This is a genomic window from Nocardia niwae NBRC 108934 = DSM 45340 (assembly GCF_001613465.1).
In the GTDB taxonomy this organism is placed as follows: Bacteria; Actinomycetota; Actinomycetes; order Mycobacteriales; family Mycobacteriaceae; genus Nocardia; species Nocardia niwae.
In genome coordinates this window covers 1-115,343 of record NZ_BDCK01000041.1, presented here as the reverse complement: position 1 = coordinate 115,343, position 115,343 = coordinate 1, and the positions used below count along the sequence as shown (strand labels likewise).

The window sequence follows — 115,343 nt, the reverse complement described above, 5'->3', positions numbered from 1 at the left end:
CTGTCCCGCCCCGGACGTCGACGAGAACGAGCCGCGCGAGGAGTGTGGAGTCTTCGGAGTCTGGGCGCCGAGCGAAGAAGTGGCGAAACTCACTTACTACGGTCTCTATGCTCTGCAACACCGCGGGCAGGAGGCGGCGGGCATCGCGGTATCGGACGGCTCACAGATCCTCGTCTTCAAGGACCTGGGTCTGGTCAGCCAGGTGTTCGACGAGCAGACGCTGGCGGCCATGCCGGGTCACATCGCGGTCGGCCACTGCCGCTACTCCACCACGGGCGGGGTGACCTGGGAGAACGCCCAGCCCATCTTCCGCACCACCGCGGTCGGTTCCGGAGTTGCCCTTGGCCACAACGGCAACCTGGTGAACACTGCCGAATTGGCCGGTCGCGCACGCGAACTCGGGCTGCTCGGCGCCTCCGTCCGCGGCGGGCGCCCGCAACCCGCGGCGGCGACCTCCGACTCCGACGTGGTCACCGCGCTGCTCGCGCACGCCTCGGCCGACTCCAGCATCGAGCAGGCCGCGATGGAACTGCTGCCCACCTTGAAGGGCGCGTTCTGCCTGACGTTCATGGACGAGCACACCCTCTACGCCGCGCGCGACCCGCACGGCGTGCGCCCGCTGTGCCTGGGCAGGCTGGAGCGTGGCTGGGTCGTTGCCAGTGAGACCGCCGCGCTGGACATCGTGGGCGCCGCGTTCGTCCGCGAGATCGAACCCGGCGAACTGCTGGCGATCGACGCCGACGGCGTGCGCTCGATGCGCTTCGCCAACCCCGAGCCCAAGGGCTGTGTCTTCGAGTACGTCTACCTGGCCAGGCCGGACAGCGCCATCGCGGGCCGGTCGGTGCACGCCACCCGCGTGGAGATCGGCCGGCGCCTGGCGAAGGAGCACCCGGTCGACGCCGACCTGGTGATCCCCGTCCCCGAATCCGGCACCCCGGCCGCCGTCGGCTATGCGCAGGGGTCGGGCGTGCCCTACGGCCAGGGCCTGATGAAGAACGCCTATGTCGGGCGCACGTTCATCCAGCCCAGCCAGACCATCCGGCAGCTGGGCATCCGGCTCAAGCTCAATCCGCTGCGCGAGGTCATCCGGGGCAAGCGCCTCATCGTCGTGGACGACTCGATCGTGCGCGGCAACACCCAGCGCGCACTGATCCGGATGCTGCGCGAGGCGGGCGCGGTGGAGATCCACGTGCGGATCGCTTCGCCGCCGGTGAAGTGGCCGTGCTTCTACGGCATCGACTTCGCCTCGCGTGCGGAGCTGATCGCCAACGGCGCGGGAACCGAAGGCGACGTCGCGGACATGGTCGAAGGCGTGCGCCGCTCGATCGGCGCCGACACCCTCGGCTACATCTCGCTCGACGGCATGGTCGCGGCGACCGAACAGCCGCGTTCGCGGCTGTGCTGCGCGTGCTTCGACGGCAACTACCCGATCCCGCTGCCCACCGAGGCCGCCATCGGAAAGAACGTGCTCGAGGGCATGCTCACCGGCCAGTCCGAGGCCGCGCTGCTGAGCGACAACGCGAACGCGAGCGCGCTCAGCCGTCCGTGAGCGGTTCGCCGCTCGCCTTGTGATCACCTGCGCCGGTGGGTTGCCCGCTCCGGGCGCCCGCCGGATTACCCGTCACCACGGCGCGTGATGGTTTCGCCGGAAGCGTTCATGGGTACCGTTATGCACTGTCGCGCAGCGTGATCTGGCGTGCTCGAGACACCACGCCCCTCGCTCCCCGGCAATTCTGGACGTACGACCGGTATTTCCCGGCGGTCGTAGGCGCTGCGCATAATGCCTGCTGACGGCCTCGCGAATTTTCTTCGAAAACGTAACGTGCCGAAAATGCTTCGTAGGTACGGTGCCGATCAGATCGGAAGTTCACCCGTGTCCGCACCGGGCCTGCGATCCAAGGGAACGCGGTGCGGCGCTCGAGAAGTGGGGCCGTGATGAGGAATTCGAGGTTGGGGCGACGCAGCGGGACGCGAGCCATCGCGGCCGTCGGATTGGTGGCGTTGGCGGCGTCGGTGCTGGCGGGTTGCGGCTCGGGACGAACCGGCGAGGACGGCGGCGGCTTGGTAGCCGGCACCACCGACAAGATCTTCTCGCTCGATCCGGCGGCCGCCTACGACAACGGGTCGCTGGTGGCCGAGACACAGATCTACCAGTACCTGCTCAACTTCGCGCCCGGCAACGCGACGCCTCAGCCGGATGCCGCGCAGAAATGCGAGTTCACCGCGCCCACCGTGTACACCTGCACGTTGAAGGACGGCCTGAAGTTCGCCAACGGCAACCCGCTGACCGCGACCAGCGTGAAGTTCTCCTTCGACCGGATGCTGCGGATCAACGACCCGAACGGCCCGGCGTCACTGCTCGGCAACCTGGAGAAGACCGACGTGGTGGACGCGCGCACCGTCGCGTTCACGTTGAAGGTGGCCGACGACCAGACCTTCCCCGCGATCCTGCCCACTCAGGCGGGCCCGATCGTCGACGAGAAGGTGTACGCGCCGGACAAGGTCCTGCCGGACGAGGACGTGGTGAAGGGCAAGGGCTACTCCGGCCCGTACACCATCGCCAGTTACGACAAGAACAAGCTGGTCGAGTACAAGGCGTTCGCCGATTATCACGGCGTCCTCGGGACACCGAAGACCGAGAACGTGTCGACGAAGTACTACGCCACCACCGACAACATGAAACTCGACCTGCAGAACGGCTCGCTCGACGTCGGATATCGGTCGTTCACGCCCACCGACATCGAGTCGCTGCGCGGGGACAGCAAGGTCACCGTGCACGAGGGCCCCGGCGGCGAACTGCGCTACATCGTGTTCAACCTGAACACCATGCCGGGCGGCACGCCCGCGCAGAAACTGGCCGTGCGCAAGGCCGTCGCCTCCACCGTCGACCGGGCCGCGCTGGCCGACGGCGTCTACAAGAAGACGTATCTGCCCGCCTATTCGTCCGTGCCACAGGGCGTGCCGGGCGCGGCGGAGCCGTTCAAGGACATCTACGGCGCCCAGCCCAACAAGGACCAGGCGGCGAAGTTCCTGGCCGAGGCCGGAGTGCCGACGCCGGTCCAGCTGAATCTCCAGTACAACCCCGACCACTACGGTTCCAGCAGCTCCGAGGAGTACGCGGCGATAAAGTCGCAGCTGGAGGCCACCGGCTTGTTCCGGGTCGACCTGCAATCCACCGAGTGGGTGACCTATCAGCGGGAACGCGCCCGTGACGGGTATCCGCTCTTCCAGTTCGGCTGGTTCCCCGACTTCCCGGACCCGGACAACTACCTGTCTCCGTTCTTCGGCCCGAACAACTTCCTGCAGTCGCATTTCGAGGACCCGGGCATCTCCGCACAGCTGATCGCCCAGGCGACCCAGCCCGACAAGGACAAGCGTCTCGCCCAGATCCAGCAGGTGCAGCGTGATCTCGCGCAGAACTTCCTGCCGATCGTTCCGCTGCTGTCCGGCAAGCAGATCGCGGTCTCGGCCGCCGGAGTGCGAGGCGTGGAACAGACGCTCGACGCGTCGTTCAAGTTCCGCTACACGGTGCTGAGCAAGTGAGTTCCGGCGACCCAGCCGGGCTCGGGACGACGATATCGGCGGACAGCGCGCCGGCACCGCTCCGGGCCCGGCCCCCCGGTCTGCGGCGGACACGCACGAGCGGCGACGACTCGCGTTCTCGCGCGTTGCTGCGCTACTTGGGCGTGCGGCTGCTGCTGATCCCGGTGACCGCCTGGATCCTGGTCACAGTCGTGTTCTTCCTGATGCGGGTGGTCGGCGACCCCATCAGCGCGGCCATGGGCGGGCGCATGACACAGGAACAGATCGAGGCGCGCAAGGAGGCGGCCGGGCTGAACCGGCCGATCCGCACCCAGTACCGCGACTACCTGTCCGGGCTCCTGCACGGCGATCTCGGTCGCTCCCAGGACAATCGGGAGATCAGCGAGGTGGTGATCACCTACGGCGCGGCCTCGCTGGAATTGGTGTGCTGGGCGCTGGTCGTGGCGTTCGTGATCGGCATTCCGCTGGGCAGATACGCCGCCACCCACCGGGATTCGGCCGCCGACACCACGCTGCGGTTGCTGGCCATCCTGTTCTACGCCGCGCCGGTGTTCTTCGTGGGCCTGCTGTTGAAGCTGGTGTTCGCGGTGCGCCTGGGCTGGTTGCCGGTGGCGGGCCGGGCGAGCACGAACGTGGAACTGCGGCTACAGCACGTCTCGCCGAAGACCAACATCATGGTGATCGACGCGATCCTCTACGGCGATGCCGGATACCTGGTCGACGTGCTGAAACACGCCGTACTGCCCGCCGTCGCGCTGGGCCTGCTCACCGCGGGCATCTTCTTGCGGCTGGTGCGGATCAACCTGATCCAGACCCTGCGCGCCGACTACGTGGACGCGGCACGAGCGCGCGGTCTGTCCCGGCGCGTGGTGACCGGTCGGCACGCCTTCCGCAACGCGATGATTCCGATCGTCACGGTGATGGGCATGCAGATCGCCATGATGCTCGGCGCGTCGGTGCTCACCGAGACCACGTTCGAATGGAAGGGCTTGGGTTACCAGTTCGCGCAGTATCTGTCCGCGCGCGACTTCATCGCCGTGCAGGGCATCGTCGCGTTCATCGCGCTCATCGTGGCGGTGATGAGTTTCCTGGTGGATGTCCTGGTGGCGCTGATCGATCCGAGAGTGAGATTCTGATGACCGCTCCGGAACTGCTGAACGAACCTCCCGTTCTGCCGCCCGTGGCGCGCCGGGGTGTGCCGGGCCTGCGGTTGTTCTCGATGACCGCGGGTTTACAGCGTGCGACGCTGATCCTCGGCCTCGCCTTGGTCGGCCTCTTCGTGGTCGCCGCCCTGTTCGCTCCGCTGATCGCGCCGTACGGATTCGCGCAGAGCGCCGCCGACGGTGTCGATTTCGTCCGCCAGCAGGCGCCCTCGGCGCAGCATTGGTTCGGCACCTCGGTGCGCGGCGAAGACGTGTTCTCCCGCGTGATCTACGGCGCGCGCACCGCGCTGTGGGTGATCGCGATCTCGCTGGTGCTCTCGCTGCTGATCGGGGTGCCGCTGGGGCTGCTGTCCGGTTACGTCGGCCGATGGCCGGATCGGCTGCTGGTGCTGTTCATGGACGCGATGTACGCGTTCCCCACGCTGCTGCTGGCGATCGTGGTGTCGATCGTGGTCGCGGGCGGCCGATCGACCAGCCTGGGCGGTGTGCTGTCGGCCGCGGTGGCCATCACGGCGGTGTTCGTGCCGCAGTACTTCCGGGTGGTGCGCAACGCGACCGTGGCCGTGAAGCAGGAGCCGTACGTCGACGCGGCCCGGGTGACCGGCGCGTCGACCGCGCGAATCCTGTTCCGGCACATCCTGGCGAACGTCACCCAGTCGCTGCCGGTGATCGTCACGCTCAACGGGTCGGAGGCCATCCTCACCCTGGCCGGACTGGGCTTCCTCGGATTCGGCATCGAGCCGACACAGGCCGCGGAGTGGGGCTTCGACCTGAACAAAGCGCTGTCGGACGTGTCCAACGGCATCTGGTGGACCGGCGTCTTCCCCGGCGTCGCCATCGTGCTCGTCGTGCTCGGCATGACCTTGGTCGGCGAGAGCTCGAACGAGGTGCTCAACCCGATCCTGCGTACCCGCCGCGCCGCGGCGGTGGCGAGTGCGCCCGGTCTCGGGCCGGACGCCGGAAAGGAAGCGACCGATGCCTGAGCCAGTCGCGGCGGATCGGGGCCGTCCCGCCTTGTCCATCGAATCGCTGTCGGTCACCTTCGCCACCGACGCCGGGCCCGTCCACGCGGTCACCGACGTCTCCTACGAGGTCTACCCGGGCGAAGTGCTGGCCATCGTCGGGGAATCCGGATCTGGCAAGTCGGTGAGCTCGCGCACGGCGATGGGGTTGCTCCCGGAGACGGCGACCGTGCGCGGGCTGGTCACCCTGGGCACCGAGCAGGTGACCGCGATGAGCGAGAAGCAGCTCGCCGCATTGCGCGGCGGCGCGATCTCGATGGTGTTCCAGGAACCCGGTCTGGCGCTGGACCCGCTGTTCACCGTCGGCTTCCAGATCGGCGAGGCGCTGCGCGCGCACACGCAGCTGACCAGGAAGGCCGCGAAGGCGCGCGCGGTGGAATTGCTGCGCCTGGTCGGGTTGCCCGACCCGCGGCAGCGGGTGGACTACTACCCGCACCAGCTCTCCGGCGGACAGAAACAACGCGTCGTGATCGCCATCGCGATCGCGTGTGAGCCGAAGGTGATCATCGCCGACGAGCCGACCACGGCGTTGGATGTCACGGTGCAGGCCGAGATCCTCGCCCTGCTGCGGGACCTGCGCGACCGGACCGGCAGTGCGATCGTGCTGATCACCCACAACATGGGCGTGGTCGCCGACATCGCCGACCGCGTAGTGGTGATGCGCGACGGCGCGGTCGTCGAGCAGGCGCCGGTGGACGAGCTGTTCGCCCGTCCCACCGCGGCGTACACCCGCGCCCTGCTTGCGGCGGTGCCGCACCTGGGCACCGAGCAGATCGAGCACCATCCGCCGGACAGCGCCGCCGGGGAGAGCGATCCAGTGCTCGAGGTCCACGATCTGGTGGTCGAGTTCCCCGGCCCGTTCGGCCGGCCGCGGTTGCGCGCCGTGGACGGCGTGAGCCTGCGCATCAGGCCCGGCGAGACAGTCGGCCTGGTCGGTGAATCCGGCTCCGGCAAGTCGACCATCGGGCGCTGCGTCGCGGCCCTGCAACGGCCGACCTCCGGGACGGTGCTGATACGCGGGCAGGACATCGCGCGGCTGTCGCAGCGCAAGCTGCGGCCGATCCGGCGGCGCTTCGGATTCGTCTTCCAGGACCCGGCCAGTTCGCTGAACCCCCGGCTCACCGTGGGGGAGTGCGTGGCCGAGCCGCTGATCGTGCACAAGGCCGGAAGTTCCGCGCAGATCCGGGCCCGAGTGCGCGGACTGCTCGACGACGTGCGGTTGCCGGCGGGCGCCGAACGTCGCTACCCGCACGAATTGTCCGGCGGTCAGCGCCAGCGCGCCAGCCTGGCCCGCGCCCTGGTACTCGATCCGGACCTGCTGGTCGCCGACGAGCCGACCAGCGCGCTGGACGTGTCGGTGCAAGCGGCGGTGCTGGAGTTGTTCGGTCAGCTGCAGCGCGAATGCGGCTGGGCCTGCCTGTTCATCAGCCACGACCTGGCGGTGGTCGACCAGCTCGCCGACCGGATCGTCGTGCTGCGCGACGGAGCGGTGGTCGAGCAGGGTGATCGCGATCGCATCCTGCGCGCCCCGCGGCAGGAGTACACCCGGCGCTTGGTCGCCGCGGTGCCGGTGCCCGACCCGGTGCGCCAGCGCCGGCGCCGGGAGCAGGCCGGGCGGTTCGACGGGAAGGAGACCGACTGATCGTCCGCTTTACGGTTCGCTGTGCCCTATTGTCAAGAGGGCGAGCCAACACCGGTGCGGGGTCGTTATCCGCCTCCGGTAGCGTGAGCAGGCATCTATCCGCCGATTCGGTTTGGAGCTCTCCCCGAAAATGACTGAACAGACCCCCAGTGGTGGTGCCTCGTACGCCGCGGCAGGCGTGGACATCGAGGCAGGTGACCGCGCAGTCGAGTTGTTCGGACCATTGGCGAAGAAGGCGACCCGGCCCGAGGTACAAGGCGGACTCGGCGGCTTCGCCGGGCTGTTCGCGCTGAAGGGCGGCTATCGGGAACCGCTGCTGGCGGCGTCCACCGACGGCGTAGGCACCAAGATCGCGGTGGCGCAGGCGATGGACAAGCACGACACCGTCGGTCTGGACCTGGTCGCCATGGTGGTGGACGATCTCGTGGTCTGCGGCGCGGAGCCGCTGTTCCTGCAGGACTACATCGCCATCGGCAAGGTCGTCCCGGAGAAGGTCGCCGAACTCGTCTCCGGTATCGCGGAGGGCTGTGTGCGCGCCGGTTGCGCGCTGCTCGGCGGCGAGACCGCCGAGCATCCCGGGCTGATGGACCCGGACGACTACGACCTGTCCGCCACCGGCATCGGCGTGGTCGAGGCCGACGCGGTGCTTGGCCCGGACCGGGTTCGTCCCGGCGACGTGGTGATCGCCATGGGGTCCTCGGGTCTGCACTCCAACGGCTACAGCCTGGCCCGCAAAGTGCTGCTCGACATCGACCGCATGTCGCTGACCGGCCACGTCGAGGAATTCGGCCGCACCCTGGGTGAGGAACTGCTCGAGCCGACCCGGATCTACGCCAAGGACTGCCTCGCGCTGATCGCCGAGACCGACGTGCGCACCTTCGCCCACGTCACCGGCGGTGGCCTGGCCGCGAACCTGGCCCGGGTGCTGCCCGCGGGCATTGTGGCCGAACTGGATCGCGGGACCTGGAATCCGGCGCCGGTGTTCAAGATGATCGCCCAGCGCGGCCGGGTGGAGCGGGCCGAGATGGAGAAGACGTTCAACATGGGCGTCGGCATGGTCGCCGTGGTCGCTCCGGAGGACGTGGACCGGGCGCTGGCGGTGCTGACCGCGCGGCACATCGAGTGCTGGACGCTGGGCACGGTCAAGAAGGCCAAGGACGCCGACGCCGTGCGCGCTGTCCTGGTCGGGGAGCATCCGCGGTTCTGACCGCGGCGAAGACACGTCAGAGTCCCGCATCCTCGTTCGATGCGGGACTCTGTTGTGTTGCAAGCCTTTTCGGCGCCTGTGACGTCAACCCGCGACAACGCTCGAAGGGGGAGGCCCGTCGGCCTCCCCCTTCAGACGTAGATCGGAGTCAGCGGCGCCAGTCGTCGTAGTCGTCGTCCTCGTCCCAGCGGGACAAAGAGTCGTCCGCGTCGTGCTCATCGGACAGCACACCACCACTCCGCTGGGAGTTGGGGCTTCCCGAAAGCTCGCGCTGAAGGCTCGCGAAGTCGGTCGGCGTCGAGCTGTACTTCAGCTCGCGTGCGACCTTGGTCTGCTTTGCCTTAGCCCGGCCACGGCCCATGGCTGACCCCCTCGCGTCACAGCGGGGCGGCCTGGGGTTTGGTGGCGGCCCCGTTCGAATTAATACTCTTCCTGACAGACACTTTAGCGTGTGTCCGGCGGTCTCGCTTCCAGGAGTGGGTGAAGAACTCCCGAACTGGTGCCGTTTGCCCGCTTGTCGCCCCGGCGTGTGATAGCTAGACGACTCCGGGTATGGCGCGAATCACACCGACGCGGGCGCCGCCGCCGAGCACCGCTGGGGCCGCCAGCTCAGCGTGCGCAGCGGTCCACTCGATCCCCATCCGATGCAGAATCGCCAGCGTCAGCGGCATTCGCGCGCGATCGTGGCCGTCTTCGATCTTGTAGGCGAACGCCGATCCGTCCGGCAACGCGCCGGCGTGCACACCGTCCGCGCCGATCTTGCAGACCAGCCCGGGAGTGGCCTGCATGGCCAGCAGGTCGGGTGCGTTGGTGCCGGAAATCACTCGCGGATGTGCGCGCACCGCGTCGGCGACGCGGCGCTCCGGGGTGCCGGGGTCGGCCGTCGCCATGGTCGAGAACACCCGGGCCAGGTTGACCAGCGAGACCGGGATGATCGGCAGTCCGCAGCCGTCGATGCCCAGATCGGTTTCCGGCTCGCCGGTCAGGTCGGCCACCGTCGCGACCACCGCGCGCTGCAGCGGATGCGCCCGATCCTGGTAACCCGCGGTGGGCCAGCCGTTGATCGCGCAGGTCGCGAGCATTGCCGCGTGCTTGCCCGAGCAGTTCATGTAGATCGGATGGGGACCGCCCGCCAGCGCCGCGACGCGGGCGCGCTCGTCGTAGGGCAGGTCGGCCGGGCATGCCAGTGCGGTATCTGGCAGACCGAAGCGGTCCAGCAACCTGCGCACCAGCGCGATGTGGTCCGGTTCGCCGTAGTGCGAGGCGGTGGCGATGGCCAGCTCGGCATCGTCGAACGGCTCGAAGCCGTTGCGCAGCAACGTGATCGCCTGCATCGGCTTGTTCGTCGAGCGCGGGTAGATCGGCAGATGCACTTCACCGAGCTCGAGCGTGGGCTCGCCCGCGGCGTCGAGCACCACCACCGAGCCGCGGTGCACGCATTCGCGGAAGCCCGAGCGGACGACTTCGACCAGTTCCACACTCACAGTCGCACTCCCGTGCCGAGGTTGTCATCGCCCGTCGCCGCGTGCCGGTTCGCGGTGGCGCGGGCGGCATTGGCATGTCTGCGCGCGTGCCGATCGATCTGCATGCGCACATCGTCGGAGATGGTCGGTTCGTCGGCGAGCAGAATCGCCAGCAGATCCAGATCGGCGCCGGTGAACAGGTCGCGGACGGTGATGCCGTGTTCTGGGACGTGCACCACCGAGATCCGGTCGCCCGCGCCGATCGTTCCCTCGCTGAGCACCCTCAGGTAGGCGCCGGTATCGCTGCGCAGGGCGAACCGTTTGACCCACTGACGTTCGCCGCTCCAATGCTGGAACGTGGCGCACGGCACGCGCGGAGCGCTCACCTCCAGCACGGTGTCGCCGATCGTCCAGCGCGCGCCGATCACCGAGTCGCTGACCGGAAGCCCACTGACCCGCAGGTTTTCGCCGAACCACCCGGCGGGCAGGGTGCGGCCGAGTTCCGTGCCCCAGCGGCGGGCGTCCTCGTCGGCGTAGGCGTAGACGGCTTGGTGCACGCCACCGTGATGCTTGGTGTCGCAGACATGGTCGCCGTCCAAACCGAGGGCGCGCACCGCGATCCGCCCCGCCACCGGACGCTTGTCGATGGCGGTGCGGCCGACGCGTCCCGGCACCTCGAGATCGGCGTGCACGACACAGGCGGCGAGTACTTCGCCGGTATCACCGACGCGCATGAGCGGCGCTCCTCTCGTCACGAATGGGGAGCTCGGCGTTGAGCAGGGGTGGGGATGTCGGCTGGGAGAAGTCCCACGCCGGCCGGTGTTCCGCCAACGGATCAGCGCCCGCGCAGCCGGTCGACCGCGAGGCGGCCGGCCTGCGGCTCGTCGTCGGAGGGCACCGAATCCGGATCGATGGACGCCGCCACCGGGCCCGCGACCAGCGCGGTGTCCGCCGGAACCGCGCGCTTGACCAAGGCGAGGGCGATCGGGCCGAACTCGTAGTGATCGATGACGGTGCCGAGCCTGCCGACCGCGCGGCCACCCGCGGTGACGTCGTCGCCGGTGGCCGGGCGCTCGTCCGCCGAGCCGTCCAGGTGCAGCAGCAGCAGGTGCCGCGGCGGCTTGCCGAGGTTGTGCACCCTGGCCACGGTCTCCTGGCCGCGATAGCAGCCTTTGTCCAGGTGGACCGCTCCGTGTTCGGCGACGCCGCCGATCCAGCGGGCCTCGTGCGGGATGGTCCGCTCGTCGGTGTCCAGCCCGATTCGCGGGCGAACGGCCGCGACGCGCAGCGCCTCGAACGCCCACATCCCCGCCGGGATGGCGCCGGCCCCGGTGAGCCGGGCCCACACGTCGGTCAGCCGGTCGCGCGGGACGACCAAGTCGAAGGAGTCCGCCGTCGGCCACGGCATCCGGCGCAGGAAACCTCCGCCGGGCAGCGGTGTCGCCGCGTAGACGCCGGGAAGGGTGGCGATACCGAGCGTCTCGGCCAGTCCGGCCACTTCCGGGCCGAGCAGGCTGAGCACCGCGTGGTCGGCGGCTTCGACCGGCTTGGCGTCGGCCCAGAACACCATCTTCTGCAGGAACGAGAGCAGATCGGGTCCGCGCTCGGCCTCCGTATCGATCCAGACGGTGCCGTCCAGTTCGGTGAGCACGAAGTGATGCTGGACCCGGCCGTTCAGATCGAGGTCGAGGTTCTCGGCGGACTGCCCGTCGCCGAGGGCGGCGACATGCTGACTGGAGATCGTGTGCAACCAGGTCAGCCGCTCCCCGCCGGTGATGCGCAGGACGAATCGGTGCGAGCGGTCGACGATCGCGGCGCGGTTCACCGCGGCGCGCTGTTCACCGAACGGATCGCCGTAATGCCAGGCGACGGCGGCGTCGGGCGAACCCGCCGCTCCCGCGACGGCTCCCGACACACTGAGCAAGGGGCTGGGCGCAACGACCACGGACACCTCTCCCACTGTAGGCGGGGTCGTCCAGCGGTGCGCGAACCGGGCTACGGCGCCGGAGCGCGGCATAGCCGATCGGCATTGCCCGAGCAATACGGTGGGCGCTGCGGTGCGGCTCCACAAAAGGTCTGGCAAAAGTGGCCGTGACATAGGCATTGTCCGCTCACACCGCCTACGCTCGTCGCATGGTGGATCGAGTTCTGGTAACTCTCGATGGCGCTGTCCGAGATGCGGATGCGCCGTTGTTGTTTGCGGACGATATCGGCGTATTGCGTGGCGACGGTGTATTCGAAACGGTGCTCGTGCGCGCGGGAGTCGCGTGTGCGGTCGAATTTCATCTAGGCAGACTGCGCCGCTCCGCACAGGCGCTCGATCTGCCCGAGCCGGAACTGGGCAAATGGCGTGAGGCGGTGGAGACCGCGGCCAAGGAGTGGGGCAGCGAACGCGAAGGAGTGATGCGGCTGGTGCTGACCCGCGGCCGCGACTCCGAGCTGGCGGGCACCCCCGACAAGGTCAAGACCGGTGACCTCGCCGCCGCCGTGCCGGTGCCGACCGCCTTCGTGCTCGTGGTGCCGGTGCCCGAGCGGGTGGAGAAGGCCCGCAGCGAAGGCGTCGCCGTGGTGACCCTGTCGCGCGGCATCTCGATCGATCTCGCGCAGGCGGCGCCGTGGCAATTACTCGGGGCCAAGACGCTGTCCTACGCCACCAACATGGCGGCCCTGCGGTTCGCCGCGCGGATGGGCGCGGACGACGTGATCTTCACCAGCACAGAGAACCGCGTGCTGGAGGGGCCGCGTTCCTCCGTGGTGATCGCCCGGGACAAGCAGTTGATCACCCCGCCCGCCAAGAACGGCGTGCTGCCCGGCGTCACCCAGCGGGCGCTGTTCGCCGAAGCCGAGAAGGCGGGCTGGCAATGCCGCTACGACTCGCTGTTCACCGCCGACCTCCTCACCTGCGACAGCGTCTGGATGCTGTCGAGCATTTCTCTTGCGGCGCGGGTCAATTCGCTGGACGGGCTGCGGATGTCCGCGCCGGACAACGCCGAAGAGATCATCGGGCTGGTCGATCGCGGCATCGAACGGGCAGGAGCCATCGGCGACTGGTGAGGGGCTGGCCCGCCTCTCCGCGTCTTCAGGCCGTACCAGTCGGGAGCGCCGGAGTCGCGTTCAGGTCCTGCGTTGGGTGCCGCGCGGGTTCTGGGCGTACCCGGTGAGTTGCCCATGTGCTGACGGGATCAGTTGTCGCGTTGGTTGACTAGATCAGTTGGCGCGTCGGCTGGGGCGATCAGTTGGTGCGTCGGCTGGGGTCGGCTCGGGTGGTCGGTTGGGTTCCGGCTGGGGTGGTGTTCGGCGCTCGGGGCCGGGGCGGGGATGCCGGTGCCGTCGCGGTGATCGGCGTCGCTCCGTGATCTCCGTCCTATCCGGGCGGGCACGGGGCGGCGATGAGCACGGGAAACGGGTCGGAACCGGCGGAATCAGCCCAGGTACGTGGCCCAGGACTCATTAGTCCCGAACCGTCTCCGACGTAGTCTTACTACGACACGTCGTAGACACCCAGGAGGCCGGCTTGAACGCCTTGGACATCTCCCGATGGCAGTTCGGCATCACCACCGTCTATCACTTCCTCCTGGTGCCACTGACCATCGGTCTCGCGCCGCTGGTGGCCGCCATGCAGACGGCCTGGGTCGTCACCGGCAAGCAGCACTGGCTGCGGCTGACCAAGTTCTTCGGCAAGCTGTTCCTGATCAACTTCGCGCTCGGCGTCGCGACCGGCATCGTGCAGGAGTTCCAGTTCGGCATGAACTGGAGCGAGTACTCCCGGTTCGTCGGCGACGTCTTCGGGGCACCGCTGGCGCTGGAAGGCCTGATCGCCTTCTTCATGGAGTCGACCTTCCTCGGCCTGTGGATCTTCGGCTGGACCCGGTTGCCGAAATTGCTGCACCTGGGCGCGATCTGGATGGTCGCGATCGGCGTGAACGCCTCGGCGTACTTCATCGTCGCGGCCAACTCGTTCATGCAGCATCCGGTCGGGGCGCGCTACAACCCGGAAACCGGCCGCGCGGAACTGCAGAGCATCGTGGACGTGCTCACCAACAACACCTTGCTGGCGGCCTTCCCGCACGTGGTGGCCGGGTCCTTCCTCACCGCGGGCACCTTCGTCGCCGGCATCGCGGGTTGGTGGATGGTGCGCAGCGCGCGCAGCGGCGACGCGGCGAAAATGGCCGAGGCGCGTGCGATGTGGCGGCCCGCGGCACGGGCGGGTATCGCGGTGCTGATCGTGTCGCTGGCCGCGCTGGTCTACACCGGTGATGTGCAAGGCAAGCTGATGTTCGAACAGCAGCCGATGAAGATGGCCTCGGCGGAATCGTTGTGCCACACCGCACCCGACCCCGATTTCTCCGTGCTCACCGTCGGTACGCACAACAACTGCGACAGCGTGACGCACGTACTCGAAGTGCCGTACGTGCTGCCCTGGCTGGCGAAGGGCGAGTTCACCGGCGTGACGCTGGACGGCGTGGTCGACCTGCAGAAGGCCTACAACGAGAAGTTCGGCGTCGGCGACTACCGGCCCAACCTGTTCGTCACCTACTGGTCGTTCCGCGCCATGATCGGGCTGTCGGCGGGTTCGGCGCTGCTCGCGCTCGCCGGTCTGTGGCTCACTCGCCGCGGGCGGGTGCCGGACCAGCGCTGGTTCGCCTGGCTGAGCCTGCTGGTCATCCCGACACCGTTCCTGGCCAACAGCGCAGGATGGGTGTTCACCGAGATGGGCCGTCAGCCCTGGGTGGTCGTCCCCAATCCCACCGGCGACCCGAACCTGCGCCTGACCGTGCAGCAGGGCGTCTCGAACCACTCGCCGGGCGTCGTGCTCGTCTCGCTGATCACCTTCACGCTGCTGTACGGCGCCCTCGCGATCGTGTGGTTCTACCTGATGCGCCGGTACGTGATCCACGGCCCCGACCCGGCCGCGCCCGCCGCGGCCGAGCCGCACGGCACGGACACGCCTTCGGGCGGCCCCCGCGCCGAAGAACCTGCCGTCGAACAACTTTCGTTCGCCTACTAGGAGCCGGCGATGAGTTTGCAAGAGTTCTGGTTCGTCCTGATCGGCGTACTGTTCACCGGCTACTTCGTGTTGGAGGGCTTCGACTTCGGCGTCGGCATGCTCATGCCGATCCTCGGCAAGAAGTCCGACCGCCGCAGGCGCGCGGTGCTCAACACGATCGGGCCGGTGTGGGACGCCAACGAGGTCTGGCTGATCACCGCGGGCGCGGCGATGTTCGCCGCGTTCCCGGAGTGGTACGCCAGCCTGTTCTCCGGCTTCTACCTGGCGTTGCTGCTGGTGCTCGTCGCGCTGATCCTGCGGATCTGCGCCATCGAGTACCGCGGCAAGATCGACGACCCGCGCTGGCGGGCCCGCTGCGACATCGGCATCGGCATCGGTTCCTGGATCCCGGCGCTGGCCTGGGGCTGGGTGTTCGCCAACGTGGTGCACGGCGTTCCGCTGAACGACAAGAAGCAGTTCGCGGGCTCCCTGGCGGATCTGTTCGGGCCCTACGCCCTGCTCGGCGGGCTGGCGACCGGGCTGCTGTTCGCGCTGCACGGCGCGATGTTCCTGGTGCTCAAGACCGCGGGCGAGGTCCGCGACGACGCGCGGCGCGCCGCCCGGCTCCTGGCGGCGCCGACGGCGGTCGTGGTCGGCGGATTCGGGCTGTGGACCCAACTGTCCTACGGCGCGGACTGGACCTGGATCCCGCTGGGGCTGGCCGTCCTCGGCCTGGTTGTCGCGGTGGCCGCCGATCTCGCGCGACGTGACGGGTGGGCATTCACCGGCACCACGGTGACCGTCGCGGCGGCGACCGCGCTGCTGTTCGGGTCGCTGTTCCCGAATGTGCTTCCTTCGACGATCGACGCGGCATTCGACCTGACCATCCACAACGCGTCCTCGACGCCGTACACGCTGAAGGTGATGAGCTGGGCAGCACTGCTCGTCACGCCGGTCGTGCTGGTGTACCAGGGCTGGACGTACTGGGTGTTCCGCAAGCGGATCACCGTCGAGCAGATCCCGCCCCCGGTCGGACTGCCCTTGCGGCCCGTACAGGATTGACGCCATGGCCCGCCCGCCGATCGATCCGCGCCTGTGGCGGTACGCGCGCTCCGCGCGCAGCTACCTCGTGCTGAGCGTGGCGTTGTCACTGGTCGTCACCGGCGCGATCGTGGCGGCCGCGGCGCTGATCGGACGCGTACTGGCCGGAGTCGTCACCGATCCGGCCGCGCGCACGCTCGGCGCGTGGACGGTCGAACTGAGCGTGCTCGCGCTCGTCATCGCGGTGCGGGTACTCGCCACCTGGTCGCAGTCCCGGCTGGCGCACCGGGCGGGCGCGAGCGTGGTGGCGGAGCTGGAGGGCGCGGTGCTCGCGTCCTGTGCACGGCTGTCGCCCCGCGAACTCGACACGCGCCGGACGGAGCTGGCGGTCGTCGTCGGCTCGGGATTGTCCGGGCTGCGCGGCTATCTCGTCGGCTACCTGCCCGCACTGCTGCTGGCCGTTCTGGTGCCGCCGGTCGTGCTCGCGGTCATCGCGGCGCACGATCTCACGTCCGGGGTGATCGCGGTGATCACCTTGCCGCTCATCCCGATCTTCATGGTCCTCATCGGATTGCTGACCGAGGGACGGGCCGAAGCCACGCTCGCCGCCACCACCCGGTTGTCGGACCAATTGCTCGACCTGTTCGCGGGCATGCCGACGTTGCGGGCACTCGGCCGTGAGACCGGTGACGCGAAGGCGGCCACGCGGGGGGAGGAGGAGAGCGCCGGACACCCGCGCACCATGCAGCACCGCGTCCGCGATCTCGGTGACGCCTTACGGCAGCGCACCATGCGGGCGCTGCGGATGGCGTTCCTGTCCTCGATGGTGCTGGAACTGCTCGCGACCCTCAGCGTGGCCCTGATCGCGGTCTCCATCGGGCTGCGGCTGGTGTTCGGCGAGATGAGTCTCTACGCGGGCCTGGTTGCGCTGATACTGGCCCCGGAGGTGTACCTGCCGCTGCGCATGGTGGGCGAACGGTTCCATGCCGCCCAGGACGGTATGGCGGCGGCCGACAAGGCATTCGCGATTCTCGAGTCCACGCCTGCCGAGCGCGTCGTCGGCGGGACCGGCACGGCGGCGGACTCTGATGTCGAGTTGTGCGAGTTGCGGCATGGCCGAGGCGGGGAGGGGGTGGCGGCGGACTCTGACGTCGACTCGGTCGAATGGCGACCCGGTCTCGGCGTGGAGGATGCGGCGGCACCGGAGGAGCGTGGTTGCGTCGATCCGAGCGACCGCCGCACCGTGCCGGAGGCAGCCATGGTGGCGGCGCATGGTGGCGGCTCCACGGGCCCCGGCACGGTCGAACTCCGCGACCTGTCGGTCCAGGCGCGCGAGGGATTCGCCCCCGCTGGTCTGTCGGCGATCCTGCTGCCCGGCTCACTCACTGTGCTGGCCGGTCCCAATGGAAGCGGGAAGTCGACCGCGCTACAGGCGATCCTGGGCTTGATCACGCCGGACCGAGGTGCCGTGACCGTCGACGGCGTGGACGTCCGGAAACTGGACCCGGACCGATGGTGGGCACACGTGGCCTGGCTACCGCAGCGGCCGGTACTGGTGCCCGGCACGCTGCGAGACAACCTCGAACTGCTCGGTGCTCGAACGATGGACCACACTGCCCGCGGCCCGGCCCGTGTCCTCGACGACCTCGAAGATGCTTGTCTCGCAACGGGATTCGATGCGGTACTCGACGATCTGCCCCATCGCTGGAACACCGTGGTCGGCCCCGGCGGCACCGGCCTGTCCCTCGGACAGCGCCAGCGCCTCGCGCTGACCAGGGTGCTGGCCGCCGACCACCCGATCCTGCTGCTCGACGAGCCGACCGCCCACCTCGACCCTGCCGCCGAAGCCACCGTGCTGGCCGCCCTCCAGGTGCGGGCCCGTGCGGGTGCGACGGTCGTCGTCATCGGCCACCGCCCGACCGTCCTGGCCGCCGCCGACCAGGTCGTCGAGGTACACGCGGACCGAGCGGAGGTCCTGCGATGAGCGCGGGGAGCATCGCCGGCTGGGCAAACCGTCCGCCTCTCACCTGCCCAGGCGCGGCCCCACGGGATGATCTGGCCGATGGCGACCGTATCCGGTCACGTCACGAGGTAGGTGCGCTCAGCGAAACTCGTCGGTCGAGCGCCGACTGGTTCGTCACCGAGCGGACAGGCGGTCCGGTGGTCATCGCCGCCTCGCCCGGCACATCTACCTGTGAGTTCGGAGAGCGGCCGCTGCTGGCTGGACGAGATGCCCGAGTGGGCGCGAGGGTCGGGAAAGCGGGGCGATCGCGATGACGCGGACTGTGTCCCACGCAGGCTCCACGGTGTTCGGTGATCTGCGCCGGATGTGGGCGCTGCTCGAATTGTCCCGCGCGCGAGTCGCGGTGGCGATCGGGTGGGGCGTGCTGGCGCTGGGCAGCGGGCTCGGGCTCGCGGCGCTGGCGGCCTGGCTGATCGCGCGCGCCTGGCAGATGCCACCGGTGCTCGACCTGAGCATCGCCGTCGTCGCGGTGCGCGCGCTCGGCATCTCGCGTGGCCTGTGCCGTTACCTGGAGCGTCTTGCCACGCACGACGTCGCGCTGCGCGCTATGACCACCGCACGAACCACGGTCTACCGCGCGCTGGCGCGCTCCGATTTCTGGCTGCGCCGGCCCGAAAGCTCCGGGGGCGTGGACGACCGGCCGGGCGGGAAGCCGCCGCGCCGCGGTGATCTCCTGGTCCGCATCGGCAGCGACATCGATGATTTGGGCGCCGTCGTGGTCCGCGTATTCGTGCCCGTCGCGGTCGCCCTCGTCCTCTCGGTCGCCGCCGTCGCACTCCTGGCCACGATCTCACTCCCGGCGGCCGCCATCCTGGCCGGTGCGCTGGCGCTGTCGGGCGTGCTCGCGCCGTGGTTGTCGGCCAAGGCGGCGTCCGAGGCGGAACGTGCCGTCCGCGCCGACCGCGCGGAGTTCACGGCGCAGGCACTGACCGTACTCGACCACGCCGCCGAACTGCGCGTCGCCGGTCGGCTCGACGCAGCCCTCGCCGCCGCAGCAGCGGCATCGCGACGGGCGGTCGCCGCGGAGGACCGCGCGGCCGCGCGCAGCGCTTGGTCGGCCGCCGCCACGCCACTCTCGATCGGAGCCGCCGTATTCGGCGCCCTGCTGATCGGCATCACTCTCTACGGCCCGGACGGGGGCGCGGCCGGTGGGATGACACCCATGGCGCTCGTCGTGCTGGTCCTCTTGCCCCTCTCGGCTTTCGAAGCGGTCGGCCCGCTGCCCGCGGCGGCACAGGCATTGACGACCGCCCGGCTGGCACTGCATCGCCTGGACGACTTCGCGGCCACTACCAGCACGGTGGACCCCTGGGCACGCCGGACGAACATCACGAGCTCGGCCCGGCCGATCGCCGTAGCTATGCCGGAACTGCCCCGAGCACGACGGATCGCGGTGGTCGGCCCCAGCGGCGCGGGCAAGACGACCCTGCTGATGAAATGGGCGGGATTGTTCGGCACGCCTCGCCCCGGCGTCACCTTCTTCGCCGAGGACGCGCACCTGTTCGGCACCTCCGTGCTGGAGAACCTGCGGGTGGCGCGCGGCGACCTGACTGCCGAAGCGGCCGAGGAAGCTTTGCGGGCAGTCGGGCTCGGAGACTGGCTGAACGGGCTTCCGGAGGGCGTACACACCGGTCTTGCCGGGGGAGCGGCAGCCGTTTCCGGCGGCCAGCGCCGCCGGATTCTGCTCGCGCGGGCCCTGGTCTCCCCGGCTCGGGTACTGCTGCTGGACGAACCGACGGAACACCTGGAAGCCGAGGCGGGAGCGAAGCTGTTGCGCGACCTGCTGGACATCGGCAGCGGACTCGTCGAACCCGAACGGACCGTGGTTGTCGTCACACATCAGCTACCGGACGACCAGCGCGCCGACGCGGTGCTCCGAATCACCGCATCAGGCGAGGTCATTACGGACTTCGCGACACCCGCGACCCGGCTCGGCGCCGCACATTCCGCCGACCGAGAAATTCCGTTGCCGAGCTGGTGATGCGTCGCTAGATTCGTTCGTACACGAGGAAGGAGGTGGTTCGACGAATGGATATTCATAGGACACGTGAGGTGGCTGTCCGCTAGCGCCACCGCTGCAGGTGGATTTCGCCCGCGCGAGCGCTGAGCGAATTCCAGGCAGTCACCCGGCCCCCGAGCCCCGGTCTGTCCGACCGGACCCGTACGAGGAAACTCGCACCGGTATGGCTCGGGGGCTGTTCTGTTCCGCCTCTCCGGGTACTCAGGCCGTACTAGTGGGGTGGGGCTCGGGTTGGTCACAGGTCCCGCGTCAGGGTGTGGGCGGGTTTCGGGCTCTAAAAACCCGGAGAGGCGGGGGAGCGCTCAGCCGATGTAGCGCTGGAGGCGGGCCGAGAGGCGGGGTTCGAGGGGGCCGTCGGCCACGACGCGTTCCTCGACGTACGCCAGGTCGCCACCCTCGACGATGCCGTAGAGGCGCTTGGCGCCACCCACGACGACGCCGGACTGGCTGCGGATCACCACGTCGGTGGCCAGTTCCCAGGACGACTGGGTCAGCGCCTGCCCGTAGAACAGCTCCACGATGCCGCTGCTGTGCGACAGCAGCAGTTCGATGACCTCGTCGTTGCCGTCGATGCCGACCCGCCAGAAGCCGCTCTCGCGCAGGTCGGGGCCGCCGTAGGTGCCGTCGGCCTCGATCACCCAGGACCGGGATTCCCAGGCGAGGAAGTCACCGCCGTCGTGCGAGACGACGATCTGCTGGCCGAACCGGTAGTCCCCGCGCTCGGGATCGTTGCCCTCACCCTCGCCGCGCCACACACCCACCAGCGGGAGCAGCGCGAGCATGGAGGCGCTCAGGTCCGGGCCGAGGCGCAGGTTGGCGGTGTCCTCGGGCAGTGGGAGATCCGGGAGGACCGGGATGTTTCGGGCGCCGGTGGATTTCGCCCGTTCGGCGGCTTCTGCCACGGCCTGGTCACCGCTGCGGCGACCGGCGGCATCGGCTGGAGCGTTGCCGTTCAGTTGTTCACTCGCTCGCTCGGCCGGGTTGGAACCTTCGCTCGCGAGTTCGCTCATGATTCGGTGAACAGCCGGTAGAAGACGTAGAGGCCGAACCAGCCGATCAGCACGGCCACGGCCACCAGCAGAATCTCGAAGAAGAGGACCACGTTTCGAGTCTAACGACCCCGCTGTGGAGGCACGCAAACGGCCCCGGTGCTTCCGCGGAGCGGTAAGCGACCGGGGCCGTTCGACGAGTGCGAGGTCTTACTTGGCGACCGCGACGTCGACCGCGTGGATGCCCGCGCCTTCGGGGCGGACCTCGGCGGAGCCGTTGCCCGCCGAGGACAGCGCACGGACGGTCCACGAGCCGGGAGCCGCGAAGAACCGGAAGTCACCGGTGCCCGACGCGACGACCTCGGCGGTGAAATCACCGTTGCCGTCGAGCAGGCGCACGAACGCCCCGCCCACCGGCTGGCCGTCGGTGCTCAGGACGCGGCCGGTGATGACCGTCTCCTTCTCCACGTCGACGCCGGCCGGGATGGCCTGACCCTGGGTAGGTGCTGCACACATGTCGATTACTCTCCCAACTCGATCGGGGCGCCGACGAGGGAGCCGTACTCGGTCCAGCTCCCGTCGTAGTTCTTGACGTTCTGGTGGCCGAGCAGTTCCTGCAGCACGAACCAGGTGTGCGAGGAACGCTCGCCGATGCGGCAGTAGGCGATGGTCTCCTTCTCGCCGTCCAGGCCCGCTTCCTTGTAGATCTCGGTCAGTTCGGCGTCGGACTTGAAGGTGCCGTCCTCGTTCGCGGCCTTGCTCCACGGCACATTGATCGCGCCGGGGATGTGGCCCGGACGCTGGCTCTGCTCCTGCGGCAGGTGGGCGGGCGCCAGGATCTTGCCGGTGAACTCGTCGGGCGAACGCACGTCGACCAGGTTCTTGGTGCCGATGGCCGCGATGACCTCGTCGCGGAAGGCGCGGATGTTCAGGTCGGGCGCCGACGCCTTGTACTGGGTGGCGGGCCGGTTCACCGGCTCGGTGGACAGCGGACGGCCGTCGAGCTCCCACTTCTTGCGGCCACCGTCGAGCAGCTTGACGTTGTTGTGGCCGTACAGCTTGAAGTACCAGTAGGCGTACGCGGCGAACCAGTTGTTGTTGCCGCCGTACAGGATGACCTCGTCGTCGTTCGAGATGCCGCGCGCCGAGAGCAGGTCGGAGAACTGCTCCTGGTTCACGAAGTCACGACGAACCTGATCCTGCAGGTCCTTCTTCCAGTCGAGCCGGACGGCACCCTCGATGTGACCACCGTCGTAGGCGGAGGTGTCCTCGTCGACCTCGACGAAGACCACGCCGGGGGCGTTGAGGTTCTCTTCGGCCCAGTCAACGGAGACCAGGACATCGGAGCGAGCCATTGTTTTCCTTTCAGAGATGACGTGCAGGGTCAGTTCGATGCCGGTGACGGGCTCCGGCGGAGGCGGGCTACCAGCGGATAGATCCGGCAACCCAAGCAGATCCCGAACGCCGCGTTCAAGAACGCCGCGAACAGGGCGAAGCCGGCGAACACCGCGCCGACGACTGTGGAGCCGAGCGCGAAGCCCAGCAGGCTGACGGCCGCGAAGACGAAACCGAGCAGTTGCGCGAACCGCAGCGGAGCCGTCGGCTCGGTCTCACTGGTCGGTGCGAGACGCGGCGCGACGAAGGCGGCGTAGATCCGGCCGTACGGGTGACGGCGCGGACCGAGAGCCGCGCCGACCGCGAAGACGATGGTCTGCAGGGCGATCAACACCGCCGCGGCTCCCGGCGAGACCGCGGCGGCGAGCAGGACGACGACGAGGGCGCCGGTGGTCACCCAGGCGGCGAATCGCGGTCCGCGCACGTCGACCTGGTCGGCGGATACGGGAATGGCTTCGGAACTGTTACGGATCTCGGTGGACATTGTGCGTACTCCTGCGCTGAATAAGTCCGATGACTGAAGATTTGCCAATTCGCCGGGGGATCGTGAGATCACTCGCGCGGCGGACAGGGGTCGGCGTCAGGAAATCCGGAAGAGCCGACCGATCAGCGGCACAGGCAGCAACAACCACCGAGCCGACACAGATCCACTGTGCGGCGTCGGGTGAGCATCAGCTCGTGGTTGGAAAGCACGTGAGCAGTTTACCCAATTCGGCGGGGAAATTGGACCCGGGGTGGATCACATCCGTCCAGGGGAGTTGTCACCGCAGCTCAGGCGGCTGCGGTCAGGGGCTCGAGCGCGGAGTGCAGATCCGTGGCCTTCGGCACGCCGGAGATGCGGAACCGCTCCCTGCCCTGGGTGTCGAAGACGAATGTGGTGGGCAGCGAGAGGACGTTCAGCTCCCGTGCGAGCGCGGGCTCGGCGTCGATGTCCACCTCGATGTCCTGCGGCGGCTGCGGCGACGCCGCGAGCTGATCGGTGACATTGGCAACCACTCGGCGAACGGCATCGCACGGCCCGCACCAGTCGGCGGAGAAATGCAGCACCGCCGGACCGGCGCCGGTCACGCCCACGGACGCCAGCAGTTGCGCGCGGGCGGAGTCGGACAGGTCGATGCCGTCGGCCGCGCGGACCTTGCCGTCGCGCCGGCGCAGCAGGATGCCCACCGCCAGCGCGGCGAGCAGTACCACTGCCAGAATGGTGAGTTGGATCATGGTCGCTGCAATCGGTCTAGGTCGATCGTGACGTTCACGCCCTTGCCCTCCACGACGATCTGGCCGCCCTGAGCGGAGACCTTGGTGGGCCGGACACCGAACGGCAACTCCTTGGTGTCGATGGTACGGGTGAACCGGGCGAGGACCGCGGGCCGATCGGCCTCGGTGATCACCGCCACAGGCATGGTCTCCGTGCCGGGCGGGCCGCGGTAGAAGCCGGTCGCCACGATCTTCACCTGGTCGCCGTCTAGCGACAGCTCGGCCTGCACACTGACCTTTTCCCCGCCGTACTGCGCGCCCGGCGTCTCCGGGAGGGTGCCGGTGAGCACCAGAGCTCCGGTGGTGGTCATGCCGGAACCACCCGATCCGCCGGTCCCGTCGGACTTGTCGGCGGGCCGCGAATGCACCTGCAGATCGGGGATGGCGAACAGCCTGCCGAGTTCGGTCGGCTCCACCCGCAACCGGCTGTCGACCCGCTCCACGGGGACACCGCGCAGGCTGCCGTCGACGAGTTCGCCGACCGGCAGCCGCACCCCGGTCAGCGTCGCCTCCAGCGCGATCTCGCCGGGAATGTCCAGTCGCTTCGCGCGCGCCCTGATCTCCACGTGGTCGTAGCGGCTGTCCCATGCCTGACCGAGGAAGGGGAAGCCGTGGATGGTCACCTCTGGATCCGCGGTGAGATCGGCGCCGTCGCGCAACGCCCGGGAAACGCGATATTCCGAATACGCCGCAGTGCTGAAGTCGATGACCACGGCGAACCCCGCCAGACACAGCAGGCCGATGATCAGCTTGCGCATGCTCCCCCGTCTCTCCGGGTCTCGGGCCGCGGCGGCCGGGAGCCGCGCGGCGCGCGTTCGGTTGCCGTGCCGGGCGCGCCGCCGGTGGCGGGCCTGCCCGATACGTAACCCATGTACGCACCATATCGGTTGGCCCGAGTCCGGCTCCGCAGTGTCCACCGGTGTGACCGCGGACCCCGGAATGCGTGGTCATGCCTAGTTACGCGCTAATCTTGCATCCGATTACCTGTGATTAGCGACGCGGGCGTGGCGATGCTGCCGCATCCGCGTGGCTACGAGATGGGAGGAGGGCCTGTGGAGCTGCTCCTGCTTACCTCCGACCCCAACCCCGAGTCGGTGTTGCCCTCGCTCGCGTTGCTCGCGCACAACGTGCGCCCTGCGCCGACCGAAGTGGCCTCCCTGCTCGAGGCAGGCAGCGCGGACGTCGCGCTGGTGGACGCCAGAACCGACCTGGCCGCGGCCCGTGGTCTGTGCCGCCTGCTCGGCAGCACCGGGTCCTCGGTGCCGGTCGTCGCGGTGCTCACCGAGGGCGGCCTGGTCGCGGTGAACGCGGACTGGGGACTCGATGACATCCTGCTGCCCGGTACCGGCCCCGCCGAGCTCGACGCCCGGCTGCGGCTGCTGGTCGGGCGCAACGGCGGCGTGGCCAGTCCGGAGAACACCGGCAAGATCACGCTCGGCGAATTGGTGATCGACGAGGGCACTTACACCGCGCGGTTGCGTGGCCGCCCGCTCGACCTCACCTACAAGGAGTTCGAGCTGCTGAAGTATCTCGCGCAGCACGCGGGCCGGGTGTTCACCCGCGCGCAACTGCTGCAGGAAGTGTGGGGTTACGACTTCTTCGGCGGTACCCGCACCGTGGACGTGCACGTGCGGCGGTTGCGCGCCAAACTCGGCAGTGAATACGAGTCGCTGATCGGCACCGTGCGCAATGTCGGCTACAAGGCGGTTCGTCCGTCGCGAGCGTCGGCCAAAGGCGAGCCGGTGAACTTCCCGGACGAGGACAACGAGGGCACCGACGATTCGCCGCTCACCCCGGTCAACGGCTCCGCGCAGTAATCTCCGGCGGACGGTGGCCGGTCGCGGCGGTGCCCGCACCGTTCCCGGCCGAAATGTCCGCCACCGCTACGACGTTGCCAACAGTGGATCCCCAGCGGGGTCCACCGGCTCGAGGAACGGAGGCCGATGAGCGGCGCGACGACACAGTGGACCGACCGTCCCGACGCGGACACGGCGCAGGAGATCAGCGGCCTGCTGGCCCGCGCCACCGAGGCCGACGGGGTCGCCCCGATCTCGGAGCAGGCCGTGCTGTCACTGACGTCGGACGACCACGCCGGAGCGCGCCATCTGCTCGCGTGGCGCGACGGCGCGATCGCCGGTTACGCCAATCTCGTTCCGCGGCACGGCGAACATCCCGCGATGGCCGAGGTCGCCGTCGACCCGTCTCAGCGCGGGCACGGCGTGGGTACCGATCTGGTCACGGCGGCCCTCGCCGAGGGCGGTCCGGGAGCGCGGGTCTGGGCGCACGGCGACCGGCCGGCGGCCAAGGCCGTTGCCGCCCGGCTCGGGCTACGGACGGCGCGCGAGCTGTGGCAGATGCGACGACCTCTGGCAACTCCAGAGCTACCGGAACTTGTGGTCCCGGACGACATCGTGTTGCGCACCTACGCCGGTCCCGCCGACGACGCGGAATTGCTGCGAGTGAACGGCGCCGCCTTCGCCTGGCATCCCGAGCAGGGCGGGTGGACCGAGCGCGACATCGAGGTCCGCCGCGCCGAGTCGTGGTTCGATCCGGCGGGCCTGTTCCTGGCGTTCGACCCGGCCGCTCCGGCTCGTCTGCTCGGATTCCACTGGACCAAGGTGCATCACGCGGAGAATCCACCGCTCGGTGAGGTCTACGTGGTCGGCATCGATCCGGCCGCGCAGGGCCGCGGACTCGGTCGTCTGCTCACCCTCGCCGGTTTGCGCTACCTGCGCGACCGCGGGTTGGCCGAGGCGTTGCTCTACACCGAGGCCGACAACGTCGCCGCGGTGCGCACTTATACCCGTCTCGGCTTCGCTCCGGCCCACGTCGACGTCGCCTACGCCGCGCCGGAGGCTGACTGACAGGCGACAGACTGGATGCGCGCGAGTAAAACTGCGGCAAACGTCACATCCACCCGCTGCAATCGCGCCGGGCTGTTCACTCTCCGTTCACTCAGGTCGGTCCAACTGTCAACCACGTGACTTTAGGTTGTGTGAGGGCAGCACACTGCTGCCTGGTGCGCAAGTTCCCCGCGAACAGCACCACAGCACCCGTCCGGGCCGGTGAGGGACCGGACGCGTAGGACGCCATTCCGGAGGAATAGTGAATCTCAAGCGCAGCAGCGCCCTCGTTGGTGTGCTGGCCGTCGGCGCCATGACGCTGGCCGCCTGTGGCAGCGACGACAACACCTCGGCCGACACGGGCAACGTGGCCAAGGTCGACGTCGCCTGCGGCGGCAAGAAGGCCCTCAAGGCCAGCGGCTCCTCCGCGCAGAAGAACGCGATGGAGCGCTTCATCGCCGCGTACGAGAAGAACTGCGACGGCGCCACGCTCAACTACACCTCGAGCGGCTCGGGCGCCGGTGTGAGCGAATTCATCGGTGCCCAGACCGATTTCGGTGGCTCCGACTCGCCGCTGAGCGCGAAGAAGGACGAGCCGAAGAAGGCCGCCGACCGCTGCGGCTCGCCCGCGTGGAACCTGCCGACCGTCTTCGGTCCGGTCGCGATCACCTACAACATCGACGGCGTGACCGATCTCGCGCTGGACGGCCCGACCGCCGCCAAGATCTTCAACGGCACCGTGACCACCTGGGACGCCCCGGAGATCAAGGCGCTGAACCCGAACGCCAAGCTGCCGTCCGAGCCGATCGCGGTGATCTTCCGCAGCGACGAGTCGGGCACCACCGACAACTTCCAGCTCTACCTGGACTCCGCCTCCGACGGCGCCTGGGGCAAGGGCGCGGGCAAGGCCTTCAACGGTGGCGTGGGCGCAGGCTCGAAGGGCAACGAAGGCACTTCGGCCGCGGTGAAGACCACCAAGAACTCGATCACCTACAACGAGTGGTCCTTCGCGAAGGCGCAGAATCTGTCGATCGCCCGCATCATCACCTCGGCGAGCAAGGACCCGGTGACCCTGAGCGTCGCGTCGGCGGGCAAGGCTATCGAGTCCGCGAAGATCTCCGGCCAGGGCAACGACCTGGTCATCGACACCTCCTCGTTCTACAAGCCGTCGGTCGCGGGCGCGTACCCGATCGTGATGCCGACCTACGAGATCGTGTGCTCGAAGTACTCCGACGCCGACACGGCGAAGGCGGTCAAGGCCTTCCTCACCTCGGCGGTCACCAACGGCCAGCAGGGCTTGGACGAGGCCGGGTACATCCCGATCCCGGAGCAGTTCAAGACCAAGCTGACCACCGCAATCAACGCCATCTCCTGATAGCAGTCCCACATGACCGTCCACGACGAGGTTGCCGCCGCAGGCCAGTCGGATTCGACCGACCAGCGAGCAGGCGGAGATACTGCGCTCATGCCGAGCAAGCCGAGTACCGACCCGGCCACGAAGAAGAGCCGCCCGCACAGCCCGCGAGCGGAGGTCGTCTTCCGCTCGCTGGCCACGACAGCGGGTGCGATCATCGTCGCCGCCATCGCATTGATCGCGCTGTTCCTGCTCATCCGGGCGGTGCCGTCGGTGCTGGCGAACGAGTCGAACTTCTTCACCAGCACGGACTTCAACACCTCGGACGCCAACCACCTCCGGTTCGGCATCCGGGATCTGTTCATGGTCACGGTGCTGAGTTCGATCTTCGCCTTGGTGCTCGCCGTTCCGATCGGCATCGGCATCGCGCTGTTTCTGACGCACTACGCGCCGAAGTCGCTGGCGCGGCCGTTCTCGGTGATCGTCGATCTGCTCGCGGCGGTGCCCTCGATCGTGTTCGGTCTGTGGGGAATCCTGGTGCTCGCTCCGCAATTGGAGCCGATCCAGACCTTCTTGAACGACAACCTGGGATGGCTGTTCCTGTTCGCGGACGGCAACATCCCGTTGGCCAGCGGCGGCACGATCTTCACCGCGGGCGTCGTGCTCGCGGTGATGATCCTGCCGATCATCACGTCGGTCAGTCGTGAGGTGTTCAACCTCACCCCGCGCGCCCACATCGAAGCGGCGCAGGCGCTCGGCGCCACGAAGTGGGAAGTCGTGCGGATGACGGTGCTGCCGTACGGCCGCAGCGGCATGATCGCCGGCGCCATGCTCGGCCTCGGACGTGCGCTCGGCGAGACGATCGCCGTGCTGATCGTGCTGAAGACGGCCGCCCAGCCGGGACAGTGGTCGGTGTTCGACGGCGGTTACACCTTCGCCTCGAAAATCGCTTCGGCGGCCGCGGAGTTCAGCGCCCCGCTGCCGACCGGCGCCTACATCGCGGCAGGCTTCGTGCTGTTCGCGCTGACCTTCGTCGTGAATGCGCTGGCTCGACTCGCCGCGGGCGGAAGGGTGAACGGGTGATGACCTCCTCGACTCTGGACCGGCCGATCAAGCCGCCCACCTTCCGGGATGTGAGCCTGTCGCGCAAGGTGCGCAACAACCTCGCGACCGGCTTGGTCTGGCTGGCGTTCGGCATCGCGCTCGTGCCGCTGGCCTGGGTACTGCTCATGGTCATCAGCAAAGGTTTCAGCGCTGTGCTCCGGGCGGACTGGTGGCAGAACTCGCTGAAGGGCGTGTTGCCCAATCAGGTCGCGGGCGGCGTCTATCACGCCATCTACGGCACCATCGTGCAGTCGCTGGTCGCCACGGTGATCGCGGTGCCGCTCGGCATCATGGCCGCGGTGTATCTGGTCGAGTACGGCCGCGGCCTGCTGGCCAAGACCACGACCTTCATGGTCGACATCCTGGCCGGTGTGCCGTCGATCGTCGCGGCGTTGTTCATCTTCGCGCTGTGGATCGCGACGCTCGGTTTCCCGCAGAGCTCGTTCGCGGTGTCGCTGGCGTTGGTGCTGCTGATGTTGCCGGTAGTGGTCCGCAGCACCGAGGAAATGCTCAAGCTGGTGCCCGACGAACTGCGTGAGGCGTCCTACGCGCTCGGTATCCCGAAGTGGAAGACCATCCTGCGGATCGTGGTGCCGACCGCGTTGCCCGGCATGATCAGCGGCATCCTGCTGGCCATCGCCAGAGTGATGGGCGAGACCGCTCCCGTGCTGGTGCTCGTGGGCTACAGCAAGTCGATCAACATGAACATCTTCGACGGCAACATGGCGTCGCTGCCGCTGTTGATCTACCAGGAGTTGGCCAACCCCGAAGCAGCTGGACGCGAGCGGGTGTGGGGCGCGGCTTTGACCCTCATCATCATCATCGCCCTCCTGTACCTGGCGGCTGCGGTCCTCAACCGCCTGCTCACCCGGAACCGATAGAAGCGGAACGGATTACCGAAAATGGCCAAGCGGATCGACGTCAAAGATCTGAACATCTACTACGGCAAGTTCCATGCCGTGTCCGATGTCTCGCTGACCGTGCTGCCGCGCAGTGTGACCGCCTTCATCGGTCCCTCGGGTTGTGGCAAGTCCACGGTGTTGCGTTCGCTCAACCGCATGCACGAGGTGACTCCGAATGCCAGGGTCGAGGGCGCGGTCATGCTGGACGGCGAGGACATCTACGGCAACCAGGTCGACCCGGTGGGCGTGCGCCGGACGATCGGCATGGTGTTCCAGCGGCCCAACCCGTTCCCCACCATGTCCATCCGGGACAACGTGGTCGCCGGCCTGAAGCTGCAGGGCGTGCGCAACAAGAAGGAACTCGACGAGGTCGCCGAGCGCTCCCTGCGCGGCGCCAACCTGTGGAACGAGGTCAAGGACCGCCTGGACAAGCCGGGCGGCGGCCTCTCCGGCGGTCAGCAGCAGCGTCTGTGCATCGCACGTGCCATCGCGGTGTCGCCCGACGTGCTGCTCATGGACGAGCCCTGTTCGGCGCTCGACCCGATCTCCACCCTCGCGATCGAGGATCTGATCACCGAGCTGAAGAAGGAATTCACCATCGTCATCGTCACCCACAACATGCAGCAGGCAGCGCGTGTGAGTGACCAGACCGGCTTCTTCAACCTGGAAGCCCAGGGCAAGCCGGGAAAGCTGATCGAGATCGACGACACCGAGAAGATCTTCTCCAACCCGTCGCAGAAGGCCACGGAGGACTACATCTCCGGTCGCTTCGGCTGATTCCGGTTGCCGAGTGGCTGTGCACCGAGGCTGCGACAGGCAAAGTGAAAAGCCCTGGGGTATGCCCAGGGCTTTTCTGCGTTCCGGCCATGAACTGGTACCGCATCAGGCAACGTTGGCCCGGTTCACGATCCGACGTAGTTTCCAGTCGGCGGTGTTTTGTTGAGCCAGATGATGTAGCGGCGGATCATACTTGCCTGCTCTCGGTGGCGGGGTTGGTCGGCGCCATCGAGAGCGAAATACCGCAAGGCGGTGAATTGGGTTTCGGTACGGTTGAGCCATGAGGAATTCGTTGGGGTGCAGGCCATTCCGACGCTGTCGGTCTCGACCCAATGCGAGCGGGCGCCGAAGGTGCGCTCTGGTCATTGTTTCTTCCGGCATGGTTCGGTAACCTGTGAAGCAGGGGGGTTCGAATGGCGCAACCTCTGTGAAATCCGTTGAAACGAAAGAGGTTTCGTGATGATAGTACGATTGTTCTCTGGTGCGTTGGTCGGTGTGGCCACGATCTTGACCGCGACGATGCTCGCTCCGCAAGCTTCGGCTGCGCCAACAGCGCCTTGCGATGCGTATACCGTTGGCAACGTTAGTTATGAGGGCACGACGAAGTGGATTTGCTACTCATACGGCGGGGGCAGGTACGGATGGGTCGTTGCCGGATAGTAATACCCGCTCCTGTTGTAATCGACGCCGTCGACAACTGGCAGCCGTCGGCGCATAACTCGACAGTCCAATGATCGGCCCCGACCGCTACCAGCGGTCGGGGCCGATTGCCGTTGTCCTTGGCTTGGTTTCGCGTCCGCAAACGCGCGTACATGAAACGAAGGCCCCGGGTGCTGCCCAGGGCCTTCGTATATTCGGCCGGGAACTCGTCGGCTATTCCTCGGACGGGGTCTCGAAGAGCGGGGTCGGCGTGGCCTGCACCCGGCGCGTATGTTCTGAATCCGATTCCCTGTTCGCCGCCGCCGGCGCCCCGAGCAGACCGGTGCCAGCCGGAGCGGTCGACGGGGAACCGGGCGCGGACGGGACGGTACTGCTCGGATTGCCTGCGCCGACATCGGCGTAGCTCGCTTGCCGGACGGACGCTGGTTGTTCCTGCTTGGTACCCCCGGGCTGCGACGAATTCGGTTTGTCGGTTTTGCTTTCGGTGCTTGCCGAGTTGTCCGGTTTTTGATCAGCTGATTTCGCGTTCGGGTCGGTGGACTGATTCGTCGCAGGATCGGCGCCCGGTTGGGTGGGCGTCGGCGTGTCGGTTGTGGTCGGGTCGCCGGTAGACGGTGCGGCCGCGGGCGTACCGTCGGCCGCACGATCGGCACTGGTGATCACCGTGTCGGCAGCGTTCGCGAACTTCTCCGCGGCCGTTCCGGCAGAGTCGATCAGGCCCTTGCCCGCCTCGCCGCCCGCTTTGATGATGTCGGCGAGATTGTCGTCCAGCTTGCCGACGGACTCGATCAACGTGGGCACATTTCCGGTGATCGTGCCTACCGCGTTGATCAAACTCGTCACATCCGAGGGCTTCCACGAGTTGGGGTCGCTGGCCGCGCCAGTGGAAGCGGGTGTCTGGGCGGGTTGGTCGGTCTTGGTCTCGTCCTTGCCCGTACCGGTGCCGTCGGTCTTGGCGTCGTCTTGTTTCTTCCCGGACTGATCGGCCCCGTCTTGCTTCGTGGACTGGTCGGCTCCGTCCTGTTTCGTGGACTGATCCGCTCCGTCCTGGTTCGCTTGCTGCTGGTTCGCGATGGGGCTGGCCTGCGGCGTGCCCGCGGGCGTGGTGGAGGGGTCGGTCGGGTCCTGTTCGGTCTCTCCGGTGTCGGACTGACGGCTGTATACCGCGAGCATCGGATCCGTCTGCGGTGTCCCGTCGAGCGGGTCGCCCTCCCCGAGTTGCTCACTGCGGGTGCGCACATTCGCGCCGGCCTGCTCGATCTTGGTCGCGACATCCGATTGGGTGCCCAGCAATTCGTTCAGCGCGGTCGTTATGGCGGTCTGGTGGGTGTATTGGGTGTCGCCGTTGTCATCCGAGACGTCCGGGCCGGGAGTGACCTGCCAATCCTCGGAGACAGTGAATCCGGCCGCGACGGCTTCGTCGACCTTGTCCAGCAGAGCTTGACGGAACCCGGCCAGGCTGGTGCCGCTGTCGATCAACGTCTGTGCGAGGTCGTCGGTATCCAGCGCCACTTTGTTCGCCGCATCGCGATCGCCTGCGATCCGGTCGTAGGCGGCGTAATAGGCATCGCCGCTCCAATGCGCGCCCGCCGCCCGGATCTGCGTGACCGTTTCATCGATCAGGCTGACGAATTCGCTATTGCGCGTCCGTATTTCGGTTCCGGCTTCGCCCAATTTCCACGGCTGCCATTCCGACCGCACCTGGCTCAGAGTGGGCGTCGTGCTCGTTGTCCTCACAGGTGTGCGCCCATCGCGTCGAGGCCGTCACGGAACTCCTGGTCGGATACCTCGTAATTCGCGGCGCCGCCTTTCGCGATATTCGAAACGCGCTTGCAGCGCATGGCCATCCGCTGCCACGCGTCCTCGATGTTCGAACCCGCTGCCGAGCAGACTTCGCTCAGCGTCGAACCCGGGAGCGCACCGCCGAGCGCATCGGTGGTTGCTCGTACGGTCAAAACCCCGATCGCACCGCCGATTGTGTCCATCGACGCGGCCAACGCGCGTAGCTCCGCTGGATCGACGTTCATAACGCCCCCCTTCATACCGGATCCCCTCCGGCGTAACGCTATACCAGAGCAATCCCGCCCCGTGCGGCCAAATCTATCATTCGCCGCCCGCGAAAGGTCAAGACCGGCAAGCCTTTCGGCAACCCTTACGCATCCGGATCCGGCGGGAGAACGCCGGTGACCAGAAAGATGACCCGGCGGCCGATCTCGACCGCGTGGTCGGCGAAGCGCTCGTAGTAGCGGCCGAGCAGCGTGACATCCACGGCCGCGGCGACGCCGTACTTCCAATCGCGGTCCATGAGCAGTGTGAAGAGGTGACGGTGCAGATCGTCCATCGCCTCGTCGTCTTCGTTCAGCTGCGCGGCGCGTTCCGGGTCGCGGGTCTCCAGCACCTCGCGCGCACCGGCTCCCATATTCACCGCGATGCGGCCCATCTCGGCGAAGTAACCGTTGACGGACTCCGGCAGCGCGTGGTTCGGATGACGCCTGCGCGCGACCTTTGCCACGTGTAGCGCCAGCGCGCCCATCCGGTTCACATCGGCGACGATCTGGATCGTGCTCACCACTTGCCGCAAATCACCGGCGACCGGCGCCTGCAGCGCGAGCAGAGCGAAGGCCTTCTCCTCGGCGTCCTGGATCAGCTCGGCGATCCGGTCGGACTCACTGATCACCTGCTCCGCCAGCGCGAGGTCCGCCTGGAGCAGCGCCTGGGTCGCCCGCTCCATGGCAGAGCCGGCCAGCCCGGCCATCTCACCCAGCAGGTGGGCGAGCTCGGCCATTTGCTCGTTGTAGATGACACGCATAACAGCTGACACTAGTTCGCCGCGCTGACCAAGTCACGAACACGGAGTGAATGACCGGTGCGCATCATTAGCGCCAGGGTTGCCGTTGACGATTCAACGACCGGCGGCCGCCGCCTTGGCCGGACTCGAAACGGCGAGAACGCGACGATATGTGATCTTAATCCCACTCCTGCGGGGGTGTGGTTCACTTTGGTCCGCCGCGGGGCGTAGACGGCGTCGAGCTGACACGACCACCACACCCGGTTCCGAGCTCTCCGCCCCCGAAGACTCGGGTGGTGATCGAGCAAGCGCACGGTCACCACCCGAGGTCGGCGCGAACTAGCTGTAAACGCGGAACCGCCAGGCGTCGCCGCCGAAGGTGCTGCCGTTGGGTACGAACTCACAACGGTCGCTCACGCGGCTTCCCTGCTTCTGGAACAATGCCCGGGTCTTCTCGCAGTCTCGCTGCGATTGGAACTGCTGCGTCCCGTCTGCTTGAGCAGGACCTGCGAACAATGCCAAGGCGGCCACCGCCGCGCTTGCCCCGAAGATCAACTTGCGTACCACTGAAATCCCTCCCTTGTTGATCAACAACAAAGCGACCATAACAGAGAGTCGACCGGATTTCTATCGAAAATTTCTGGGCTACAACGTGATTCGATGCGAACCAGTTCTGTGGCGGCTGGAAGGCTCGTCGTGCGGTCCTCTATTTGCAGATCTCCTCGGCCGCATTGACGTGTTCCAAATCCGACGGCAGCACGGCGGGTGCCGAATCCGTCGAGGTGCTCGTCGTGACGTTGGTGATCTCGTCACCGACCGGTGTCGGCGCCTTCACCGTGACGCCGGTCTTCGAATCGCCTCCGATGACGACCTCGACGATGCCGCCGAGATCGTCGGCGGCCTCGATGGTCGCGCCGGGGATGGAGGTCGCTACGGTCGCGGCCTCGGCCTCCAGGCCGGGGGCGTAGCGGACCTTCGTCGTGCTGGAGGTGCCGTTGGCGTAGTTTCCGGTGTTGTAGATCGTGAAGCCCTGGTTGCCGAGTTTGGTGGCCGCCGTGCGCGCCAGCCCTTCGGCTCCGGAACCGTTGGACACCAGCAGCGAGACATTCGAAGGATCCACCGCCTTGTACTTGGTCGGTGTCGGAGCGGCCGGGGTCGGAGCGGGTGCGTTCGCCTGAACGGTCGGCTTCTCGCCTGGCAGAGGCTGATCGTCGCGGATCGCCTTGAAGATCGCCTTGATGTCGGATTCACGGGGGATCTCGTTGCCGTAAGTGGTGGTGCCCGCGGTCGGAACGGTGATGAAGGTGACCACGCCGGCATCGATCTTCTGCAGTGAACGTCCCAGCATCAGTAGGTCGGTCGTTTCGACCTTGTTGACCCAGGTGTGCTCGCGAAGCGCAGTGATGAAGCCGTTCAGCTTGCCCGGATTGAACAGCACCCTGCTGGACAGCGTGCTGCGTAGCAGCGAAGCGAGGAAGCGTTGCTGTCGGTTGATGCGGTCGTAGTCGCTGCGCTCCTCGCCGTAGATGTGCCGGGCACGCACGTACTTCAGCGCGGTTTGGCCGTCGATGCGCTGCTTGCCCGGGTGCTCGAGGATGGTGCCGAGCACGTCGTCGACGAGCGGCTTGGACGCGCAGACCTCGACGCCATCGATCTGGTTGACCATCGACTCGAAACCGGCGAAGTCGATGCCGATGAAGTGATTGATCGACGCGCCGGTGAGGCGCTGAATCGTAGAGACGAGGCACATCGGGCCGCCGAGGTTGTAGACGGCGTTGAGCTTGTCGCCCATGGCAGACGGGAACTTCTCGTCGGTGTACACGCCTTTGTCGTTGTCCCACCCATTGCACTGGGGCCTGGTCACGTCCAGGTCGCGCGGGAAGGAAACTACGACGACCCGACTCCGGTCCTTCGGGATGTGGACCAGCATGGTGGTGTCTGCGCGGGCACCCTCGGCGTCGTCCAAAGTGCCCGCGCCGAGCTGGCCGTTGGCCCCTGCGCGTGTGTCGGTGCCGACGAGCAGGTAATTCTCGTCACCGAGCTGGGCATTGGAATCGATGATGTCTTCTGAGTTCTCGTCGAGGGCATTGACCTGGGTGAAGCTGTCGGTCGTCGACCGTAGGTAGCTCCAGCCGCCGCCGGTGACCAGCAATGCGAGGACGGCGCACACTGCTCCCCCCGCCCTTCCCGCGGTCCGCAGCCGCTTGTTGCGGCGCTCCCGGGAGGCCTGCAAGCGGGTCTGGGCGGTGCCGACCGGCTTCGGCTTCGTGCCCTTGCCGTCCTTGGTCGGCCAGCCCACACCCTTGCGTAGCGCGCGCGTCGGTTCATCGACCGGGGGGATTACGTCGGTGACTTCTTCGGCCTGCTCCGGTTCCGAACGCGCGACCGGATCGTCGGGCGCATCGGGCGCCGAGCGCTCGGCGGGGCGGCGGGTCGTGGCGCGGGCGGCCGGTGTGGCGCCCGTGATGTCCTGGACCACCGGCGAGCTACCCGTCTGGCGTAGCGGGGGCGAGTCCGGTGCCCGCCGGGGACCGGCTGCCGCACCGCGGCCGTTGGCGGCGGCCGGGTCGGCGGGGCGGCGCGGAGCTTCCTGACGTGGCTCGGCGCGATTGATTCGTGCGGAGGGCGGGCCTGCCTGCGGCGGCACCGGCTCAGGGCGGCGGCCTCGGCTCGGCGGGGGACCCGCAACCGGCGGCGTGGGCTCGGCGCGGCGGCCTCGGCCGGGCGCGGCGGCCGGGTCCGGCGGCGGGCCGGGTTCCGGGCGACGGCCTCGGCTCGGCGCGGCGCCCGGTTCCGGTGGCGCGGGTTCCGCGCGACGACCGCGGCGGCCGCTGCGTTCGTTGTCGACCCGCTGGACGAGATCGTGGACCGTCAGCGGCGCGGAACTCTGGTCCGGAGCGGCGTCGGTATGGCGCGAACGACGAGACGTGCGTGCGGCGTCTCCTTCGGGGTAGTCCGCCGCGGGATACCGCTCCCACGGGGCGCGACCTCCGGGCCGTGGCGAACGCCCGTGCCGATCGTCACCCACCAACGAACCTCGCTTTTCGTCTTGCTTTCCGCCTGGATCGAACCGGACCGGCGGCACCGATCCCGCAATGATAACGATTCCGCCACGGCAGGCCACCCCACAGCGAAATCGAACAGGTCACAACAGTGTTGACGCTCTTGTTCGCTGTGCGATTGCCATCATCACCCGCCGCTGTGCATCACATCCGCTGCGCGCGGCACCGCGGGATCGTCCGGATCGTCGAGCCAGCCGTGCGGCAGCGCCACCTTGCCCGGCGAGCCCTGCCTGCCACGCGGGCCTTCCGCGTCCTCCGGGAAGGGAACCGCCGGGTCGAGCCGGCCGACCAGGTCTTCCAGCTGTGCGAGGCTGCCCACGGTGGCGAACGAGCGACGCAGATCCGAGCCGACCGGGAAGCCCATCAGATACCAGGCCATGTGCTTGCGCAGATCACGCATGGCCTTGTCCTCGCCGAGATGCTCGGACAGCAGCGCGCCGTGCCGGTAGAGCACCGCGCCGACCCGGCCCAGATCGGGCGCCTCGGGCAGCGGCTCACCGCGCAGCGCCGCTTGCAGCTCGGCGAACAGCCACGGCCTGCCGAGGCAGCCACGGCCGACGACCACGCCGTCGCATCCGGTCTCGTCCATCATGCGGACGGCATCGGCGGCGGAGAAGATGTCCCCGTTGCCGAGCACCGGGATCGAGGTGACAGTCTCCTTGAGCCGGGCGATCGCGGACCAGTCGGCCTGGCCGGAGTAGCGTTGCGCGGCCGTGCGCGCGTGCAACGCGACCGCCCGCGCACCCTCGGCTTCCGCGATGCGGCCCGCGTCCAGATAGGTGTGGTGGTCGTCGTCGATGCCGATCCGGAACTTCAGGGTGACCGGGACCCCCGCGGGTTCGGCCGCGCTCACCATGGCGCGCACGATCCGCCGGAACAGGGTCCGCTTGTACGGCAGGGCGGCGCCACCGCCGAGACGGGTGACCTTGGGCACGGGGCAGCCGAGGTTCAGGTCGATGTGATCGGCCCAGCCCTCGCCGACGATGATGCGCACCGCTTCACCGAGCGTGTCCGGATCCACGCCGTAGAGCTGCATCGAGCGGGGAGTCTCGTCGGCGTCGAAGGACATCATGTGCAGCGTCTTCTCGTTACGCTCCACCACCGCACGCGCGGTGATCATCTCGCACACATAGATCGAAGTCGGGCTGCCGAATTCGCGGCACAACTTACGGAATGCCAGATTCGTGATGCCCGCCATCGGCGCGAGCACGACCGGCGGATCGACCGGATACGGCCCGATCCGCAGTTTCGCTGTCGCCTCGGTAGTCATCGTCACGCCGACAAGTGTCTCATTTCCGCACGTAAGTCGGCCGGAGCGGGTCGCTCGCCCAGTACGTATGTCGCGATGGCGGCCGCTTCACGAGTCCGTTCATACCGCGCCGCCGTCCCGTCCTGGACGGCGGCGTGCTGCCGCTGCGGTCAGCCTACGGAGCTGCCCGCCATCTGGCGGTCGCGCTTCGCGGCTTCGCGGGCGAGCATGCGGTCGCGCTGCTCCTCGAACTTGATGACGTCCTTGCTCAGCTTGTCCAGGAACAGGCCGAGACGCTCGCGGACCGCCTCGCCGCGGGCGGTGAAGTCCGTGCGTTCGAAGATGTTCCACTTCTTCAGCACCGGCTGGACGACCTCCTCCAGGTGCTGGCGCAGGTCATAGATGCCGTGCTTGGCCATCAGCACGCCGTTGCGGCGGAAGTTGGGCATGCCGGCGCCGGGCATCTGGAAGTTCTCCAGGATCAGCGTGATCGCCTCGATGGCCTGGTCGGGAGCGAGGTCGAGGGCGGCGCCGCACATGTTGCGGTAGAAGATCATGTGCAGGTTCTCGTCGGCGGCGACGCGCTGCAGCATGCGGTCGGCGATCGGATCGTCACAGACCTTGCCGGTGTTGCGGTGACTGACTCGGGTGGCGAGTTCCTGGAAGGTGACATACGCGACGGAATGCAGGAAGCCCGCGTCGGCTTCGGCAGGGGAGGCGAAACCGTTGGTCATGTGGACCATCCTGGCCTCTTCCAAGGCGACCGGATCGACGCCGCGGGTCACGACCAAGTAGTCCCGCATCACGATGCCGTGGCGGTTCTCCTCGGCGGTCCAGCGGCCCACCCAGGTGCCCCACGCGCCGTCCTGCGAGAAGTTCTCGGCGATCTCCCGGTGATAGGAGGGCAGGTTGTCTTCGGTGAGCAGGTTGGTGATCATGGCCGCCTTCGCGACCTCATTGAGCCGGGACTGCTCCGGATCCCAATCCACGCCACCGAGTGCCGCGAAATTGCGGCCGTCGTCCCACGGGACGTAGTCGTGCGGATGCCATTCCTTTGCCAGGGAGAGGTGCCGGTTGACGTTTTCTTCGGCAACCGGCTCCAACTCCGTCAGAAGCTCGAGTTGAGTCAGATCCCTTGCCATGTATGAACCCTTCAGTGTGTGCTTCCGGTCGTGCAGGTCATCCCAAGGTAGACCGATACCGATGCGGCCATACCTTACGGCACCGTAGGTGTGATGCGAAACGCATCCGTTAGACGATCGATGCCCTGGTGATCCACCTCATACGACGCCTCCGCCGTTCGGTGATCTACACGAGTGTATGGGTTCTGCCCGCAGCAATGGGACTATCGACGCGGCGCTCGGAGCGTTAGCGGGGGGTGGTCGATCACACTGCCGCGCCGGGCGAGCCGGGTACGGGACGAAATGCCCAGGTGCTCGCGCGTGTCGGCCCCCGTAGCGCGTCTAGCTGCGATGTTCCTGTGAACCGGCCGCCGACGACGTCGTCGGGGCATCGCGGTCGCGAGGCGGATCCGTCTTCGCGTTACGGCGACAGGGTGTGGGAAATGAGCGGGTGTCGGCAGGGTCCAGTGGGTGTCGGCCCACTGCCGCCTACTGCACCGGCACGAGCAACTCGACGGATCCATACCGCATGGTCAGGTTTCCACCACGTGATTCGACTCCGTGGATTCCAGTCATCGAGTGTCACTCGGAACTGTCGGTGAGCTGTCGCTGTCCGTCGATCATCTCGGACACGAGCGTGCGCAATACAGGGAATCGACGACCGGCTTGGCCGACATCGGGACCTCCCACCTCCCACCTGACAACCGACCAGGCGAGTGCCAGAGGGCGTTTGCTTCCGGCAAGGGCACTGCCGCCGCTATCTCCGGCCGGACGAGCGAGCGCATAGGCCTGCCGCAAGTCGGGGATGCCGCGAGCGAGGGTTTCGGTGTGATCAGATCGATGCCCGCCACAACCTCCGCCACGTTGGCGAGCCCATAGGCCCGCCGCTCCTGGTCGGAGATGCGGCGGGCGAGGGTTTCGGCGCGATCGGGGTCGGTGCCGGTCACGACTGCAGCCACGTTGGCGAGAGCATGGGCACGCCGCTCCGGATCGGGGACGCCGCGGGAGTACCTCGAGTTCGCCTTCTCACTCGTGCATCAACGGGGCGATGAACTCCCGCACTTGCGCCACATACAGCGACGACCCGCTCAGCAACGCCCACTCGGCCCCCACCGGCAGCGAAGTGGTCGATGGTGATGTCGGAGCCGATTCGCAGATCACCTTCTCGACCTCGTCGAGGTCGAAGGTCGGCGCACCGGGCGGATAGCCCCTTCTGCGGACGATGCGACCGGGGCGGGACTACCGTTGCGCTGCCGAAGGGTCGTCTTGATCATCGACCCTCCCGGCTCGCACCCCACTGATCCTGATCGAACCGCCCGCTTTGACATCGGTGAAGTCCACCGCGCGCTCGGCGGACCCGGTCAAGTCGTTGATCTCGATCTCGCCGCCGGCTTCGACCCTGGTCAGTTTCACACCCACTGCTTCCGCGGCGGCGGGATCCTCCTCGGCGACCACCCGCAGCAATTCCTGCGCCGCTGATTGCACCTGCTCGTCATCACCGGCGCCGGTTTTGCTGAGCCGCCTGGCCAGCAGTTGCCGCCGCAGCGGTTCCTCCGGTTCGGATTCCACCCCCACGATCTCGGCCTCGAGCACCCCGTAGCGGCGAGTGATCAGCCTCTTCAACGCGGTATACGCATCGCGGACCGCTTGCTTGGCTGTGTCACCCGCCCCCGCGGCCGCTCCGGCTGCCACCGCGGCCGCGATCAACGTCACTGGATCCATTCCGTCGCCCCTCCACTCGACTCCCGCCCACCGGTGGCAGACCCGCACAACCTAGCCGGAAATCCGCTCGGACACAGTCATTCGAATCCAGTACGGAAGCAGCCGCCGTGAAGTCACGGCACGCGAGCGGGTCGCAGTGAAAGAGGAATCCGCGACAGCGACGCCCTGGGGAGAACTCCGGCGAACAGGACGGGCGCCCGGGGTGACCCGGGCGCCCGGCGCCTGTGCCCCCAGTAGGGCTCGAACCTACGACCTGCGGATTAAAAGTCCGTAGCTCTACCAACTGAGCTATAGGGGCGCGGAGGAACAGTGTAGTGGGACCGGGGGCGGATGCCCCAATCGGGGGAGTTCGTGTCGGCGGGCGGGGTGGAGGGGTGGGGTCGGCGTGGCGGCCGGGTGGGGCGCGCGGCGACGGGGAGTTGGGTAACGCGGCGTGCACGGTGGGCGATGCAGGCGGTAAACACTTGGCACCCAGCTTTGTTCATCTCAGCTGGATCTGGATATCATTCAATCGTGTTGGCTGGCAATGTCTTTGGAATTGCAGGGGGTGAACGGCTCCGGCCGGGGAAGGCGCGCGGGATGGGTTGGCGGGCGAAACGTAGGCGGCGGCCGGGCGTCCGGAACGCCGGTTCGCTCGCGTGAACCATCCTGGGCCGCTGGCCAATTCACGCACTCCCGGGATGAGCCGAGGGAGTTGCCGAATATTTGCCGTAACAGAAAGTGGAATCGGATGGTTACCTGACTCGCCGGTTTGCCGCGTGTCGGATCGGGATTCCGGGTACGGTGACGCCTTGGTGAATTCCGAAAGAATCGCGGACTCGTTCGGCGTCACGGAATTCGGATTGTCGTTGCTGTGTCCGAGAACGCCGCGGTCGGTCCCGCCGGCCACGGCTCGACGGAACTCGATGCCGCAGGAGGAGGCGCGTTCGAGACGAAGAAATGCCCGGATGCGCACCCCCTGCGGCGCACCCGGGCAGGCAGACTATACCAGCTGGTGTGGTTCAGGTTTTTCGGGAGTTTTCGTACCGAAGGTTTGAAATCGGGCGGAAACCGGGTTTCACGTTTGATAAAACTCATGAATTCGCGCCGAGGGTCCGTTCCTTTGGGGGTGGCTGATTGGCGGCGAGTAGGCTTCGGAGGCGTTTCGAGCATGGCACGGCAGCAAGAGCGGGCGCGCCGGACACGGGCGGCGATTATCAGATCCGCCGCCGTTGAGTTCGGGAAGAGCGGCTATGCCGCTGCATCGCTCAACCGCATATTGGAAGGGTCGCGTGCCACCAAGGGCGCCATGTACTTCCATTTCGATTCGAAGGAAGATCTGGCACGCGCGGTGCTGGAGACCGCGGTGGAACGCTACCGCGCGTCCGCCGAGCGCTGGCTGGCGCGAACGGACCTCAGCCCGCTGGACATCCTGCACGGGGTGGTCGACGAGATCGCGCTGCGGCTCGAGCACGACATCATCGTGCAGGCCGAGTATCGCCTGATCATCGAACCCGACTTCTACCGGGACGTGCAGGCCGGTGGCGGCCGCATCCTGGGCCGCACCACCAGGGTGCTCACCGTGCGCGCCATCGACCACGGCCAGCTGCGCGCGAACGCCGACCCGGACCGGTTCACGCGCACTCTTGCCGCCGCGCTGGCCGGCCAGCGGTACATGGTGGACATCCTCGGTGGACAGGTGGACCTGCGGGCGCGATTCGAGGAGGCGCTCGAGGTCGTGGTCGAGGCGATGGCCACCATGGAATGGCTGGAGAAGTTCCGCAGCGACGGCTGGCGCGCGCAGGCACGCTTGGAAGAGCTCGGTTTGAGTCTCTGACCAGCCGGTTTGGGATTCGAGTCCGGTCTGTCATAAGCTATCCCAGCTCCCAACGGACAGCCGTTGAAAGCCGGTCCGGAGAAATCCGGGACGAGCCCCCTTCGTCTAGCGGCCTAGGACGCCGCCCTTTCAAGGCGGTAGCGCGGGTTCGAATCCCGTAGGGGGTACGATCTACGGATCGTTGGTAGCAGAGCAAGGCCCTGTGGCGCAGTTGGTTAGCGCGCCGCCCTGTCACGGCGGAGGTCGCGGGTTCGAGTCCCGTCAGGGTCGCAAGTAAGCGCCGGAGATATCCGGCGTTTCGCGTATGGCATTCACTTCGGGTGCCTGCGGCCAGGTAGCTCAGTTGGTACGAGCGTCCGCCTGAAAAGCGGAAGGTCGCCGGTTCGATCCCGGCCCTGGCCACTCACAAGGACCAGCCATTTCGGCTGGTCCTTGTTGCTTTTGGAGAAGGATTTGCCGCGCTGTGAGTGACCGTGATTGCCCCGATCTGACCCGGATTCTCCGGTACGTATCGCACGGTTGTTGCACGGCGAGGCATGGTCGGATCGCCGCGTGCTGAGCGGTCCGTGCCCCGGGGGAGGCTGGCCGCGCGAGCGGCGTGAAGGGGAGGCACGTGGCGGCGCTCAGCGACTCGTGAGACCGCCGTTCAGGGGCGATCTGTCTCAGGATTGTCCCGGGATTGTCCCGGGACGCGGTAGTCCCGTCTAATCCCGAAAATCTCATCTCGATATCTCGTTGACCTGCACCTTCGGTGCAGGGCTCTCCCCTCACCCGCCCCCGATTCTCTAGGGCTTCGGTGAAGCGTTGAACCCCTAGAGAATCGGGGGCGGGTAAGGGGAGAGCCAGGTGGGTCAATTAAGTGGGTGAAGTGGTGAGGTGGAGGACCACAAGTGGAGGGTTGGGTGGGTGGTTGCGTCAGGTGCGGTGGTTGCGTCTAGCGCAGCGCGATCCGGATGAGGTGAAGTCGGAGAGGCGCGCGGAGCAGTTGGCGATGGAGGCAGGACCACAAGAGAAGAGTTCGGCCGGGTCGCGTTGATGCGTATGCATCAAGTTCCAATGCCCGGTTGATGCGTAGGTGTCAAGCGCGCAGCCGAAGTTGACGCATAGCCATCAATGGCTTCTGCGGTCACTCAACCGTCGGTCGTGATCGGGTACTCGTTTACGATCACTGTGCGTTCGGCGGGCCAAATCGACTCTGCCACCTCAAGAACCGTTCCGTCCTCGGCTCTCGCGCAATGGACCACGTGAACCACTGGCGATCCTGGAGCAAGCTCAAGTGTCGCGAGTTCGTCGGCAGTAGCCAGTCGAGCAATGAGGCGATCTTGCGCCCACGCATACCGCTTGCCCGACAACTCCTCGATGCAGAGGAAAAGCGCTTTCGGCACGACAGACGGCGTCTCGAGGTATGTACCTGCCGCGAAATCCATCGGAATGTAACTGGCCCCGATCTCTTCGGGGCGACCTGTGTCCTTGTCGAAGAGATGCCGTCGGCGGGTCACGACATGAGTGGTGCCAGCGGGGAAGAGGTCCACAACATGGCCTGGAACGGGCTCAACACCAGCAAAAACGATCTCGTGCCGAAGATGGGGAGTGAGTAGCTTCTGGTCGGCCCTCGCTCTGCCGTACTGTCGCCAGCCCGTCCGTTGCAAGCGGTTCGTCTCCTTGACGAAGGACCCAATGCCATGACGGGACTCGATGAGCCCTTCGGAGCGCAGTACCCCGAGAGCCTGTCGGACCGTCGGAAGGCTGACATTGAAGCGGTCCGTCAGCTCGGGTTCGGTAGGTAGCCGCTGTCCGGGTTGCAGTTCACCTGCCTCGATCTCTCGTCGCAGTGCTTCCGCTATCCGACGGTATTTCGGTGCAAATGCGCTGGTGTCCACGAGGTGCCCTTGTCTCTCCGGCGGGTAGGAACCTACCTCTGAGTCTAGTCTTCACGAAGACTTGACCTCTTTTACCCCTGATGCTCTACTAGTAACCGTGGTCTTAATGAAGACTTTAAGACCACTCGGTGGGCGGTAGACAACCGCGTCAGCCGACAAAAAAGCTCCCCGGCAGCGCGAACTGCCGAGGAGCCTCAGTTGACCGAAGCGGGCTGCAACCCCTCCGGTCTTTCACTTCAGGATGAGAGGTCCGTGAAGCATGTCCAGTGTAGAGCGGCGGCGGCCGAACGATCGGTTGTGGCAGGCGATGACGGCGGCCGGGGTGAACTCGGAGCAGCTGGCGAAGAAGGTCGGGGTCAACCCAAAGACGGTGGAGCGGTGGCTCATGGATGGTCGTCCACCGTTTCCGGTGCACCGCCACGCGGTGGTCGAGGCGATCGGTTCGAGCGTGGAAGAGCTGTGGCCCGGTCAATCGCGGCGGCGTTCGCCGGATGCGAATGAGGAGTTGCGGGAGGCGATCTACCGGGCGCGCCTGACGCCGGAGCAGCTGGCGGAGAAGTTGGAGGTCGACGCCAAGACGGTGGAGCGGTGGATCGCCAAGGGCCGCCTGCCGTATTCGCGTCATCGGGCGGCGGTGTCGGAGCTGGTCAAGGTTCCCGAAACGCAGTTGTGGCCGGACGCCCATCGGGAACTGGAAAAGCGGATGGCCGCGACCGACCCTGCTGGCGTGTGGCATCGGTGGGCCGAGCAGCAGATCCAGGCCCAGGCCGCTGAGATGCGCCAGCAGTTGGGGCTCACCAGTCCACGCAGCGCCCGTGGTGTCGAACGCGCGCGGACCTTGGCCGACCACGCCGCGGCGTCGGCGCCGATCAAGGAAGCCGACATCCACCCGCAGCTGCACGCCGAGCAGGCGCAGCGGTCCACGCCGGTAGAGGTGCCGCGCTACCGCCCGCAGTACCGAACGATGGAGGAGTACGACCGTCTGCGCGAGTCCTGGCCTCGGGTGGAGCGCAGCCGATGACCGACCACAACAGGAGGATTCACGCGGCTGGGGGAGCGGCCGACCGTGACGAGCGCATCCGGGGACTGCGTGACCTGGGAGCCACCTATCAGCAGATCGCGCGGCAGCTGCGCATCCCGGCCCGCAAGGTCGAAACCGTGCTCGGTGAAGCGACCGCGCTGCACGAGTCCGGTTACACGGTCCGGGAGATCTGCGAGCGCATCGGATTGCCGCGTGCGTCGGCGCACCGGCTGATCACCGACCGATCCGGGGCAGCGGTGCTCTCGGCTCGAACTACGGTCGCGGTCACGGGGTTGGTGGACATGTACGGCATGCAAACCGATGTGCTGGGCTGGTTCCTGGATCTGCCGCGTACCACGGTCTACAACCTGGTCGGCCAGATGCGCAAAGACCGTCTTGTGCAGCCGAAGCTGATCGAAGTGCAGGCCGGGGCGAAGTGGGTGGTGCCGACCGGGGAAACCGCGGCGACCTATCTGGGTTGGGTGCCGCGCGCGGTGTGGAAGCCGACGAACAACCATTGCGAGCACTACCGTGCCGTCGCCCAGGCCCGGATCATGCTCAACGGTGCGGATCTGACCAACTGGATTTCCGAGCGCCGTCTACGGCATGAGGCCGAGATGGAGCGGCGCCAGTCACGCTCTCGTACAGCCACGGTGGGGCACATCCACGACGGCCGGTTCCTCGGCGTCGTCGACGGCACCTATGGGTGGTGGGCGGTCGAGGTCGAGTTGACCGCCAAGAGCGCCGCGAACATGGACAAGGCCCTGCGTGGCGCGATCTGGGCTGCCCGTGACGCGCAACCCGGCCCCATGACCGGCGTTCTGTACCTGTTCCGGGGCCGTGAGGTGGAGAACACCGTCATGGCCGCCGCCGAACGGCTCCCGGCCGCGTTCAACGACCTGGACATGCACCTGGTGATACGCGACTTCGACCGCGAATGGAACCGCTTCCTCACCCACCGCAAAGCCCTGCGCGCCGCCAAGACCGCGCCCGGCGCCATCGTCCCCGCCTCTTCCAAGGACCTGCCATGACACTCCACGCCCACGATCACGGCGACTACTTCTACGCGACCGGCCGCGAGTCCCGCAGCATCTACGCACTCGTACAGCACCGCGCGATGCAACCGGATGTGCTGGCCGAGTTCCTCGGCACCGGCCGCAACCACGTCTACGAAATGCTGACTCGGTTGCGCGCCGGCGGAATGGTGCACCCGCTCACCCGGATCTCGACCGGCCCGAAATGGATCGTGCCGACCCGCGCGGCCGTGACGCGGGTGTTCGGCCACCCGATGCCGGACTGGCAGCCTTCCCGTTTGTGGTCTGCCCGCGGCCGCGCCGTCGCCAAAGTCCGGATCGCGTTGGGCGCGACCGGGTTCTACGACTGGCGCTCGGAACGGGAACTGCGCTACGACACCGAATACCGTGGTGCGTTCCCCTACGACGGGCAGCTGATCCTCGGCGGCGCAACGGTCGGAGTCAAGGTCGATGTCGGCAACTCGACCACGCCAAGCAAACTCGCCGAAACGCTGGTGCGCACCATCCGCACCGCCACCGACCTGTGCGACGGCCTGCTGTACGTGTGCACCGGAGACACCGAACCGGACACCGTGCTGCGCACCATCGACGAACTCACCCGTAACGGTGTCCTCGACAACGGTGCACTGACCGTCGCGGCCGTCGACTACGACGACCTCACCGACCCCGATATCCCGGTCCTCACCCCGTGGGGTGTCGCATGACCGAACCACTACGCACCACCGATGTGACAGCGGCCGACGCCGTGCGCACCGGGTGGAACAGCGGTCGGGCCGACGGTGCACAGCACGTGACAGCAGGCGAGTCCGCTCACCGAGCAACGGAAATCGCCAGGCCACAGACCCGCCAGTCCGATCAACGGACCGGACCGGCCGCGCCTGAACCGGCCGGTATCGCCGCCGACCCGACCAATGGTGACGCGTCAAACCTCACCGTATGCACCGGGCGAGACAGCAACGCACCGGATGTGCCGTCTGTCGCCGCCCAGCGCACCACCACTCGAACCATCGCACCACACCGAAACGGAGAGACCATCATGAACGGGGGCGAAGACCGCACCGAAGCCAAATACCTGAGCGTTCCGCAAGCAGCCGGTTATCTGGGTACGACCGAGCGATTCATGCGACGGCTGGTCGCTGAGCGCCGGATCGTGTTCTACAAAGTCGGCCGACACGTCCGGTTCGCGGTCAACGACCTCGAAGACTTCGCCCAGGCCGGGCGCGTGGAACCTGTGACGGTCCACTGGCACGGCGGCCAGGTGAGCGCCTGATGGTCGCCACTCGTAGAAGGCGGCGGTTCGGCTATGTGCGGAAGCTGCCATCTGGGCGTTGGCAGGCATCGTTCATCGGGCCGAATCAGCGCCGCCAGAACGCGCCTGAGACGTTCCGCACCCGCACCGATGCCGACAGGTGGCTGGTGACCGTAGAGGCCGAGATCAGCAAAGGCGTCTGGCTGGACTCTGCGCTCGGGCGCCAGACGTTTCGCGAGTACGCCGAGGCGTACCTGCGGGACAACCCGGACATTGGACCTCGATGGGCGGAGACATGCACGCGGAATATGCGTCTGCACATGGTTGAGCTGTTGGATAAGCCGTTGATCGGCATCACCGGGCCGGTCGTTCGTCGGTGGCACGCCGCAGCTCTCGCCGGAACGGGCGGCCGTACCTCCATTGCACAGTCCTACAGATTCGGGCGTGCGGTGATGAATCAGGCGAAGCGAGACAACGCCATCCCGACCAATCCGTTCAATATCCGTGGCGCTGGGTCGGACAAAGCCAAGGAACGGCCGATTGCCTCGCCGGTGGAGGTGGCGGACGTGGTGGAGACGATAACGCCGAGGTACCGGGCAGCTGTATTGCTTGCGGCGTGGTGTGGACTTCGCCGCGGTGAGATCTGCGGCCTGGCAACAGCCGACCTCGATCTGACGAACAACGAGGTCTGGGTGCGCCGGAATAGGGTGGAGTTGCTGGAGTCGCCCGAGCAGTTCGACAAGGAGCCGAAGACGGATGCTGGTAAGCGGCCCGTATCGATTCCGCCGCACCTGCGGCCGTACCTGGTCGACCACCTCGAGCAGTGGGCAGGCAAAGAGTGGTTGTTCGTCGGTCGTGACGGCAACCGGATGCGGGGCAACGCCATCTATCAAGCGTTCGTGCGCGCCCGGGATCGAGTCGGCGTGAAAGTCTCGTTCCATGACCTCCGGCACACTGGCCAAACGCTTGCTGCCGCAACGGGGGCGACTCTCGCGGACCTCAAGAAGAGACTTGGGCACTCATCCAACGCGGCGGCGGCTCGATATCTTCACGCCGTCGATGGACGAGACCGTGAGATCGCGGAGGCCTTGAGCAAGCTCGCCGCGCGAGGAAACGCCGTCGATCTGCCGCGCTCTATCGTGGTCAAGCATTGATATAGCACGTAGATCACACGCCAGGGCCGCCCGTACCAGCTGACCAGCGGATTTATCTAACGCCTGAAAAGCGGAAGGTCGCCGGTTCGATCCCGGCCCTGGCCACTCCACTCGTAGGCGAGCCCTGTTCACGGAGAGCGTGAACCGGGCTCGTTTCGTCATTTCTGTGGGGGCGCAACTCCCACGCCCCGCCCGGAGGGCTTCGCCCCCGGACCCCTCGGTGGTGGTTGTGATAGGGGGAATCGTCCGGATTGGTTCTCGTAGTGTCGTCCGGGTCATCTCGTCGGTTCAATGGTCGTGTTGTTTGGGTTCTTTACTCGTAGGTGGGGGCCACGTCTCCTGTTGATTGGGGTGTGCCGACCCTCCGCTGTCAGCCGGGCCGGGTTGGGGGTGGGTGGACGTTCTCGCTGCTGATGTGGTCAGGGGTGGTGTCCCTCGGCAGGGCGTCGTCCCTCCCGGTTCCATTGCTCGGCCGCTAGCGAGACGCGGGGGCAGTTGGTCGCCGCTGTGCCGGACCAAGGCCTCGATGTGGTGAATCACACAGCGGCGCATCAGAGTTCGGGGTCGGGTTGTGGTCGGCTGGGTGCGGGTAGGCTGGCGCGGCCATGTCGACCCTTCTTCTCGCGCTCGCGGGGTTCGCCTTCCTCGATTCGCTCGACCTTTTGCTCATCGGCGTCACCACGGCCGTCGTGTATGACAGCAGGCTGAGTCGTCGGTCGCCGCTGGTGGGCGGTCTGAGCCTGCTGGCGGGCGTCTTCGCGGTCACCACCGCCTTCGGGATCTGCACCGTGCTGGGGATCGGGTTCCTGACCGATCTGATCGACTTCGAGATCACGCCGGCGGTGCGGTACTGGGGAGAACTGGCGGCGGGGGCGGTGTTGATCGCTCTCGCGAGCATTCGGATGACCGGGACGATGGCCCCGGAGCGGACGACCGCATTGCGCCGCCGGCCATGGGTACTCGCGGGCCTCGGCGTGGCGATCGGTATCGCCCAGGCGCCTACAGCGGTGCCTTATCTCGCCGGACTCGCGATGATCTCCGCACGGAATCCGCTGCCGACGTTGTGGCCGCTGATCATCGTCGCGTATTGCGCGCTCGCATTGCTGCCGCCGCTGGTGATACTCGCACTCGCGATGCGGCGGACGACCGGAGCGCGGCGGATGTATCGAAAAGTTGTTCGCATTATCACCACATACGGGCCGATCTCCGTCCGCGTGCTTTTCGCGATCTTCGGACTGGCGCTCCTGTGCGACGCCCTCGTCCATTACCGAAGCCTCTGGTGATGAATTGCCGCCACCGTAGGTCCGGCAATGGTGGGCCAACGGGAATTGCGGTTTGCGGTGTGGTGTTCGGTGGGATGCTGGAGGTATGGCTGAGCGCTGGTATTACTGCTTGAAGCACAATCGGGCCGAGCAAGGGCGGCAGTGCTGGTTCCGCGACCGGATGGGTCCGTACCCGGACCAGGCGACGGCGGAGCGGGCGCTCGAGATCGCCCACGCGCGCAACGCGAGGGAAGACGCCCGGGACCGGGCCTGGCGGGACGGGGACTGAGGCCGCACGGCTTCGACGCGCGGCAATCCTTCCCCGGACCGGTGAAGTTGATCTTGAGCCGCAGGTCGGGGGCCCGGGCGGCGTCACACCGGGTGCGGCCGCTCGGTTCGCGATCAGGGGTATCGAGTACGGTTCTCCAGAACTCGACGAATGCTCGGAGGTCCTGGCGTGGGCTGCGAGCGGAAACCAGGATCAGCAGGGAGGGCGACCCTTGAGGGTTACCGTTGTTGTGCCGACCTACAACGAGCGGGAGAATCTGCCGGTTGCGGTGGAGCGGCTGACCGCGCTGCCGGTGCCCGACCTGCATGTGCTCGTGGTGGACGACAGCTCGCCGGACGGCACCGGTGAAGTGGCCGACAAGCTCGCCGCCGAACTTCCGAACGTGGTCGGTGTGCTGCATCGGACCGAGAAGGACGGGCTGGGCCGCGCCTACGTGGCGGGTATCACGCGCGCTCTGGACGAGGGCGCGGACGTGGTGATCCAGATGGACGCCGACCTGTCGCATCCCGCCGAAGTCATCCCGGCCATGCTGGAGAAGCTGGCCACCACCGACGCGGGCGTCGTGCTCGGCTCCCGCTACGTGCCCGGCGGCTCGACGGCCGCCGAATGGAAGTGGTACCGCAAGGCGCTGTCGGCTTGGGCCAACTTCTATGTGAACCTGATCCTGCGTCTGGGCGTCAAAGACGCCACCGCGGGCTTCAAGGCATGGAAGGCCGACACCCTGCGTGCCATCGAGGTGGCCTCGATCCGTAGCAACGGCTACTCCTTCCAGGTGGAGATGAACTACCGCACCATCAAGAAGGGGATCGCGATCGCCGAGGTGCCGATCCGGTTCGAGGAGCGGACGCTCGGCGCGTCCAAGATGAGCCTCAAAGTGCAGCTCGAATCGGCGCTCATGCCGTGGAAGCTGCTGTTCGGTCGCGCCGTCTGAGCACTGTCGACGACTCCTGCTCGCCACGGGCATGGCCCGGCGCTGCCGACGCGGTCTCCGCCCGGCCGGTTGAGCCGGCGGCGGGTCCGGTCGCGCCCGCGCGCCAGGCACGAGCACTGCGGGCATGCTCCGGTGCTGACGAAGTCCGCAGGATGGTCGCCGACGGCACGCCCAACACCTACCGCTTGCTGAGCCCTGTTCGCCGCGGGACTACAGCGCGGTCGTCATGCCGACCAGCTGCTACACCGTGGAGGGTAGGACGACGCGTGGGTGCGCCGTCTGCGGCTTCGCCGAACCCGGCGGCAGGTTCAACCCCCACCGCTGCCGTTGATCGGGACTGGCCGGTCAGTGCGGCCAATCCAGGAGTGTGTCGACGAACAGTTGGCGTACTCGCGCCACGTGCTCGTCCAGATCGCCCGGATTCCAGGCGCTGACGTCGATTGGGTCGAGGATCGCCACGTCGACCGTGCCCGGCCGGGCGACCATCGCGTTGCGCCAGCAGATCTCGCCCGCGTTCCGTATGACGACCGGGATCACCGGCACTCCCGCTTGCATCGCGATGTGGAAGGCGCCTTTCTTGAACGGTCCGACTTCGGGGGTATAGGAGCGGGTGCCCTCCGGAGCCACCGCGACAGACAAGCCGCCGCGCAGAGTCTCCACCACCGGCCGCAACGCCGCCTTCGCCAGCGTGGGGTTCGCGCGATCGATGAACGTCACGCCGACGAAGCGCATGAGCGGGCCGAAGACCGGATTCTTGGTCAGCTCCTTCTTGCCGATCGCGGTCACACCGCCGCCGAGCACCTCGGGCACGATGATGATGTCGAACTGGCTCTGGTGGTTGAACAGGAAGACCGCGGGCCGCGGCGACTTCGCGTTCTCCGCGCCGGTGACGCGCACGTGCACGCCCGCGATGCGCAGCGTGTTGCGGGCGGCGTGCGCCATCAACGCGTCGGCCATTTGTTGCCGGTCCTTCGTGGGCGCTTTCGACGCGACGCCGAACAGCGCGCCCCCGAGCAATCCGGCGAAACCCGCGGCGGTGCGTGCGTAATCGCCGGCGCGCGGCGAGCGGCGAGGCCGGAACGTCAGCCGGTCCCACCGACTCCGGTCCGCGATGTCGGCCAGCTCGTCATCGGGGTTCACCGCCACCGGATGTCCTACCAGCGACAGCAGGGGTGTGTCGGCGGCCGAGCCCGCGTAGGCGTAGCTGTGTCCGAGATCCACCCCGTGCCCGGCGGCGAACGCCGTGACCGCCTCGGCTTTGCCGTTGCGCCACAGCGTCTTACCGTCGGGATACCCGGTGAGCACTCCGCCGGTGGTGGCCATGGGCGTGTGCAGCACGTGTTCGATGCCGAGCTGCGCCGCCGCGGGCGCGGCGTGAAACCTGGTCAGCGAGGTGGCCAGCACGATGGTGTGCCCGGCCGCTCGGTGCGTCCGGATCAGCTCCCACGCCTCGGGATACAGATATCCGTACACGGTGCGCTTGAACTGGCGCCTGCCCAGCTCGTCCAGTTCCTCTTCGGAGCGTCCGGCCAGCGTCGCGGACAGTTCACGGAGCAGACGGCTGTATTCACCGTCGGTCATGTGGTGACGGAGGCCGTCGAGCAAAACGTCGGCCGGCTTGTGGCGCCGCCTGCGCCGGGGGCCGGGGCCGTCGACGACCGCGCCGCCGAAATCGAAGACCGCGGCGACCGCGGGGCCCTGCGGCCCGGAGCGGATGGCGGCGAGCGCGGCGTCGAGGTCAGCGCGCGCGTCGGTCATCGATCCTCCTGGGTACCGCGGTGCTTTCGGGTCGATCGTTCACCGCGCCTCCCGGTTCGACGGGTCCAGCGCGGCGGCTTGGGCGATGCGGGCGCCGATCACGCGCAGGCGTTCGGCGAATTCCTTTCGCCGCTCGATCAATTCGTCCCGAGCCGGGTCTGGATCGTCCTCGGACACCGTCTCCAGCAGGCCGTAGTTGTCGGCGAGCTTCAGAGCGCTGGTGAACAGCTCGGTGGAGACCGACTCGGGGCTGTGCAGCCGTTGCTGCAGCATCATCTGCTTGCCGACGGCCACGCATTCGGTGATGAACTCTTTGCGATCGATCTCGTCGCGCGGGTCGCGGTCGGCCAGCCGTTCGGCCACCACCAACTGCGCGTCGACGAACGAGCGCAGCACACGGTGGGCCATGGTGAAGCCGGAGGCGGTGAGCTTCGCCAGGATGTCCGAGCCGTCGGTGTCCCGGCGGGAATGGCTGTACCAGTCGGGATCCACCAGCAGCATCTCCGCGACCATCTGATCGGCGAACTCGCCGCGGTCGGGGAAGAAGAACTCGAACTTCAGCAGATCGCGCAGCCGGAAGGCCTCGTCCCAGCCGGTTCGCAGGGCATCGGCGTCGTCGCTGTCGACGGCGGACAGGATGGACAGCTCGAGGATCGCGCGGTTGACGAACCAATGCACGGCGCTGTTGCGGTAGAAGGCGGCCTCCAGGTGCGCACCGGACTCGATCGAGTACACCGGTTCGATCCCGCCGCGATACACCGTGACCACCTTGGTCAGCGAGAGCTGTTCCAGCACCACGGCCAGGCCCTGTTCGTCGCGGAGGGCCTCGAGTTCGCCGCGCGGCAGTTCGCGCTTGTCGATGTAGCCGAGCACGGGGTTGAGCACCGTGCGCACCTCGCCGAGAGTGAGGGCGCGCCCGTCCACACCCAGCAGCGCCAGGGTGACCAACGCGTTGACCGTCACCGGGGTGACCGCGTTGATGCCGACCGCCACTTCGAACGCCAACCGCTGCACGGCCCTTCGCTCCAGTTCGGCGATCTCGGGCGGTTCGCTGTCGACGACCCCGGCTTCGGCGCGCGGCGGCGGAATCGGCTCGGTGTGGTGCAGCGGGATGGTCAGCGGCGGGGTGGTGAGCGGGTCGCCGTGCGCGGAGAGCCGGTCGCGGGCCGACAGCGGCTCGCCGAAGCGGACGTACACGTGCCCGGCGGAATGCTGCTGACTGCGGATGTAGCGCGCCAGCCAGGTCAGGCCTTCGGGTTTCTTCTTGCCGCCCTCCTGCTCGGTGGCGATGGCGCCGAGTTCGTTGAGCCGCTCGTAGGTGATCGAGACCGGCACCAGCATGACGTCATCGATGCGGTTGGAACGGACCGCCGCGGAAAGGTAGTTCAACAAGCCGTAGCGCGGCGGCCGCAGCTTGCCGGTGCGGGTACGGCCGCCCTCGAAGTACCACTCCAGGTTGAAGCGCTTGGCCAGCAGATAGGCGAAGTATTCTTCGACGACGGCCTTGTAGACCTCGTCGTCGCCGAAACTGCGCCGGATGAACACCGTTCCGGTGCGCCGGGCGACCGGGCCCATCGGCCAGAAGCTGAGGTTCGCGCCGCCGATCACGTGGTTCGGCGGGAAGTCGTTGCGGGCCAGCACGTCTCCGAGCACGAACGCGTCGACGTACGAGCGGTGCGAGGGCAGGAACACCAGCGGATAGCGGCGGTTGAGATCGCGCAATCCGGCCAGTCCGGAATCGTCGGAGTCCACATTCCAGGTCGACGCGTGCACGGGGCGCATGGCCTGGGTGAACAGGTCGGAGATCAGCCTGCTCTGCGCGGCCACGAGCTCGTTGAGCGCTTTCTCCGCGCGGCGGTACACCTCGTGCGGGCTCGCCCCGATCTGGTCGGCGATGAATTCCAGTCTGCGCAGGAAGTCGGGGGAGTCGAGGATTTCCTCCGCGACCAGCTTGGGCACCTTGTACCGGTCGCCGATGATGGTGCGTTCGGCGCGTTCGAGCGCGACCACCGCCGCGCGCACGACGGCGCGGGCGAACGGCTCGGCGGTGCCCTTGTCGAACAGGGCCGAAGCCTCCGGGTTGTTCGCGCGCAGCTCACTGAGGCGGGCGGGTGCGCCGGTCAGCACGACGTGCCGGTCCGGTGACTTGGCCAGCAGCCTGCGCTGCGCCAGCCGATTGGGCTTGCGCGGGTTGGTGAACAGGGCGAGATCGGCGAAGGTGACGCGGCGCACGCCGTCGCGTTCGGGTGGCAGCCACAGCACGCGGATCGGTACCACCAGCGGATCGTCGCGCCTGCCGACCAGCCGGGCGGCGACCGCGCCCGCGTCCAGGTCCAGCTGCGTGACCGGCGCGTCGGTGCCGAACTCCGCGCCGATCCCGCCGTCGGCGAGCCACTTGCCGACGAGTTCGCGTTCCACCCCCGAGGCCGCGTCGATCAGGGCCACCACCGATCGCGGTGCGGTCCCGGGCCGGGCTGTCGCGGGTGAATCGCCGCGGTGATCGATCATCGATGTTCTTCCCTCCGCAGGTGACGCTTCCCACTATTCAATCCCGGAGGGTCTATTCCGCGCAGGCAGTCGGCGCGGCGAGTTCGTCGCGGGGCCGCGCGAATGGCGCGTCCTCCCACGGGAGGCGGCGCGAACGCGGCGAAAGTGCTTGCCGGACGCGCACCCTCTTCCGGCAGGTCGCCGGCGCCGAAGCTGTGGCCGCCAGCACACCCGCACCGCGATGCAGGTAATGCTAACCTTACCTCCACGAGTTGGGCCAGGGTACCCTTTGGAGGATCGTTGTCGACCACGGAACGCCTGCGGGTTGAGTATGTAACCGATCCGGCGGCAGCGATGTCCCGGCTGGCGGGGGCGGATCGGTTCGGCGAGTACGTGATGTACGAGCGCCCGGGGGAGTGGGTGTTCGCGGCCGATCCGATCGGCAGTGTCGAACTGGACGTGCGCGAGTTGCGGGTCACCTGGGAAGGGCGGACCACCATCAGCCGGTGGGAGGGCAATCCGGCGGGAGTGATCGACCGCGCTCTCGGCGCACTGCCCCTCGATGGTCGAAATGCTTACGGCTGGATCGGATTCGAGTTCTGCGCGTGGGCCTTGGACGCCACCGAGCACCTGGACCCGCGTACGACGCTGGCGCACCTGATGATCCCTCGAATCGAGGTGCGGGTGGGCGAGTCCGGCGTGCGGATCTCGGGCGCGACGCCGACGGAAGCCGGAGACATCCACGACCTGATCGCGCAGTCGCAGAACACCGGACTGCCGCAGGCGCATCCGGCCGACATCCGCATCGACCCCACCGGCTACCGCGACCGCGTGGCCGAGGCGGTCGGCGAAATCCAGGCCGGGCGATACCAGAAGGTCATCCTGTCCAGGAAGGTCGATCTACCGTTCACGGTGGATGTTCCGGCCACCTATCGGCTCGGGCGGGCGCACAACACCCCGGCGCGGTCGTTCCTGCTGCGGCTGGGCGGTTTGGAGGCGGCGGGCTTCAGCCCGGAACTGGTCGCGTCCGTGGACGACGACCGGGTGGTGACCACCGAGCCGCTGGCCGGCACCCGCGCTTTCGGCCGCGGTGTCGCGGCCGACCTCGCCGCCAGGGCGGACCTGATCACCGACCCGAAAGAGATCGTGGAGCACGCCATTTCGGTGCAGACCTCGTTCGCGGAGATCGCGACCGTCGCCGATCCCGGCACGTCCGCGGTGTCGGACTTCATGGCCGTGCGTGAGCGGGGCAGCGTGCAGCATCTGGCGTCCACCGTACGTGGGCGGCTGGCCGCGAACCGATCCAGCTGGGACGCGCTGGAAGTGTTGTTCCCGTCGGTGACCGCCTCGGGAATCCCGAAGCGCGAGGGCGTCGACTCGGTGTTCCGGCTCGATCACGATCCGCGCGGGTTGTACTCCGGTGCGGTGGTGACCGTTTCCCCGACCGGCGCGCTGGAGGCGACCTTGGTGTTGCGCGCGGTGTACCAGACCGCCGAGGGAGCCTGGCTGCGCGCGGGCGCGGGCATTGTCGGCCAGTCCCGGCCGGAGCGCGAATTCGAGGAGACCTGCGAGAAGCTGGGCAGCATCGCTCCCTACGTCGTCAAGGCATAGCGGAAGATGTACGGGCAGCGCACCGTCGGTGCACTGCCCGTGGGCCGCGCTACAGCTGGGCGCGCAGCACTGTCTTGTCGATCTTGCCGACCGCCGTGACCGGCAGCTTCTCGCTGCGGCGCAGCACGTCCGGCAGTTTGTAGGTGGCCAGACCGCGGGCGGCGAGGAAGGTCTTGATCTCGGCAAGCGCCGGCATCTCACCGTCGACGACCAGTACGGCGCAGACCTTCTCGCCCAGGGCAGCGTCGGGCAGCCCGACGGCGGCGGCATGCCGGACGACGGGGTGGGCGAGCAGGTGTTCCTCGAGTTCGTCGCAGGAGACGTTCTCGCCGCCGCGGTTGATCACGTCCTTGATCCGGCCGGACACCACGAGATGCCCGCTGGGCAAGCGGCGGACCAGGTCACCGCTGCGATAGAAGCCGTCCGGGGTGAACGCGCGCGAGTTGTGCTCCGGCGCACGGTAATAGCCGCGGATCGTATACGGCCCCCGGGTCAGCAACTCGCCCTCCTCGCCGGGGGGCACGTCGTTGCCGTCGCCGTCCACCACGCGGATCTCGTCGGCGGGCGAGAGCGGACGGCCCTGGCTGGTGTGCAGCAGTTCGGCCGGATCGTCGAGCCGGGTGTAGTTGAGCAGGCCCTCGGCCATGCCGAACACCTGCTGCAGGGTCGCGCCCAGTGCCGGGGTCACTTCTTTCGCGTTGACCTCGGCCAGTCGCGCGCCGCCCACTTGGAGCAGACGCAGCGAACTCAGGTCGGCCTCTTCCCATTCGGTGGCCGCGCACCAGAGCTGGGCCAGCGGCGGTACGACGGCCGTGACCGTCACCCGGTGCCGTTCGATCGCGGCGAACGCGTTCTCCGGGCTCGGGTCGCTGACGAAGGCCACCGCGCCGCCGGCCGCGACGGTGCCGAGGATCCCGGGGCAGGCGAGCGGGAAGTTGTGCGCGGCGGGCAGCGTCGCGAGATATACGTCTCGCTCGGTCAGTTCGCACACCTCCGCACTGGCGGTGGCGTTGTAGACGTAGTCGTCGTGCGTGCGCGCGATCAGTTTGGGCAGGCCGGTGGTTCCGCCGGAGACCAGCATCAGGGCGATGTCGCCCGGATCGATCCCGGGCAGTTCGCCGCCGTCGCGCGGAACCGAGGCGAGGTCGACGAACGGCCCGGGGTCACCGAGGACGACGACGTGACGCAGCGACGGCACCGCCTCCCGCACCGCCGAGGCGAGTTCGCGGTAGTCGAAGTCGCCCGCCCGGTCGGCGACGATGTAGCCGACCGCCTGGGAAAGCCGCGCCAGATGCTCGATCTCCGCCCGCCGATGCGCGGGCAGGCCCAGCACGGGGATGATCCCGGCGCGCAGCAGGCCGAACAGCACCGTCAGGAACTCGGGCACGTTCGGCAGCTGGACCACCACCCGGTCGCCGGGCGCGATGCCGAGCGCGAGCAGTCCGTGAGCCATCCGGTCGGCGGCGGCGTCGATGTCGGCGTAGCTGCGCGTGCCCTCCGCCTCGAACAGGGCGGGGCGCTGTGGATGCCGCTGTGCGGTCGCGCGCAAGAGGTCCCCGAGCGGGCGCCCGGACCAGTAGCCGGCCGCTCGGTACTCCGCGGCCATGTCCGCGGGAAAAGGTACGTAGCCGTCGCGGTGCGCGGACTCGGTCGAAATGGAAGTCACGGTCAGCCTCACAGGGTCGAGCAAAGGGTTCCCTTAAATAGGTTAGGCAACCCTACTTGCAAGGCGGTCGTGTGGCGTAGGCCCCGGCGTGTTCGAACGTGCCGCCGTGGGCCGCCGCGCACTAGACTTTCCGTCATGACCAGGTGGGACACCTCGAACATTCCCGATCAGAGCGGCCGGAAGTTCATCGTGACAGGGGCCAACAGCGGCCTGGGGGCCGAAACGGTCCGTGCGCTGGCCGCCGCGGGGGGCGAGGTGGTGCTGGCCTGCCGGAATGTTGCCAAAGGTGAGCGGGTGGCCGCCGAACTCGGCGACCGTGCCGAGGTACGGGAATTGGATCTGGCCGACCTGGCTTCGGTCCGGGCGTTCGCCGATGGCGTCGACGGCGCCGATGTGCTGATCAACAACGCCGGCGTGATGGCTCTGCCCGAAGGGCGTACCGCCGACGGGTTCGAAAAGCAGATCGGCACAAATCATCTCGGCCATTTCGCGCTCACCGGGCTGCTGCTGGGAAAGATCGCCGACCGCATCGTCACCGTATCCAGCGGCGCGCACCAGGTCGGCAAGATCGACCTGGACGATCTGAACTGGGAGCGGCGCAAGTATCAGCGCTGGGCCGCCTACGGGCAGGCCAAGCTGGCCAACCTGATGTTCGCTCGTGAGTTGCAGCGCCGGTTGACCGCGGCGGGATCCGCGAAGGTTTCGGTCGCCGCGCATCCGGGTTACGCGTCCACCGAGTTGCAGTCCCACACCGAGTCGTTCCTCGACCGGGTGATGTCGGTGGGCAACCGGGTCTTCGCGCAGACCGCCGCGATGGGCGCGCTGCCAACGCTGTATGCCGCTACCACCGACGTCCAGCCGGGTGGCTACTACGGGCCGACCGGGCTCGCCGGCATGCGCGGATACCCGGGACCGTCCGGATCGTCGAAAGCGTCCAGGGACGAGAAGGTCGCCGCCGACCTGTGGGAGCTGTCGGAGAAGCTGACCGGAGTCACCTATGACTTCACGAACTGAGCTGCTGTGACACACGTCGCATAACGCGTTGTCACACTCCGTCTTTCCGCGCCGTCCTCTTGATGAACCCCCAAGGAACGGCATAAGGACGGAAATCATGGAACAGCGCTTCGAACTCTTCGCCAACCCGGTCGGCGGCAGCTTCATCAAGCGGCTCACGATGGCCTCCAAGGTGATCAACGACTCCACCTTGGATGCCGCGACCTACGAACTGGTGAAGATTCGCGCCAGCCAGATCAACGGCTGCGGCTACTGCACCGACATGCACACCAAGGACGCCGCGCACGCCGGTGAGACCTCCGTGCGGCTCAATCTGATCGCCGCCTGGCACGAGGCCACCGTCTTCACCGAGGCCGAGCGCGCCGCGCTGGCGCTCACCGAGGAGGCCACCCGGATCGGCGACGGTCGCGTGGTCAGCGACGCGGTGTGGCAGGAGGTGCGCAAGCACTACGACGACGACCAGATCGCCGCCCTCATCGCCGCCATCGCGATGATCAACGCCTGGAACCGGATGAACGTCATCGCCCGCACCCCCGCCGGTGATTACGTGCCCGGTCAGTGGGGATGAGCCGATCGCCAGTCGCCGCCCGCGTCGTTCGGGGCCTTCGGACAGGCCCGGAACGGCGCGCTGTCGTAGTCGACCCCTGAAGAGGGCCGCGAACACGCCGTGCCGAAGGCGTGGCAGATGACACAGTTCACCGCTCGGTTGCGGACTGGTACTGTCCCTGACGTGCAGCACGTGTATTTCTGGTTTAGCAAGCCGGCCCTGGGTGGGCTGGTCTGCGGCAACCACGTGCGCTGACAACCCCCACCCCGAGCCGGACGATGGACGGCTCGACGGGATTCGCATCCGTGGGTCGGCCTCCGAGAAAAGGAACCCACGACATGACAACCGCAGCCGACGTCGACGCACGGCATTCCGATCTGGACGATCAACGCACCCTCAACGTGAGCCCGCTGCGTTCGCCGGCGGAGGTGCGTCGCGTGCATCCGATCACCGATGCCCTCGCCGACACCGTCCGTGCGGGACGCAGGGCCACCGTCGACGTGCTGAACGGCGCGGACGATCGCTTGATGGTGATCGTCGGCCCGTGCTCCGTGCACGACCCCGCCGCGGCGCTGGACTACGCGCGCCGTCTCGCGGCGAAGGCCGCCGAACTCGGTGACCGGCTGCACGTGGTGATGCGGGTCTACTTCGAGAAGCCGCGCACCAGCCTGGGCTGGAAGGGCCTGATCAACGACCCGCACCTGGACGGCTCGTTCGACGTCAACACCGGATTGGGCTTCGGCCGCAAGCTGCTGGTCGACATCACCGCCCTCGGTCTTCCGGTGGCCTGTGAGTTCCTGGATCCGATCACTCCGCAGTACATCGCGGATCTGGTGTCCTACGGTGCGATCGGGGCGCGCACCGCGGCCAGCCAGGTACACCGCCAGCTCAGCAGCGCGCTGTCGATGCCGGTCGGCATCAAGAACGGCACCGATGGAGACGTCCAGGTGGCGGTGGACGGAGTGCGCGCCGCGGCGGCCAGTCACGTGTTCCCCGGGACCGACCTCGACGGTCGTTCCGCGCTCATCCGCACCACCGGCAACCCGGACTGCCACGTGATCCTGCGCGGCGGCAGCGCCGGGCCGAACTACGACGCGGCTTCGGTCGCCGAGGCGTGCCTGCGGCTGGAGAAGGCGTCACTGCCGCAGCGGATCGTGGTGGACGCCAGCCACGGCAACAGCAACAAGGACCACAACAAGCAGGTCGACGTGGTCACCGACATCGCGCGGCGGCTGGCGGCGGGCGAGCCCGGTGTCGTCGGCCTCATGCTGGAGAGCTTCTTGGTCGCCGGGCGCCAGGATCTCACCCTCGGCCACGCCGAGGAGCTCACCTACGGCCAGTCGATCACCGACGCGTGCCTGGACTGGGAAACCACCGCCGCGCAACTGGACCACTTGGCCGACGCGGTGCGGCAGCGGCGCGAATCGTCAGCAGCCCAGCACACCCAGTAAGTCGCCGGAGGAGACGGTCCGGATAGCGAAGCCCGCCTCCGTGAGGTGCTCGGTGAGCCGAGCGAGTGGCGGCTTCGGGCTGGTCGGATCCGCGGCGTCGGGTGTGCCATATCCGTAGAAGAGTCCCAGCGTCGCGCCCGGCGCCCGCAGTCGCCGGATCACTGCGAGTTCTGCGGTGGGGCGCTTGGTCCAGAACACGTTGACATTGACCGCCAGGATTTTGTCGAAACCTGCCGCGCCGATCCCGGTCGTGCGCAGCAGCCGGTCCGGGTCCAGGTCCGCGAGGTCGGCGTGCACCAACCGGACCCGTCCCGACTCCAGCCGCGCGGCGTGTCGTCGGCCTGCGCGAGAGACGGCGGTGGCGGAGCGCTCGACGCCGACGACCATGCCGTCGATCGCCCGCTCGGCGAGGTAGGCGATCGAATCGCTGGAACCGGGGCCGATTTCCAGCACCCGGTCGGCAGGCCGCACCGCCATGGTTCGCACGATCCAGGCGAATCGTGGGTCGGCCGTCATCGTGCGCGAGCTTCGTCGGGCGTCTGGACGATGGATGCCCGGCCACGGAGGAATTCGGCAGGCCAGTCGTCCGCCGGGCCGGGCGGGTCGGTACGCAGGCGGGCGGCGAGCCAGTGGTCGCGGCGTCGACCGCGCTGGATGCTCCCGAGCCGGGACAGGCCCTCGTACCGGAAGCCGGCGCGGCGCGCGACCGCGGCCGACGCGTAGTTGCCGACGAACGCGCGCCAGGCGATCCGCTCCAGGGCCGGACCGTCGGCGCGGAAGCCGAATTCACACACGAGCTCGACCGCCTGCGTCATCAGGCCGCGCGACCGCTGCGCCGGGGCGAGCCAGAAACCGATTTCGGCCGCGCTCTCGTCGCGTTCGCTCAGACCGATCATGCCGACCACCGGTCCATCGGCGCGCAGCCGGATCGCCCAGGTGGGGCTGCGGGCCGCCCACCCAGGAACGACCATCTCGTCGATGAAGGCCACGGCGCTGTCGCGGACGTACGGCACCGGGATGGTCACCCACTCCGCGATCGCCGGATCCTGGCAGCACTCGGTGATGGCGTCGATATCGGCCGCCGTCGGAGCCGACAGCCAGATCGTTCCGTTGGACAGCGCGTGGTGGTCCATCGCGCCATGCTGTCACGGAAGGGCCCGGTGGCTCATCCGGATTGCCTGCCGTCGAGGCGGCGCGGGGCGGCTGCCGACCGGATCGTAGACTTCCCCTCGATGGTTGCCGCGCTGCTTTCCGACCTGTTCGAGTCACATCGGGCGCATCTGCTCTCGGTCGCCTATCGGCTGACGGGCAGCGTCGGCGACGCCGAGGACGCGGTTCAGGAGAGCTGGTTGCGCTTGGCGGGTGCGCATCAGTCCGAGATCGACGATCTGCGGGCCTGGCTGACCACCGTGGTGAGCCGGATCTGCCTGGACCGCCTGCGGAGTGCGGCGGCGCGGCGGGAAAGTTACGTGGGTCAGTGGCTGCCGGAGCCCGTGGTCACCGCACGCACGCCGTCGAGCGCTCCCGACCCGTTGGAAGCTGTGGTGCGCAAGCAGGAATGCCGGTTCGCGGCGTTGGTCGTGCTGGACACCCTGACGCCGCCGCAGCGTGTGGCTTTCGTACTGCACGACGGGTTGTCGGTGCCATTCGACGAGATCGCCGACATCCTCGGCATTTCGGCCGACGCCGCGCGGCAGCTGGCGGTGCGCGCCCGCAAGGCGGTGACGCAGGCGCCGCAACCGGTGCCCGATGCCGAGCACGAGGCCGCCGTGCAGCGCTTTCTCGTCGCGCTCAGTTCCGGTGACGTGACCGCCGTCGCCGCGGCGCTGCACCCGGAGGCGGTGATGATCGGCGATGCCAACGGCACCACCGCCACCGCGATCAACATCCTGCACGGTGCGGATCGCATTGCCCGCTTCTACCTGGGCTTGGTGCGCAAGTACGGGTTGGCGGAGGCGTCGCCGGTGTACGAATTCGTCTCGGTGAACGGGCAATTGGGTCTCAACGTCGCGGCGCGTCCGGCAGAGGATGGCCGCAGCGGCTATCCCACGCGAGTGGTCGGCTTCACCGTGCGAGACGGGTTGATCTGGGGCACCTACGATCTGGCGAATCCGGCCAAGCTGGGCGGCGTCCGGCTGGGTTGAGTCGGCGGGGATGCCATCGGGACGACTTCGATGCGCTCGGGGTGAGCCTCATGAAACCGGGCAAGACGTCGGTGCTCGGCCGGCCGGTGATGTCGGTGGACAGTTCGACGGCGAGCACGACGCGCTCGCCGCTGGAGCGAATCGGTCATGACGCCGCCGAGCCGGACCGGTTTTCGCTGGGCAACAGCGGACCGCGTCCGGTTGCGCGAAGCCGGATCGATGCCCGTGGATCGATTCGTGCGGTACACCGCTGCCCGGTAGCAGGGATCGCAGCGAGCTAGTCATAGGGGGCTACTCTCCGGTTATGCCCTCGCGACACCAGACCGTTGCCCGCCTGCGCCCCTTCGCGTCCACCATCTTCGCCGAGATGACCGAGCTCGCCGTCCGGCACGACGCGGTCAACCTGGGCCAGGGGTTTCCCGACACCGACGGGCCCGCGAGCATGCTGGAAGTGGCGCGTCGCGCCATCGCCGACGGGCTCAATCAGTACCCGCCGGGACGCGGAATGCCGGTGCTGCGCCGAGCCGTGGCCGACGACCGGGCGCGGCGCTACGGGACCGACTACGACCCCGATTCGCAGGTGCTGGTGACGGTCGGCGCGACGGAGGCGATCAGCGCGGCGGTGCTCGGCTTGGTCGAGCCCGGCGAAGAGGTGGTGCTGATCGAGCCGTTCTACGACTCCTACGCCGCGGCCGTGGCGCTGGCCGGCGCCCGGCGGCGCACGGCACGCCTGGTGGCCGACGGGGATCGGTTCGTCCTCGACCTGGACAGCCTGCGCGCCGCGATCACCCCGGCGACCCGGATGCTCATCGTCAACTCGCCGCACAATCCCACCGGCACCGTGCTCGGACGCGCCGATCTGCAGGCGATCGCCGACCTCGCCTGCGAGCACGACATCCTGGTGCTCACCGACGAGGTCTACGAGCATTTGGTCTACGACGGCACCGAACATGTCAGCCTGGCCACCCTGCCGGGCATGGCCGAGCGGACGGTTGTGGTGTCGAGCGCGGCGAAGACGTTCAGCGTCACCGGGTGGAAGACCGGGTGGGCATGCGGGCCCGCCGAGCTGATCGATGGGGTGCTCGCGGCCAAGCAGTTCCTCACCTTCGTAGCGGGCGGCCCGTTCCAGCCCGCCGTGGCGCACGCGATCGAGCACGAACTGGGCTGGGTCGCCGAGCTGCGGGACGCGTTGTCCGAGAAGCGGCTCCGGCTCTCCGCCGCGCTCGCCGACACCGGGATGCGGGTCTACCCGAGCGCGGGCGGCTACTTCATCGTCGCCGATATCACCCCGCTCGGTGCGGGCGACGGTCTCGCGTTCTGCCGTGAACTGCCCAAACGCCTCGGGGTGGCGGCGGTGCCGGTCATCGCGTTCGCCGACGACATCGCCGCTTGGAGTCAGCTGGTGCGTTTCACCTTCTGCAAGCGGGACGAGACGCTGGACGAAGGTGTCCGGCGATTGCGTCACGGCTGATCGCAAACCTTGCCGTGATCTGTCAGGTTTCGCTGGCATCGTGCGTGCCATGGCAACCCAGTACTACACGGCGACCAGTCTCGACGGATTCCTCGCCGACACGGAGAACTCGCTCAGCTGGCTTTTCGAGGTGGACGGAGCGGACGAGGCGCAGGCGGGCATGACGGGCTTCCTCGCACAGGTCGGCGCCATGTGCATGGGCGCGACCACCTATGCGTGGATGGTGGCCAACGAGCCGCCGGAGAACTGGCGTAAGTACTACGGCGATCTCCCGTGCTGGGTGTTCACCCACCGGGAGCTGCCCGCCATACCCGGCGCGAATCTCCGGTTCGTCTCGGGTGCGGTCGAGGCGGTGCACGGAGAGATGGCCGAGGCGGCCGGTGCCCGCAATATCTGGATCCTCGGTGGCGGCGACCTGGCCGGGCAATTCGCCGACGCGGGACTGCTCGACGACATCATGGTGAGCGTCGTCCCGGTGACGCTCGGGGCGGGCGCCCCGCTGCTGCCGCGCCGCATCCTGTCCACCCGGATGCGGCTCATCGGCGTCGAGCAGGCCGGGCAATTCGCCGAACTGCACTATCGCCTGACCGCGGGCCCGAGCTGAGTCAGGCCGGTACCGGCCGCGCGCGGTCGGTGGCGAGGAGCGCGGCGACGGCGCCGAGCATGGTGCCGGTGACGTAACGCTGGGTGCGCAGCCACAGCGGGCGGCCGGTGAGGAAGCTCGTCAGGCCGCCCGCACCGAGGACGATCAGGCCGTTCACGGTGAGCGCCACCGCGATCTGCACCGCGCCGAGGCACAGGCTCTGCAACCACACCTTCCCGTGCCCCGGCGTGACGAACTGCGGGATCAGCGCCATGTACATGATCGCGATCTTCGGATTCAGCAGGTTGGTGACCAGCCCCATGGCGAACAGCCGCCGGGTGGGGTCCGCGGACAGCGTCGTGGGCGTGAACACCGAGACGCCGCCCGGCCGCACCGCCTGCCAGGCCAGCCATCCCAGATACGCGGCCCCCGCCAGCTTCACCGCCAGATACAGGCCAGGAACCGCCGCGAACACCGCCGTGATCCCGGCCGTCGCCGCCGCCAGATACACCCCGAATCCCGCCGCCACTCCCGCCAGCGACACCAATCCGGCCCGCCGCCCCTGCGACACCGTCCGCGACACCAGATACATCATGTTCGGCCCGGGCGTGAGCACCATCCCCAATGCCGCCACCGCAACCCCCGCCACCGCCGCCATCTCGATCATGACCTGATCCTCACCCACCTCCTTGCCCTCTGTCGCGGTCCACTCGGCAACCGCTGGACGGGGAGGGAGCCCAGCCTGCGCCGGCGTTGCGGAAACCGGCGGTGCCCAGGAAAAGATGCAGGCCAGGGCATCTGGCCGGCGGCGAGTCGGCGGGATTCGGCCGACTTGACCGATGACAATGCTGCCCATGGCGGCGACGGTCAGCGGGTTGGGAAATCGGCGGGCGGACCGATTCGACGGAGTGTCGCCGGTAGCGGCGTTCCGCCCCGATATCGAGGGGATGCGTGCGGTCGCCGTGCTGGCCGTGGTGCTCTTTCATGCGGGTGTGCCGGGGATCGACGGTGGATTCGTCGGGGTGGACGTATTTTTCGTCATCTCCGGATTTCTCATCACCGGAATCCTCTGCCGGGAAGCGGCGGACACCGGCACCGTGGGACTGGTGCGGTTCTACGGTGCGCGCGCTCGCAGGCTGCTGCCCGCGGCGGGCGTCGTGCTGGTCGCCACGGCGATCGCCGCGGCCGTGCTGCTGCCGCCTTTGCAAGCCCGCCAAGTCCTCGGCGACGGGATCGCGGGCGCGCTGTACGCCGGGAACTACCGCTTCGCCCTGCACGGCACCGACTACCTCGCCGCGGACACGCCGCCCTCCCCTTTCCAGCACTTCTGGTCGCTGGGGGTGGAGGAGCAGTTCTACCTGGTGTGGCCCGCGCTCCTGATCACGACGGCCTGGCTCGTGCGGCGGCGCCGGAGGGATTCGGTCACCGTGCTGCCCTACCTGATCGTCCTGATGGTCGTCGGCGCACTGTCGCTCGCGATATCGCTGATCTGGACCCGGACCATGCCACCGTGGGCGTTCTTCGCGTTGCCCGCGCGGGCCTGGGAGCTGGCGGCGGGTGGCATGGTGGCGCTGTCGCCCGTTCTCTGGCCTCGGCTACCGAAATCGGTGTCGGCCTGCGCGGGATGGGTGGGTGCGGGGTTGATCGTCGCGGCGTGTGCGCAGCTCGACGAGAAGACGCCCTATCCCGGCGTCGCGGCTCTGCTGCCCGTGCTGGGCGCGGTTCTGCTGATCGCGAGCGGCGGTGTGGAAACGAGATTCGGGGTGGGACGCGTCCTGGCCGTGACCGAGCTGCAGGCGATCGGCAGACTGTCCTACTCCTGGTACCTGTGGCACTGGCCGGTGCTGGTGCTGGCGCCGCATGCGCTCGGCCACCCCCTCGGGCTGGTCGGGTCGCTGGCCGCGGTCGCCATGGCGGGCGGACTCGCCCTGCTCACCAAGCGGCTGATCGAGGATCCGGTTCGCTTCGCCGCCCGGTTGCGCGGGTCCGGCCCGCTCGGCCTCGCCTGTGGCGGCGTGAGCACCGCGATCGCGATCGGAGTGGCGCTGGCACTGCTCCTGGTCGTGCCCGCTCCGGCCGGGCGGGGTGCGGCGGCGCAGAGCTTGACGCTCACCACACCCGCCGCACCGGTTACTCCGGCCATAGATCCTTACGGCGCGGCGGTCGAGCAGTTGACGGCGCAGACCAAGGCGGCGGTCGCGGCGGCGGCGGAGGTCCGTGCTGTTCCGTCGAACCTCACTCCCTCGCTGGCGAACGCGCGAGGCGACCGGGCGGAGGTGTTCGACAACGGTTGCTTCCGTTCCTGGCACGACGTGGGCCAAGGCGAGTGCGCCTCAGGTGACATGGCGGCGGCGACCACGGTCGCCTTGGTCGGCGACTCCCACGCGGCGATGTGGCAACCGGCGTTCGAGGAGATCGCCGCATCGCGACACTGGCGGCTGGAGACGATGGCGAAGGTCACCTGTCCGCTGCTCGACCTGCCCATCACCAGCCCCTATCTCGGTCGCGGGTACACCGAATGTGAGCAGTGGCGCGGGCAGATCATGACCCGGCTGCGGCAGGAACGTCCCCGGCTGGTCGTGGTGAGCATGTCCCGGCGCTACGGCGGCGACTTCGGCTTCGTCTCCTACGACCCCGCGTGGATCGACGCCGTGCGCCGTTTGGCCGCCGAGCTGCGAGCCATGGGCGCCGGGGTCCTCGTGCTCGGTGGGATTCCCGATCCGCAGGGCACTGTGCCGTCGTGCGTGGCCGATCATCTCGACGACGCTTCGGCCTGTGCACCCGCCCGGACGGTCGCGGTGGACGACGCGGGCATCGCGGCCGAGCACGCGGCGGCCACCGCGGGAGGCGGGCAGTACGCCGACCTGACCGCACTGTTCTGCACGACGGCTCGCTGCCCGGTCATCGTGGGCAACGCCCTGGTCTACCGTGACGACAACCACCTCACGATCAGCTACGCCACGACGCTGGCGCCGGTCATGGGCGCGCTCGCCGACCGCGCGCTCGCACCCGGCTGAGGAGTAGGGAAGACATCGCGGCCTTCCGGCGTTACACCCGGTCGCTGCCGACCGCGTTTCGCGGGAAGGGCCGGTAACCTGCGAGGTTGTCGGAGGGGTCGGGGAGAATGGCGGGGAATCTAACTGAGGAGGGACTGTGAACGACGGTCCGCTGATCGTGCAGAGCGACAAGACGCTGCTGCTGGAGGTCGACCACGAGTTGGCCGATACGGCGCGGCAGGCGATCGCGCCGTTCGCCGAGTTGGAGCGGGCGCCGGAGCACGTGCACACCTATCGGGTGACGCCGCTGGCGCTGTGGAACGCGCGAGCGGCGGGCCACGACGCCGAGCAGGTGGTGGACGCGCTGGTCAGCTTCTCCCGGTACGCCGTGCCGCAGCCGTTGCTGGTCGACGTGGTGGACACCATGGCCCGCTACGGCAGGTTGCAGCTGGTGAAGCATCCCGCGCACGGGTTGACGCTGGTCAGCCTCGATCGCGCGGTGCTGGAGGAGGTGCTCCGGCACAAGAAGATCGCGCCCATGCTCGGTGCGCGCATCGACGACGACACGGTGGTGGTGCACCCGTCGGAGCGCGGCCGGATCAAGCAGATGCTGCTGAAGATCGGCTGGCCCGCCGAGGACCTCGCGGGCTACGTCGACGGCGAGGCGCACCCGATCGACCTGGATTACGCGACCGACGGCTGGCACCTGCGCGACTACCAGCAGATGGCCGCCGACTCGTTCTGGGCGGGCGGCTCCGGCGTGGTGGTGCTGCCCTGCGGCGCGGGCAAGACGATGGTCGGCGCCGCGGCGATGGCCAAGGCCAAGGCGACCACGCTGATTCTGGTCACGAATACGGTGGCGGGCAGGCAATGGCGGCGCGAACTGCTCGCGCGCACCTCGCTCACCGAGGAGGAGATCGGCGAGTACTCCGGCGAACGCAAGGAGATCCGCCCCGTCACCATCGCCACCTACCAGGTGATCACGCGCCGTACCAAAGGCGAGTACAAACACCTGGAACTGTTCGACAGCCGCGACTGGGGCCTGGTCATCTACGACGAGGTACACCTGCTGCCCGCGCCGGTCTTCCGGATGACCGCCGATCTCCAGTCCCGTCGCCGCCTGGGCCTGACCGCGACGCTGGTGCGCGAGGACGGCCGCGAGGGCGACGTGTTCTCGCTGATCGGCCCCAAGCGCTACGACGCGCCGTGGAAGGACATCGAGGCCCAGGGGTGGATCGCGCCCGCCGACTGCATCGAGGTGCGGGTCACGCTCACCGATGCCGAGCGGATGACCTACGCGACCGCCGAGCCGGAGGAGCGGTACAAGCTGTGCTCGACCGCGCACACCAAGATCGCCGTGGTGGAGTCGATCCTGGCCCAGCACCAGGACGCCCCCAGCCTGGTCATCGGGGCCTACCTGGATCAGCTCGACGAACTGGGCGCCGCACTCGACGCCCCGGTGATCCAGGGCTCGACGAAGACCAAGGAACGCGAGGAACTCTTCGACGCCTTCCGGCGCGGCGAAATCCCGGTACTCGTGGTGAGCAAGGTGGCCAACTTCTCCATCGATTTACCGGAAGCGTCGGTGGCGGTGCAGGTTTCGGGTACCTTCGGCTCACGGCAGGAGGAGGCGCAGCGTCTCGGCCGGCTGCTGCGTCCGAAACACGACGGGGGCCAAGCGCATTTCTACTCGGTCGTCGCGCGTGACACTCTCGACGCCGAATACGCCGCGCATCGTCAGCGTTTTCTCGCCGAACAGGGGTATGCCTACCGCATCACGGACGCCGACGACTTGCTCGGACCCGCCATCGGATAAGCGGAGGCATTTCCTCCGCAAACTATGCTAGGAATGAGGGCGTGCGACGCTTCGAATTCGCGGTGGACCGCAGGCACGCCCACGCGGTCAACGAAGTCTTCGCCGACCTTCGCCGCTTGCGTCTCCTGGCGATCGCCGCCGCGGTCGTCGCGGCGACCGGGACGGCGTTGCTCATCTGGCTGGATCATCCCTGGGCGTATCTGCTCGCGGTCGCGTTCGCGCTCGGGGCCGTGACGGCGTTGTGGGTGGCCCTGTGGACGCCGTGGCATTCCAGCATCGACAAGCTGTACGCGGACGGTGAGCTCGTCCCCGCGGTCGTCTCGGAGGCGCGTCCCTCGGGTGTGGTGCTGCTCGCGCTGGTCGATGTCTCGACGCCGGAGACGAGCGATCCGCGCTACGCCTTGGTGACCAGGAAAGTCCGCGACCTCCCCGGCCACAAGGCCAGGGCGGGGGAGCGGGTGCCGTCGGTCGCGGTGCGCACCGACCGCGCCCCCCGGCAGGTGGGTCAGCGCTGGCAATCGGTGAGCGCCATGCCGATCGCCTGGGGCACCACCGACGGCTCGGTCATCGACCGCGCTCGCGCGGCGATCAGTGAGGCCGAGTGGCGGCTGCTCACGGACAATCTCGCGCTCGCCGAGAAGGTGCGCCGCACCGCGACGAAACGGTTGCTGCTCGACCCGCATCACCTACCCGGCGACCTCGGTTCCTGAATCCGGCTGCGATCGCCCGCATTACCGGTTGCGCCTGCGCATAGACTCGAAAGATGGTTCCAGCGTCCGATCTGCTGGCATTCGTCGCCGCCGCGGTCGTCATCATCGTCGTACCCGGTCCCGGGGTGCTGTTCACCATCGGTCGCGCGCTCACACTCGGCCGGCGCGCGGCGCTGCTGTCGGTGCTCGGGCACGCAGCGGGCGTCTACGCGGCCCTGGTCCTGGTCGCCTTCGGTCTCGGCGCCCTGCTCACCGCGTCGGCGCTGGCGCTCACCGTGGTCAAATTCGCGGGCGCGCTGTATCTGATGTATCTGGGAATCCAGGCAATCCGTCAGCGTTCGGCGTTGCGTGAGGCGCTGGGCGCCGCCGTCGAACCGGAGCCCCACACGCGGGTGTTGCGCCAGAGCGCGATCGTCGGGCTGACGAACCCCAAGGCGATCGTCTTCTTCTCCGCGGTGCTCCCGCACTTCGCCGACCCGGCCGCGGGTTCGCTGTCGTGGCAGTTCCTCCTGCTCGGCACGATCTTCCTGGCTATCGCGCTGGTTTCCGACAGCGCGTGGGCGCTGCTGGCCGCCTCGGCGAGGTCCTGGTTCGCCAAGTCGCCGCGCAGGTTGGAGGCGGTCGGCGGCGCGGGCGGGGTGATGATCTTCGGTGTCGGCGCGTCGGTGGCGCTCACCGGAAGCGGCGACTGAAGCCGTTACCATCCAGCGAAGTCGGTGCGCCGGTACCGGCAACAGGCGGGGTGGAAAGGGGTGGTCGTTCGTATGAGGTTGTCCGGCCGGATGTGCGCCGCGTTCGCGTGCGTGGTCGTCGCGGGGTCTTGGGTGCCCGCGCACGCCGACCCGCCCCCGGACCCGCTGGTCGGCGCGCCGGGGCTGGGCGACCCGTACTACCCGCTCGACGGCAACGGCGGCTACGACGTCCACCACTACGACGTCGCGATCGACTACGACCCGCCGAGCCGTGCGCTGGCGGGCACCGCCACCATCACCGCGCACGCCACCCAGGCCCTGCGCGTGTTCAACCTCGATTACGCGGGACCGGAGGTGCGCACGGTATCGGTGAACGGGCTTCCCGCCGGTTTCGAGCGCAACGGCGAACACGAGTTGACCTTGACTCCCGCGCTCGCCCTGCTGCCCGGCCTGCCGTTCACCGTCACCGTGGACTACGCGGGCCCCGCGGTGAACACCAACGGCGAGGGATGGACCTTCGCTCCCAGCGGCGGCGCGTTCGTCGCGGGTGAGCCGCACTCGGCGACCAGCTGGTACCCGCTCAACGACACTCCGCTGGACAAGGCCACGTTCAGCTTGAACGCGACCGTTCCCGCGGAGTGGGAGGTGGTCTCCAACGGCGTGCCCGTCGAGAACGTGGTGCGCGGCGACAAACGGACGGTCCGCTGGTTCAACGCCAAGCCGGTGCTCGGCTATCTGACCACCGTCGCGATCGACAAGTTCGACTACCTCGAGCAGCGCAGGGCCAACGGTGTACCGCTGATCAGCGCGTTCGCGCCGAATGTGGAGGAGCGCCAGCGCGAGCTGGAGCAGCGCCTGCCGGAGATCCTCGACTTCGCCGAAAATCTCTATGGTCCCTACCCCTTCGAGGCCGCGGGCGGCATCCACCTGGACGCCGACATCTCCTTCTCACTGGAGACTCAGACGCGCCCGCTCTACGCGCCGTCGATCGACCTGCGGACCGTCGTGCACGAGATCACGCACCAGTGGTGGGGCGACTGGGTGTCGGTGCGCCAGTGGCCGGACATCTGCCTGAACGAGTGCTTCGCCAGCTATACCGCCGACTACCTGTGGCCGGAGCGGATGGAGGGCGAGAATGTCGATGACGACTACCGCGAGACCATCCGGAAATACCGCGGCAGCCAGAAGTTCTGGAGCATTCCGCTGGAGAACCCCGGCGCCGGGAAAGAGTTCACCGCCGTCTACTACCGCGGGCCCCTGTTCCTGCACGCACTGCGCAAGCAGATCGGTGACGAGGTGTTCTTCGGGGCCGTGCGGGACTTCCTCGCGGCGCACGCCTACGGCAACGCCTCGATGCCCGAGTTCCGCGCTTTCGTGCAGTCCAGGTCGCCCATCGACCTGACCGGCTTCTTTCACGCGTGGTTGAACACCACCGCGCCGCCGCCGGAGGAGTACCTGTTCCCCGGCGCACTGCGTAGCTGACGCCTCAGTCGTCCTCGAGGCTCTGCCTGGCCTTCGCCACCGTGCGTTCGGCGCGCTCCACCTGGCGGCGCGCCGCGTGCAGTTCGTCCTTCGCCGTCCGGGCGGCCGACTTGCGGAACTGCTGCTGCTGTTCGGCGTGGGCTAGCTCGTCGCGCAACGCGGCCACGCGCTCCTCGGCCGAGGACAGTTCTCCGGTCGCCTCGTCGAGGGCGGCGCGTGCCGAATCCTCGTCGGCGCGGGCGGCTTCCAGCGCTTCCTCGGCCTGCGCCAGCTCCCGGCGGGTACTGTCGTCCGGCTTCCGCCGGGATGCCGCGCGCCCGCGCCGCGGCGCCGGTTCGGGGACCGCGAGCAGATTCGGCCCGCTCGGTCCGAAGCCTTCGTAGCTCGCGGCCGTGACGAGCGTCCCCGCGCGCAGCCGGTCGGCCACCTCCGCGTCGGCGAGGGCCGCGGTCAACGTCTGGCCGAGCTCCCGGACGACGCTCTCGCCGACCGGATGCCCTTGTTCGGCGGCGAGCGCGCCCGCCTTCTTCGCGAGGGCGTTGACCAGTTGCTGTCGCTGCGCGGTCAGGTCGCGCAATTGTTCGGCGGAGAGTTCTCGCTGAGCGGCGGCCAGGGCGGCGCCGAGCCGCAGCAGAGCGGCTACGTCGTCGGGCGCGGCGCGCGACAGCAGATTCGCCGTCCACGCCGTCAAGGTGGGTTTGCGCAGCTTGCCGATGGCGGCCGCGAGCTTCTTGTCGCCCGCCTGCTTCGCCGCGGCCGCCCGGTCCGCGCGGGCCGCGACGAACTCCGCGGGCATCAGCCCGTACAGGTCGCGCGCGACGTCCTCGACGGTCATACTGCCCAAGCGTAACGACCCGGTCTCGGGCGACGACACACTCCGCATACCGGACAACAGTCCAGTTGCATAGAACATGCGAAAGGCGTTGCTAGTGAATTACTCTGCGTACCTGCTGCTCGGCCGTCTGCTCCCCAGCATCTTGGGTTATGCGCTCATGGGGCTGTACGGCACGCACAGCATCTAGCGCGCCGCCGTTCGCGGTCACCCGGTGAGCTGATGCGGCCGCCGTGGTCGTACGGGTATCCTCACCGCGTTCACGAGCCCGTGAACGTGTTCGGTGAGAGAGGTTTTCAGGTGAAGTTTCCAGGAGCGAGGCTGCTGGCACGCATCGTGCTCGCCCTCGTCGCGGTGGCCGCGGTGGTGGTCGCGGTGGCCGGCTGTTCGATGATCGAGGACGCGGGCAAGTCGGACACCGCCAAGGCCAAGGTCGGCGACTGCATCAACGTCATCGAGGGCTCGGCGGTCGATTCCAAGACCGAGCCGGTGGACTGCTCGTCGGACAAGGCCGTGTACAAGGTCGCCCAGTCCTCCGACAAGAAGACCGACTGCGCCGCCGACTACACCTCCTACGAGGAGACCCTGGCCGGCGGTACCACCGCGTTCCTGTGCCTGGCGCCGAACTTCAAGGAAGGCAGCTGCTACAACGAGAGCAGCACGACCGGATACAAGCACGTGGACTGCTCGTCCCAGGAGGCCACCTTCAAGGTCCTGAAGCGGATCGACGGCCAAGCCGACGAGTTGCTGTGCGGCGAGGATGCCGACAGCTTCCGGCTCATCGAAACCGACCCCAAGGCCACCTTCTGCACGGCCAAGCCGAAGGGCTGATCATTCCAGCAGGGCGACCGACGCGATCCGGTGCAGCGTGAAGTGCCGGACCGCGCCGGTCACCGGGTCGAGCGCGTCGAGCTGACCGTTGCCCACCTTCAACGGTTCCACCACCCGCTGCGTGGCGACCCCTTGGGCATCGACGTAGCCGATGTTCACCGACCGCCGCACCCGCGCCGCGAGCTGGAGCAGAGCGAGCGTGGCGGCGGTGTTGGTCCGGGTGCCGTCCGGGCGCACCGCCTGACCGGACCTGGCGCTGGCGGCGCGTTCGCCGGCGCGCAGTTCGGTGACGAGCAATTCGAGCTGTTCGGTACTGGGCGGCGTGGGCCGGTAGGGCTGCCGCGCGGCCGGGCGCACTGAGATCCGCGCGCCGCGCGGCCGCAGGTCGACGATCGCGCCGGCCGAGTCCTCACCCGCGGGCGCGAAACCGGCCGCGCGCAACCGCTCCAGCAGTTCGCCCAGCGGCGCCTGGGCGATGGCGACGGTCGGCGCGATGGACCGCAGGGCCAACTCGCTCGCCACCGGCGCCGAGAGCACCTGGGCCAGCAGCGCCGGGTCGTCGCTGCGGATGAACGACTGCGCCATGCCCGCCCGCAACTGCCCGTGGCGCCGGGCCGCGTCATCGATCAGATAGGTCAGCGCCTGCGGGATCGGCGTCCGGGAATGCGTGGCGAACAGCGCGTGCAGCTCGGCCGCCGTCAAGCCTGCGTCCAGAGCGCGACGCACCGAGGACTCCCCGATCCGATACACCGTTGCGGCACCTGCGGACTCGACATCGGCGACGAGTGCCACGCGCCGTTGGAGGTCGGCGGTCAGCGGGCCCGGCGCGATCACCGTCAGATCCGCCTGCACCAGCACGTGATCCACCGGCTCCGGCAGCGCCGCCTCCATCTGTGCTTCCGCGTCGGCGACGCTGGTGGGCGCCGCGTGCAGGAGCGCCCGGGCCGCAGAGCCGAGCGCGCCCCGGCCGACGAACCCGAGCGCCGCCGCCTCGGCCAGCGTCTGTTCGACCACCTCGGGCCGGAAGTTCCTGCGTCTACGTGGCTGCTGCCAGGCCAGCACCCGGCCGATGTCCGCGGGCGTCAACGCGGTGCCGGACGGGTACTCCGCGAGCAGACCGAGGATCGCGCGCCGATCGCGCGGCGCGTTCGGGGTGCGCAGCTCCAGCGACAGCGCCGCCAGGGGCTTGTCGTTGGCATCGCGCATGCCGATCATCCACGGCATCCGATCCAAGTCCAGCCAGGTCGATCCGAGCGTGGCCCAGCGCCGTGCGGGCGGAGATTCCAGCCAGGAGTCCACCAGCGGTGTCGGCGCCCAGAAGTCGTCGGTCGTATCGAAGTCCGGCGGCGGGTCCGGCAAACCTTTCTCGAGCAGTTTCGCCGCGGCCAGCAGTTCGACCAGCAAACCCGCGCGCGGCTCGTCCACACCGGCCTGCTTGGCGATGCGGCGCAGCTCCCGCACGCCCAGGCCGCCCGCGCGCAGAGCGGGAGCCGGGGCCTGGCCGAGCACGTCGAGCACGGCGGCGCAGTGCCGCAGCAGCTCGCCGACCTCGCCCGCCGCGACCGCGTTCACCTCGGCGGGCGTCTGTTTGACGGTCTCCGGTTGCGGCGGAGTCAGCGCGTGCGGGTGGGTGACCGGCTCCCGCCGCAGCACCTGCCCGACGGTGACGGGAAGCTCGACGGTCTCGTCGTCGATCCAGTGCAGCAGCCTGTGGGTCAGCAGCCGCTGAATCGGCCGGTCGGGCGGCGTGCCCGGGGCGGCGTCCCTGGTGCGCCCGCGCGGGCCCGTCGTGGCCAGCTTCTCCAGCAATGCTCGTTCGGCCGGGGCGAGCTCGGGGAGTGCCGCGACCACCTCGGTTTCGGTGAGGGCATCGGGGATCTCGGTCGCCGTGCCGATCGGCCACGGCAGCGCCTCGGCGGCGGCCGGAATCAGATGCAGTCCCTCGTCGGCGTCGATCCAGACCAGCGCGCGAGCGGTCAGTCGCTCCAGCGCGTGGTCCATCTCGGCGGCCGGCACCCGTTCGCACAGTTGCACATGCAGTTCGGCGCGGCGCAGCGGGGCGCCGTCGGTACGTGTCACTCCATGCATCGCAAGTGTTTCCACGATGGCGAAATCGAGGGTGTTCAAGTCTTCCGTGGCGCGCAGCACCGACGCGCGCTGTTCGATGCGGGCGGCGAGCACGGACATGGAGGAGGGCAGCGGCACGGCCAGGTCGGGCCGAAGCTGCAGCAGCGTCACGAGCTGGGCATCACTGCGGGCACCGAGCCATCCGGCAAGGGAGTCGGTCGCGGTCATCCGATCCAGCCTACGATGCTGGGCGGCCGCCCGCCGGAGTGCGGCGGTGCGGGCCGCGCGGTGCGGGCTGCGGCGCGTCCGGGGAGAACCGCCCATGCCACAATGAGGTCGTGGTGAACAAATCGAAGAAATCCTATGTCGACAACGGCTGGCCGAAGGTCGCCGACGGTGACCACGCGGTCACCGAACTCTCCTCGGCCCGCTCCGGTGGTCTCTCGCCCTACGGCGAGGACACCGAGTTCCCGGTCCCCGCTGAGCAGTTGCCCTACATGCACCCGAACACGGTGATCAACCGCTGAGCGCGCGAACGGAACGTTCTCGGCTACGGAGAAGGGCCCCGCATCCATAGTGATGCGGGGCCCTTCTCGACGTCGCGGGGCGATCAGGAGGGCAGCAGGCCCTTGTTCGCCTCGTAGAAGTTCACGATCGCGGGGTCGAGGGTGACTCCGCTGGACTTGGCGGCGTTGAAGAAGTCGAGAGCTTCCTTGGGCACCTGGACGCCCTGGCTCTGCACGACCTCAAGAGCGCGGTCGACGGCCGAGAAGATCTGCTGCGTGTCCGCCGGCGCGGCCTGGGCGGCCTGCGGCGCGGGGTTCCAGCGCGGGGTCTCGGCGGGGGCGGGAGCGGAGCGCGGGGAGGGCGCGCTGCTCAGGCCCAGCTTGGACGAGCAGGAGGGCCAAGCGCCCCAGCCCTGGGAGGCGAGCACCTTCTCGGCGACCGCGATCTGCTGTTCGCGGGAGGCCTGGTTGGCGCTGGCGGCGTACTCCTGGCCGCCGTGGGCACGCCAGGTGCTGGGGGAGAACTGCAGCCCGCCTTGGAAACCGTTGCCGGTGTTGATGCCCCAGTTGCCGCCGGCCTCGCACTGAGCGAGTCGATCCCAGTCGGAGTCGGGTGCCGCGCTGGCGTTGCCTGCGAAAGCCACACCGGCAGTGCCGATGATGGCTCCGGTGACGGCAACCTTGGCTACCGTGCGGCCGGTCGAGCTTGGCTTGCGATGGCGTCCACTCATATCGGGTTCGTCTTCCTCTCGACGCACCTGCGACGTCTTCGGTTCTGGTTCGGACTGAGAGGTCGTCCGTTCCGCCCTCGCCCCTACGTTTCCGTCGGGGGTCCGGTACCCGCGGGGCGAGGCTCGGTGCGGCGGGCCGGTGGTCGCCGGGTGTCCCGGCTGGATAAGACCGTACGTCGAACCGCGGGAAAAATCACTATTTGGTAACCGGCGTGTACCAACGGGTCTCGACGCGGTCTCAACTGGGAAAGAAGCCTTCGCCCAGCTAGAGGCGGTACGGCTGCGGCCGGGGTGCGCCGACACCGCTCTGTGACCTTCTCGTAATGTGATGAGGATCACACATCGGAGTGGGTAACGATCGCACCGGGTAACCGGTTCGCGTTGGTTCGGAGGTCCGTTCTCCGGTTCTACCGGGACCTGCGGCCCGAGCGCAGCGCGAACACGAGCGCGAGCACGAACCCCAGCGGCGCGAGCATCGCACCGAAATAGAGCCACAGCCCCGGCTCGCCATCGGTCAGCACGGGGACCGCGAAGATGACGACGATAGCCAGCAATCCGAGCGCGAACAGTGCGAGCGCGAGTTGCAGCAACCAGTCGCCGCGGCGCTTGGGGGCGCCGCCGGAGGGGGTCGGGGCGGAAGGGTTCGTCACGGCTCGACGGTAAAACTGATGTGCTTGCGTTATTCGCACCGGGGTAGACTCGATGGCAATCGCGTCCTGCAATCCTGCTGGGCGCGTTCTTTTCGCACAGGAATAGGGCCGGTCGCATGATCGGCCCGGTAGACGGATGTGCTCGGGCCGTAGGGGTCCGAGTTTCGATGACGAACGGGTGAGCGCAGTGCCGACCGGCAGGGTGAAGTGGTACGACGTCGAAAAGGGCTTCGGCTTCCTTTCCCAGGACGAGGGTGAGGACGTCTACGTCCGCTCGTCCGCGCTCCCGCAGGGCGTCGAGGGCCTCAAACCCGGCCAGCGCGTCGAATTCGGCATGGCGGCGGGCCGTCGCGGCCCCCAGGCGCTGAGCCTCAAGCTGCTCGAGGCGCCGCCTTCGGTGCGCCAGGGTCAGGAACGCAACGCGCGCAAGGAACCTGCCGCGCGCAGGCACACGCCGGACGAGTTGCACGGCATGGTCGAGGACATGATCACCTTGCTCGAGGCGAAGGTGCAGCCCGACCTGCGCAAGGGCAAGTACCCGGATCGCAAGACGGCGCAACGCATCTCCGAGGTCGTCCGCGCCGTGGCGCGCGAACTGGATCGTTGATCTCGCAGCGCCTCGTGCGCTGCGTGTCCGTCTGACCGGCCCGGAGCCCGTGGCCGGGCCCGATGTGCTCAGTTGGTGACCGCAGCGCAGCAACGTTTCGCGTTGCCTCGCAACCGTATTCGGCGGCCTTCGGCAAAGACGTTGCGCGGCAATCGCCGCCGTGGCCGCGTCGCGCCGATGGTCGCGTGATGCGGTCATCGCTCCACGGCTCCCTCGGCTCGATCGCGACGAAGCGTTGCTCACCCGGCTGCGGGGCGCCTGCCCGGCTGATTCCATCCGAACGGCGCGCCCCGCGAGTGCTGCCGTTCAGTTACGCCGTGCTGATCGACCAGGTGGCGTGCGGCACGTAGAACTCCCGGCCGGTTTCGTCGCGGGCGAGGATCGGCAGCTGGAACTCGACGCCGATGAGGCGCAGGTCCGGCTCCGGTTTGGAGTCGATGGTCAATGCCAGCGCGCGGTCGGGATAGTCGTTGCGGCTGATCACCTGGTCGACTTTCTCTCCGTTCGGCAGGAGATAGACCAACTGTGCGAGCCACGGCGCGTCGGCGACCTGCTTCGGCAGCGACAGCTGCAACGGGTAACCGGCGGGCACGTCCAACTCGACGGTACGGCCGCGGTGACAGTCCGGCGTGCCGGGCGCGCAGTTCAGCGTCGAGAAGACCGTGCCGGGCACGTTCTCTTCCGGCAGGATGCGGCAGTCCTGCATGGTCACCGCGCAGTAGCTGAACGGCCGCACGGTGACCGTCTTGCCGTGCGCGTAGGCGGTGAGGGTGACGTCGGGTTCGTCGGCGTTGCGTACCAGCACCGCCAGCACACCCGCGAAGGCGACGGTGAGCACGAGCAGGGCGGCCGCGACCAGCGCGGCGATCGTGCGTGCGTTGAGCTTGCTCACCAGATGGGGTCTCCTTGCCCTCGTCGAAAGCGTTTGGTGCCACCGCGCGGCGCCGGATCGTCTGCCTGGGGCGCACTCACCGGATATTCGAGCGGCCGGGTCGTCGGTACCTCTTGGTCCGCGTGCTGGGGACGGTTGCCGCCGAGGCCGGGCAACAGCGAGTGGCCTCGGAAGCTGAGGAAAGTCTGCACCAAGCCCAGCACGAGGATCGCGGTGACCACCGCGAAGCCCTTCCAGTAATCGGTCGGCAGCAGTACACCGGCCGCGCCGCCGACCACCCAGCTCAGCTGCAGCACGGTCTCCGATCGGCCGAAGCCGGAGGCGATCGACTCCGGCGGCAGATCGTCCTGGATCGAGGCATCCAGCGACACCTTGGCCAGCGCGCTCGTCGCGGACGCCACCAAGGCGGCGGCCGCCGCGCCCAGCAGATTGTTCGCGAACGTGGCGAACAGCGCCACCAGCGCGCACGCCGCCGTGCAGCCGAGCACGATCAGCGCGGGCCTGCCGAGCTCGAGCCGGGCGCCCGTCGCATTTCCGGCGAAATTGCCGATGGCCGCGGCCGCGCCGACCGCGCCGAGCATCAGGGCCTGCTGCACCGGCCGGTGCTCGGTCGCCTTGGCGACGAACGCGACGTAGAAGGTGAGGAACCCGGTCAGCACGCGGATGGCGCTGTTGCCCCACAGCCCCGTCACCACGGCGCGGCCCAGCGGCTGCCTGCGTTTGCGCGGCGGGATCGTCGATTCCTTGCCGGACGCGAGCACCTCGGTGCGTGCGTCGGGGCCGTGATAGCTCAACGTGGCGGGCACCTCGCCCTCGGTCACTTCGACCCAGGAGGGGATGCGCAGGCTGAGGTATGTTCCCCCGCAGGCGATCAGCGCCGCGAAGACCAGTGCGCCGTTCGAGCCCGCGATCGCGGCGGCCAGACCGGCCAGCGCTCCGGCGCCCATGGTGCCGCCGACCAGGCCGAACACCGTCAGACGGGAGTTGGTGCGGACCAGATCGATGTCGGGTGGCAGCACCCGGGGCGTCACCGCGCTCTTGAGCACGGAGAACGATTTGCTGCCGATCATCATGCACAGCGCGAGCGGATACAGCGCCCAGCTGTCGAACTGGAAGATCAGTACCACCGCCACGACTATGCGCACCGCGAACGACGTCGCCAGCGCCAGGCGGCGCCCGCGTTGCAGACGGTCGAGCATCGGTCCGATCAGCGGGGCGATCACCGCGAACGGCGCGATCGTGATCAGCAGGTACAGCGCGACCTTCGTCTTGCTCTCCGCGGTGGCGCTGGCGAAGAACAACGTGTTGGCCAGCGCCACCGCGATCGCGGCGTCGAGGGCGAAGTTCGCCATGGTGGCGTAGGTGAGCGCCGTGAGGCCCGACTTGTCCGCGCCGTCGGCTTTGGCCGCGCGCTGGAAGGTCGCGATGCCCTTCTCGGTGAGTTCCCGGCCGCGCATCGCGGCCACGCGGGTGACCGTGAGTTTGCGCGGCATCCGCCTGGCGCCGGCGGGACCCTCGCTTTCGGAAGGCTGGACCTGATCTTGCACGGTGGTCTCGGGATATTCCGGTTCGGCGCGGCCCGGCGGGTCGGTGGGACGAGGCGGTTGCGGGCGGTGCTGGACGTGGCGAGGTGCGCGGTCGGAGGTCTTCGGCTGTTCGACGTCACCTCCGCGTGGGAAAGGTTTCGTTCGCGGCGGTTCCGGCGACGCTTCGCGGCGCGGGCCGGGCCCGTCGTAGGGCTGCTCGGAACGTCCCGGTCGCGGTCCGAGCGGTGGCAGCGGCCCGCGGCGTCGCGGCGCGTTGGGTGGCGGGTATCGGTCGAAACCGGGATGCCGGTCGAACGGTGGGACCTCCTCGCCTTCCCACCGATCGCGGTCGGGACCGGAGGGTTCGCGGGGAGTAGTCACGACTCCAATTCTGGCGCACTCGCGTGCTGGGCGTTCATCCGCGCTCCGGGGCGGCGGAAAGTGACCGTCGGGTCGCGCTCAGGCGGGCGTGAAGCGGACCTCGAACATGGTGGGCCAGTTCTTGCCCGTGATCAGGAACCGGTCGGTGCCGGGCAGCTGGGCGATGCCGTTGAGGGCGTCCGCGTCGGCCCGTGCGGTCGCGGGGAGCAGGCCGGCGGCGTCGGCGGTCGCCAGCACCGCACCGGAGTCCGGGTCGATGCGCAGGATCGTGTCCGTCGGCCAGTCGTTGGCGTAGACCGACCCGTCGGCCGCGCACTCGAGTTCGTTGAGACGCGCGCCGTTGTGGCTGGTCAGCTCGACCGAGCCGGTCGAGGCGAAGGTGACCGGATCGCGGAAGGTGAGCCGGTCGGTGCCGTCGCTCATGACGAGCCGCCCGTCCCGGGCGCACAGACCCCAGCCTTCGCCGTCGTAGCCGACCCGGCCGCGTTCGGCGAGGGTGGCCGGGTCGCGGGCGATGGCCACGCCGTCGTGCCAGGTCAGCTGCCAGAGCGTGGCGCCGGCGAGGGTGATGCCCTCGCCGAAGTACGGGGCGGGCAACTCGGTCCTGGCCAGTTCCTCGCCGGTGGTCAGCCGGGACGCGCGCACGCTCGACGCGCCCGCCAGACCGGTGCCCTCGTAGAGGACGTCGCCGTCGACTTCCAAACCCTGAGTGAACGCCTTCGGATCGTGCGGCCGCGTGCCGAGCACCTCGATGTTCATCCTCGGTGCCGGGTCCGCGACGTCGCCGCATCCCCCCGCGACGAGCAAGCCGACCAGCACACCGATGGCCAACGCACGGCGATTGCGTTCCATACGGCAAAATGTAGGCCGTGAGCGCAGTTTCTGTTTCGGAGTCCGGCGTGCGGCCGATTCTGGCTGATGCCGTCGACCTGGCCCGCCGTGCGCTCCTGGAGTTGGAACCATCGGGCGTCGGTGCGCACCTCGGCGTGATCGCCGAGGACGAGAGCGCGGCGACCCACCGCTTCGAGGCCACGCTGCCCGGTTACCGCGGGTGGCAGTGGGCGGTGGTGGTGGCGGCCCCGCCCGGCGCGGGCCGTGCGACGGTGAGCGAGTCCGCGCTGCTGCCCGGGCCCGACGCCTTGGTCGCGCCCGAGTTCGTGCCCTGGGAGCAGCGCGTTCGCCCCGGGGACCTCGCGCCCGGCGACCTGCTCGCTCCGCCCGCCGACGACCCGCGCCTGGTGCCGGGATACGTCGCGTCCGGCGATCCGGTGGTCGACGAAGTGGCCTACGAGCTCGGTCTCGGCCGCACCAAGGTGATGAGCAGAGAAGGCCGCGCAGAGGCCGCCGAGCGCTGGTACGCCGAGCACGGTCCCGATGCGGAGATGGCCAAGGCCGCGCCGGCCACGTGCGGGACCTGTGGCTTCTACCTGCCGCTGGCCGGGTCGCTGCGCGCCGCGTTCGGCGTGTGCGGCAACGCCATGGGCGCCGACGGGCGCGTCGTCCACGTCGCCTACGGCTGTGGCGCGCACTCGGACACCGAGGTCCCCACCGGCAACGGGTCGCCGCTCTACGAGGCTTACGACGACGCGGCCATCGATGTGATCTCGCTCGAAACCGACGCTGCCCCGAAGGGTAAGGCCGAGGCGTCGACGCCCGCTCACGATCGGCGCGGGGCCGCCGAGGCGGTGTCCGAGCAGGCGGAGGACGCCACCTCGGCCACTGCGGCCCATGCGGGTGCGGTGGCCGCCGAAGTCGAGTCCGCCGCGAGCATCGGGGACGTTGCGGCTGCCGAGCATGCCGAGTTGTCTGGTGGTGCTGCAGACGCAGGCGCTGCTGCGGCTGCCGAGCACACGGGGTTGTCTGCCGGTGCGGCAGACGCCGACGCCGCTGCGGCCGACGAGAATACGGTCGTCGCCCAGGACGCTGTGCTTCCCCAGGACGCGGACGAGGAACCGGCAGTCATCGAGGGGGCGGTAGCGGTGCGAGATGACGCGAACTCCGCCGTCGCGGAGGAAGCCGCCGTCGCGGAGGAAGCCGCCGTCGCGGAGGAAGCCGCCGTCGCGGAGGAAGCCGCCGTCGAAGCTTCGAGCGCGACCGACGCCCGGTCCCCCGACAGCACGGCGGCCACGGCCCCCGAGGCGACCGAGGCGTTCAGCGCCGCCGAAATCGGCGAAATCGACTCCGCCGCGTTCACCGTGCCATCCGCCATGCGGACGACGCCGAGCGCGGACGACAGCGCGGAGCCGCCTGCTGCCCACGACAGCACGTCCGACGCCTCCTCGGGTTCCACGGTCGACGCTCCGAACGAGCCGAGCGTCGCGGGAGACGACGCCGGCACGGGGTCGTTCGGCGCAGGCGATGCGGCGGACACCGCCGCTGCCGCCGGTGGAAGTGAGCCGGAGCCCGACGCGCCACCGGCTTCGGTGACCGCCACCGAGGCTGATCAGCCACGCGACATCGGATCGACCGAGACCGACGCCGAGGAGTCTTCGTCCAGCGCTACGGACGTGCCGGCGGCCGGGCAGGAGGGCACCGGGTCGTCGGCCGATCACGGGCCTGGTGGAGAGGCACGGCCGGAGTTCCAGTCATCGCCGCGGAGCTGAGCGAGGCCGCCGATCCGTTCGGCACTTCGGCGCTGCGGGCTGCGGTTCTCGCCGCATGGCGTGACTCACCGACGCGGTTGCGGGAGGACGCGGCCTCCGAGAGCGACTTGGTGCGCGCCGGTTACCGCGACCGGTTGCTGACCGAGCTCGCGCAGAATGCCGCCGACGCCGCGCGCAAGGCGGGTGTGGCCGGAGCCGTCGTCGTCCGGCTCGATGGCCGTGACCTGTACACCGGCAATACCGGTGCGCCGCTGGACGTCTCCGGTGTGCACGCGCTGACTGCCCTGCGCGCGTCGGGGAAGTCCGCAAGCGAGACCGTCGGCCGGTTCGGCGTCGGATTCACCGCGGTGCTCGCGGTGAGCGAGGACATCGAGCTGCGGTCGGTGTCCGGGTCGCTGCGGTTCTCCCGTGCCGCGACCCGGGAAGCGCTGCGCCAGAGCGAGATCCGGACGCCAGACGGCGCCGCGGGCGAATTCGTCCCGCCCGTGTTGCGATTGGCCTGGCCCACCGAGGCGCGACCGTCGGACGGTCTCGACACCGAGGTGGTGCTGCGGCTGCGCGCGGACGTCGACGCCGGCGCGCTGCTGGCCGCGATGCGCGCCGAAGCCGTCGACCTGCTGCTGGAGCTGCCCGCGTTGCAGCGCATCCGCATCGGCGCGGACGAACTCGTCAGCAGCGCCGAGGACATGGGCGGCGGCATGCACGAGGTCTACGTCGACGGTCCCGGCGACGTCCAGCGAACCTGGTGGCAGTACCGCGCGCCGCGCGCCCGCTGGCTGCTGCCGGTGCGCGACGGCAAGCCGGTGGCGGCCGCGCCGGACGTGTTGCGGGCGCCGACCAGGTCGGACGAGGAACTATCCCTGCCCGCGCTGCTCATCGCGGACATCCCGATGCAGCCGGACCGCCGCAGGTTGCTGCCCGGCGCCCGGCTCGCCGAACTGGCGGACGGCTACGCCGGCTTCGCCCGCGCCCTTCCGCCGCGTGACCGTCTCGTGCTGGTCCCCGCACCCGGTTTCGCTCGGAGTGAGGCCGATGGGCTGCTGCGCGAGGCATTGCTGCGCGAATTGCAAACGCACCCGTGGCTTCCGGTGATAGTCACCCCCGACGAACGGCTGCACCAACATGCCCCGTTCGACGGGGAACTGCCGGACATGCCAGGCGTCGAACCGGCCGATGTGTCCGGCGATGGACCCGCGACGGAGGGCTTCGCTGTCCCGAGTGCCGGGGTCGGCGCCGAACCGGGCGATATCGGGACCGCCGGGGCGGCCGACGCGTCGAGCGGCACAGCCGCCGCCGAGCCGAGCGCGGCTCAGCCACGGTCGATCACCGTAGCGCCGCATCCCCGGGACGTCGCCGTCCCCACCCGCGCCTATGTCTTCGCCGGTCTGACTCCGGAATTGGCCGACCTGCTCGATGAGATGGTCGGCCCACTGGTGATCGCCGACCTCTCCGGCCGGGCGCATACCGAGGCCATGGCCTTGCTGGACGTGCACCGGCTGGGTCTGGCGCGGCTGGCGGAGTTGTCCGGCGGCTTGGAGCGGTCGCCGAGCTGGTGGCGGTCGTTCTACGCCGCGCTGGAACCGTTCGCCGCAGACCCGCTGGCCGCGGAGGAACTCGGCGCGCTGGCGGTCCCGCTGGCCGATGGCAGGCTCGTCACGGGTCCGCGCACTGTGGTGCTGGACGATCAGCTCGAGGTCGCCATCCCGGTGCACTGGGCCAGGCTGGTGCATCCCGAGGCCGCGCACCCCCTGCTTGCCCGGCTCGGCGCGCGATCGGCCACCGCCGAGGATCTCTTGACCGATCCCGGCTTGCACGCCGACCTGGAGGACCACCCGGACGACCCCGACACCGCCGACGCGATCCTGCGTCTCGCCGCGCACGCGGACCGGGAGGCGCTGCCACCGTGGCTGGGATTGCTCGAATTGCCCGACACGGAAGCCGAGCCCCGGCCCGCCGACGAATTGCTGCTGCCCGGTGCGCCTTTGCATGCGTTGCTCGCGCCCGACGCGCCGTTCGGCACGGTCGATCCGGAGCTGGTCGACCGCTACGGTGCGGACGCGTTGCGCGCTGTCGGCGTCGGCTGGGATTTCAGCGTGGTCGTCGAGGCCGATCCGACCGGGCCGGACCATGACCTGGACGACGAGGAACGCTGGTGGTCCACGCTGGCGGACGATCCGCCGGAGCTGGTCGCCGTCCGTGATCTGGATCTGGTCGACGACGCGGTGTGGCCGGAAGCGTTGCGGCAGTTGGCCGCGACGCCGCGCACCCGCCGCCTGCTCGCCGACGCCGACGGCTACACCGCATGGTGGCTGCGCAGATACGCGCGGATCGACAGCACGCCGCTGGGGCTCTTCCGCCATCCCGCCGACATCGAATTCGACGGGCTGCTATCGGCATTCGCCGTGGCAGGTGTCGATCCGGACGCCTACCGCGCCGTCCTTGCCGATCCGGGGACGATCACCGAGGAATTGGCCGCCGCGCTCTTGGCGGCGCTCGCGGACCCGTCGAGAACGCCATCCCCGGAAGTGGTCTCGCGGACCCACGCCCGCTTGTCGGACGCTGTCGCCGCGGGCCGGCTCGATCTCGCCGACCTGCAGCCGCCGGATCGCGTGCGCGCGCTGTCCGGCGTCGTGGCCGAGCCGCAAGACGCGTTCGTCCTCGACCGGCCGTGGTTCGGCTTGGCCGTGCCGGCGGATCGGTTGGTGGCGGGCGATAGCGAAACCGCATCGGCCCTGGCGGCTCTGCTGGACCTGCGGCTGGTCTCCGAAGCGGTCACGGCCGAGGTGATCGATACCGGCCGCCGCACGACGTGGGCGGCGGAGCCGCTGGGAGTCGTGCTGCGGCAGCTGTTCGCCTTGCCCGCGCGAATGGGCGAACTGGTTGTGCACCAGGACCTGACTGTGCGGCTCAGTGGTGCCATCGAGGCCACCGTCGCGGTGCCGTGGTGGCAGACCGGCGCGACCGTGCACGTCCGCGCACCGCACCTACGCGGCTGAACCGCGGCTACTGCGCCGCGTATCCCGTGATCATCTCGCTCAACAGATCGAGCTGGCCGCGCACGCTCTCGCTGTCGTTGTCCACCAGCCAGCGCAGCACCACGCCGTCGATGACGTTGAGCGTGAATCGGCTCAGCGTCTGCACCGGGACCGACCAGCTGGTGCCGGTCGCGTCGCGGGCGTGCTCCAGGATGTCGGCGACGGTGGAGTCGTTGAAGTTGTACTGTTCGCGCGCGATCGCGAGTTTCGCCGGGGTTTGTTCGCCCTCGCGCAACGCGTAAGTGGTGGTTTCGTAAGTGAGCAGCTGCCGTTCCGGAGTGGCTTCAATGTTCAGCCACATGAGTTCCAGTCCCGCGCGGATCAATTTTTGAAGGGCTTCTTTTCCACTTCCGACGTCCTGCCATACCGTTTCGTTTGCGTCGACGGAATCGCGTAATTCCATCGACAACGCTTTGACCAGCTCGGTCATCAGCGCGTCCTTGTTTTCGAAACAGTAATGCACCACACCCAGCGAGACACCGGCCGCCTGGGCGACATCGCGCGTGGTCACGCCCGCGACGCCCTTTTTCTCGGCAAGGCCGATCGCGGCCTCGATAAGGTGGGCCCGTCGTTCTTCGACGCTCAATCGGGAGGACACCCAAGGGAGTTAAGCGCCCACGGCCCGCGCAGTCAATTCGCAGGCCGGAAAAACCTGGACTGGACGAGTGACCAGTTGTGTGGTTCGCTGCATCGGGACAGAAGGGAGACGGGAATGCCGGTGTCACGCAGAACTGTTCTGGCCCGGACCGCGCTCGGTTCCGCCACGTTCGCGGCCGCGACGGTGCCCGGGATGACCGGCGCGCTCGGCGCCGTGGCGGCCGCCGTTCCGGATTCCGGCGGTTATGAGATCGGGGTCGGACTCTCCGACATCACCGGCCCGGCCGCCGAATGCGGGATGATGGGCTACTCCCAGCTCGAGCAGCAGACCGCGGGCATACACCTGCGCCCGCGCGCGCGGGCGTTCATCATCGGCAGCGCGGGGCGGCGCATCGTCTTCGTGGTCGCCGAGAACGGGATGATCTTCCAATCCGTGCACCGCGGCGTGCTGACCGAACTGGCCCGGCGCTTCGGTGGGCTCTACACCGAGCAGAACGTCCTGCTCACCTCGACGCATTCGCACGCGACCTGCGGGGGCTCCAGCAACGATTACGCCTACAACCTGTCCATTCTCGGCTTCCAGCAGCAGGTGTACGACGCCGAGGTGAACGGGATCGTCGAGGCCGTCGCCGCCGCGCACGCCGACCTCGGCCCCGGCTCGCTCGCGCTCGGCCGCACCGAGTTGCACAACGCGAGCGTAAACCGCTCGCGGGTGGCGTGGGAACTCAATCCGCCTGCGGACAAGCAACATTTCCCGGACGCCATCGACCCCGCGGTGACCACTCTCGTCCTGCGCAAGGGCGGCCGTACGGCCGGGACCATCACCTGGTTCGCCACGCACAACACGTCCATGACCAACGCGAACCGGCTGATCAGCTCCGACAACAAGGGCTACGCCGCGTTCTGCGCCGAGCACATCGAGCACGGCGTGCGGTATCTGGACCGCAAGCCCGAGTACGTAGCGGCTTTCGCGCAGACCAATGCCGGTGACATGTCTCCGAATCTGAACCTGCGCCAGGGTTCGGGACCCACCGAGGACGAATTCGAGAACACCCGCATCCTGGGCGAGCGTCAGTACGCGGCATCCGAAGACGCGGCGGCGCAAGCGCGATCGATCGCAGGCCCGGTCGAGGCGATGCTCTGCTACATCGACTTGGCCGACATCGCCGTTGACGGTCGTTTCACTCCGGACGGTCAACCACGGCACACCGCACCAGCCGCGGCGGGTGTCTCGCTGATCGCGGGCAGCGTCGAGGACGGTCCGGGTCTGCCCGGCGGCCCGATCCCCGAAGGCGTGCGCAATCCGTTTCTCGCGGCGCTGGGCGATCCCGCCCAGCCCGCGCCGGCCTGGCTGGCGGACGCGCAGGCGCCGAAAGCGATCGCGGTGCCGCTCGGCCTGCTGCCGCCGGTGGCCTGGGTGCCGAACGTGCTGCCGATCCAGCTCGTTCGCATCGGCGAGCTCTATCTGGCCGCCGCGGGGGGCGAGTTCACCATCACGTCGGGCCTGCGCATCCGCCGGGCCGTCGCCGCGGCGCTGAACGTTCCGCTCGAGCAGGTGCTCCTGCAGGGATACGCGAACGCCTACCACGAATACGTCACTACCCCGGAGGAATACGACTCCCAGCAGTACGAGGGCGCTTCGACATTGTTCGGCCGCTACACCTTGTGCGCCTATCAACAGGAGTTCACCCGCCTGGCCGAGGCATTCGCCGCTCGCAGCGCGGTGCCGCGCGGTCCGGCGCCGCGCGACGTGTCCCACCTGCAGCCGAACTTTCAGCCGGGCGCCGGTCCGGACGCGGCCGCGCCTGGCCGCGGGTTCGGCGACGTCTTGACGCAGCCGCACCGGACCTACGCTCCCGGAGATCAAGTCCTGGCGGAGTTCGTCTCGGCGCACCCGAAACACGACAATCGCCGCAACGGAACCTTCCTGGAAGTGCAGCGCGGGACCACGTCCGGCGCGTGGGTGCGGGTGGCCAACGAGGGCGAGTGGGCGGTGAAATATCACTGGAGCAAGCGCGGGCTCGCCGAGTCGGTGGCCCGATTCACCTGGGACATCCCCCTTGACGCCGAGCCGGGACGCTACCGCTTCCAGCACTACGCGACCCGCCTGGATCCCGACGGCGCGCTCTACCCGCTCACCGGCACGACCGAGGAGTTCGAGGTGGCCCGACCGTAAACCGCTCGGCTACAGACCCGTCTGCGCGCCCTTGTCACCGCGCCGGGCGCCGCGCCGCTGGACCAGGTAGATCACGAGTGCGAGCGCCCCGACCACCAATCCCATGAGGCAGACCGGCCGGGCCGATGCCCACCGATCGCCGCCCGCCCACACCACCACGGTGGCGATCAGCCACAGCGCGCTGCCGACCGCGAGCACGGGACGCGGATCGGTCAGGCGCGGCGGCAGCTGCGGGACTTTCTGTGTCACGGGCCCAGCCTAATCCGCCCTGCCGGGTGCGGCCTCCCGGCCGAGCGGAGACGAGGTGGTCGCAGCGTGGCGGGAAGCCGCGACCGGCCGCCCGCGGTCCCGTATCGTTTGCCACTGTGACAACGCCATCGGATGTCAGAGCCCTTGCTGGTGAGCTCTCGCTGGCGGTCGTTCGACTGACGCGACACCTGCGCGGCCGTCGGGCCGACTCACAGATTTCGCTGACCCAACTCTCCGCGCTCGCCACCCTGGCGCGCGAGGGCGCGATGACGCCGGGCGCGCTCGCGGCGAAGGAACGTGTCCAGCCCCCCTCGATGACCCGGGTCATCGCCTCGCTCACCGACCTCGATCTGGTAGAACGCAACCCGCATCCGACCGACGGTCGTCAAATCATCGTCTCGCTGTCCTCGGCGGGCCGCGCGCTGATCGCCGACGAAGCCAGCGCTCGGGAGGCGTGGATGACCGAGCAGCTGTCGACGCTGACCGAGGAGCAGCTCGTCGTGCTGACCCGCGCCGTGGCGATCATGAAGCAGATCGTCACGGAATCCGAGTAGCGCGTAGAGGATTCAGCGCCGCGACCCGGCTCAGCGGTTCGTCCGCAGGAGCCGGACGACGATCCCGCCGCCCCACCACAGCAGGCCGCCCGCGATGGCCGGACAGAGCACGAAGGCCGGATAGACCAGAACCCCGTAGTCGTCGGCCCAGCGGGGCAGGCGGGTGAGCTGGGTGGCCGCGCCGATGAGCAGCAGCAGTCCCAAGGTCGCCGCGATCGGCGCGAGCGGCGCGGTCTCCGAGTCGGGCCTGCGGGCGGTGCGGTCGGTCATGGTGGAGCCCTCCTGCGCGGTCGGCTCGGCGCCCGCTCCGGGCGCGATGGGCACTGGAAAGATCAGTTACCTTCTAGCTAACCTTCGCACGGGGGTGTGATTTCGTTAACAGCCTGTGATGCAGATCACAGAACTATCGCGAAATGATGCGAAACCAATGCGCGCCCGACGGGCCCGGTCCAGGCCGCGCAGGCTACCGCGCGCCGAACGGCTGATCGCTGTCGACGATCTCCCGTCCGAGCGGGAACAGCGAGATCGGGATGAACTTCAGGTTGGCCCAGCCGAACGGGATACCGATGATCGATAGGAACAGCGGAATGCTCGTGAGCAGATGGCCCAGCGCCAGCCACCAGCCCGCGACGATGAACCAGATGATGTTGCCGATCAGCGACCCGGCACCGGCCCCCGGCTTCTCCACGGTGGTCCGGCCGAACGGCCACAGCACGTAGGCGGCGATCCGGAACGACGCGATCCCGAACGGAATCGTGATGATCAGGATGAAGCAGATGATCCCCGCCGCGATGTAGCCCAGCGCCAGCCAGAACCCGGCGAAGATCAGCCACAGGATATTGAGAACCAACTGGATCGGCTTCATGGGACCAGCATGCCAGCCCGCGGGGCGCGGTGCCCAGCGTCAGAAGAACCAGCCGAGCATAGCGTCACGCTCGGCGCCGAAGGCGTCGTCGAGCGCGCGCACGTACGCGGAATTCTTGCTCCGCAACCGGTTCGCCGCGGCGAACACGCGCGCGGGGTGCGCGCCCAGGTACATGCTGCCGAGGACATCGATGCCGAGCTCGATATCGGGCGCGCGATCGGTCGGTTCGCATTCCGCCTGCCCGTTGCAGACGCGCAGTGCGAACGTTCCGCCCGCGTTCCGGAAGGGATCGGTCACCTCGAGCGTCACCTCCAGATCGCTCGGGTAAGCGCGTGCGGTGAGCGCCGCGGGCACGTCCATCAGGCGAAGCCACAGTCCGTCGTAGCGTGCGGTGGTACGCACCAGCCGGGGATCGGTCAGCAGATAGGGCAGCGGGTCGTGGTCGGTGAGGACCGCGTCCACCCGCCGCGTCAGATCGAGCCCGAGCAGGGCTCGCCACAGGGCCGCGTGCGCTTCGGCGGTGACCGTCCGCATCTCGACCACTTCGACCGTCTGCGCCCTGTCGTCGGAGTGGAACCGATACAGCGCGTAGCCGTCGGCGTGCAGAAGTCCGAACAGCGTGGTGCCGCCGTCGCGGAAACGTTCCGGATCGTCGAAAACGATGTCCCAGGCCGCCGCCGGGCGTACCTGCGCCCCGGGCGTCAGCCTGCGCCAGCGGTCGTAGATCGCCTCCGCCGCCGCGCGCAGTTCGCTCGGCGGGCGCAGCGTGACGCCGCCGGGATCCGGCGCCGACGGCAGGAATTCCGCGAACCGCCGGTCGATGCCCACGGCGTTCTCCCGCGTCACGGGACCATAGCCGAACCGGCCGTAGATGCCGCCCTCGCTCGCGGTGAACATGGTCAGCGGCAGCCCGGCCGCCTCGATGCGCCGGTGCTGTTCGGTGTACATGGCGCGCAGGATGCCGCGCCGCCGGTGGGTAGGGGCCACCCCGACGGCCGCGATGCCGCACGCAGGCACGGTCCGTTCGCCGGGCACCGTGACCGTCATGGTGGTGGACTGCACGTGCCCGACGATCTGCCCGTCCTCGACCGCCACGATGCTGTTCTCCGGTGGGAAGAGCAGGGGTATCCGCTCCAGCTCGGCCGGGTCGTAGCGGGTGCCGAACGAGGTTTCCACCAGCGTCGTGATCGCGGGTCCATCGTCCTCGGTTGCCGATCGGATGGTGATTCCCGGGAGGGTCGTCATGCTCCGACCATTCCACTTTCGCGCCCCTGTCCGCACCATATTTTTCGCGCTCCGCGACCGCTCGGCGAACTCCGATTCGGTCCCGGCCGCGACCGTTCGGCAGGATGGAGCGGTGGCCGAAGTGATCGACATCGATGACCCCGCCGACCCTCGGGTCGACGACTTCCGCGATCTCAAGTCGGCCGACCGCAGGCCCGATCTGCCCGGGCGCAAGGGATTGGTGATCGCCGAGGGCGTCGTGGTGGTCCAGCGGATGCTCGACTCGCGCTTCGCGCCGTCCGCGCTGCTCGGTGTGGAGCGTAGGCGCGCCGAACTCGCCGACGATCTGGTGGCCGTCGACGTGCCGTACTACCGGGCGACGGCCGAGGTGATGGCCGAGGTGGTCGGTTTCCACCTCAACCGCGGCGTGCTGGCCGTCGCCCGCCGCCCCGCCGAACTCGGCCTGGCGGAGGTGCTCGAAAAGGCGCGCACCGTCGCGGTGCTCGAAGGCGTCAACGACCACGAGAATCTCGGCGCCATGTTCCGCAACGCGGCCGGGCTCGGAGCCGACGCGATCCTGTTCGGCGATCGCTGCGCCGACCCCTTGTACCGCCGGGCCGTGCGTGTCTCCATGGGGCATGTGCTGCGGGTTCCGTTCGCGTCCGTGCCGGACTGGCCGGGCGGACTGGATATACTGCGGCGCAAGGGATTCCAGATCATCGCTCTCACGCCCGACCCGGCGGCGGCGAATCTGGCGGCGGCGATGACGGGGGAGCGGGTGGCGTTGTTGGTCGGGGCCGAAGGGCCGGGGCTGACCGAGGCGGCCATGCGGGCCACCGACGTCCGCGCGCGCATCCCCATGACTCCCGGCACCGATTCGCTCAATGTCGCGACCGCGGCCGCGATGGCGTTCTACGAGCGGGTGCGGACGGCATGACCGGACCGTATCGGCCGTATCCGTCCTACCAGGACCCCACGCCGTGGGGCGCGGGCCTCACCGTGGCCGTCATGGTGGCGCTGCTGTCGGCGGTCGCGGTGTATTCGTTCGGGGCCGCCCTGGCCGAAGTACACCCGTTGCTCGCGGTGGTGGTCAACTTGATCGCGGTCGGCGGCGCCGCGCCCACCGCGTGGCGCTGGCGTTTCGCCCCGGTGACGCGGTGGGTGATCGGCGGGGGCGCGATGGGCGTCCTGCTCGGATGGATCGTGCTGCTGCTCGGCGGATAGGCCGCCTGGCGCGGGCGGCTCGGATCGAGCCGTGCCGCGGGTTCAGCCCACCGGGTCGTGTCCGCGCAGCCAGCCGAAAAGTCCACGCTTGCGTGGCGAATGCGTTCCGCTGTCGGTCGAGCCGCGAACCGGCGAGTCGGGCATCTGGCCCTTCGGATACAGCGCGAACTTGCAGACGGGAATGTCACCCGGCACGAGCGCGCCGGGCGCGGCAGGCCCCCGGTAGTGGAAGCCGAGCCATTCGTTGTTGGCCGCGTCGGCGAAGTCGGGCGGGTCGAAAGGCAGTGACTGGGGGTCGGGCAGTTCGCCCGCGCGCCAGCGCACCGGATGCTCGCCGGCCCAGTACGACCGTTCCCATACCAGCGGAAGTCCCTCGTCCTCCAGGATGCGCACCCGGGTCGAGCTGAACGATCTGCGGAATTCGCCGCGCTCCCAGTGGGCGAACGCGCCCCAGCCGTGCTCGAGGTCGAACGACACCAGATATGTGTGTTCCGAAGCCAGCGGACGCACCAGCAACGCCGGGATCTCGGTCGGGTGGATACGCGCGGCTTGGGCCGAGCACAACACCGTCACGCCGGGAAAACAGCCTATGCACACCTCATCGGTTCCCGGGCCCGCGCAACCCGCCAACGTACCGACCATGACCGGCCGTACATCGCGGTCGTCGTGCAGTTGCCTCGCCAAGGCCAGTGCGGCTCCCGGGTCCGGGTCGTGGTTCGCGCGCAAAACCGTCAGGGCATCGGGTGCGTCGACGTACCAGAGCGACCAAGCCTTGGATAGCATTCCGGCACCTCCCGATAGTTGCACGAATCGACTCCGCGAACCTCGAGCGCTGTCTCGCCTCTGCGCGCATTCAGGCCGTACTGGTCGGTGCCGCGGCGCTCGCGATCAGGTCCTGCGATGGGTGCCGATCGGGTTCTGGGCGTACCCGGCGAGTTACCCGTGTGCTCCCGAAATCAGTATCTACGATCCGAGGCGGAATTGGCTGCCGGACAGCGGATCGACTCAGTGACCGGAGCTGCGCACCCCGAGCAGCACGTCCTCCCACGACGGCATCGGCGCCTTGCCGCGCTTGCTGCGACTCGGCTTGGCCGGAGCCTTGGCCGCGGGCTTCGCGGGCTCCTCGGTGGGGGCGGGCGGCGGGGCGGCGGTGTCCGCGGCGGGGGGCGTCGTCGCGGCCGAGGTGGTAGCGGCAGCCGCGGGGGCCGTGCCTGCGGCCGCGGCGGGTGCCGAGCCGCTGGCCGCCGGGATCGCGGCGGCGCTGCCGCCGACCGCGACGGCCCGCTGCTCGTAGTATTCGTCCAGCGTCGGCTGGCTCTGGCGGCTCGCGGTGCGCGCGGGCGGCGTGGCCGGTTCGGGACGCGGTTCGGCCACCGGCTCCGGCTGCGGCGCAGCCGGTTCGGGCTCGGGCGGCGCGATCGTCGCCAGTCCCCGCAAGGCGCGACCGAAGTCCGGATCGATCAGATCGGAAGCCGGATCGTCGAGCGGGGAGACCGAGCCGCCGTGCGCGTCCGGCTGGTAACGCCAGTGCGCGGCGATCTCGGATCGTCCGTTCTGCCACTGCAACTGGGCGACCCAGTAGCCTTTCTCGTCCTTCCACGCATCCCATTCGGCGCCCTCGATGTTGTGCCCGCGCGCGGTGAACGCTGCGGTGACCACATCGATGAGGGTGTCCACGGCGGGACCGTCGGGGCGCACGGGGTGCGCCTTCTGGGCGAGTTCGGCGGCGCGGGCCCGCTCCAGCAGCACCGGATAGGCGAATCGCTCGACGCGACTGGCCGGCATTCCGGATTCTTCGGTGACCTGTTCTACGGAGGCCCCTGCACGAATACGGGCCTGGATATCGCGGGGACGCATAGTTGCTTCCATTTCGATCTCGATCTGGCCGAATCGGGCAAGGTCTCCGCGCGCGGCGGCTCGCAGTTTGTCGTCGGCGGGCAGCCGGAACTTCTGACCGGACTCGGTGTCGATACACACGATGTGCGTGGAGTCGGGCGTCACCCCGATCACTCGAAGTTCACGCACCGTTACCTCCTTATCGCGTCGACTCGCGACACCGCCCACTTTCCGAAACAGTAGTGCACATCTGAGATTCATGGGGCAGGACACGCGGCACGGAAATCTCTCGGGAGACGTCCGTGCCCCGCTAATCTGCTCTGTTCGCTCGGCTACGCCTAATTCGGCGGCGTGTCGATCCCGGGCGTGTTGCGGCCGTCGGGCCGAAATATCCGGCGCTCAGCCGAGATTCTGCACGACCCAGTCGATGGCGCGGGTCAGCTGGCTGACGTCGTCCGGATCGATCGCCGGGAACATGCCGATGCGCAGCTGGTTGCGGCCCAGCTTGCGGTACGGCTCGGTGTCCACGATGCCGTTGGCGCGCAGGATCTTCGCCACCGCGGCCGCGTCGACCGAATCGGCGAAGTCGATGGTGCCGACCACCTGCGAGCGGTGCGCCGGGTCCGTGACGTACGGGGTGGCGTACTCGCTCGACTCGGCCCAGGAGTACAGCCGCGACGACGAGTCCAGCGTGCGCTTGACCGCCCAGTCCAGGCCGCCGTTGTGGTTGAGCCATTCGATCTGGTCGGCGAACAGCAACAGGGTGCCCAGAGCCGGGGTGTTGTAGGTCTGGTCCTTGGTGCTGTTGTCGATCGCGATCGGCAGCGACAGGAAGTCGGGGGTCCAGCGGCCCGACGCCTTGATCTCGTCGACCCGGGCCAGTGCGGCCGGGCTCATCAGCGCGACCCACAGACCGCCGTCGGAGGCGAAGCACTTCTGCGGCGCGAAGTAATAGACATCGGCGTCGGTGATGGTCACCGGGAGACCGCCCGCGCCCGAGGTGGCGTCGATGGCGATGAGGGCGTGCTCCGAGCCGGCGGGCCGCCGCACCGGGATCGAGACGCCGGTCGAGGTCTCGTTGTGCGCCCAGCCGATCAGGTCCGCCGACGGGTCCGACACCGGCTCCGGCGCGCTGCCGGGATCCGCCGAGACCACGATCGGGTCGCCGATGAACGGATTGCCCTTGGTCACCGCGGCGAACTTCGAGCTGAACTCACCGTTGGTCAGGTGCAGCGAACGCTCCCGGACCAGGCCGAACGCCGCGGCGTCCCAGAACGCGGTGGTGCCGCCGTTGCCGAGCACCACCTCGTAGCCGTCCGGCAGGCCGAACAGCTCGCGCAAGCCGGAGCGCACGCGCGCCACCACGTCCTTGACCGGCTTCTGCCGATGCGAGGTTCCGAACACCGAGGCGCCGACGTTCACCAGCGACTGCAGCTGCTCCGGACGCACCTTGGAGGGGCCGCAACCGAACCGTCCGTCGGCGGGCTTGAGATCGTCGGGAATGGTCGGAAACGCAGAGGTCATGGCGAACAGGGTAGTCGGTGGTGTCGCTGTGGCGACGCCCACACTCCGGCTAACGTAAGCGCCCATGAGCATGCCCTCAGCTAACTCGGGGTGGCGACTGCGCGAGCGAGCCCGGAATTTCCGGCTGCGCGGCGCGACGGTCTCGGACGCGATGCGGCGAGAGTTGTTGATCCGGGGAGAAGCGGGAACCGCAACGATCCTCGGCGTACGTCCGCGGCGCACCGAGCCGGGACACGTGTTCTGGGTCCGGGTGCAGCTGGCGGAACAGTTTCCCTACGAGAGCCGGGTGCGGCAGCGGGTGCCGGAGGCCGACCTGGAGTGGATGCGGGCGGGGGACGTCGTGTCCTGCCGGGTGGATCCGCGCGACCGCGACCGCGTCGTGCTGTACGTGCCCGACCTGGCGGAATCCGGCCGGGCGGGCATCGCCAAGATCCTCGCCGACGGCCGCCGCGCCGACGCCACCGTGCTCGCCGCCGCGCCGGTCGCGGCGGGTTACTCCGGTCGTGACGACCCGGTGCTGCGCCTGGACCTGGAACTGCGCGCGTGGGACGAAGCGCGGCCGTGGCGGGTGCGGCTGGTCCAGCCGGTGCCGCTGCACGCCATCGGCCTGGTCGACCTGGGCCGCCATCTGGAGGTCGCCTTCTTCGAAGTCGACCGCGGCGAAACGGTCGCCGTCGACTGGGTCGCGTCGCTCGAGGAGTGAACTACCGGCGAACGCGGCCGGGCGCTCACAGGTGCACGAAGGTGAAACCCATGGCGCGGATCTTCGGCAGCGCCGCGGTCACGCCCCCCGCGGTCCCGGACTGCGGCCGGTGCATATGGGCCGGGGAATGGCGCCGGGGGCGGCGGCATTCATCGCCGTTCGCACTCGGGTGGCCGACGCGGTCGCGCCGAAATCGGCGTTGAACGTGAAACCGACCGGAATCTCGCCCAATTCGGTGACGATAGACACGGCGACGCCGTGGTAATGCGCGGTGCCCGCGCGGAAGAATCGCGGCGGCCTACCCGTCAGCGTGGTCAGCAACTCGTGGTTCATTCATATTTTCCTCGGCGGCCTCCCCGCGCCGAACCGGTCCCGGCGATGCCGTGGCTTCGCGGCCGTTCAGCGACAGCGGTTATGTGCCACCCGTGATCGGCCAGTTCGAACAGGGATTCGCCGCAAGCTGTGCGGTGCGCGCCATCGACTCAGCGCTTGTTCAGCAGCAGCGTCGCGGGAATCCGTTCCGCGATCGGGAAGTTCACCAGCGACGCGTCGATGTCGTAGCTGCCCGCGCCGCCGCGGGCGTCGAAAGTGAGCGCCATCTGTTTTCGGCGGCCGGGAAAGTGCTCGTTGTTCCCGGCATCTCGACGCCCCACTGCTGCGGCCGGATCTCGGCGTGCCTGGTCGCGACGGCGGACGGCGCTCCTGCGGCGGGGGCCGCCGAGACCGGAGCGACCCGTGCCCCCTTTGGTGGCGCCGGGCGCGGCCGACGCGCGCGGGGCAACATCTCCCGCCGTCACGTCCGGCTCGTGGGTGTGGGGCCGTGATGGGTTAGGTGTGCGCGATCGTCGCCCAGCCCTCGACCTCTTCGGGTGTGCGGGGCCCGGGGCCGGTGTAGATGGCAGCGGGGCGGACCAGCTTGCCCAACTGCTTCTGCTCCAGGATGTGTGCGCACCAGCCCGCGGTGCGGCCGCAGGTGAACATGGCGGGCATCATGTGCGCGGGCACCTCGGCGAAGTCCAGGATCACCGCGGCCCAGAACTCCACGTTGGTTTCGATGGCGCGATCCGGACGGCGCTCGCGCAGTTCCGCCAGAGCGGCCTGTTCCAGTGCGGCGGCGACCTCGTAGCGCGGCGCGGCCAGCCGCTTCGCGGTGGCGCGCAGGACGCGGGCACGCGGGTCCTCGGCCCGGTAGACCCGATGCCCGAAGCCCATGAGCTTCTCCTTGCGGTCCAGGATCCCCTTGACCAGGGCCCGTGCGTCGCCGGTCCGCTCGACATCCTCGATCATCGGCAGCACGCGCGCGGGCGCGCCGCCGTGCAGCGGACCCGACATGGCGCCGATCGCGCCGGACAGCGCGGCCGCGACGTCGGCGCCGGTCGAGGCGATCACCCGGGCGGTGAAGGTGGAGGCGTTCATGCCGTGCTCGGCGGCGGAGACCCAGTAGGCGTCGATGGCCTCGGTGTGGCGCGGGTCCGGGTCACCCTTCCACCGAGTCATGAAGCGCTCGGTGACCGTGGTGCACTCGTCGATCTTCTTCTGCGGGACCGCGGGCTGGTAGATGCCGCGCGCCGACTGCGCGACGTAGGACAGCGCCATCACCGAGGCGCGGGCGAGGTTCTCGCGCGCGGTCTCGTCATCGATGTCCAGCAGCGGCTGGTAGCCCCAGATCGGCGCGAGCATGGCCAGCCCGGCCTGCACGTCGACGCGCACGTCACCGGTGTGCACGGGCAGCGGGAACGGCTCGGCGGGCGGCAGGCCACGCCCGAACGATCCGTCGACCAGCAGCGCCCACACGTCACCGAAGGTCACCCTGCCCTCGACGAGGTGCTCGATGTCGACGCCGCGGTAGCGCAGCGCGCCGCCGTCCTTGTCGGGTTCGGCGATGTCGGTGGTGAATGCCACCACGCCCTCGAGGCCGCTGACGAAATCGCTGGGAACGGTGGCCTGCCCACCGGAAACCGCGGGGCTGGTAGTCATGTCACGACTCTCCTTGCACTTGGGTCGCACGTTCTCGCCGATGGGAAGGTGTCGGATTTGACGAGTACATGCCGATCATCAAAACCTTAGCTCCCTGCTACTGCGGAGTAACGTCTGGCCCATGCGTGACCTGGACAATTCATCGGATCTGGCGGCCATGCGGGTCGACTACGGCGGCCTTCCGCACGGCGGCAACGACGACGTCGACTTGGACGAGACCTGGCTCGCCGGGGGCTGGGAGCCGCTGCTGCGGCATTGGATCGAACAGGCCACCGCGGTGGGCATCGCCGAACCCAACGCCATGGTGCTGGCCACGGTCTCGCTGGCCGACGGCACGCCGCGGCCCGTCGCGCGGACCGTGCTGTGTAAAGGGCTCTCCCCGGAGGGCGTGATCTTCTACACGAATTACGACTCGGCCAAAGGCGCCCAGCTCACCGCCGTCCCGTACGCGGCGGTCACCTTCGTCTGGCCCGCGCTGGGCCGGCAGGTGCACCTGCGCGGCGCGGTCGAGCGGGTCCCCGCCGAGACCACGGCGGCGTACTGGCGTTCCCGGCCGCGGGACTCGCAACTGGGCGCCTGGGCCTCGCGCCAGTCCCAGCCGATCGGGTCGCGGGCCGAACTGGATCGCACGCTGGCCGAGGCGACCGCGCGGTTCGCCGACGTCGACGAGATCCCGGTCCCGCCGCACTGGGGCGGATTCCTGGTCCGCCCCGACGAGGTCGAGTTCTGGCAGGGCAGGCGCGGCAGGTTGCACAACCGCATCCGGGTGCGGATCGAGGGCGCGACGACCACCGTCGAGCGCCTGCAACCCTGACGTATTCCCGGCGCCCGGCGTGAGAATTCTCGCGCCGTACCGGGCCGGGGGACTGATTACGCTGCGGCGGTGAAACTGCTCGCCGACACCACTCCGTTGCGCAATCCGGACTATCGACGCCTCTGGAGTTCGGGCATCGTCACCATGATCGGCGCGCAACTGTCCGTCGTCGCGGTGCCGCAGCAGATCTTCCAGATCACCGGCAGCTCCGGCTACGTGGGGCTGGCCGGGCTGTTCGGCCTGGTGCCGCTGATCGTGTTCGGCCTGTGGGGCGGCGCGCTCGCCGACGTGCTGGACCGGCGCAAGCTCCTGCTGATCACCAATTCGGGCACCGGGCTCACGGCGCTGGCCTTCTGGCTGCAAGCGGCGGCCGGGGTGGACAACGTGTGGATCGTGCTCGGGCTGTTCGCCGTGCAGCAGGCGTTCTTCGCGGTGAACCAGCCCACCCGTAGCGCCACCATCCCGCGGTTGCTCCCGGAAGGCCAACTCGCCGCGGCCAATTCGCTGAACATGACGGTGATGCAGTTCGGCGCCATCGCCGGGCCGGTGCTGGCGGGTGCGCTCATCCCCGTCGTCGGGCTCGCCATGCTCTATCTGATCGACGCCGTCGCGCTGCTGGCCACCCTGTGGGCAGTGTGGCGGTTGCCCGCGCTGCCGCCCACCGGCACGGTGCGCCGGGCCGGATTCCGCACCGTGCTGGACGGTTTCGGCTATCTCGCCACCCAGCGGGTGCTGCTCGCGTCGTTCGCGGTGGACGTGATCGCCATGGTGTTCGGCATGCCGCGCGCGCTGTTTCCGCAGATCGCGCACGAGACCTTCGGCGACCCGGCCACCGGCGGCGTCGCGCTGGGCTTGCTGTTCGCCTCGATGTCGGCGGGCGCCGTGCTCGGCGGGGTGTTCTCCGGCTGGATTCCGCGTATCCGCAGGCAGGGCCTGGCCGTGCTGGTCTGCATCGCCCTGTGGGGGCTGGCCATGGTCGGCTTCGGCCTCGCGGTGGGCCTCACCGGGCACGGCCTGAGCCTCGGCGCCGGACTGTGGATCGCCCTGCTGTGCTCTGCTTTCGGCGGCGCGGTGGACATGGTCTCGGCCGCGTTGCGAGTCACCATGCTGCAGACGGTGGCCACCGACGATCTGCGCGGCCGGCTGCAAGGGGTGTTCACCGTGGTGGTCGCGGGTGGCCCGCGCATCGGTGATGTTGCACACGGTTTCGCGGCGGCGAGCCTGGGTACCGCTGTAGCCGCGGCGGGCGGCGGCGCGCTCGTGGTGGCCGGCGTGGTGCTCGCGGCGGTCGCGTTTCCGGCGTTCACGCGTTACCGTGTCGCTCGCGCTCATGCCGAAATCGCCGTGTGACGTGCGCAGCGAACACCTGGCGACCGCGTTCCGCCGTGGCCGTGGGACCTCACCGCGCCGGGACGTGTTTGTGAGCCGCCGCAGGACTACCCTCCGGTATTGTCCGCGTCGGCCAACGGCTAGCGTTGAGGCAAGCGCATCGTGCGCCACCGCGCCGGTGCCTGTGGTTCTAGCCTGAGAGGGATCCTTCCGTGCCCGCTGAGAACATCATCAACGTCGACGACGACGCCAAGCCGGTTCTTTCCTACCCCGGCGGCGAGTTCCCGATGACGGTCACCAGGGCCGCCGAGGGCAACGACGGGATCGAGCTGGGAAAGCTGCTGGCCAGCACCGGGTACGTGACGTACGACCCGGGCTTCATGAACACCGCCCCGACCAAGTCGGCGATCACCTACATCGACGGTGAGGCGGGCATCCTGCGCTACCGCGGGTACCCCATCGACCAGCTCGCCGCCGCCTCCACCTTCATCGAGGTCAGCTACCTGCTGATCTACGGCGAGCTGCCGACCCAGGCCCAGCTCGAGGACTTCACCGATCGCATCCGCAGGCACACGCTGCTGCACGAGGACCTGAAGCGGTTCTTCGACGGCTTCCCGCGCAACGCGCACCCCATGCCGGTGCTGTCCTCGGCGGTGAACGCGCTGTCGGCCTACTACCAGGACTCGCTCGACCCGCGCGATCCCGAACAGGTCGAACTGTCCACCATCCGGCTACTGGCCAAGCTGCCCACCATCGCGGCCTACTCGTACAAGAAGTCGGTCGGCCAGCCGTTCCTCTACCCGGACAACTCGCTGAGCCTGGTGGAGAACTTCCTGCGGATGACCTTCGGCTTCCCGGCCGAGCCCTACGAGGTGGACCCCGAGGTCGCCGCGGCGCTGGACATGCTGCTCATCCTGCACGCCGACCACGAGCAGAACTGCTCCACCTCCACCGTGCGCCTGGTCGGCTCGTCCGACGCCAACCTGTTCACCTCGGTGTCCGGCGGCATCAACGCGCTGTGGGGCCCGCTGCACGGCGGCGCGAACCAGGCCGTGCTGGAGATGCTCGACGGCATCAAGGCCAGTGGCAGCGACGTCAAGGAGTTCATCCGCAAGGTCAAGAACAAGGAAGACGGGGTGAAGCTCATGGGCTTCGGCCACCGCGTCTACCGCAACTACGACCCGCGCGCCTCGATCGCCAAGAAGCACGCCGACGCCATCCTGAGCAAGCTCGGCGGCCACGACGAGCTGTTCGACATCGCCCAGGCGCTGGAAGAGGCCGCGCTCACCGACGACTATTTCATCGAGCGCCGCCTGTACCCGAACGTCGACTTCTACACCGGCGTCATCTACAAGGCGATGGGCTTCCCGACCCGCATGTTCACCGTGTTGTTCGCGATGGGCCGGCTCCCCGGCTGGATCGCGCACTGGCGCGAGATGCACAGCGAACCGCTGAAGATCGGCCGTCCCCGGCAGATCTACACCGGCTACGGCGCTCGCGATTACCGCGAGATCAACAATCGTTGACGAAACCCATCCATCACCTATCGAAGGGGATAGCCGCATGACCAAACCGGAGATCGAGTTCCAGGCAGGGCCCGCGCCCACCGAGCTGGTGATCAAGGACATCATCGAAGGCTCGGGCAAGGAAGCGGTGCCCGGCGGCACCGTGGAAGTGCACTACGTGGGCGTCGAATTCGAATCCGGCGAAGAGTTCGACTCGTCGTGGAACCGCGGCGAGTCCATCACCTTCCCGTTGCGCGGCCTGATCCAGGGCTGGCAGGACGGCATCCCCGGGATGAAGGTCGGCGGTCGTCGTCAGCTGACCATCCCGCCGGAGCTGGCCTACGGTGGTGCGGGCGGCGGTCACCCGCTGTCCGGCAAGACGCTGGTCTTCGTGATCGACCTGCTCAACGCCAACTAGTTCGGCGGCGCCTGCGGCGCCGCGTGTTCGCGGCCCCCATGCGGCTCGCGAACGGCGGATGCTCGGTCTCGCTTCGCTCAACAGACGTGGTCGAGGTGAGCTGGGTACGTCGGCATAACAGTCGCGGATGAAGTGCGCGTGGTTGCACGGAGTCGGCGGTGGGGCCGATCGGTATCCCGAGAGCCTTCGTTGGCCGTGCGCCTGAAGATGTATGGCCCGTCTTCTGTAAAGGAAGACGGGCCATCGTCGTCTCTACTTCCTGACGATCTCGACCGGATCGGTGAGCGCCGTTGCCAGTGCGGATTGCTGGGTGCTGCTGCGCTGGGGCAGGGCGGCGACCGCCTTGTCGGTTTGGGCACTCAGGTTGTGCACGATGTTCTGCAACTGGTTCACACCGCCGGTGAGCTGGCCGATGGCGCCGACCAGTTGGGCGCCGCCCTGTTCGGCGAGCGCGGGGAGGCCCTCGGCGAGCTTCGCGCCCTCGGACAACTGCGCGCTCGCGCCGGTCAGGCGGTCGACAACGGTGCGCAGCAGCGTGCCGAGATCGGTGTCGGGATCGACCGCGCCGCCGACGAGCGAGCCGAGGCCGGTCAGCTGGGCGCCCGCCTGCGCGGACACACTGCGCAGCGCGTCCAGTTTGCCGATGATGTCGGCGAGTGCGGGATCGTTCGCGAACGGCAGCGCGCGCAGCAGCGGCAGGATCTGATCGAGTCCGCCGCTCACCGTGTTCGCCGTGCGCTCCACCTGCGCGATGGTGATGCCGGTCGAATCGAGGGCCGCGGCCAGTTGGCCGGCTTGCGCGGCCGCTCCGTCGACGGTGGAGTTCAGCAGCGCGATGGCCGAAGTGAGCTGCGCCGATCCGGATTTCGCGAACTCGAGGAAGCCGAGCAGCTGGTCGGCGCCCGCGCTGAACTGGTCGGCTCCCGCGGCGGCCGCCTCGACGCCCGCGCTGAGCAGCTGGGCGGTGAACTGCACTTGTGACATCTGTGACCGGGCCTGCGCGACGGCGGTGAGCGCCGCGTCGACACCGACCGCGCCGATCCGATGCGTCACCTCGGTCACCGCGCCGTGCACCAGGTCGGCGTCGGCGTGTTCGTGGGTCTCCACGGTGACCTCGGCCCGCTTCGGCTCCGGCCCGGCCAGGGTGCCCATCGACGCGGTGAGGTCGGCGGGCAGCGTGATGACCGCGGCGTAGTCGTCGGTGCTCGCCTCGCCCGGCGCGGCGGCGGTCCATTCGTAGCCACCCGCCTCCTGCAGCGCTTCGACCACGCGCGCGCCGATCGGCCCGGTATCGGCATCGACCACCGCGATGCCCGTCGGCCCGCGATCCGTCCCGGTCCACGCGATGATGCCGGCGCCGAGCGCACCAGCCGAGATGAGGGCGACGACGAGAAGGCCCCAGCGGGCGCGTTTTCCGATCACGCCGCAGACCCTAAACGCGAGTTATGGCGCGGCCCTTGGCGTTTCTCTGAGATTTGAGTAAGGGGCCGCGCGCTTCGCCGATCACACGACTCCGGGCAGATCGAGGACCAGCCTGATGCCGCCGAGCGTGCCCGCGTCGAAATACGCGCGGCCGCCGTGTAGTTGGGCTTGCTGGGCCACCAGCGCCAGACCGAGACCGGATCCGCCCTTGCTCGCCTGGCTGCCGCGGAAGAAGCGGTCGAAGACGGCGTCGCGCTCCTCCGGCGGGATGCCGCGTCCGTTGTCGTCGATGGAGATGACGATGCGGCCGCCCGGCCCGCGATGCGCGGTGACCAGGGCCTCGGTGGCTCCGCCGTGTTTGACCGAGTTGGCCAGCGCGTTGTCCACAGCCAGCCGCAGCCCCGCGGGCAGGCCCCGGGTGACCAGTTCGGCGTCGGAATCGATCCGCACGGTGAGGCCGGGGAAATGTCGCATGGCGTCGTGCGCAGCCTGGTCGCACAGGTCGCCGACATCGGTGGCGACGTGGTCGCGCTCGTTGGTCAGATCGCCGGTGGCCAGCCGCTCCAGGGCCGCCAGCGTGCTCTCCACCCGGCCCTGGCTGCGCTGCAGGTCGTCGAGGATCTCGGCTCGCTGCGCCTCGTCCAGGTCGAGGGTGCGCAGCACCTCGAGGTCGGTGCGCATCGCGGTCAGCGGTGTGCGCAGTTCGTGGGCGGACACGGCGGCGAAATCGCGGGCGGTCTCCAAGGCGGCGGCCGTCTGGGCCTGCGCCTGATCCACTCGCTGCAGCATGGTGTTCACCGCGTCGGCCAGTTGCTCGGCCTCGTGCACGCCCGCGCCCTCCACCGGCGTCTGCGGATTGCCCGGATCGGGATAGGCGTTGCGTGCGCCCACCTGGCTGGTCAGCCGGACGATCGGACGCACGGCCGCGCCCGCGAGCAACCAGCCGAGCGCCGCGGCCGCGGCGATGGACAGCAGGGCGCCGCCGAGCACCCACCGTTGCTGCTCGGCGGTGGCCTCGGCGGCGCCCGCGGCGGGGATGCCGAGGGAGACCGTGCGGCCCGCAGGTTGATTCTCGGTGGTGGTCAGAATCCGGTAGGGGGTACCGCTCACCGTGACGGTGCGGGAGCCGGTCGGCAGCGCGGGCAGTTCGGTAGGCGTGCTGGCGACGACCTCGCCGTTGTCCCGGACGGTCACAGCCATGTCGTTGTTCAGCCCGGTCAGGCTGATGATCCGCACCGCGATCTGCGGCTCGAGCAGGACGATCCGCGCCGCGACGGCGAGTTGCTGGTCGGCCTGCTGCAGGTTGTTGCGCTCGATGGCGCGAATACTGATCAAGCTGATCAGCGTCACGATGATGATCGCGCCCGCGGCCGCCGCGCCCGCGACGCGGGTGCGCAGCGAGAACGACCGACGCCGGCGGGTGCGCGGCGGCGAAGCGGGCACGGTCATTTCGGGGCTCGGAGCACGAACCCGACGCCGCGGATCGTGTGCAGCAGCCGGGGTGCGCCGTTTACCTCGAGTTTGCGGCGCAGGTAGCCGACGAAGACGTCCACCACGTTGGTGTCGGCCGCGAAGTCGTAGCCCCACACCAGCTCCAGCAGACGTTCCCGGCTCAGCACCACGCCGACGTTCCTGGCCAGCGTCGACAGCAGCTCGAATTCCCGCTTGGTGAGCTCGATCTCGCGGCCGTTCAGCAGCGCGCGATACCCGGCGACGTCCACTTCGAGCGGCCCGATGGTGACCGCCCCCGGGGTCGCGGGCGCGGGCGTGTCGGACCGTCGGCGCAGCAGCGCCCGGATCCGGGCCACCAGTTCCTTCAGCACGAACGGCTTGACCAGGTAGTCGTCGGCGCCGGACTCCAGGCCGGAGATGCGGTCGTCCACCGACGCGCGGGCGCTGAGCACGCAGATCGGCACCTCGTTGCCCATCGCGCGCAACGCGGTCACCACGCCCGCGCCGTCGAGCACGGGCATGTTCATGTCCAGCACGATGGCGTCGGGCGCGTTCTCCTTGACGCTGCGCAGCGCTTGCGCGCCGTCCCTGGCCACGAGGACTTGGAAGCCGGACAACCGCAGGCCGCGCTCGACCGAGGCGAGCACGTCCTCGTCGTCGTCGACGACGAGGACCGTCGGATTCGAGGTCGAGGTCACGTCATCCATTCTGCTCCCCGCCTCCGGCGAATCTTCGGACCGTACGAATGGGGCACGCGGGACTCGCATTCGGTCCGGCGGTGGCGACTCACCGGGTACCGGATAAACCCGGCGAGTCGCCCATGTCCCGGTGGGATCAGTAGTTGTGGCAGGTCTCGGCCACTACGCGGATGGTGTCGCGCAGCTGCGCGGTCCGCGGGTCGTTCTCCGCCTGCCGTACCGCGTCCGGGTTCTCGTCGATGGCCCGGCGCAGCTCGGCCCGGCGCTGCTCGACCGGCTGGTCGAAGCGGCGCTGCAATTCGGCCTTCTGGCGCGGGTTCGCGTCGAGCATCGCGGCCAGCTGCGGCGCCTTGTCGTGCAGTGCCGCGTCGACCTGGGCGAACGAGCAGTCCGAGGTCAGTAGCGGCTCGGCGTATTCCATCGGGCCCGCGCTAGCGATGGCGGGGCCGAGGAACAACGTGACCGTGGCGATTCCACCTGCTGCGAGAGCGGCGACGGCGGGGCGGCCTACGGAACGTTTCATGATGTGTTGCCTCCAGATCATCGAAGGGTTTCGGGGCGGTCTCGAGGCTATTTCGAACTGCTGGCACCCGCGTGAACATCCTCTGAGGAAACTCTGAGGACGTTGCCGGCGACGCGGAAATTCAGGATGGCACAACTGGATCCACGTGCGGCGTGACCACGTGGTCGGTGTTCTCGTTGTCGTCGTGCGCCGGATCACGCCACTGCGGACGCGCCGAGCGGATCTGCTGCTCCAGCGCAGCGAGCACGCCGGGATCCTCGATGGTGGAGGGGACTTCGAACGTCTCGCCGGAGGTGATCTGCCGGATCGTCTTGCGCAGGATCTTGCCGGACCTGGTCTTCGGCAGCGCCGTCACGACGATGGCGTCGTGCAGCGTGGCGATCGCGCCGACCTGGGTGCGCACCCGCTCGATGAGTTCGTCGCGCAGTCGATCCGGATCGATCTCGACACCGGACTTGAGCACGACGTAAGCCAGCGGTCGGTGCCCCTTGAGTTCGTCGGGCAATCCGATGACGGCGCATTCGGCGACCGCCTCGTGCCCTGCGATGGCCGCCTCGATGCTGCCCGCCGAGAGCCGGTGCCCGGCCATATTGATCACGTCGTCGCTGCGGCCGAGGACATACAGATAGCCGTCCTCGTCGAAGTAGCCGGAGTCGCCGGTGAGGTAGTGGCCGGGATAGGCGGACAGATAGGAGCGCTCGTACCGGGCGTCGTCGCGCCAGAGTCCGGTCAGCGTGCCGGGCGGCAGCGGCAGGCCGATGACGATGTTGCCCTCGGTGTTCGGCGCGACCGCGTTGCCGGAGGAGTCGAGTACGCGTAGTCGGTAGCCCGGCACCGGCACCGAGGCCGAACCCGGTTTGATCGGCAGTTCTTGCAGGCCGAGCGGGTTCGCGCAGATCGGCCACCCCGTTTCGGTCTGCCACCAGTGATCGACGACCGGGCAGTCCGAGCGGCCGGCCAGGAGGGTCTCCTCCGCCCAGGCGTAGGTGGCCGGGTCCAGGCGCTCGCCGGCGCAGAACAGGGCGCGCAGCGAAGAAAGGTCGTGGCGGTGGGCCAGTTCCGCGTCGGGGTCCGCCTTGCGGATGGCGCGCAGCGCGGTCGGTGCGGTGAACAGCACATCGACCTTGTGTTCGGCGACCACCCGCCAGTACGCGCCCGCGTCCGGCGTGCCGATCGGCTTGCCCTCGTACAGCAGCGTGGTCGCGCCGACCAGCAGCGGCGCGTAGACGATGTAGGAGTGCCCGACCACCCAGCCCACGTCGGAGGCGGCCCACATCACCCGGCCCGCGTCGACGTCGTAGATGTTGCGCATCGACCAGGCCAGGGCCACCGCGTGCCCGCCGTTGTCCCGGACCACGCCCTTCGGCTTCCCGGTGGTGCCGGAGGTGTACAGGATGTAGAGCGGATCGGTCGCCGCGACCGAGACCGGATCGGCCGGTGGCGCGTCGCGCACGGCGTCGTCCCAATCCAGCCACTGCGCGGCCACGGTCTGCGTCGAACTCGGCAGGTACTCGGTGGCGGGCTGCGGGGCGGGGAAAGGGATCGTGTCGAACTGCGGCCGCTGCTTGACGATCACCGTGCGGGGAGCCGTGGTCTCGGCGAGATCCAGCGCCTGCAGCACGATGGGCGGGTACTCGATCTTCTTGCCCGGCTCCAGGCCGCCGGACGCAGTGATGATCAGCACCGGCTCCGCGTCATCGATGCGGGCGGCCAGCTCCGGGGCCGCGAAGCCGCCGAAGACCACGGAGTGAACCGCGCCGATGCGGGCGCAGGCCAGCATGGCGATCACCGCTTCGGGGATCATCGGCAGGTAGATCACCACGCGATCGCCCGCGGAGACGCCCAGCCGGACCATCGCCCCGGCGAACCGCGACACTTCGTCGAGCAGTTCGGCGTAGGTGTAGACCACGGCGGCGTCGGTCATAGCCGAGTCGTAGATCAACGCGGGCTGGTCGGCGCGGCTGGGGGCGCCCGGGGCGGTGGGGTATACGTGCCGGTCCAGGGCATTGAACGAGGTGTTGAGGCGAGCTCCGGAGAACCACCTGGCCACCGGGCGGGCGCTGAGGTCGAGGATCTGGGCGGGCGGCACGTCCCAGTCGATCGCTTCGGCCGCGCCGGCCCAGAACTCGGCGGGATCCACCAAGCTGGTTTGGTAGGCCGGTCGGTACTCCTGCCGCACGTTCAACCCCGTGACTCCCTAGCCTCGCCTCGATGCCCGCCTCGATAGATCTGGTTGATTGTGGCAGACTTCACGCGACGCCCGGGTGGGTGCCGCTACCTTTGGTTTTGCCTGGAATCGGCAGGTCAATGCTCGCGACATCACGCCCAGTCACCCAAGAAGTTATTGATCCGTTAGAATCTGATGTCACTTATTTGGGCCGTCGTAGACGCAATTTCTCGGCCAGCCGCAGCTCTCGGCCAGCTCCACCTGTCGAGCCAAGCACGCGATGTGGAGGTTCGGTTGATGGCGCGTGGTAGAGGCCAGTTTGGAAAGTGAGTGGGAGATGCGTGACGCCGCTAGGTCCGGCAGCAGCCGCTGGGCTCTGGGCAACTGGGACCTGCGCTGGAAGGTGACGGCGGTGCTCGCCGTGCCTCTGGCGGTCGCAGTCGGGCTCGGCGTGTCCAGGATCTCGTCGGAGTTCGCGGAGTCGAACCGGCTCGCCGACATCTCGGAGAACGTCGCCGCCATTCCATCGGTCACCGCGCTCAGCGCGCAGACCGCCACCACCGCGGGTTCGCAGATGATCTCGCTGGGGACCAACCAGTCCGTGGTGACCGACCAGAACCTCGCGGACCTGGACAAGGCGATCGCCAACGCCGAGAGGGCGGTCGCCAAGCTCGACGGCGTGCCCGGCGCGCGCGAGGCCATCGACAGCATGCTCACCCAGGCCAAGGGCGTGCGTGCCCAGGGCAAATCGGTCTCCACCGGCCCCCCGGCGGACACGCTCGCGTTGATCGACCGCGTCCGCAACGACAGCGTCCGGATCGTCGAGACCACGGTCGGCCAGGTCAGCGACACCGCGGTGGACGCGGCCAAGCTGCGGCTGGTCGACTCGCTCAACACCCGCGCCACGCTGGTCAGCGAACTCGCCGCCTTCCCCGAGGTGCTGCGCTCCCAGCAGGCCGGCGTCCAGAACTTCCTCATCGCCTCCAACACCGAGCGCGCGCTGCTCAACGTGCTCGCGCACCGCTTCTCCGACGGCGACACCTCCATCGCCGACCTGCGCGCGGGCATCGACACCAGGATCGCGCTGCTCACCAGCCCGCAGTCACAGGCGGGCCAGCTCCCGGTCGGCGACCTGAAGAAGTCGCTGACCGACAGCCTCGCGGTCTACGAGCACGTCGTCGGCAAGGCGACCAAGGACATCGACTCCGCGATGCATTCGCTGGTGACCACCGCCCAGCGCGACGCGTGGACCTACACAGCGGTCGTCATCGCGACCATCCTCGCCGCGCTGCTGCTCGCCGTCTTCGTGGCCCGCTCGATGATCGTGCCGCTGCACCGGCTGCGGTTGGCCGCGCTGCGCGTGGCCGAGAGCGACCTGCCGCACGAGGTCGCCCAGCTCCGTAACGGCGCCTCGCCGGAAGAGGTGCCGCTGGAGCCGATGCCGGTGCGCAGCACCGAGGAGATCGGTCAGCTGGCCCGCGCCGTCGACGACATCCACGGCCAGGCGCTGCGCCTGGCGAGCGACCAGGCGAAGATGCGTTCGCAGGTCAACGACATGTTCGAGACCCTGGCGCGGCGGTCCAAGTCGCTCGTCGACCATCAGCTCACCCTCATCGAGGCGATGGAATACGACGAGAAGGACCCGCGCCTGCTGGAGAACCTCTTCCGGCTGGACCATCTCGCCGCCCGTATGCGCCGTAACGGCGACAACCTGCTGATTCTCGCCGGTACCCGGCAGCGCCGCGCCAAGTCCGCCCCGGTCGAGATCGCCGACGTGCTGCGCGCCGCGATCTCAGAGGTCGAGGACTACGAGCGCGTGAAGCTCGGCGCCACGCCGCGCGGCTCGCTGAAGGAACCCGCCGCCTCCGACCTCGCGCATCTGTTCGCCGAGCTGCTGGACAACGCGCTGCGCGCCTCGCCGCCGGAGACCGACGTCAAATTCACCTTCGCGCAGGCGCACGATCAGGGCCTGCTCATCGAGGTGGCCGACCGCGGCATCGGTATGCCGCCCGCCGAGATGGCCGACATCAACCGCCGCTTGGAGCAGACCGCCGAGCCGGGCCCGGACACGGCCCGCCACATGGGTCTGTTCGTGGTCGGCAGGCTGGCCGAGCGGCACGGTCTCACCGTGCGGTTGCGCCCGACCTTCGACACCGCGCGCGATCCCGGCGTGACGGTGACCGTGCACGTGCCGGTCGGACTGATCGTCGCGGGCAAGCCGAGCGCGGGGCAGCCCGTCACCCCGCAGCCTTCGCCGCAGGCCGCAGCTCCACAGCGTCCGTCGGCGCCGTCGTCTATGCAGATGCGGGCCGTCCAGCGGACTCCTGGGGGCAATGTCATGGTCACTGTCGATCCCGGGGTGAGCGGTCCGATTCCGACCGCGAGCGCCAAGCCCACCGGCTCGCCCAGCGGGCCGATCCCCACCGGCCCGGGCGGACTGCCGCAGCGGCAGCCCGGTTCGGCGATGTCGTCGTCGGGTATGCGCTCGGAGGCGCAGCAATCGGCGACGAGCCTGCGGCCCGCGTCGGGTCAGCCTGCCCCGAGTGGTCCGCAGCGGGGCAAGCTGGCCGCGGCCAACCTGCCCAAGCGCACCCTGAGCCCCGGCGGTCCGCCGCCGCGCCAGCCCGGTGGTCTCGCGGAGCAGTCCGGTACCGGCCTGCCGCCGCGTGATCCGAACTCGGGCGAACTGCCGGTTCGTCAGCCCGGGGCCAATGGTGTGCCGCAGCCGAGCACCGGTCTGCCACAGCGTCAGCCCGGCACCAACGGCGCGCCGTCGCGGGACGCGTCCAACGGCCTGCCGCAGCGGGAGTCCGCCTCCGGTGGTCTGCCGCAGCGCGACCCGGCGAGCGGTCTGCCGCCGCGCGAGACCGGTCTGGGTGGTCTGCCGCCGCGTGAGACCGGTTCGACCAGCCTTCCGCAGCGCGAGTCGGGTTCCACCGGCCTACCGCAGCGGCAGCCGGGTGCGAACGGTGTGCCGCAGCGTGAGTCGGCGGCGGGTGGTCTGCCGCAGCGTGAGTCTGCCTCGGGTGG

100 protein-coding genes and 4 tRNA genes (1 of these 104 running past the window's edge) are annotated in these 115,343 nt (G+C 68.7%); 56 read left to right on the top strand and 48 right to left on the bottom strand.

What is annotated here, in order from left to right; translation table 11 throughout:
• The 6 genes from purF to purM all read left to right on the top strand — a co-directional run.
• On the top strand, positions 1–1,549 hold the 3' portion of the coding sequence (gene purF, locus NNI01S_RS27300) for an amidophosphoribosyltransferase (protein ID WP_063023308.1). 44 nt of this gene lie to the left of the window's left edge; 1,549 of the gene's 1,593 nt are visible here — the last part of the coding sequence; its start codon lies off the left edge, out of view; its stop codon occupies positions 1,547–1,549.
• A 428-nt stretch (positions 1,550–1,977) separates the two neighbouring features.
• Positions 1,978–3,543 (top strand): ABC transporter substrate-binding protein, encoded by a 1,566-nt coding sequence (locus tag NNI01S_RS27295; RefSeq protein ID WP_439956150.1) that lies wholly within the window; start codon positions 1,978–1,980, stop codon positions 3,541–3,543.
• An 80-nt stretch (positions 3,544–3,623) separates the two neighbouring features.
• Entirely contained in the window at positions 3,624–4,679 is a 1,056-nt protein-coding gene (locus NNI01S_RS27290; RefSeq protein WP_063023371.1) for an ABC transporter permease, read from the top strand.
• Positions 4,679–5,689 (top strand): ABC transporter permease, encoded by a 1,011-nt coding sequence (locus tag NNI01S_RS27285; RefSeq protein ID WP_063023304.1) that lies wholly within the window; start codon positions 4,679–4,681, stop codon positions 5,687–5,689. Before NNI01S_RS27290 ends, NNI01S_RS27285 begins: the two co-directional genes overlap by 1 nt.
• Positions 5,682–7,370 carry an ABC transporter ATP-binding protein gene (locus tag NNI01S_RS27280; RefSeq protein ID WP_063023302.1) on the top strand — a complete coding sequence of 563 codons (1,689 nt, stop codon included), beginning with the start codon at positions 5,682–5,684 and terminating at the stop codon, positions 7,368–7,370. Before NNI01S_RS27285 ends, NNI01S_RS27280 begins: the two co-directional genes overlap by 8 nt.
• 130 nt (positions 7,371–7,500) lie before the next feature.
• Positions 7,501–8,577, top strand: coding sequence for a phosphoribosylformylglycinamidine cyclo-ligase (gene purM, locus NNI01S_RS27275; protein ID WP_063023300.1), 1,077 nt, complete (start codon positions 7,501–7,503; stop codon positions 8,575–8,577).
• Between the two features lie 148 nt (positions 8,578–8,725).
• On the opposite strand, the gene NNI01S_RS27270 is transcribed toward purM, so the two are convergent.
• From NNI01S_RS27270 to ygfZ, 4 genes are all read right to left on the bottom strand, one after another.
• Positions 8,726–8,938 (bottom strand): DUF3073 domain-containing protein, encoded by a 213-nt coding sequence (locus NNI01S_RS27270; protein ID WP_063023298.1) that lies wholly within the window; start codon positions 8,936–8,938, stop codon positions 8,726–8,728.
• A gap of 175 nt (positions 8,939–9,113) precedes the next feature.
• Positions 9,114–10,061, bottom strand: coding sequence for an asparaginase (locus tag NNI01S_RS27265; RefSeq protein ID WP_063023296.1), 948 nt, complete (start codon positions 10,059–10,061; stop codon positions 9,114–9,116).
• Positions 10,058–10,774 (bottom strand): MOSC domain-containing protein, encoded by a 717-nt coding sequence (locus NNI01S_RS27260; protein ID WP_063023294.1) that lies wholly within the window; start codon positions 10,772–10,774, stop codon positions 10,058–10,060. Before NNI01S_RS27260 ends, NNI01S_RS27265 begins: the two co-directional genes overlap by 4 nt.
• Positions 10,775–10,875: 101 nt before the next feature.
• Positions 10,876–11,991 carry a CAF17-like 4Fe-4S cluster assembly/insertion protein YgfZ gene (ygfZ, locus tag NNI01S_RS27255; RefSeq protein WP_063023292.1) on the bottom strand — a complete coding sequence of 372 codons (1,116 nt, stop codon included), beginning with the start codon at positions 11,989–11,991 and terminating at the stop codon, positions 10,876–10,878.
• A gap of 182 nt (positions 11,992–12,173) precedes the next feature.
• Between ygfZ and NNI01S_RS27250 the strand changes: the two genes are divergently transcribed.
• The 5 genes from NNI01S_RS27250 to cydC all read left to right on the top strand — a co-directional run bounded on the left by NNI01S_RS27250 (position 12,174) and on the right by cydC (position 20,072).
• Positions 12,174–13,094 (top strand): aminodeoxychorismate lyase, encoded by a 921-nt coding sequence (locus NNI01S_RS27250; RefSeq protein ID WP_063023290.1) that lies wholly within the window; start codon positions 12,174–12,176, stop codon positions 13,092–13,094.
• 460 nt (positions 13,095–13,554) lie between these two features.
• Positions 13,555–15,048: a cytochrome ubiquinol oxidase subunit I gene (locus NNI01S_RS27245; protein ID WP_063023288.1), complete on the top strand. Its 1,494-nt coding sequence runs from the start codon at positions 13,555–13,557 to the stop codon at positions 15,046–15,048.
• Positions 15,049–15,057: 9 nt separating this feature from the next.
• Positions 15,058–16,089: a cytochrome d ubiquinol oxidase subunit II gene (gene cydB / locus NNI01S_RS27240; protein WP_063023286.1), complete on the top strand. Its 1,032-nt coding sequence runs from the start codon at positions 15,058–15,060 to the stop codon at positions 16,087–16,089.
• 4 nt (positions 16,090–16,093) lie between these two features.
• A complete protein-coding gene (locus NNI01S_RS27235) occupies positions 16,094–18,052 on the top strand; it encodes an ABC transporter ATP-binding protein/permease (protein ID WP_063023283.1) in 1,959 nt (652 codons plus the stop codon).
• A 289-nt stretch (positions 18,053–18,341) separates the two neighbouring features.
• A complete protein-coding gene (gene cydC, locus NNI01S_RS27230) occupies positions 18,342–20,072 on the top strand; it encodes a thiol reductant ABC exporter subunit CydC (RefSeq protein ID WP_084489344.1) in 1,731 nt (576 codons plus the stop codon).
• A gap of 341 nt (positions 20,073–20,413) precedes the next feature.
• On the opposite strand, the gene NNI01S_RS27225 is transcribed toward cydC, so the two are convergent.
• The 6 genes from NNI01S_RS27225 to NNI01S_RS27200 form a co-directional block, all read right to left on the bottom strand.
• The gene (locus tag NNI01S_RS27225) at positions 20,414–21,121 is read right to left on the bottom strand and encodes a heme-binding beta-barrel domain-containing protein (protein WP_063023279.1); all 708 of its coding nucleotides are present in this window, start codon (positions 21,119–21,121) and stop codon (positions 20,414–20,416) included.
• Positions 21,122–21,310: 189 nt separating this feature from the next.
• A complete protein-coding gene (locus NNI01S_RS27220; RefSeq protein ID WP_063023277.1) occupies positions 21,311–21,616 on the bottom strand; it encodes a DUF1416 domain-containing protein in 306 nt (101 codons plus the stop codon).
• A 5-nt stretch (positions 21,617–21,621) separates the two neighbouring features.
• Positions 21,622–22,455: a sulfurtransferase gene (locus NNI01S_RS27215; protein ID WP_063023275.1), complete on the bottom strand. Its 834-nt coding sequence runs from the start codon at positions 22,453–22,455 to the stop codon at positions 21,622–21,624.
• Between the two features lie 29 nt (positions 22,456–22,484).
• Positions 22,485–22,979: a DUF4395 domain-containing protein gene (locus tag NNI01S_RS27210; protein ID WP_063023273.1), complete on the bottom strand. Its 495-nt coding sequence runs from the start codon at positions 22,977–22,979 to the stop codon at positions 22,485–22,487.
• A 287-nt stretch (positions 22,980–23,266) separates the two neighbouring features.
• Positions 23,267–23,710, bottom strand: a complete 444-nt coding sequence (locus NNI01S_RS27205; RefSeq protein ID WP_063023271.1) for a thioredoxin family protein — start codon at positions 23,708–23,710, stop codon at positions 23,267–23,269.
• Positions 23,707–24,507 (bottom strand): LmeA family phospholipid-binding protein, encoded by an 801-nt coding sequence (locus NNI01S_RS27200; protein WP_063023269.1) that lies wholly within the window; start codon positions 24,505–24,507, stop codon positions 23,707–23,709. The genes NNI01S_RS27205 and NNI01S_RS27200 overlap by 4 nt, the downstream gene beginning before the upstream one ends.
• 294 nt (positions 24,508–24,801) lie before the next feature.
• Here NNI01S_RS27200 and NNI01S_RS27195 point away from each other — a divergent pair, with 294 nt between their 5' ends.
• From NNI01S_RS27195 to pstB, 6 genes are all read left to right on the top strand, one after another.
• On the top strand, positions 24,802–25,566 hold the full coding sequence (locus tag NNI01S_RS27195; RefSeq protein WP_063023369.1) for a winged helix-turn-helix transcriptional regulator: 765 nt from the start codon (positions 24,802–24,804) through the stop codon (positions 25,564–25,566).
• A 126-nt stretch (positions 25,567–25,692) separates the two neighbouring features.
• A complete protein-coding gene (mshD, locus tag NNI01S_RS27190; RefSeq protein ID WP_063023267.1) occupies positions 25,693–26,613 on the top strand; it encodes a mycothiol synthase in 921 nt (306 codons plus the stop codon).
• Between the two features lie 241 nt (positions 26,614–26,854).
• Positions 26,855–27,967: a phosphate ABC transporter substrate-binding protein PstS gene (pstS, locus tag NNI01S_RS27185; RefSeq protein ID WP_157114992.1), complete on the top strand. Its 1,113-nt coding sequence runs from the start codon at positions 26,855–26,857 to the stop codon at positions 27,965–27,967.
• A gap of 90 nt (positions 27,968–28,057) precedes the next feature.
• Complete coding sequence (gene pstC / locus NNI01S_RS27180) at positions 28,058–29,029, top strand: phosphate ABC transporter permease subunit PstC (protein WP_063023265.1); 972 nt, start codon at positions 28,058–28,060, stop codon at positions 29,027–29,029.
• Complete coding sequence (gene pstA / locus NNI01S_RS27175) at positions 29,029–29,931, top strand: phosphate ABC transporter permease PstA (protein WP_063023263.1); 903 nt, start codon at positions 29,029–29,031, stop codon at positions 29,929–29,931. Before pstC ends, pstA begins: the two co-directional genes overlap by 1 nt.
• 21 nt (positions 29,932–29,952) lie before the next feature.
• Positions 29,953–30,729: a phosphate ABC transporter ATP-binding protein PstB gene (gene pstB / locus NNI01S_RS27170; protein ID WP_063023261.1), complete on the top strand. Its 777-nt coding sequence runs from the start codon at positions 29,953–29,955 to the stop codon at positions 30,727–30,729.
• A gap of 873 nt (positions 30,730–31,602) precedes the next feature.
• Here pstB and NNI01S_RS27165 read toward each other — a convergent pair.
• From NNI01S_RS27165 to NNI01S_RS27125, 9 genes are all read right to left on the bottom strand, one after another.
• On the bottom strand, positions 31,603–33,126 hold the full coding sequence (locus NNI01S_RS27165; RefSeq protein WP_157114990.1) for a hypothetical protein: 1,524 nt from the start codon (positions 33,124–33,126) through the stop codon (positions 31,603–31,605).
• A complete protein-coding gene (locus tag NNI01S_RS27160) occupies positions 33,123–33,416 on the bottom strand; it encodes a hypothetical protein (RefSeq protein WP_063023257.1) in 294 nt (97 codons plus the stop codon). Before NNI01S_RS27160 ends, NNI01S_RS27165 begins: the two co-directional genes overlap by 4 nt.
• A 125-nt stretch (positions 33,417–33,541) precedes the next feature.
• A complete protein-coding gene (gene phoU, locus NNI01S_RS27155; protein WP_063023255.1) occupies positions 33,542–34,198 on the bottom strand; it encodes a phosphate signaling complex protein PhoU in 657 nt (218 codons plus the stop codon).
• A 318-nt stretch (positions 34,199–34,516) separates the two neighbouring features.
• Complete coding sequence (locus tag NNI01S_RS27150; RefSeq protein WP_063023253.1) at positions 34,517–34,783, bottom strand: hypothetical protein; 267 nt, start codon at positions 34,781–34,783, stop codon at positions 34,517–34,519.
• Between the two features lie 100 nt (positions 34,784–34,883).
• Positions 34,884–36,656 (bottom strand): LCP family protein, encoded by a 1,773-nt coding sequence (locus tag NNI01S_RS27145; protein WP_245676390.1) that lies wholly within the window; start codon positions 36,654–36,656, stop codon positions 34,884–34,886.
• 710 nt (positions 36,657–37,366) lie between these two features.
• The gene (dusB, locus tag NNI01S_RS27140) at positions 37,367–38,509 is read right to left on the bottom strand and encodes a tRNA dihydrouridine synthase DusB (protein ID WP_063023363.1); all 1,143 of its coding nucleotides are present in this window, start codon (positions 38,507–38,509) and stop codon (positions 37,367–37,369) included.
• A gap of 149 nt (positions 38,510–38,658) precedes the next feature.
• Positions 38,659–39,630, bottom strand: coding sequence for an acyl-ACP desaturase (locus NNI01S_RS27135; RefSeq protein WP_063023251.1), 972 nt, complete (start codon positions 39,628–39,630; stop codon positions 38,659–38,661).
• Between the two features lie 1,218 nt (positions 39,631–40,848).
• A complete protein-coding gene (locus NNI01S_RS27130; protein ID WP_063023249.1) occupies positions 40,849–41,331 on the bottom strand; it encodes a Het-E N-terminal domain-containing protein in 483 nt (160 codons plus the stop codon).
• Positions 41,332–41,556: 225 nt separating this feature from the next.
• A tRNA-Lys gene (locus NNI01S_RS27125) sits at positions 41,557–41,629 on the bottom strand.
• Between the two features lie 852 nt (positions 41,630–42,481).
• Here NNI01S_RS27125 and NNI01S_RS27120 point away from each other — a divergent pair.
• The 4 genes from NNI01S_RS27120 to NNI01S_RS27105 all read left to right on the top strand — a co-directional run bounded on the left by NNI01S_RS27120 (position 42,482) and on the right by NNI01S_RS27105 (position 43,549).
• Positions 42,482–43,147, top strand: coding sequence for a TetR family transcriptional regulator (locus NNI01S_RS27120; RefSeq protein ID WP_063023247.1), 666 nt, complete (start codon positions 42,482–42,484; stop codon positions 43,145–43,147).
• 94 nt (positions 43,148–43,241) lie between these two features.
• A tRNA-Glu gene (locus NNI01S_RS27115) sits at positions 43,242–43,314 on the top strand.
• A gap of 29 nt (positions 43,315–43,343) precedes the next feature.
• Positions 43,344–43,417, top strand: a tRNA-Asp gene (locus NNI01S_RS27110).
• 58 nt (positions 43,418–43,475) lie between these two features.
• Positions 43,476–43,549: transfer RNA gene (locus tag NNI01S_RS27105), tRNA-Phe, on the top strand.
• Positions 43,550–44,277: 728 nt separating this feature from the next.
• Here NNI01S_RS27105 and NNI01S_RS33895 read toward each other — a convergent pair.
• Complete coding sequence (locus NNI01S_RS33895; protein ID WP_084489343.1) at positions 44,278–45,027, bottom strand: GntR family transcriptional regulator; 750 nt, start codon at positions 45,025–45,027, stop codon at positions 44,278–44,280.
• 259 nt (positions 45,028–45,286) lie between these two features.
• Between NNI01S_RS33895 and NNI01S_RS27095 the strand changes: the two genes are divergently transcribed.
• From NNI01S_RS27095 to NNI01S_RS27060, 8 genes are all read left to right on the top strand, one after another.
• The gene (locus tag NNI01S_RS27095) at positions 45,287–46,048 is read left to right on the top strand and encodes a helix-turn-helix domain-containing protein (protein WP_157114989.1); all 762 of its coding nucleotides are present in this window, start codon (positions 45,287–45,289) and stop codon (positions 46,046–46,048) included.
• Positions 46,045–47,079, top strand: a complete 1,035-nt coding sequence (locus NNI01S_RS27090; protein ID WP_063023240.1) for a helix-turn-helix domain-containing protein — start codon at positions 46,045–46,047, stop codon at positions 47,077–47,079. Before NNI01S_RS27095 ends, NNI01S_RS27090 begins: the two co-directional genes overlap by 4 nt.
• Positions 47,076–47,786: a hypothetical protein gene (locus NNI01S_RS27085; protein WP_063023238.1), complete on the top strand. Its 711-nt coding sequence runs from the start codon at positions 47,076–47,078 to the stop codon at positions 47,784–47,786. The genes NNI01S_RS27090 and NNI01S_RS27085 overlap by 4 nt, the downstream gene beginning before the upstream one ends.
• A 23-nt stretch (positions 47,787–47,809) precedes the next feature.
• The gene (locus NNI01S_RS36180) at positions 47,810–48,352 is read left to right on the top strand and encodes a helix-turn-helix domain-containing protein (protein WP_245676389.1); all 543 of its coding nucleotides are present in this window, start codon (positions 47,810–47,812) and stop codon (positions 48,350–48,352) included.
• The gene (locus NNI01S_RS27075; protein ID WP_063023236.1) at positions 48,352–49,485 is read left to right on the top strand and encodes a tyrosine-type recombinase/integrase; all 1,134 of its coding nucleotides are present in this window, start codon (positions 48,352–48,354) and stop codon (positions 49,483–49,485) included. The genes NNI01S_RS36180 and NNI01S_RS27075 overlap by 1 nt, the downstream gene beginning before the upstream one ends.
• A gap of 605 nt (positions 49,486–50,090) precedes the next feature.
• Complete coding sequence (locus tag NNI01S_RS27070; protein ID WP_063023234.1) at positions 50,091–50,768, top strand: GAP family protein; 678 nt, start codon at positions 50,091–50,093, stop codon at positions 50,766–50,768.
• An 85-nt stretch (positions 50,769–50,853) separates the two neighbouring features.
• The gene (locus tag NNI01S_RS27065) at positions 50,854–51,036 is read left to right on the top strand and encodes a hypothetical protein (RefSeq protein ID WP_063023232.1); all 183 of its coding nucleotides are present in this window, start codon (positions 50,854–50,856) and stop codon (positions 51,034–51,036) included.
• A gap of 211 nt (positions 51,037–51,247) precedes the next feature.
• Positions 51,248–51,967, top strand: a complete 720-nt coding sequence (locus NNI01S_RS27060; RefSeq protein ID WP_281180692.1) for a polyprenol monophosphomannose synthase — start codon at positions 51,248–51,250, stop codon at positions 51,965–51,967.
• 345 nt (positions 51,968–52,312) lie between these two features.
• Here NNI01S_RS27060 and NNI01S_RS27055 read toward each other — a convergent pair whose 3' ends face one another.
• Both NNI01S_RS27055 and NNI01S_RS27050 read right to left on the bottom strand, forming a co-directional pair.
• A complete protein-coding gene (locus NNI01S_RS27055; protein ID WP_063023227.1) occupies positions 52,313–53,725 on the bottom strand; it encodes a 1-acylglycerol-3-phosphate O-acyltransferase in 1,413 nt (470 codons plus the stop codon).
• A gap of 39 nt (positions 53,726–53,764) precedes the next feature.
• Entirely contained in the window at positions 53,765–56,233 is a 2,469-nt protein-coding gene (locus tag NNI01S_RS27050; protein WP_084489342.1) for a glycerol-3-phosphate 1-O-acyltransferase, read from the bottom strand.
• Positions 56,234–56,512: 279 nt separating this feature from the next.
• Between NNI01S_RS27050 and nbtS the strand changes: the two genes are divergently transcribed.
• Positions 56,513–57,823, top strand: coding sequence for a nocobactin biosynthesis salicylate synthase NbtS (gene nbtS / locus NNI01S_RS27045; protein ID WP_063023224.1), 1,311 nt, complete (start codon positions 56,513–56,515; stop codon positions 57,821–57,823).
• A gap of 49 nt (positions 57,824–57,872) precedes the next feature.
• Here nbtS and NNI01S_RS27040 read toward each other — a convergent pair whose 3' ends face one another.
• A complete protein-coding gene (locus NNI01S_RS27040; RefSeq protein WP_281180691.1) occupies positions 57,873–59,489 on the bottom strand; it encodes a (2,3-dihydroxybenzoyl)adenylate synthase in 1,617 nt (538 codons plus the stop codon).
• Positions 59,490–59,624: 135 nt separating this feature from the next.
• On the opposite strand from NNI01S_RS27040, the gene NNI01S_RS27035 reads away from it, so the two are divergent.
• The 3 genes from NNI01S_RS27035 (at position 59,625) to NNI01S_RS27025 (ending at position 62,501) form a co-directional block, all read left to right on the top strand.
• Positions 59,625–60,503 carry an oxidoreductase gene (locus tag NNI01S_RS27035; protein WP_063023222.1) on the top strand — a complete coding sequence of 293 codons (879 nt, stop codon included), beginning with the start codon at positions 59,625–59,627 and terminating at the stop codon, positions 60,501–60,503.
• 97 nt (positions 60,504–60,600) lie between these two features.
• Positions 60,601–61,071 (top strand): carboxymuconolactone decarboxylase family protein, encoded by a 471-nt coding sequence (locus NNI01S_RS27030; protein WP_063023220.1) that lies wholly within the window; start codon positions 60,601–60,603, stop codon positions 61,069–61,071.
• 317 nt (positions 61,072–61,388) lie between these two features.
• Positions 61,389–62,501: a 3-deoxy-7-phosphoheptulonate synthase gene (locus NNI01S_RS27025; protein ID WP_063023218.1), complete on the top strand. Its 1,113-nt coding sequence runs from the start codon at positions 61,389–61,391 to the stop codon at positions 62,499–62,501.
• Here NNI01S_RS27025 and NNI01S_RS27020 read toward each other — a convergent pair.
• The gene (locus NNI01S_RS27020) at positions 62,478–62,978 is read right to left on the bottom strand and encodes a class I SAM-dependent methyltransferase (protein WP_245676388.1); all 501 of its coding nucleotides are present in this window, start codon (positions 62,976–62,978) and stop codon (positions 62,478–62,480) included. The genes NNI01S_RS27025 and NNI01S_RS27020 overlap by 24 nt on opposite strands.
• A gap of 35 nt (positions 62,979–63,013) precedes the next feature.
• The gene (locus NNI01S_RS27015) at positions 63,014–63,634 is read right to left on the bottom strand and encodes a GNAT family N-acetyltransferase (protein ID WP_063023214.1); all 621 of its coding nucleotides are present in this window, start codon (positions 63,632–63,634) and stop codon (positions 63,014–63,016) included.
• A gap of 99 nt (positions 63,635–63,733) precedes the next feature.
• Between NNI01S_RS27015 and NNI01S_RS27010 the strand changes: the two genes are divergently transcribed.
• The 3 genes from NNI01S_RS27010 (at position 63,734) to NNI01S_RS26995 (ending at position 66,720) form a co-directional block, all read left to right on the top strand.
• On the top strand, positions 63,734–64,645 hold the full coding sequence (locus NNI01S_RS27010) for a sigma-70 family RNA polymerase sigma factor (protein WP_063023212.1): 912 nt from the start codon (positions 63,734–63,736) through the stop codon (positions 64,643–64,645).
• 304 nt (positions 64,646–64,949) lie between these two features.
• Positions 64,950–66,116, top strand: coding sequence for a pyridoxal phosphate-dependent aminotransferase (locus tag NNI01S_RS27000; RefSeq protein ID WP_063023208.1), 1,167 nt, complete (start codon positions 64,950–64,952; stop codon positions 66,114–66,116).
• Positions 66,117–66,165: 49 nt separating this feature from the next.
• Entirely contained in the window at positions 66,166–66,720 is a 555-nt protein-coding gene (locus NNI01S_RS26995; protein WP_063023206.1) for a dihydrofolate reductase family protein, read from the top strand.
• Position 66,721: 1 nt separating this feature from the next.
• Here the strand turns inward: NNI01S_RS26995 and NNI01S_RS26990 are convergent, their stop codons facing one another.
• Entirely contained in the window at positions 66,722–67,366 is a 645-nt protein-coding gene (locus NNI01S_RS26990) for a LysE family translocator (protein WP_063023358.1), read from the bottom strand.
• Between the two features lie 280 nt (positions 67,367–67,646).
• Here NNI01S_RS26990 and NNI01S_RS26985 point away from each other — a divergent pair, with 280 nt between their 5' ends.
• From NNI01S_RS26985 to NNI01S_RS26965, 5 genes are all read left to right on the top strand, one after another.
• On the top strand, positions 67,647–69,716 hold the full coding sequence (locus NNI01S_RS26985; RefSeq protein WP_063023357.1) for an acyltransferase family protein: 2,070 nt from the start codon (positions 67,647–67,649) through the stop codon (positions 69,714–69,716).
• A gap of 136 nt (positions 69,717–69,852) precedes the next feature.
• Positions 69,853–71,511, top strand: coding sequence for a DNA repair helicase XPB (locus NNI01S_RS26980; protein ID WP_063023204.1), 1,659 nt, complete (start codon positions 69,853–69,855; stop codon positions 71,509–71,511).
• A 41-nt stretch (positions 71,512–71,552) separates the two neighbouring features.
• Positions 71,553–72,221: a DUF3239 domain-containing protein gene (locus NNI01S_RS26975; RefSeq protein WP_063023202.1), complete on the top strand. Its 669-nt coding sequence runs from the start codon at positions 71,553–71,555 to the stop codon at positions 72,219–72,221.
• 53 nt (positions 72,222–72,274) lie between these two features.
• A complete protein-coding gene (locus NNI01S_RS26970) occupies positions 72,275–72,913 on the top strand; it encodes a LysE family translocator (protein WP_063023200.1) in 639 nt (212 codons plus the stop codon).
• 60 nt (positions 72,914–72,973) lie between these two features.
• A complete protein-coding gene (locus NNI01S_RS26965; protein WP_245676387.1) occupies positions 72,974–74,395 on the top strand; it encodes a M1 family metallopeptidase in 1,422 nt (473 codons plus the stop codon).
• Positions 74,396–74,399: 4 nt separating this feature from the next.
• Here NNI01S_RS26965 and NNI01S_RS26960 read toward each other — a convergent pair whose 3' ends face one another.
• Positions 74,400–75,230 carry a hypothetical protein gene (locus NNI01S_RS26960; protein WP_063023196.1) on the bottom strand — a complete coding sequence of 277 codons (831 nt, stop codon included), beginning with the start codon at positions 75,228–75,230 and terminating at the stop codon, positions 74,400–74,402.
• Positions 75,231–75,527: 297 nt separating this feature from the next.
• On the opposite strand from NNI01S_RS26960, the gene NNI01S_RS26955 reads away from it, so the two are divergent.
• A complete protein-coding gene (locus tag NNI01S_RS26955; RefSeq protein WP_169813023.1) occupies positions 75,528–76,058 on the top strand; it encodes an LppU/SCO3897 family protein in 531 nt (176 codons plus the stop codon).
• Here the strand turns inward: NNI01S_RS26955 and NNI01S_RS26950 are convergent, their stop codons facing one another.
• Complete coding sequence (locus NNI01S_RS26950; protein ID WP_063023355.1) at positions 76,059–78,353, bottom strand: helicase-associated domain-containing protein; 2,295 nt, start codon at positions 78,351–78,353, stop codon at positions 76,059–76,061. It abuts the gene before it with no gap.
• Positions 78,354–78,463: 110 nt separating this feature from the next.
• Here NNI01S_RS26950 and NNI01S_RS26945 point away from each other — a divergent pair, with 110 nt between their 5' ends.
• Complete coding sequence (locus tag NNI01S_RS26945) at positions 78,464–78,652, top strand: hypothetical protein (RefSeq protein WP_039795086.1); 189 nt, start codon at positions 78,464–78,466, stop codon at positions 78,650–78,652.
• Between the two features lie 83 nt (positions 78,653–78,735).
• Here the strand turns inward: NNI01S_RS26945 and NNI01S_RS26940 are convergent, their stop codons facing one another.
• Both NNI01S_RS26940 and NNI01S_RS26935 read right to left on the bottom strand, forming a co-directional pair.
• On the bottom strand, positions 78,736–79,362 hold the full coding sequence (locus tag NNI01S_RS26940; protein WP_063023194.1) for a resuscitation-promoting factor Rpf1 domain-containing protein: 627 nt from the start codon (positions 79,360–79,362) through the stop codon (positions 78,736–78,738).
• A 407-nt stretch (positions 79,363–79,769) separates the two neighbouring features.
• Positions 79,770–80,012: a hypothetical protein gene (locus tag NNI01S_RS26935; RefSeq protein WP_063023192.1), complete on the bottom strand. Its 243-nt coding sequence runs from the start codon at positions 80,010–80,012 to the stop codon at positions 79,770–79,772.
• A gap of 187 nt (positions 80,013–80,199) precedes the next feature.
• Between NNI01S_RS26935 and NNI01S_RS26930 the strand changes: the two genes are divergently transcribed.
• A complete protein-coding gene (locus NNI01S_RS26930; RefSeq protein ID WP_063023190.1) occupies positions 80,200–80,619 on the top strand; it encodes a cold-shock protein in 420 nt (139 codons plus the stop codon).
• 310 nt (positions 80,620–80,929) lie between these two features.
• Here NNI01S_RS26930 and NNI01S_RS26925 read toward each other — a convergent pair whose 3' ends face one another.
• From NNI01S_RS26925 to NNI01S_RS26915, 3 genes are all read right to left on the bottom strand, one after another.
• Positions 80,930–81,511: a DUF2771 domain-containing protein gene (locus tag NNI01S_RS26925; protein WP_063023188.1), complete on the bottom strand. Its 582-nt coding sequence runs from the start codon at positions 81,509–81,511 to the stop codon at positions 80,930–80,932.
• Positions 81,508–83,418, bottom strand: a complete 1,911-nt coding sequence (locus NNI01S_RS26920) for an MFS transporter (protein ID WP_063023186.1) — start codon at positions 83,416–83,418, stop codon at positions 81,508–81,510. The genes NNI01S_RS26925 and NNI01S_RS26920 overlap by 4 nt, the downstream gene beginning before the upstream one ends.
• 78 nt (positions 83,419–83,496) lie before the next feature.
• Entirely contained in the window at positions 83,497–84,270 is a 774-nt protein-coding gene (locus NNI01S_RS26915) for a glutaminyl-peptide cyclotransferase (RefSeq protein ID WP_063023184.1), read from the bottom strand.
• Between the two features lie 17 nt (positions 84,271–84,287).
• Here NNI01S_RS26915 and NNI01S_RS34805 point away from each other — a divergent pair, with 17 nt between their 5' ends.
• Together NNI01S_RS34805 and NNI01S_RS26905 are read left to right on the top strand one after the other, a co-directional pair.
• Positions 84,288–86,021: a DUF3027 domain-containing protein gene (locus NNI01S_RS34805; RefSeq protein WP_245676386.1), complete on the top strand. Its 1,734-nt coding sequence runs from the start codon at positions 84,288–84,290 to the stop codon at positions 86,019–86,021.
• Between the two features lie 77 nt (positions 86,022–86,098).
• Positions 86,099–89,017, top strand: coding sequence for a sacsin N-terminal ATP-binding-like domain-containing protein (locus NNI01S_RS26905; protein ID WP_439956147.1), 2,919 nt, complete (start codon positions 86,099–86,101; stop codon positions 89,015–89,017).
• A 7-nt stretch (positions 89,018–89,024) separates the two neighbouring features.
• On the opposite strand, the gene NNI01S_RS26900 is transcribed toward NNI01S_RS26905, so the two are convergent.
• Entirely contained in the window at positions 89,025–89,642 is a 618-nt protein-coding gene (locus NNI01S_RS26900) for a TetR/AcrR family transcriptional regulator (protein WP_245676385.1), read from the bottom strand.
• A 126-nt stretch (positions 89,643–89,768) separates the two neighbouring features.
• Here NNI01S_RS26900 and NNI01S_RS26895 point away from each other — a divergent pair, with 126 nt between their 5' ends.
• Entirely contained in the window at positions 89,769–91,829 is a 2,061-nt protein-coding gene (locus NNI01S_RS26895; protein WP_063023178.1) for a neutral/alkaline ceramidase, read from the top strand.
• A gap of 9 nt (positions 91,830–91,838) precedes the next feature.
• Here the strand turns inward: NNI01S_RS26895 and NNI01S_RS26890 are convergent, their stop codons facing one another.
• Positions 91,839–92,078, bottom strand: coding sequence for a DUF2530 domain-containing protein (locus NNI01S_RS26890; protein ID WP_063023177.1), 240 nt, complete (start codon positions 92,076–92,078; stop codon positions 91,839–91,841).
• Positions 92,079–92,194: 116 nt separating this feature from the next.
• Here NNI01S_RS26890 and NNI01S_RS26885 point away from each other — a divergent pair, with 116 nt between their 5' ends.
• On the top strand, positions 92,195–92,632 hold the full coding sequence (locus NNI01S_RS26885; protein ID WP_063023176.1) for a MarR family winged helix-turn-helix transcriptional regulator: 438 nt from the start codon (positions 92,195–92,197) through the stop codon (positions 92,630–92,632).
• A gap of 30 nt (positions 92,633–92,662) precedes the next feature.
• Here the strand turns inward: NNI01S_RS26885 and NNI01S_RS26880 are convergent, their stop codons facing one another.
• The 3 genes from NNI01S_RS26880 to NNI01S_RS26870 form a co-directional block, all read right to left on the bottom strand.
• Positions 92,663–92,956 carry a hypothetical protein gene (locus NNI01S_RS26880; protein WP_063023175.1) on the bottom strand — a complete coding sequence of 98 codons (294 nt, stop codon included), beginning with the start codon at positions 92,954–92,956 and terminating at the stop codon, positions 92,663–92,665.
• A gap of 139 nt (positions 92,957–93,095) precedes the next feature.
• Positions 93,096–93,497: a YccF domain-containing protein gene (locus tag NNI01S_RS26875; RefSeq protein WP_063023174.1), complete on the bottom strand. Its 402-nt coding sequence runs from the start codon at positions 93,495–93,497 to the stop codon at positions 93,096–93,098.
• A gap of 39 nt (positions 93,498–93,536) precedes the next feature.
• Positions 93,537–94,742 carry a GNAT family N-acetyltransferase gene (locus NNI01S_RS26870; RefSeq protein WP_063023173.1) on the bottom strand — a complete coding sequence of 402 codons (1,206 nt, stop codon included), beginning with the start codon at positions 94,740–94,742 and terminating at the stop codon, positions 93,537–93,539.
• A gap of 112 nt (positions 94,743–94,854) precedes the next feature.
• Here NNI01S_RS26870 and NNI01S_RS26865 point away from each other — a divergent pair, with 112 nt between their 5' ends.
• Both NNI01S_RS26865 and NNI01S_RS26860 read left to right on the top strand, forming a co-directional pair.
• Positions 94,855–95,658: a TrmH family RNA methyltransferase gene (locus tag NNI01S_RS26865; protein ID WP_063023354.1), complete on the top strand. Its 804-nt coding sequence runs from the start codon at positions 94,855–94,857 to the stop codon at positions 95,656–95,658.
• Positions 95,655–95,945: a DUF2537 domain-containing protein gene (locus NNI01S_RS26860; RefSeq protein WP_063023171.1), complete on the top strand. Its 291-nt coding sequence runs from the start codon at positions 95,655–95,657 to the stop codon at positions 95,943–95,945. Before NNI01S_RS26865 ends, NNI01S_RS26860 begins: the two co-directional genes overlap by 4 nt.
• Before the next feature lie 42 nt (positions 95,946–95,987).
• Here NNI01S_RS26860 and NNI01S_RS26855 read toward each other — a convergent pair whose 3' ends face one another.
• From NNI01S_RS26855 to serC, 3 genes are all read right to left on the bottom strand, one after another.
• Positions 95,988–96,728, bottom strand: coding sequence for a DUF6928 family protein (locus NNI01S_RS26855; RefSeq protein WP_063023169.1), 741 nt, complete (start codon positions 96,726–96,728; stop codon positions 95,988–95,990).
• A gap of 222 nt (positions 96,729–96,950) precedes the next feature.
• Positions 96,951–97,970 (bottom strand): septation protein SepH, encoded by a 1,020-nt coding sequence (gene sepH / locus NNI01S_RS26850; RefSeq protein WP_063023167.1) that lies wholly within the window; start codon positions 97,968–97,970, stop codon positions 96,951–96,953.
• A 210-nt stretch (positions 97,971–98,180) separates the two neighbouring features.
• Positions 98,181–99,305, bottom strand: a complete 1,125-nt coding sequence (serC, locus tag NNI01S_RS26845) for a phosphoserine transaminase (protein ID WP_063023165.1) — start codon at positions 99,303–99,305, stop codon at positions 98,181–98,183.
• Between the two features lie 64 nt (positions 99,306–99,369).
• Here serC and NNI01S_RS26840 point away from each other — a divergent pair, with 64 nt between their 5' ends.
• Complete coding sequence (locus tag NNI01S_RS26840) at positions 99,370–100,008, top strand: hypothetical protein (RefSeq protein WP_063023163.1); 639 nt, start codon at positions 99,370–99,372, stop codon at positions 100,006–100,008.
• 78 nt (positions 100,009–100,086) lie between these two features.
• Here NNI01S_RS26840 and NNI01S_RS35615 read toward each other — a convergent pair whose 3' ends face one another.
• Both NNI01S_RS35615 and NNI01S_RS26830 read right to left on the bottom strand, forming a co-directional pair.
• The gene (locus tag NNI01S_RS35615) at positions 100,087–100,341 is read right to left on the bottom strand and encodes a polysaccharide deacetylase family protein (RefSeq protein WP_063023161.1); all 255 of its coding nucleotides are present in this window, start codon (positions 100,339–100,341) and stop codon (positions 100,087–100,089) included.
• Between the two features lie 495 nt (positions 100,342–100,836).
• Positions 100,837–101,985, bottom strand: a complete 1,149-nt coding sequence (locus NNI01S_RS26830) for a citrate synthase 2 (protein WP_063023159.1) — start codon at positions 101,983–101,985, stop codon at positions 100,837–100,839.
• A 121-nt stretch (positions 101,986–102,106) separates the two neighbouring features.
• On the opposite strand from NNI01S_RS26830, the gene pdxH reads away from it, so the two are divergent.
• The 4 genes from pdxH to NNI01S_RS26810 all read left to right on the top strand — a co-directional run bounded on the left by pdxH (position 102,107) and on the right by NNI01S_RS26810 (position 106,051).
• Positions 102,107–102,799: a pyridoxamine 5'-phosphate oxidase gene (pdxH, locus tag NNI01S_RS26825; RefSeq protein ID WP_063023157.1), complete on the top strand. Its 693-nt coding sequence runs from the start codon at positions 102,107–102,109 to the stop codon at positions 102,797–102,799.
• A 69-nt stretch (positions 102,800–102,868) separates the two neighbouring features.
• Positions 102,869–104,149, top strand: a complete 1,281-nt coding sequence (locus tag NNI01S_RS26820; RefSeq protein ID WP_063023155.1) for an MFS transporter — start codon at positions 102,869–102,871, stop codon at positions 104,147–104,149.
• 191 nt (positions 104,150–104,340) lie between these two features.
• Positions 104,341–105,654 (top strand): citrate synthase, encoded by a 1,314-nt coding sequence (locus NNI01S_RS26815; RefSeq protein ID WP_083880375.1) that lies wholly within the window; start codon positions 104,341–104,343, stop codon positions 105,652–105,654.
• A 37-nt stretch (positions 105,655–105,691) separates the two neighbouring features.
• The gene (locus NNI01S_RS26810) at positions 105,692–106,051 is read left to right on the top strand and encodes an FKBP-type peptidyl-prolyl cis-trans isomerase (protein ID WP_039795159.1); all 360 of its coding nucleotides are present in this window, start codon (positions 105,692–105,694) and stop codon (positions 106,049–106,051) included.
• A gap of 252 nt (positions 106,052–106,303) precedes the next feature.
• Here NNI01S_RS26810 and NNI01S_RS26805 read toward each other — a convergent pair whose 3' ends face one another.
• The 5 genes from NNI01S_RS26805 to NNI01S_RS26785 form a co-directional block, all read right to left on the bottom strand.
• Complete coding sequence (locus NNI01S_RS26805) at positions 106,304–107,473, bottom strand: YhgE/Pip domain-containing protein (RefSeq protein WP_063023153.1); 1,170 nt, start codon at positions 107,471–107,473, stop codon at positions 106,304–106,306.
• Between the two features lie 81 nt (positions 107,474–107,554).
• Positions 107,555–108,922, bottom strand: a complete 1,368-nt coding sequence (locus NNI01S_RS26800; protein WP_084489339.1) for a sensor histidine kinase — start codon at positions 108,920–108,922, stop codon at positions 107,555–107,557.
• Positions 108,919–109,632, bottom strand: coding sequence for a response regulator transcription factor (locus tag NNI01S_RS26795; RefSeq protein WP_063023151.1), 714 nt, complete (start codon positions 109,630–109,632; stop codon positions 108,919–108,921). The genes NNI01S_RS26800 and NNI01S_RS26795 overlap by 4 nt, the downstream gene beginning before the upstream one ends.
• Positions 109,633–109,759: 127 nt before the next feature.
• Positions 109,760–110,146, bottom strand: a complete 387-nt coding sequence (locus NNI01S_RS26790) for a hemophore-related protein (protein WP_063023352.1) — start codon at positions 110,144–110,146, stop codon at positions 109,760–109,762.
• Between the two features lie 121 nt (positions 110,147–110,267).
• Positions 110,268–112,331, bottom strand: a complete 2,064-nt coding sequence (locus tag NNI01S_RS26785; RefSeq protein WP_084489338.1) for an AMP-binding protein — start codon at positions 112,329–112,331, stop codon at positions 110,268–110,270.
• 319 nt (positions 112,332–112,650) lie between these two features.
• On the opposite strand from NNI01S_RS26785, the gene NNI01S_RS26780 reads away from it, so the two are divergent.
• On the top strand, positions 112,651–115,343 hold a 2,693-nt coding region (locus NNI01S_RS26780), incomplete at its 3' end, for a sensor histidine kinase (protein WP_084489349.1).

What these genes read in the sequence shown, in the direction of transcription:
- NNI01S_RS27285 (WP_063023304.1), top strand. Translation starts at nt 4,679, where the DNA reads ATGACCGCTCCGGAACTGCTGAACGAACCTCCCGTTCTGCCGCCCGTG.
- NNI01S_RS27280 (WP_063023302.1), top strand. Translation starts at nt 5,682, where the DNA reads ATGCCTGAGCCAGTCGCGGCGGATCGGGGCCGTCCCGCCTTGTCCATC.
- purM (WP_063023300.1), top strand. Translation starts at nt 7,501, where the DNA reads ATGACTGAACAGACCCCCAGTGGTGGTGCCTCGTACGCCGCGGCAGGC.
- NNI01S_RS27270 (WP_063023298.1), bottom strand. Translation starts at nt 8,938, where the DNA reads ATGGGCCGTGGCCGGGCTAAGGCAAAGCAGACCAAGGTCGCACGCGAG.
- NNI01S_RS27260 (WP_063023294.1), bottom strand. Translation starts at nt 10,774, where the DNA reads ATGCGCGTCGGTGATACCGGCGAAGTACTCGCCGCCTGTGTCGTGCAC.
- NNI01S_RS27250 (WP_063023290.1), top strand. Translation starts at nt 12,174, where the DNA reads ATGGTGGATCGAGTTCTGGTAACTCTCGATGGCGCTGTCCGAGATGCG.
- cydB (WP_063023286.1), top strand. Translation starts at nt 15,058, where the DNA reads ATGAGTTTGCAAGAGTTCTGGTTCGTCCTGATCGGCGTACTGTTCACC.
- NNI01S_RS27235 (WP_063023283.1), top strand. Translation starts at nt 16,094, where the DNA reads ATGGCCCGCCCGCCGATCGATCCGCGCCTGTGGCGGTACGCGCGCTCC.
- cydC (WP_084489344.1), top strand. Translation starts at nt 18,342, where the DNA reads ATGACGCGGACTGTGTCCCACGCAGGCTCCACGGTGTTCGGTGATCTG.
- NNI01S_RS27225 (WP_063023279.1), bottom strand. Translation starts at nt 21,121, where the DNA reads ATGAGCGAACTCGCGAGCGAAGGTTCCAACCCGGCCGAGCGAGCGAGT.
- NNI01S_RS27220 (WP_063023277.1), bottom strand. Translation starts at nt 21,616, where the DNA reads ATGTGTGCAGCACCTACCCAGGGTCAGGCCATCCCGGCCGGCGTCGAC.
- NNI01S_RS27215 (WP_063023275.1), bottom strand. Translation starts at nt 22,455, where the DNA reads ATGGCTCGCTCCGATGTCCTGGTCTCCGTTGACTGGGCCGAAGAGAAC.
- NNI01S_RS27210 (WP_063023273.1), bottom strand. Translation starts at nt 22,979, where the DNA reads ATGTCCACCGAGATCCGTAACAGTTCCGAAGCCATTCCCGTATCCGCC.
- NNI01S_RS27205 (WP_063023271.1), bottom strand. Translation starts at nt 23,710, where the DNA reads ATGATCCAACTCACCATTCTGGCAGTGGTACTGCTCGCCGCGCTGGCG.
- NNI01S_RS27200 (WP_063023269.1), bottom strand. Translation starts at nt 24,507, where the DNA reads ATGCGCAAGCTGATCATCGGCCTGCTGTGTCTGGCGGGGTTCGCCGTG.
- mshD (WP_063023267.1), top strand. Translation starts at nt 25,693, where the DNA reads ATGAGCGGCGCGACGACACAGTGGACCGACCGTCCCGACGCGGACACG.
- pstC (WP_063023265.1), top strand. Translation starts at nt 28,058, where the DNA reads ATGCCGAGCAAGCCGAGTACCGACCCGGCCACGAAGAAGAGCCGCCCG.
- pstA (WP_063023263.1), top strand. Translation starts at nt 29,029, where the DNA reads ATGACCTCCTCGACTCTGGACCGGCCGATCAAGCCGCCCACCTTCCGG.
- pstB (WP_063023261.1), top strand. Translation starts at nt 29,953, where the DNA reads ATGGCCAAGCGGATCGACGTCAAAGATCTGAACATCTACTACGGCAAG.
- NNI01S_RS27160 (WP_063023257.1), bottom strand. Translation starts at nt 33,416, where the DNA reads ATGAACGTCGATCCAGCGGAGCTACGCGCGTTGGCCGCGTCGATGGAC.
- phoU (WP_063023255.1), bottom strand. Translation starts at nt 34,198, where the DNA reads ATGCGTGTCATCTACAACGAGCAAATGGCCGAGCTCGCCCACCTGCTG.
- NNI01S_RS27150 (WP_063023253.1), bottom strand. Translation starts at nt 34,783, where the DNA reads ATGGTCGCTTTGTTGTTGATCAACAAGGGAGGGATTTCAGTGGTACGC.
- dusB (WP_063023363.1), bottom strand. Translation starts at nt 38,509, where the DNA reads ATGACTACCGAGGCGACAGCGAAACTGCGGATCGGGCCGTATCCGGTC.
- NNI01S_RS27135 (WP_063023251.1), bottom strand. Translation starts at nt 39,630, where the DNA reads ATGGCAAGGGATCTGACTCAACTCGAGCTTCTGACGGAGTTGGAGCCG.
- NNI01S_RS27130 (WP_063023249.1), bottom strand. Translation starts at nt 41,331, where the DNA reads ATGGATCCAGTGACGTTGATCGCGGCCGCGGTGGCAGCCGGAGCGGCC.
- NNI01S_RS27120 (WP_063023247.1), top strand. Translation starts at nt 42,482, where the DNA reads ATGGCACGGCAGCAAGAGCGGGCGCGCCGGACACGGGCGGCGATTATC.
- NNI01S_RS27095 (WP_157114989.1), top strand. Translation starts at nt 45,287, where the DNA reads ATGTCCAGTGTAGAGCGGCGGCGGCCGAACGATCGGTTGTGGCAGGCG.
- NNI01S_RS27090 (WP_063023240.1), top strand. Translation starts at nt 46,045, where the DNA reads ATGACCGACCACAACAGGAGGATTCACGCGGCTGGGGGAGCGGCCGAC.
- NNI01S_RS27085 (WP_063023238.1), top strand. Translation starts at nt 47,076, where the DNA reads ATGACACTCCACGCCCACGATCACGGCGACTACTTCTACGCGACCGGC.
- NNI01S_RS27075 (WP_063023236.1), top strand. Translation starts at nt 48,352, where the DNA reads ATGGTCGCCACTCGTAGAAGGCGGCGGTTCGGCTATGTGCGGAAGCTG.
- NNI01S_RS27070 (WP_063023234.1), top strand. Translation starts at nt 50,091, where the DNA reads ATGTCGACCCTTCTTCTCGCGCTCGCGGGGTTCGCCTTCCTCGATTCG.
- NNI01S_RS27065 (WP_063023232.1), top strand. Translation starts at nt 50,854, where the DNA reads ATGGCTGAGCGCTGGTATTACTGCTTGAAGCACAATCGGGCCGAGCAA.
- NNI01S_RS27055 (WP_063023227.1), bottom strand. Translation starts at nt 53,725, where the DNA reads ATGACCGACGCGCGCGCTGACCTCGACGCCGCGCTCGCCGCCATCCGC.
- NNI01S_RS27050 (WP_084489342.1), bottom strand. Translation starts at nt 56,233, where the DNA reads ATGATCGATCACCGCGGCGATTCACCCGCGACAGCCCGGCCCGGGACC.
- NNI01S_RS27035 (WP_063023222.1), top strand. Translation starts at nt 59,625, where the DNA reads ATGACCAGGTGGGACACCTCGAACATTCCCGATCAGAGCGGCCGGAAG.
- NNI01S_RS27030 (WP_063023220.1), top strand. Translation starts at nt 60,601, where the DNA reads ATGGAACAGCGCTTCGAACTCTTCGCCAACCCGGTCGGCGGCAGCTTC.
- NNI01S_RS27025 (WP_063023218.1), top strand. Translation starts at nt 61,389, where the DNA reads ATGACAACCGCAGCCGACGTCGACGCACGGCATTCCGATCTGGACGAT.
- NNI01S_RS27020 (WP_245676388.1), bottom strand. Translation starts at nt 62,978, where the DNA reads ATGGCGGTGCGGCCTGCCGACCGGGTGCTGGAAATCGGCCCCGGTTCC.
- NNI01S_RS27015 (WP_063023214.1), bottom strand. Translation starts at nt 63,634, where the DNA reads ATGGACCACCACGCGCTGTCCAACGGAACGATCTGGCTGTCGGCTCCG.
- NNI01S_RS27010 (WP_063023212.1), top strand. Translation starts at nt 63,734, where the DNA reads ATGGTTGCCGCGCTGCTTTCCGACCTGTTCGAGTCACATCGGGCGCAT.
- NNI01S_RS27000 (WP_063023208.1), top strand. Translation starts at nt 64,950, where the DNA reads ATGCCCTCGCGACACCAGACCGTTGCCCGCCTGCGCCCCTTCGCGTCC.
- NNI01S_RS26995 (WP_063023206.1), top strand. Translation starts at nt 66,166, where the DNA reads ATGGCAACCCAGTACTACACGGCGACCAGTCTCGACGGATTCCTCGCC.
- NNI01S_RS26990 (WP_063023358.1), bottom strand. Translation starts at nt 67,366, where the DNA reads ATGATCGAGATGGCGGCGGTGGCGGGGGTTGCGGTGGCGGCATTGGGG.
- NNI01S_RS26985 (WP_063023357.1), top strand. Translation starts at nt 67,647, where the DNA reads ATGCGTGCGGTCGCCGTGCTGGCCGTGGTGCTCTTTCATGCGGGTGTG.
- NNI01S_RS26970 (WP_063023200.1), top strand. Translation starts at nt 72,275, where the DNA reads ATGGTTCCAGCGTCCGATCTGCTGGCATTCGTCGCCGCCGCGGTCGTC.
- NNI01S_RS26960 (WP_063023196.1), bottom strand. Translation starts at nt 75,230, where the DNA reads ATGACCGTCGAGGACGTCGCGCGCGACCTGTACGGGCTGATGCCCGCG.
- NNI01S_RS26950 (WP_063023355.1), bottom strand. Translation starts at nt 78,353, where the DNA reads ATGACCGCGACCGACTCCCTTGCCGGATGGCTCGGTGCCCGCAGTGAT.
- NNI01S_RS26940 (WP_063023194.1), bottom strand. Translation starts at nt 79,362, where the DNA reads ATGAGTGGACGCCATCGCAAGCCAAGCTCGACCGGCCGCACGGTAGCC.
- NNI01S_RS26915 (WP_063023184.1), bottom strand. Translation starts at nt 84,270, where the DNA reads ATGGAACGCAATCGCCGTGCGTTGGCCATCGGTGTGCTGGTCGGCTTG.
- NNI01S_RS26895 (WP_063023178.1), top strand. Translation starts at nt 89,769, where the DNA reads ATGCCGGTGTCACGCAGAACTGTTCTGGCCCGGACCGCGCTCGGTTCC.
- NNI01S_RS26875 (WP_063023174.1), bottom strand. Translation starts at nt 93,497, where the DNA reads ATGAAGCCGATCCAGTTGGTTCTCAATATCCTGTGGCTGATCTTCGCC.
- NNI01S_RS26870 (WP_063023173.1), bottom strand. Translation starts at nt 94,742, where the DNA reads ATGACGACCCTCCCGGGAATCACCATCCGATCGGCAACCGAGGACGAT.
- NNI01S_RS26860 (WP_063023171.1), top strand. Translation starts at nt 95,655, where the DNA reads ATGACCGGACCGTATCGGCCGTATCCGTCCTACCAGGACCCCACGCCG.
- NNI01S_RS26855 (WP_063023169.1), bottom strand. Translation starts at nt 96,728, where the DNA reads ATGCTATCCAAGGCTTGGTCGCTCTGGTACGTCGACGCACCCGATGCC.
- serC (WP_063023165.1), bottom strand. Translation starts at nt 99,305, where the DNA reads ATGACCTCTGCGTTTCCGACCATTCCCGACGATCTCAAGCCCGCCGAC.
- NNI01S_RS26840 (WP_063023163.1), top strand. Translation starts at nt 99,370, where the DNA reads ATGAGCATGCCCTCAGCTAACTCGGGGTGGCGACTGCGCGAGCGAGCC.
- NNI01S_RS35615 (WP_063023161.1), bottom strand. Translation starts at nt 100,341, where the DNA reads ATGAACCACGAGTTGCTGACCACGCTGACGGGTAGGCCGCCGCGATTC.
- NNI01S_RS26830 (WP_063023159.1), bottom strand. Translation starts at nt 101,985, where the DNA reads ATGACTACCAGCCCCGCGGTTTCCGGTGGGCAGGCCACCGTTCCCAGC.
- pdxH (WP_063023157.1), top strand. Translation starts at nt 102,107, where the DNA reads ATGCGTGACCTGGACAATTCATCGGATCTGGCGGCCATGCGGGTCGAC.
- NNI01S_RS26810 (WP_039795159.1), top strand. Translation starts at nt 105,692, where the DNA reads ATGACCAAACCGGAGATCGAGTTCCAGGCAGGGCCCGCGCCCACCGAG.
- NNI01S_RS26800 (WP_084489339.1), bottom strand. Translation starts at nt 108,922, where the DNA reads ATGACCGTGCCCGCTTCGCCGCCGCGCACCCGCCGGCGTCGGTCGTTC.
- NNI01S_RS26795 (WP_063023151.1), bottom strand. Translation starts at nt 109,632, where the DNA reads ATGGATGACGTGACCTCGACCTCGAATCCGACGGTCCTCGTCGTCGAC.
- NNI01S_RS26790 (WP_063023352.1), bottom strand. Translation starts at nt 110,146, where the DNA reads ATGAAACGTTCCGTAGGCCGCCCCGCCGTCGCCGCTCTCGCAGCAGGT.